Genomic DNA, 113,947 nt, shown 5'->3' with positions numbered 1-113,947 from the left:
GTCAGCAGCGAGCGACCGGTTTCCTCGAGCATCGGCTTCGCCTTGGCGTCGCGGGCCCAGGGCGGCATGTTCTTGTCGCCCATCAGCGCGGCGAAGAAGAGATAGCCGATCACCGCCAGCAGCAGCCCGCGCCCGGCACCGAAGACGAAGCCCAGCGTCCGGTCGAGCGCGCCGATGCGCGAATCGAGCACGAAATCCGAGATCCGCGCCGTCACCAGCGAGACCACGATCAGCGTCACCAGGAAGAGCGAGGCGATCGAGGCGATCAGCGCGATCATGTCGTTGGGGATGTACTGCTTCAGGATCGGCAGCAATTGCGGGTGGAACACCCAGGCGACGGCTGCTGCGGTCGCCCAGGAGGCGATCGCGAGCACCTCGCGCGTGAGCCCCCGCACCGCCGCCAGCAAAGCCGAGATCAGAATCACGCCGATGACGACGAGATCGAGAATGGTCACAGGCATGGATGAGCCGCTTCGTTATGGTCTCGGAATGGCCTGCAAAAGATCGGCTGGCCGCATCGGGTTTGCTATACGCGTTCGCGCCCGTTGCGTCACTATTGCGACAGGGTCATTTCGCACTGCGGCGGGGCGCTCGCGCGGCGATATCGGCAACGAGTTCCGTGACATGGCCGAAGCGCCGCAGCGACAGGCCGCCGCCGTCGCCCGCATCGGCGCCACCAGCCGGCATCAGAGCCGCTTCGAAGCCGAGCTTGGAGGCCTCGCGCAGCCGCGCCGCCGCGACCGAAACCGGCCGGATCGCGCCCGACAGCGCGATTTCGCCGAAATAGACCGATTCGGGCGGCAGGATCGCCCCGGTCAGCGACGAGACCAGCGCGGCCGCCACGGCGAGATCAGCGGCCGGTTCGTTGACCCGCAAACCTCCGGCGACGTTGAGATAGACGTCGTGCTGCCCCAGCCGCAGCCCGCCATGCGTCTCGAGCACGGCCAGCACCATCGACAGGCGGCTGTTCTCCCAACCGACGACCGCGCGTCGCGGCGTGCCGAGCGAGGTCGGCGCGACCAGCGCCTGGATCTCGACCAGCACCGGGCGCGTGCCCTCGATGCCGGCGAAGACCGCGGCGCCGGGCGCGGCCTGGTCGCGCCCGGCCAGGAACAGGGCCGAGGGGTTGGAGACCTCCGAGAGGCCCTTGCCGGTCATCTCGAAGACGCCGATCTCGTCGGTGGCGCCGAAGCGGTTCTTCTGGCCGCGCAGGATCCGGAAGGCATGCGCGCCTTCGCCCTCGAAGGAGAGCACGGCGTCGACCATGTGCTCGACCACGCGCGGGCCCGCGATCTGCCCGTCCTTGGTGACGTGCCCGACCAGGATCATGCAGGCGCCGCTGGTCTTGGCGTAGCGGATCAGCGCCTGCGCCGAGCCGCGCACCTGGGTCACCGTTCCCGGCGCGCTCTCGACCTCGCCCGACCACATCGTCTGGATCGAATCGATCACCACCAGCGCCGGCCGCGATCCCTGGCCCAGCGTCGCGACGATATCCTCGACATTGGTCTCGGCCGCCAGCTCGACGGGGGCTTCAGACAACCCCATCCGCTCGGCGCGCAGCCGGACCTGACCGGTCAATTCCTCACCCGAGACATAGACGACGCGCCGGCCCGCTGAGGCGAGGGCGGCGCAGGCCTGCATCAGCAGCGTCGACTTGCCGATGCCGGGATCGCCGCCGATCAGCAGCACCGAGCCCGGCACGAAGCCCCCGCCCGTGACGCGATCCAACTCGCCGATGCCCGAGACGATGCGCGGCGCGTCCTGGGTCTCGCCCTTCAGCCCTTCCAGCGCGAAGACGCGCCCGCGCGCCCGGCCGGACGAGGCCCCGCGCGCGCCGGGAACCGGCGCAGCCTGCGCCTCCTCCGTCAGCGACGACCAGGTGCCACAGGCGTCGCACTTGCCCTGCCAGCGGTGATAGACCGCCCCGCAGGCCTGGCAGGTATAGGTGGGACCGCGCTTGGCCATCAGCCTTCTCCGCCTGTCATTCCGGGGCCCGGCGAAGCCGGGAACCCGGAACTCACGACGGGGCGCGATGCCCGTAAATTCACGTCTGTCGTGTGCGCCCGGTCGTGGGTTCCGGGCTCTTCGCTGCCGCGAAGCCCCGGAATGACAAGGGTCGCCGTCATGACCGGCTAAACCCCGACATAGCGCCGCGCATGGCGCCGGCCGAGGCTGGTCAGGATTTCGTAGCCGATGGTCTTCGCACCGGCGCCGACCGTATCCAGATCGAGCGGGCCGCCGATCAGCGTCACCGGATCGCCCCGTTTCACCGACGCCGCGGGCAGATCCGTCACGTCGATGATGACCAGATCCATCGAGACCGTGCCGACGAAGGGACAGACCACGCCATCGACGATTGCGCGGCCGCCCGGGCTGGTATCGGTTCCGCTCGCATTGCGCGGATAGCCATCGGCATAGCCCAGGCAGATCGTGGCGAGCCTGCTGTCGCGCCTGGCCGTCCAGCGCCCGTTATAGCCGACCTGGCTGCCGGCCCGGACGTCGCGCAGTTGCAGGATGCGCGAGGTGAGGCCGACCACGGCGCGCATCGGGTTGGGCCGGCCCGGCGTCGGATTGCCGCCATAGAGGGCATAGCCGGGACGCGTCAGCTGATAGGAGGGGCAGTCCTTCAGGAAATGCCCCGAGGAGTTCTTCAGCGAGGCCGGGATGCCGGGGAGGGCGGCGGTGATGGCGGCAAAGGCCGCCATCTGGCGCGCATTAGCCGGGTCCGTCTCGTCTTCCGCGGAGGCGAAATGGCTCATCACCAGCCCGATTCCCGCCGCGTCGATCTCATTCTTGAGGGCTAAGACCGCATTCGGGCCATCGCCCGCGGGAAGGCCGAGCCGGTTCATCCCCGTGTCGAGATGCAGGGCCGCAGGCCTGCCCCTCGCGCCGCCGGCGCGGAAGGACGCCCATTCCCGCAGTTCATCGGGCGAGCCGAGAACGGGCGACAGATCATGCTCGACATAGCGGCCGCAGCTGCCGGGCAGCAATCCGTTGAGGATGTAGACCGTGGCGTCCGGTGCCACCGCGCGGGCCCTTACGCCCTCGGAGAGATGGGCGACGAAGAAGCTCTCGCAGCCGGCGGCGGCGAGCGCGGTCACGGCCGGCTCGATGCCGAGTCCATAGGCGTTCGCCTTGACGACGGCGGCGGCCTGCGTCCCGGCCCGGTCCTGGAGCGCGCGCCAGTTGGCGACGAGCGCCCCGAGGTCGATCGTCAGGATGGTGCCGCAGGTGTCGGCGTCGGGCGTGTCGAAGCGGCTCATTCGCGGTCCGGGAGGCGCATTTCGTCGGCGCGGTCGGAGAAGCGCGTCACCTCGGCGTCGAACTGCAGCGCGATCGCTCCCGTCGGGCCATGGCGCTGCTTGCCGATGATGAGCTCGGCGACGCCATGGGCGGCCTCCATCTCGATCTGCCATTTGTTGTGTTCTTCGGTGCCGGGGCGCGGCTCCTTGCCCTTGAGGTAGTATTCGTCGCGATAGACGAACATCACCACGTCGGCGTCCTGCTCGATCGAGCCGGATTCGCGCAGGTCCGAGAGCTGCGGCCGCTTGTCGTCGCGGCTTTCGACCTGACGCGAGAGCTGCGAGAGCGCCACGATCGGCACCGTCAGCTCCTTGGCGAGCGCCTTCAGGCTGGTCGTGATCTCGGTCAGCTCCTGCACGCGGTTCTGGCCGTTCTTGGCCGAGCCCGAGAGAAGCTGCAGATAGTCGATGAACAGGACGTCGAGCCCCTTTTGCCGCTTGAGACGGCGTGCCCGGGCGACGAGCTGCGCGATCGAGATGCCGCCGGTCTGGTCGATATAGAGCGGCAGCTTCTCGATCTGGGCGGCGACGTCGGTCAGCCGCGCGAACTCGGCCTCGGTGATGCGGCCCTGCCGGATCTTGTAGGAGGAGATGCCCGACTGCTCGGCGACGATACGCGTCGCGAGCTGGTCGGCCGACATTTCCAGCGAGAAGAAGGCGACGATGCCGCCATCGACCGTCTTGATCGTGCCGTCGGTCTGGCGTTCGCCACGCCAGGCCTTGGCGATGTTGAAGGCGATGTTGGTGGCGAGCGAGGTCTTGCCCATGGCCGGGCGGCCGGCGAGCACGATCAGGTCGGAGGGCTGCAGGCCGCCCATGCGCTGGTCGAGGTCGCGCAGGCCAGACGAGATGCCCGACAGCCCACCCGCCCGCTGATAGGCGTTCGCCGCCATGTCGATGGCGGTGTAGAGGGCGGTGTCGAACTTCTGGAAGCCGCCTTCGTAGCGGCCCTTTTCCGCCAGTTCGTAGAGCTTGCGCTCGGCCTCCTCGATCTGCTCGCGCGGCGGCATGTCGACCGGCGCGTCATAGGCGACGTTGACCAGCTCCTCGCCGACGCCGATCAGCTGCCGGCGGATCGCCAGCTCGTAGATCGTGCGGCCGTAATCGCCCGCATTGATCACGGTCGTCGCTTCGGCGGCGAGCCTTGCGAGATATTGTGACGCGGTCAACCCGCCGAGGTCGATCTCGCCGACGAAGGTCTTGAGCGTGATCGGCGTCGCGATCTTGCCGGCCCGGACGAGGCTGGCCGTCAACTCGAAGACGCGCTGGTGGATCGGCTCGAAGAAATGGTCCGGCAGCAGGAAATCGGAGACGCGGTAGAACGCGTCGTTGTTGACCAGGATCGCCCCCAGCAGCGCCTGCTCCGCCTCGATGTTGTGAGGCTGGACACGATATTCGGCCTCGCGGGTTTCGAGGCGGGTGACGAGGGCGGTTGCTGTGGCCATGAGGGCGCGAATGTCTCGGGTCTGCGGCTGTCCGACTCTGCGCTTACTCTACCACTCTGACGGATCGCGCCAGCAGCGATTGGACGATCCACGCCTTTGCACAGGCCGTCACGAAAAAGGGCGCCGCGTGACCGCGGCGCCCTTGACATGTCGTGCCGAGTCGAAGCGCTCAGCGGTCGTCCTCGCCGGCTTCCGCAAGCGCCGCGCCGACCTCCAGGCCGAGATCGTCGAGGTCGAATTCCTCGCGGGCCGTGACGTTTTCGCCGCGCACCTGGCGCTCGGCTTCCTCGGCGGAGCGGGCGACGTTGACCGTCACCGTCACCGAGACTTCCGGATGCAGCACGACCGGGACCGTGTGCAGGCCGAGCGTTTTGATCGGCGCGTTCAGCGTGATCTGGCTGCGGGCGACGTTGAAGCCCTCGCCGGTCAGCGCATCGGCGATGTCACGGGTCGAGACCGAACCGTAGAGCACGCCGGACTCGCCCGACTGGCGCAGCATCACGACGCTCAGGCCGTCGAGCGTCTCGGCGACCGCGTCGGCCTCCGACTTCAGCTCGAGATTGCGGGTCTCGAGCTCGATCTTCTGGCTCTCGAAGCGCTTGCGGTTCTCCTCGGTGGCGCGCAGCGCCTTGCCGCGGGCGAGCAGGTAGTTGCGGCCGAAGCCGTCGCGGACGCGCACGACGTCGCCCATCTGGCCGAGCTTGGCGACGCGTTCGAGCAGGATCACTTCCATGGTGTTGTCTCCTTTGAGGGTTGATGTCTTCGAAAGCTCTTGGAACCGGGGCGGCGCCCTCAGCTCCCGGGAGGGGGCGGGGGAGGCATCGCGGCCCGCTTGCGCAGTCCGAGAAGGGAATCGACCATGCCGGCGACCGCCAGCAGCGGCGTCAGCACGGCCTGCATCACGACGAGCGCGACATAGACGCTGACGAGCATGGGCGTGCGCCAGGCCTGGCCGCGCGAGAGGTCGTGCAGCATGCACAGGCCGGAGAACATGAAGGCGGCGAAGAGCGCGCCGATCAGCGCGACGCCCGCCAGCCCGACGAAGCCGTCCAGCCCCGCCGTCACCAGGCCCGCCACGAGCAGGACCAGCGCCGAGCGCGGCAGCGTCGTCGCGGGAATGAACGGCCAGGGCCGCGGCAGCCGCCCGGAGAGCTGCACGGTCTTGGCGGCCAGCCAGAGATTGGCGGTGATCGTGGTGACGACCGAGGCACCGATGCCGAGCGGCACGGCGCGCACCAGGAGCGGTGTCACATTGGCGGCCATTTCGGCCTGGGTCACGCCCGCCGGCAGGGTCAGCATCTTGCTGCGCACCATCTCGGCGAGGAGATTCTCGACCATCCGCGCGATCACTGAACGGTAGGTGTCGTAGTCCGTCGTCATCACCAGCGCGCTGGCGACGCTCGCCAGGGTCGCCGTGCCGGCGATCCAGATCATCAGATGCCCGAGCGGGTACCATTCGACCGGGCCGCTCTCGTCCGACCGTGCGAGCAGGGCGAGATAGGCGATCCACCAGGCAGGCAGCGCGATGATCGCGGCGAAGGCCAGTCCGGCCGGCAAGGTCAGCGCGACCGACACCGCGAGCGCGCCGGTGGCGACGGCATAGAGGCCGGCGCGGTGGTTCCAGCCCAGCGCGGCGATCAGGATCGGGAGGGGTGCGGCCGAATACAACAGCACCGCCAGCGGCGATCCGGTGATCACCACGGAGAAGAGCAGCGCCGCTACGAGGCCTGCGCCGATGCCGACGGCCTGGGTCATTCTTCGTCCTGCTGTCCCGCTGCTTCCGGCGTTACGAGCCGGGCAGGGTGAGAGGCGTCCCGCCTCAACGAACCCGGTGGAATCTCACCACGGGGCGACTGGTTCAGTGAAGGAAACCCGGCGGCGAGCGACCGCCGCCGGGGCATTCAGGTCCGCTCAGCGGATGACGTAGGGCAGCAGGCCGAGGAAGCGGGCGCGCTTGATCGCCTGGGCGAGCTCGCGCTGCTTCTTGGCCGAGACCGCCGTGATGCGCGACGGCACGATCTTGCCGCGCTCGGAGATGTAGCGCGAGAGCAGGCGCACATCCTTGTAGTCGATCTTCGGAGCGCCCTCGCCCGAGAAGGGGCAGGACTTGCGGCGGCGGAAGAAGGGGCGACGGGCGCCGGCAGATGCAGTCGACATGGCTCAGGCCTCCGCGCCGGTCGTTTCGGGAGCAGCTTCGTCGTCGCGACGCGGACGGTCACGACGCGGGCCGCGGTCGAAGCGGTCGCCGCCGCCGGGACGGTCGAAGCGATCGCCGCGATCACCACGGTCGTCGCGGTCGCGCTTCTGGAGCATGGCCGACTGGCCTTCCTCGAGCTCTTCGACGCGGACGGTCAGGAAGCGCAGCACGTCTTCGTTGATGCGCATCTGGCGCTCCATCTCGGCGACCGCCGCGGCGGGAGCGTCGATGTTCAGCAGCGAATAATGCGCCTTGCGGTTCTTCTTGATGCGATAGCCCAGGGACTTCACGCCCCAGTACTCAACCTTGGGGACCGAGCCGCCATTCGCCTCGATGATGCCCTTGAACGTCTCGACAAGGGCCTCAACCTGCTGCGCGCTGACGTCTTGCCGCGCGAGCAGAACATGCTCGTACAATGCCATGGTTGGCCTTTCCGTTTCACCCTGTTTCGCCCGGCGCGGAGCCCTTCGAGCCCTGGATCAGGCCCGACAGGATTTCATCGAAGGCGGAGACACGGGATGACGGTTCCCACCGGAACCTGCAGCGCGAGCGCTGCCATCCGTTCAGCCTCCGGCCGAACAAACAGGAGGCGGTCGTTACAGTGTGGCGCCGCGATATGCAACCGAAATCGCGGCATTGGCGCGGTCGGGACGGGCTTCGAAGCCCTTCGGCGCTTGACTTGACGTCCAAGGCAGTGTGACAGCGCCGTGAAATCGCTCAAAACGTTTGAAATCCGGGGCCGACCGTCATGACGACCGCGTTCATCTTTCCAGGCCAGGGCTCCCAGGCCGTGGGCATGGGCAAGAGCCTGGCCGATTCCTTCGCCGCCGCGCGTGCGGTCTTCGAGGAGGTCGATGCGGCGCTGTCGCAGAAGCTCTCGACGCTGATGTGGGAAGGGCCGGCCGAGGAACTGACCCTGACCGCCAACGCCCAACCCGCCTTGATGGCGGTCAGCCTGGCGGTGGTGCGCGTGCTGGAAGCCGAGGCGGGTCTGGATCTGAAGCGGGACGCCGCCTTCGTCGCCGGCCATTCGCTGGGCGAGTACTCGGCGCTGGCGGCCGCCGGCACCTTCAGCATTGCCGATGCCGCGCGCCTGCTGCGCATCCGCGGTGACGCCATGCAGAAGGCGGTGCCGCCGGGGCAGGGCGCCATGGCGGCGCTGCTCGGGGCCGACCTCGATCTCGCCCGCGCGATCGCGGCCGATGCCGCGCAGGGCGATGTCTGCGAGGCGGCCAATGACAATGGCGGCGGGCAGGTCGTGCTGTCGGGCGCGAAGGCTGCGATCGATCGCGCCATCGTCCTCGCCGGCGAGCGTGGCGTTCGCCGCGCCATGCTGCTGCCGGTTTCGGCGCCCTTTCATTGTGCCCTGATGCAGCCGGCGGCCGAGGCCATGCGCGCGGCCCTCGCGGATGTGGCCATGCACGCCCCCGCCGTCCCCGTGATGGCGAATGTCGGCGCCGCGCCGCTGAGCGATGTCGAGGCCATTCGTGCCTCGCTCGTGGCACAGGTCACCGGCACGGTGCGCTGGCGTGAAGGTGTCGAGGCGATGGCGGCCGCGGGTGTCGACCAATTCGTCGAACTCGGCAGCGGCAAGGTTCTGGCCGGGCTGGTGAAGCGCATCGCGCCTGGCGCCACTCCGCTTTCTGTCGGCACGGCGGACGACGTGTCGGCCTACAAGCCCTGAAAGGGCATGCGAGAACGGCAGAACGCCGAAAGGGAGAGACGATGCTTGATCTGACGGGCAAAAAGGCGCTGGTCACCGGCGCCACCGGGGGGCTGGGTGGCGCCATCGCGCGCAGGCTGCATGCGCAGGGCGCCACCATCGCGCTGTCGGGGACGCGGGCCGAGGCGCTCGAGGCGCTCGCCGCCGAACTCGGCGAGCGCGCCGTCGTCACGCCCTGCAATCTGGCCGACAAGGACTCGGTGGAGGCTCTGGTGCCCGCCGCCGAGGAGAAACTCGGTGGCCTCGACATCCTCGTGAACAATGCCGGTGTCACCAAGGACAACCTGTTCCTGCGTCTCAAGGACGAGGATTGGGACAGCGTCATCGCGATCAACCTGACCGCCGCCTTCCGCCTCTCGCGCGCGGCCGTGAAGTCGATGATGCGCCGCCGCTATGGCCGCATCATCTCGATCGGCTCGGTCGTCGGCACCACCGGCAATCCGGGGCAGGGCAACTACGCCGCCTCCAAGGCCGGGCTGATCGGCATGTCCAAGGCGCTCGCCGCCGAGGTCGCTAGCCGCAACATCACCGTCAACGTCGTGGCGCCGGGCTTCATCGAGTCACCGATGACGCAGGCGCTCAATGAAAAGCAGCGCGAGGGCATTCTTTCCGACGTGCCGATGGGGCGCCTGGGTTCGGGCGACGACGTGGCGGCGGCCGTGGCGTACCTCGCCAGCAGCGAAGCCGGTTACGTCACCGGGCAGACTCTTCATGTCAATGGCGGAATGACAATGATCTGAAGCGGTTGCGGCGGTTCCTAGACAGTTTCGATAGTCCCGCCGACATACTCGCCAGCCAAGATCGGCTGTGTTAACTAGCGCCGTCGGGCCGCGATGCGGGATCCGGGGGACTTGACGGGAACCCGGTTGTTGCGTTTGTGCAGGCTTCGAGTTCCGGCCCGTCGGCACCGTCTGGGTGCCGCGGGAGCCAGGAGTGACAGCCCCTCTACGCAACGCGTCGGCGCTGCGTGTTTTAAGCTTTAAGGAAGAGACCCATGAGCGATGTCGCCGAGCGCGTGAAGAAGATCGTGGTCGAGCATCTCGGCGTCGAGCCTGAGAAGGTCGTGGACGGCGCCAACTTCATCGAGGACCTGGGTGCGGACAGCCTCGACACCGTCGAGCTCGTGATGGCCTTCGAGGAAGAGTTCGGCGTCGAGATCCCGGACGATGCCGCCGAGACGATCGTGACCGTCGGCGACGCCGTCAAGTTCCTGTCGAAGTCCGCCTGATCGACCGTTCGGTCGATCGTCGCTGAAAGAGCCATGGTTTCACGCAGTCTTCCGATGCGACGCGTTGTCGTGACCGGCCTCGGCATGGTGAGCCCGCTCGCCTGCGGCGTCGAGCCGACGTGGTCTCGTATTCTTGCCGGCGCCAGTGGCGCCGGCCCCATCACCAGCTTTGACTGCAGTGATCTGCCGGCGCGCATCGCCTGCAACATCCTGCGCGGCGACGGCTCGAACGGCACCTTCAATCCCGATGACTGGATGGAGCCGAAGGAGCAGCGCAAGGTCGACGACTTCATCGTCTTCGCGATGGCGGCCGCCAAGCAGGCCCTGACCGATGCCAACTGGAAGCCCGAGAGCTACGAGGACCAGATTGCGACCGGTGTCGCCATCGGCTCGGGCATCGGCGGCCTCGGTGGAATCTATGAAGGGTCGATCCTGCTCAAGGAGCGCGGGCCGCGTCGGCTTTCGCCCTTTTTCATTCCCGGCCGCCTGAGCAATCTCGCCGCCGGCTATGTCTCGATCGAGCATGGTCTGAAGGGCCCCAACCATTCCGTCGTCACCGCCTGCTCAACCGGCGCACATGCGATCGGCGATGCGTCCCGTATGATCGCACTCGGGGATGCCGACGTGATGCTCGCCGGTGGCGCCGAATCGGCGATCAACCGCCTCGGAATCGCCGGCTTCTGTGCCTGCCGCGCGCTGTCGACAGATTTCAACGACACGCCCGAGAAGGCTTCCCGCCCCTATGACCGGGATCGTGACGGCTTCGTCATGGGCGAGGGTGCCGGGGTCCTCGTGCTCGAGGAACTCGACCACGCGCTGGCGCGCGGCGCGCGCATCTATGCCGAGGTCGTCGGCTACGGCATGTCGGGCGACGCCTACCACATTACCTCGCCGGCCGAGGACGGCGACGGCGCCTTTCGCTGCATGCAGGCAGCTTTGAACCGGGCCGGGATCGCGGCCTCCGATCTCGACTACATCAACGCCCATGGCACCTCGACGCCGCTGGGTGACGAGATCGAGCTGCGCGCCGCCGAGCGCCTGCTCGCCAATGCGCCGCGCAAGCCCGCGATGTCCTCGACCAAGTCGGCGACCGGCCATCTTCTGGGGGCGGCCGGAGCCGTCGAGGCGATCTTCGCCATCCTCGCCATTCGCGACCAGATCGCGCCGCCGACGATCAATCTCGACAACCCCTCTGTCGAGACCGATCTCGACCTCGTGCCCCATGTCGCGCGGAAGCGGAAGATCGACGTCGTCCTGTCGAACTCCTTCGGATTCGGCGGCACCAACGCGTCGCTGGTCATGCGGCGCTACGTTGACGGCGCCTGACGGGGCGCGGGCTGCGCGCTTTCGCCATATTCGTGCGTAGACTGCCTCGAAGCGGCGGGACTGTGAATTTGCTTTCGCAGCCGGCGTGAATCCGGTTTGATGGCGCGCGCAGTCCATCGGAGGGGTCCGGTCCACCGGGCGCCGCGACGGGCGGGGTGGCGTGCGGCGATGAAGTTCCAAGTGCGAGCACGACAGCTGTGAATCATTCGCCCCGCGTCGCCCCCAAGAGCCCCAGCGAGGCGTTGAAGCCGGTGGCCCCGCCGGCGCCGCCGCCCAAGGCTCGCCGCCGCCGCCGGAGCCCCTTCATCGCGATGATGAGCGGTCTCTTCACCGCTCTTCTGGTCGCCGGCGGGCTCGTCGGCGCCGGGATCGCGATGGTCAGCAGCCAGAGCCGTGCACCGGGCCCCCTCGCCAACGACCGCGTGCTGATTATCCCCAAGGACAGCGGCCTTGCCGACATTGCGGACCTGCTGCAGCGGGAAGGGCTGATCGAACATCCCTGGGCGTTCCGCGTCTCCGCGCTCGTCAGCGGCAACTGGACCAAGCTCAAGGCCGGCGAATATCTGTTCAAGTCGCGGGCGAGCCAGGCCGACATTCTCGACATCATCGCCGACGGCAAGGTCGTCGAGCACTCGGTGACGATCCCCGAGGGGCTGACGAGCGAACAGATCGTCGCGCGGCTGCGCGATAACGAACTGCTCACCGGCGACATCATCCAGGTTCCGCGCGAGGGCTCGATCCTGCCGGACACCTACCGCATCCCGCGCGGCTTCAGCCGCCAGGCCATCATCGACCGCATGACCCGCGACCAGCGCGCGGTCCTGGCCCGGATTTGGGAGCGCCGCCCCGCCGACCTGCCGATCAAGACGCCGCAGGAACTCGTCGTCCTCGCCTCGATCGTCGAGAAGGAGACGGGCCGGGCCGATGAGCGCCCCCGCGTCGCCGGCGTCTTCATCAACCGGCTGAACCGCCGGATGAAGCTGCAGTCGGACCCGACGATCGTCTACGGCATCGTCGGCGGCAAGGGAACGCTCGGGCGCTCGATCCTGCGCAGCGAAATCACCCAGGCGACGCCCTACAACACCTATGTCATCGACGGCCTGCCGCCGGGGCCGATCGCCAATCCCGGCCGCGCGGCCATGGAGGCGGTGGTCAGTCACTCCCGCACCAAGGACCTCTATTTCGTCGCCGACGGAAGCGGTGGGCATGCCTTTGCCGAGACGCTCGAGCAGCACAACCGCAATGTCGGGCGCTGGCGCCAGATCGAGGCCGCGCGGCGCGATCCGGGCAAGCCTCCGGCCGAAGCCTCCGTGGACAAGGTCGAGCCGGCGCCGTCGCCCGATACCCGCTCCGAGGCCCCTGCACAGCAGCCGGCGGACGGCCAGGCGATCGAGACCTGGCCCATCCCGGGCAACCGCCGCGCGGCGGCAGGCCAGCTTCCGCAGGGCGCCGCGCTGGCCGGCGGTCGCGTCCGCGCCTTCGATGCCTCGGAAGGGACGCCGCGCGATCCGCTGCTGAACAAGACCTTCGACCTCAACTCCCCCAAGCAGGTGCCGGCGCTCCGGCCCTGAGGCGCGCGGCCGGCGGAGCCGGGCCGTCCCCAGCTTCCTGACTCCGCCGTCGGCGGCTGCGCTTGCCCCCTGGCGCCCCCGCCACTACGGTCCGGCCGCGTCAAGGGGCGGAGGCACGTAGGGTGGCGATCGAGAGCATGACGGGCTTCGCCCGGGCGGCCGGGACGGTGGGCATCCATGCCTTCGCCTGGGAGATCCGCAGCGTCAACGGCCGCGGGCTCGACATTCGCGTCCGCGTGCCCCCCGGCCTCGAGGTGCTGGCCGAGGCCGCGCGCAAGCGCCTGACCGGCGCCTTCTCGCGCGGCACGCTGCACGTCAATCTGCAGGTCACCAGCGATGCCGGCCCGCCGCGCCCGCGCATCAACGAGGCTGCGCTGGCGGCACTGTTGCAGGCCGTCGAGCGCCTGCCGGCTTCGGCCATCGTGACCCCACCCTCCTATGACGGGCTGCTCTCCATCCGCGGCGTCATCGAACTCGCCGAGGAGGGCGAGGACACCCTCACCGCGGTCGAGAAGCCGGTCCTCGCCGGGCTCGAGGAGGTCGTGTCCGGTCTGAAGGAGGCCCGCGCCAGCGAGGGGCGGGCTCTGGAGGCGGTCCTGCGCGGCCATCTCGACGCCATCGCGCGGTTGACGACGGAGGCCGAGACCCACCCGGCGCGCGGTGTCGACGCGATCCGCGAGCTCATCGCGGGCCAGGTCGCGCTGCTGCTGGAGGCGAGCCAGGCGCTCGATCCGCAGCGCCTGCATCAGGAGGCCGCGCTGCTGGCCGTGAAGGCGGATATCCGCGAGGAGATCGACCGGCTGCAGGCCCATGTCGCAGCCCTGCGTCTGCTCCTCGACCAGGGCGGCCCGATCGGCCGCAAGCTCGATTTCCTGTCGCAGGAATTCGGCCGCGAGGCCTCGACGCTCTGCGCCAAGGCGGGCGATGCCGGCCTGTCGCGCATCGGCCTCGAACTGCGCACCGTCGTCGACCAGATGCGCGAGCAGGTCCAGAATGTGGAGTGAGTGCTGATGGCGGAAGTGGCGCGCCCGGCCCGTCGTGGGCTGATGCTGATCCTGTCCTCGCCGTCGGGCGCGGGCAAGTCGACCCTCACGCGCAATCTCAAGACGGAGAACAACCTGGATCTCTCGGTCTCGGTGACGACCCGCGCCAAGCGCCCCTCCGAGATCGACGGCGTGCATTACCGCTTCATCGACCGGGCGAGTTTCGACCAGATGAAGCAGCACAATGATCTGCTCGAATGGGCCGAGGTCCACGGCAACGGCTATGGAACGCCGCGCAAGGAGGTCGAGGCTTCGCTCGCGGCCGGCCGCGACGTGCTCTTCGACATCGATTGGCAGGGTACGCAGCAGATCGTGGCGAAGGCGCGGGCCGACGTCGTGACCATCTTCATCCTGCCGCCATCCATGGCCGAGCTGCGCTCGCGCCTGGTGCGGCGGGCGGAGGATGCGCCCGACGTCATCGCCAAGCGCCTCGGCAACGCCCGCGACGAGATCGCCCGCTGGAACAAATACGACTACGTGATCGTCAATGACGATCTCCAGGCGGCCTATGAATCGGTCAAGGCGATCCTCACCGCCGAGCGCCTGAAGCGCGAGCGCGCGACCGGCCTCTCGGAGTTCGTCAGCGGCCTGCTTTCGGAGAAGCTGCCCTGAACGGCGGTTTCAGAGGCGCGTCACCAGGGTCTGCGCCAGGCGCACGAAGCCGCTGACCGGCACCTCCTCGGCGCGGACCGTCGGCACGAGCCCGGCTTCCTCGATCCAGTCTCCGGGCTCCGGCAGCACGGCCTTCAGGCTCTGGCGCAGCATCTTGCGGCGCTGCCCGAAGGCGGCGAGCGTGATCCGCTCCAGCAGCCGGCGGTCGCAGGGCTCCGGGTTCATCCGCGGCACCAGCTGCACGATCGCCGACGTGATCTTGGGCTGCGGCACGAAGGCGCTGCGCGGCACGTCGAACAGGATCTTCGTCTCGCACCGCCAGTTGCAGAGCACCGCGAGGCGGCCATAATCGGCGCGCTGCTCGGGCGTCGCGACGATGCGCTCGGCCACCTCGCGCTGGAACATCAGTGTCAGCGAGGTCCACCAGGGCGGCCAGGCCTCGGGGCTGAGCCAGCCGACGAGCAGCGGCGTCCCGATATTGTAGGGCAGGTTGGCGACGATCCGCGCCGGCCCGCCGCCGATCCGGGTTGACAGGTCGACCGTCAGCGCGTCGCCATCGATCACCTCGAGCCGCCCGGGGTAATGCGCGGCGATCTCCTCCAGCGCCGGCAGGCAGCGCCGGTCGCGTTCGATCGCGATGACGCGTCCGGCACCCGCCGCCAGCAGTGCCCGCGTCAGCCCGCCGGGCCCGGGGCCGATCTCGACGACGGTCTCGCCCTCCAGCGGCCCGGCGGAGCGCGCGATTCGCGAGGTCAGGTTCAGATCGTAGAGAAAGTTCTGCCCGAGCGACTTCTGCGCCATCAGCCCGTGGCGCTCCACCACCTCGCGCAGCGGCGGCAGGGTGTCGATCTGGCTCATTCCGGTATCCGTCGATGCTGCGCCGCCATCCGGGCGGCGAGCCGGAGCGCCGCGATCAGGCTGTCGGGCCGCGCGATGCCCTGGCCGGCGATGTCGAAGGCGGTTCCGTGGTCGGGCGAGGTGCGGATGAAGGGCAGGCCGAGCGTGACGTTGACGCCCTCGTCGAAGGCGATCGTCTTGATCGGGATCAGCGCCTGGTCGTGATACATCGCCAGCGCACAGTCATAGCCGGCCCGCGCCCGGGCATGGAACATCGTGTCGGCCGGGTAGGGGCCGGAAGCGTCGATGCCTTCGGCCCGCAGCGCCGCGACCGCAGGTCGAACCACCGCGTCGTCCTCATGGCCGAGCGCGCCGCCTTCGCCCGCATGGGGGTTGAGACCGCTGAGCGCCAGGCGCGGCGCGTCGATGCCGAAGCTGCGGCGCAGGCCCTCGGCGACGATGCGCGCGGTCTGGACGATCAGCTCCGTCGTCAGAACGTCCGGGACGCGCCGCAGCGGGATGTGGATCGTCACCGGGACGACGGCGAGTTCCTCGCACCACAGCATCATCACCGGTAGCGGCACAGGCCCGCCATCCGCCGCCAGATGCGCCAGGAACTCGGTATGCCCGGGATGGGCGAATCCCGCCGCATAGAGAACCGACTTGGCGATCGGATTGGTGACCACGGCTGCGGCCTGTCCCGCCCGAACGGCCGCGACGGCGCGGGTGATCGACGCGATCGTTCCCGGAGCCGTGGCGGAGTCGGGACGGCCCGGCTCGACCGCCAGGGCTCCGTCGAGCGGGATCACCGGCAGCGCATCCGCGAAATGCCCCGCCGCCCGCTCCCAGTCGCTGGCGATGAGCGGAACGTCGAGCGAAAGCCGCTGCGCCAGCCGCCCGAGATGGTCGATGTCGGCAATGCAGGCGAAGGCCGGCAGTGCCGCGATGTCGCGCCTCAGCCACGCCGACAGTGCCAGTTCTGGGCCGATGCCCGCCGGATCGCCCTGGGTCAGCGCGAGAGGCGGCAGAGGGGTGGAGGCCTGCAGGCGCATCGGACGTCCTCTCGCCGCCGCGCCGCTGTCGATTGTGAGATCAGCGGCTGGAGGAGGTGACGCCGTCGCCGACGGTCGATCCGTCGAGGTTCTGCGAGTAGCTGATCTCGCCCAGCGTGCGCAGTTCGAGGCGGAACATCACCGTCCTGGTGTCCTTGGTCGCGCCCGACTGGCGGTCGGCATAGCTCTGGGAATAGCTGATGTCGAACACGGTGCACTCGTCGGTATAATTGATGCCGAACGAGGTCGAGGCCGTCTGCATCAGCCGCGAATCGATATAGCGCGGCTGGGCTATCGTCGCGGGCGACGCCATCCAGGAGGTGTACTGGGCGATGCGGACCTCGCGGTCGTATTTGTACTTGTCGAGGTCGAACAGCACACCCGCGCGCAGGCGCCAGTTCGGCGTCACCAGCAGAGAGCCGTTGAGCGAGAGCCCTTCGCGACGCCGGAACACGCCGAGTTCGGGCTGCGGCTCGTAGCGGCCATAGCCGATGGAGGCCGTGATCACGCTCGTCGCATAGGTCGCCGCCGCGTCGATGCGCTGCGCTTCGAACGTCGTCGAATTCAACCGAGCCGCGCCCGTGAAGAACAGGCCTTTCAGGGGCGAGAGCTGCGCGCGTGCGACGATGTCGGAGGTGTCGGTCTGCAGACCCGAATCGAGGCCCGTATTGACGAGATCGCCAGTGGCGAAGGAATTGCGCCCGCCCAGATGATAGGACTGGCCGAGCAACAGGTTGGCGAAAGCCTCCTTGCCGAAGCGCCCGGTGTAAAGCGCGCCGACATTGGCGCGCGTTCCGCCCTCGACGCGGTCGTAGCCCGAGAACTTTCCGCTCCACTCGAACAGGTTGTTGGCGTCGAAGACCAGACTCTGCGAATCCTCATTGGCGACGCGCAGGCTGTTGGTCTCGTTCGGGCGCGCCACGATCTGCGCCACCGGCTCGATGATGTGCGTGCCCCAGTTCGTCTTGGCGACGAAGGGGTAGCGATACATCAGACCGATCGCCGGCATGGCCCGGCCGAACACCTCGTCGGAGGTGTCGACGATCGTGCGGACATTGGAGTTCGGGTAGCCGGCCGTGTCGGGATTGACCGAGAAGATGTCGGCCCGCAGCGAGGCGTAGGGCGTCCAGACCTGGCCCAGCGGATCGATGATGTTGCGCCGCCAGGACACCTCCGCCGTCGCCCGGGCCATGTTGCCGGCCAGCCCGCGCACGAGGCAGGTGTTCTTCTGGTAGACGGCGCAGCCGTCATACAGCGAATAGCCGACGCCGGTGCTGGTCGTGCCGCTGATCAGGTAATTGGTCTGCCGCGGAAGCTGGGCGAACGCCGCGGCATCACGCGTCAGATGCGTGACGTTGGCGTTGAAGGTGATCTCGCCGCCGAGGAAGCTCGGCTTGTGCACCCGCTTGTTGTAGTCGATCACCGGGAGGACGACGGGCTGCTGCTTCTGCCAGTCCGTCGAGGTCAGCGGCTGGAAATAATAGCCGCGCATATCGAACCAGCCGCTCGCGGTCTGCCCGTTGAGATAGGCGGTCGAGATCGCTTCCTGGAGATAGGTGGTCGAGCTCACGCTCTCGTTCAGGATGCGGTAGTTCTTGTAGAACCACCGGTCCGTCGACATCGACGCGTTCCAGCCGAAGGTCCAGCGCGGGTTGATGAAGAACTTGCCGTTGGTCTGGACCGATCCGCGGAACTCGTCGTCACCGGCGCCGAGCGGTGCGGCCAGGAAGGCTTCCTTCTCCTGCTGGAAGATGCCCGAGGCCCGGATCATGTAGGAGCCGGTCATCAGGCGGTGGCGCCACTCAACCTGGCCGAGCAGCCCCTGCCGGGTCAGATAGGTCGGTGTGATCGTGAGATCGTAATTGGGCGCGAGATTGAGGAAATAGGGCAGGCCGACGCCGTAGCCCAGCGGCCCGGTATTGAGGAACTTCGGCGACAGGAAGCCGGACTTCCGCTTCACCGTCGAATCCGGGCCCGACATGTAGGGGACATAGGCGAGCGGGACGCCGGCGAATTCCAGCCGCGCATCCTCGTAATAGATCGTCTGCTCGGCCTTCTTGTGAATGATGCGCGCCGAGCGGACCTGCCAGAGCGGCGGCCGCTCGGGGTTGTCCTTGCAGGGCTCGCAGGCGGTGTAGATGCCCTTCTCGAAGATGAAGGTCTCGCCGTCGGTGCGCTCCGCGCGCGGGGCGGTGAAGCGCGTGCGATCCGGGTTCACGACCCGCAGCGAATCGATGAAGCCATCGCGGAAATCGTCGGTCAGGTTGAAGCGGTCGCCCGTGATGACCGTGCCGTTCGCCTCGGTGATGCGGGCGTTGCCGGTGGCGATGACGCGCTTGCCGGACTGATCATAGGTGACCTTGTCGGCCTCGATCGTGCGGCCCTGATAGAAAATCTGCACGTCACCGACGGCGGAAACGGTCTTCTTGTCGTTGTCGTAGACGAGTTCGCGCGCATCGACGACCATCCGGTCCTGCGGCTTGGCGGCGGGCGGAGTTTGCGCGAGAGCGCTCCCGGCCGAGGCCAGGACAAAGGCGAGGCTCGTGGCGAGGGCGGTCGCCGCGGCATATCGAGCCATGCGTTTCACGCCCGGAACCATACGCTCAATCCTAAATTAACCATAGGCACAGTACGATCTACCCGTCTTCCTGGTAAAGGAGCGCCAGCGCACCCAGCATCGCCCCGATCGTGGCGGGCAGCCAAGCCGCCACCACGGGATTGACGATTCCGGACGAGCCCAGTTCCTCCGACAGCTGCGTCGCAACATACAGCATGAAGCCGGCAGCGACACCAGCTATCACCAGTTTGGTCACCCCACCAAACCTGAAAAATCTTAAGGAAACGGATGCGGCCACCAACACCATGGCGACCAGCAACAGGGGCCGCGCCATCAGCGACTGATAGCGCAGCTCGTAGCGCGTGGTGTCGAGCCCGGCGCGCTGGGTCCGCTCGATCACGGCGGGCATGGACCAGAACCCGACGGCTTCGGGCGGGGTAAAGCTCTGCCGCACCTGCTCGGGCTCCAGCGTCGTCGCGAACAGATAGGTCTTGTAGCTCTGTGGCTCTTCCATGGCGGAGATGACGCGCGCATCCGACAGCTCCCAATAGCCGCCGCGCAGCACGGCCTCGCGGGCATCGATGCGTTCGCTAAATCCGCCGCCGGGCGAGAAGCTGAAGATCGCCACATGGGCGAGGCCGTTGCCGTCCGGCAGCGAACCGGCCGCCCGGATGATGGCCTGTCCGTCGACGCTGCGCTGGCGCAGCCAGATTTCGGGCGCGTTGCTCGTCTGCGCGCCACGGACGAAGAGCCGCGTCTCCAGCGCGGTCGCCTTGCGCTTCAGCTCGGCGGCGACGGGATTGTAGACCAGGATCGACACCAACCCGATCGTGCCCGCGACGACCGCCGCCGGCTGCAGGAACTGCCAGGCCGAGACGCCGACCGAGCGGGCGACGACGAGCTCGAGCTTCCGGCTCAGCGTCAGCAGGGCGAACATGCCGCCAAAGAGCACGGCGAAGGGAAAGATCTGCTCGGCCACGCTCGGCACCCGGAACAGCGCGAGCTGGACGATGAGCGGTGTCGTGGCGGCGGGTGAGTCGCCGGCGCGCCGCATCAGCTCGACGAAGTCGAGGGTGCCGATCAGGAAGAAGAACGTCCCGAACACGCCCAGGATGGAGCGCGTGAACTGCTTGGTGAGGTAGCGCCCGAAGGTCGTGACGAGCAGCATCAGGCGCGCCTGAAACGGGCCGAGAGCGCCGAGAACGGCAGCAGCAGCGGCGCAAGCGCGCGGGCGAGAAGCGGCCTGACCGTCTGGCCGTAGAGGATGACGGCTGTCGACAGGGCGATGGCCGCCACGGGCAGGATGTAGAGCATCGCCGCCGCCAGGGGCGAGCGGACGCTCGCCGTCCAGGCCATGTAGGCGCCGATGCGCGTGGCCGCGACGATCAGGATGGCGGACTGGATGGCGAAGGCACGGCCCTGTCGCGTCGTGCGCGCCTCGCCGATGCAGGCGAAGGCGATCAGCATGAAGGCCATCGGATAGAGCGGTGCCGAGAGGCGATTGTGCAATTCGGCACGGAACCGCCCGGCCTGGAACTTGTAGTAGTTCTCGTTGGGATCCTGGTTGAGGAGCTGCCAGGTCGAGCGCTCGCGCGGCTTGTAGACCGCCTTGTCGCCGTCGCCTTCGCCGGCGCCACCCGTCGGCTCGCCCGAAAGCGCGGACAGGTTCAGCGCATAGCGCTCGAAGGAAATGATCGAGCTCGTGTCGGTGTTCTTGGTCTCGCGCTGGATCGTGCCCTTCTCGAGCATCAGAAAGCTGTTGCCGTCGACATCGACCGTGCGGCCGCGCTCGGCGATGTAGATCGAGGGCTGGTTGGGGTCGCGCCGGTCCTGCATGAAGATGCCGACCAGCGCGTCGCCCGAGCGCTCGCGATAGTGGAAGGTGACGCCGGAATCGAGCGCCACGAACTGCCCTTCCTTGACGACGTTGGCGACGAAATCGGCCCGGATCAGCGTGATCAAGTCGCGCAGCATCCGGAAGCCGGTCGGCATCACCGAGAGCGTCATCCAGCCGACGAGCAGCGAGACCGCGATCGTCAGCACGATGAAGGGGCGGGTGATGCGGTGGGGCGCGACACCGGCCGCGTTCATGACGATGAGCTCGGAATCGCTGTTGAGCCGGTTCAGCGTGTAGAGCGTCGCCATGAACAGCGCGACCGGCGCGATGCCGGCGATCAGCGCGGGCAGCGACAGGAGCGTGACGGTGAAGAAGATCAGCACCGTCTGGCCCTTGCCGGTGATGAGATCGACCTCGCGCAGGGCCTGTGTCACCCAGATCACGCTGGTCAGCCCGATCAGCAGCACGATGGCCGCGATCGTCGCCATCTTCAGGATGTAGCGGTCGAGACGCTGAAGCAGCACGCTTGGTTTTTCCGATGGGGCGGCATGGGGCGCTGCCCCGTCGCTGGTGGTTCGCGGAGAACACCGTATGGTATAGGCGCAATCATGGCGCAAACGGGAATCGTTTGCGGCCGCATCGTTTCGCCCGTCTCGCAACATCGTGAGCCCCCCATGTCGCAACGCCTGAAGCTCGAGATCAAAGCCCTGCACGGGATCGGGGGGCAGGACCTCGTGATCCTGCTATCGGACACGCTGGCTCCGGCCGGGATCGCCCAGGAATGGCTGGGCAGCGGCGCCGGCGATCTCCTGGCGCGGGCGGCCGCCGCCGAACGCTTCAAGGGCAAGGCCTTCTCGGGTCTGACGCTGCTCGCTCCCGAGGCAGCCGGCTATGAGCGTCTGATCGCCGTCGGCGTCGGGCCGGACACCGAGCGCGGCGAACTCGATTTCGTCAAGTTGGGCGGCGCGATCGCCGGCAAGCTCGGTCATGGCCGCAGCGTCGACGTGATTCTGGCCCTGCCGGAGGGCGCCCTGGAGGCGGGCCAAATCGCCGACATCGCGCTCGGCCTGCGCCTGCGCTCCTATGTCTTCGACCAGTACAAGACCAAGAGCCGCAAGCCCGAGGAGGCCGAGCCGATCGCAGTGACGCTGCGCTTGCCCGATCCGGCGCTGGCGAAGAAGGCGCTGAAGGCGGCCGACGCGGTCGCCGCCGGCGTCGAGATCGCGCGCAACCTCGTCAACGAGCCGCCGAACGTCCTCCACCCAGAGGAGTTCGCCGACCGAGCGTCCAAGCTCGCCAAGCTCGGGGTCGAGATCGAGATCCTCGACGAGAAGCAGCTGAAGAAGATCGGCATGCGCGCGCTGCTCGGCGTCGGCCAGGGCTCGCGGCGCGAGAGCCGCGTCGCGATCATGCGCTGGAACGGCGCCAAGGCTGGCGGCCAGCCTGTCGCTTTCGTCGGCAAGGGCGTCACCTTCGACACCGGCGGCATCTCGCTGAAGCCCGGCGCGGGCATGGAGGACATGAAGGGCGACATGGCGGGCGCGGCCTGCGTGGTCGGGTTGATGCATGCGCTCGCCGCCCGCAAGGCCAAGGTCAACGCCATTGGCATCATCGGCCTCGTCGAGAACATGCCCGACGGCAACGCCCAGCGCCCCGGCGACATCGTCACCTCGCTCTCAGGACAGACCATCGAGATCATCAACACCGACGCGGAAGGCCGCCTCGTGCTGGCGGATGTGCTCTGGTACACGCAGGAGCGCTTCAAGCCGCGCTTCATGATCGATCTGGCGACGCTGACGGGCGCGATCCTGGTCGCGTTGGCGCAGGAGCATGCCGGGCTCTTCACCAACAGCGACGAGTTGGCGGACCGGCTCTCGGCAGCCGGCAAGGCGACGGGCGAGACGGTCTGGCGCATGCCGCTCGGCAAGGCCTACGACAAGATGATCGATTCCAAATTCGCCGACATGAAGAATGCCGCCGGTCGCCATGGCGGCTCGATCACCGCCGCCCAGTTCCTGCAGCGCCATGTCAACGACACGCCCTGGGCGCATCTCGACATTGCCGGCACCGGCATGGGTGCCAAGGACAGCGAGATCAACCGCTCCTGGGGGCCGGGCTGGGGCGTGCGCCTGCTCAACCGGCTGGTGGCGGAGCATTACGAGGCCTGAATCGATTTGGCAGCGTCGCCGCTCAACCTGCTGTCGCACAAAGGCTCTTGATGGCCGAGATCCTGTTCTTCCACCTCCAGTCGCGGCCGCTCGAACAGGTGCTGCCGACGATTCTCAACCGCGCCCTGTCGCGCGGCCAGAAGGTGGTGGTGGAAGTGTCGAGCCAGGAGCGGCTGGGCGCCGTCGACGACCACCTCTGGACCTATGTCGACGACAGCTTCTTGCCCCATGTCACGGCGATGGAAGCCGATGCCGCCGCCAATCCGGTGGTGCTGACGACGCTCGATCACAACCCGAACGCCGCGCAGGTGCGCATCTGCGCCGAGGGCGTCCGCATTCCCGACGCATTGGAGGGATACGAGCGGATCGTCCTGATATTCGATGGTGACGATCCCGATGCGCTGACCGCGGCGCGCGAGGATTGGAAGAAGGCCAGGTCCTCCGGCCACGCCGCCAGCTATTGGCAGCAGGACGAGACCGGCCGCTGGGAGAAGAAAGCGTGAGACTGTCCGTATTGCTGCTCTGTGCCGCCGCGCTGGGCGGCTGCTCCGTCGACATGGGCGGCTTCGCCTTCACCTCGGAGACCCGCGAGAGCCCCGCCGGCCCGGTGACCACGGCGACGACGAGCAGCGTCACGGCGAACGCCTCGACCCAGGAGGCGACGCTGACTTCGGACGGCGAGTGCAGCGTCGGCGCCTCGTCCCGCGCATTGCCGCCCGCCATCGCCGAGGGCATCACCGAATGCGAACTGGTCAAGCTCAAGGGCACGCGGCCGACCGACGTGCTCATCGGCGACAGCGGCAAGGGCCAGCGCGAGGTCCAGGTGCTCTATTCCGAGCCCGGCGGCCGCGAGATCTACATGTTCACCGACAACAGGCTCAGCCGGATCGTGAAGCCGGGGCAGGGATGAGCGAGCAAGCCCGATCGGGGCCGGAGCTCGGGGCCGACGAGACGCTCGTGCTGTTCGACCTGCCGCAACGCTGGCTCGAGGACGGGCAGGCTGCTCCGATCCACGCAGCTGTGGTCGACGATGCCGAACTTCGGGCTCTCAACGCCCTGAAATAACAGAGGCCTGATGCCATGCAATGGGCCTCAACATCGCGCTAGACGTGCGCGTCGACGCGCTCCCCGTCGAACCAGCTGATGTCGTCGGTCGAAACCTGGCCGAAGGTGCGCCGCTGCGCCATCGCCATGCGGATGATGCCGAACGCGGTGACGGGCATCGAGATCAGCGGCATCGGGTCCGTCCTGTCCCAGGTCACGTCGCGCGAGGTGAAGAGCTGGCGGACATTGTGGAGATAGCGCCTGGGCGTCAGGATCGAGCCCTGGGTTTCGGTCAGGGTCGGATAGAGCTGTTGCATCTTGCTGTGTCGGCGCAGGCCCAGCGGCTGTGCGAACGGCGCGAAGATGGCGGGCGCGAGGTCGGCGGTTTCGACGAAGTGGACGCCGCTGGTCACCCGTGGATTGCATTCGATGGCCTGCGGCCGGCCCTCGGCATCGTCGATGAAATCGAAGGAGATGAAGCCGCTGTGTCCCAGGCGCGCGACGAAGCCCTCGATCAGCGCCGCAATGTCGGGCCGTGCGATGCGTTCGAACGCCACCGCAACGGTGCCGGCCATCACCGTGCCGCGGTAGAGCACCGTTACCTGGACCCGGCCCTGATGCGCCAGCGTGAAGCTGCTGACATGGGCGCCCGGGAGGCGGCGCTGCACGACCATGGCGCTCCCGTCCGGGCCTGACACCGCGGCGCCCGCCTCGTGCAGGGAGACCCCGCGCCCCGAACAGGACAGCACCGGCTTCAGCACGAAGGGGCCGTCGGCGGCGATCCGTGCCGCCTCGGGCGTGCCGAGCAGGGCAGTTGCGGGCACGGGCAAGCCATGGGCCGACGCGAGCACGGGGAAGCGCGCCTTGTCGTGCAGCGGCAGCAGGATCTCGGGGGGCGGCGCGAACAGGCGCACGCCGGCCGGCAGCCGCCCGTGCAGATGGGCGACATGCATCGTTTCTTCCGAGAGAGGCAGCACGAGATCGATCCGCTCCTCCCGGATGATCGTCAGCAGCGCCTCGAGATAGGCGGCCTTGGAGGCCGAGGGCGGGGGCGTGGTCAGGCTCCGCACGACGCTGTTCGATGCGCCGGTGAGATGTCGGCCGAAAGGCTCGGCGACCACCACCCGCCAGCCCGCGGCATGGAACGAACGGGCGAAATCCAGCGCCTTGGGCAGCCGTCCGATGGTCAGGAGCACGCTGCGCATCGGGCGCCGGCTAGCCCGCGCGCAGGCGGGCTTGGGCCATGATCTCGTGCTTCGGGCGCGTCGTCAGCCGCGCGACCGGCTCGACCTTGCCGGGCTCCAGCGGGTGGACGTCGAACCGGCGGAACAGCCGCGCCAGGATCAGGGTCGCTTCAAGCGTCGCGAAGGCCGCGCCGACGCAGATGCGCGGCCCGAAGCCGAATGGCAGATAGGCACCCGGCACCATTTCATGTTCGCGCTCCGGCAGGAACCGATCGGGGTCGAACCGGTGGGGATCGCGCCAGAGCTTCTCATGGCGGTGGATGGTCCAGGGCGCGATCATGATCATCGCGCCGCGTTTGACCTTGTAGCGCCCGATCGTCGTGGCCTCGGCCGCGACACGCGGGATGAAGGTGATCGGCGGATAGAGCCGCATCGACTCCTTGAACACATTGCGGGTGTAGTTGAGCCGCTTCACCGCCTCGAAGCCGATCTCGCCCGTCCCCGCCACAGCCTCGACCTCGGCGCGGATGCGCTGCGCCACCTCCGGGCGTTCGGCGGCGATGAACATGGCCCAGGTCAGGGCACTCGCCGTCGTCTCATGGCCGGCGAGGAAAAACACGCCGAGCTGGTCGATCAGCTCCTCGCGGGTGAAGGCCGCGCCCGTCTCCGCATCCCGCGCCGCGATCACGGCCGAGCAGATGTCGTCGAAGCTGGCCCCCGCGGCGAGATGCGAGTCGAGCAGCGTGCCCATATGGGCGCGGATGAGCCGGCAGCTATCCAGCACGTCGGCCTTCTGCGGGATGTCCTTGAACGCCTTGTCGAAGATCAGCCGCCGGATCTCGACATGGGCGACCCGGCGCTCGAAATGCGCGAAGGAGGTGAAGACATCCCGCGCCACGTCCGTGTCGAGCGATGTCGAGAAGACGGTGCGACAGATGATGTCGGCCGTGAGCTGGCTCATCGCGAGATCGATCGAGAAGCTCTCGCCGCTGCGGGCTGCCTTTGCGAGCCGCGCCTCGCAATCGTCGAGCGCAGCCGTCATCGCGCCGAAGGCCCGGGTCAGGCGGATATGGGAGAAGGCCGGGTCGATCATCCGCCGCTGCCGCCGCCAGGGGGCGCCATCGGAGACGAAGATGCTGTCGCCGACCAGCGGCCTCAGGGCGCCCACCATCAGATCGTTCTTGGGGTAGATCTCGGTCGGATTGGTCAGCACCGTGCGCGTCAGCTCCGGCGCGTTGACGATCAGGATCGAGCGGCGCGAATAGCCGAGCGGGCTGACATCGACCTCATAGGCTTCCTTCGGGAGCAGGCTGAGCAGGTCGCCATCGCCGCGCCAGGCGGCCCGCAGCAGCGCGCTCAACGGGCCCAGCGGCCGCGGACGCGGCGGCTCGTATTCCGGCGCGCTGTTCGGCCGCGCCGGAGCAGTGCTCTCGCTGGCAGCCGGGCACAGTGAAGCGCCCTCGAGATGCGGGCAGGCCGTCGTCAGATGGGTGGCGCGGCTCTCGGTCACAGCCCTTGAAGAGTAGGGCGGCCTGCGGCAATCTGTCAATAATTCTGGACACTCGAAATGTCAGTTGGTCCGTGATGCTGTGGTGGCTGTTTCACGCCTTCATCATCGGTCACATCGTCTTCGGGGCGGTGGGGCTGGTCAGTTTCTGGCCGCCGGTCGTGGGGCGTAAGGGCGCGCCGGTGCACCGTAGATGGGGCAGGGTCTTCACCACCTGCCTGTTGTGGACAGGCTCATTCGCGATCGGAATCAGCCTGTGCACGCTGGCGGACCCGTTGGGCACCCATCCGCATCTGAAGGATGCCGTGTTCGTGCGCGGCATCTTCGGGGTCATGATGCTGTATCTCGCCATCCTGACCGTCAATCTCGCCTGGTACGGCCTTCAATGCGTCCGCAACAAGCGCGACCATGCCGCCAACCGGCGTGGGGCCAATCTCATCCTGCAGCCGGTGCTGTTCGTGGCGGCGCTCGCCTGTGCCGTCGAAGGGTGGCTGATCGGGCAGCCTCTGATGATCGGTATGTCGGTGGTCGGCTTTGCCACGGTGGCGACCAACCTCGCCTTCATGCTGACGGCCAACCCCGGCCCGAAGGACTGGCTGAAGGAGCATCTCAAGGGTCTCGTCGGGGCGGGAATCTCGGTTTACACGGCGTTCTTCGCCTTTGGCGCCGTGCGGCTCATGCCGGAGATCGCGCTCAACCCGGTCCTCTGGGCGGTGCCGCTGGTGGTGGGGCTGTCGATCATCATCTACCATCAGGTCAGGATTCGCCTGAGCCTGTTGCCGCGGGCGCGGCAGGGCGCAGCGCCGTGATGGCAGCGGCCCAGGCAGGTTGACGCCGCTCGCGCAGCCGACAGCTCTTGTCGGGCGAAGGCCGAAAACACTTCGCCGCCGCGGGATAGGATGCGACAAGGTCGGATGCCGCGCGCGCCCCCAAGGCCGCGCCTTTGATCCGTCACTGCATCGCGCAGGAGCAGCCATCATGGCCGAGCGCTTCGAACGTCACCGCCAGCCCTGGACCGGCGAGGAACTCGACAAGCTGAAGACGCTCGCGCGGAAGGGCATGGCGCTGAAGGCCATCGCCAAGGCGCTGACCCGCAGCGAGGAATCGATCAAGGACCGCGCCAAGCTCGACGGCATCGGGATCGCCAAGCTGAGGTAAGGCGCGCTTACGCGCTCTCCAGCTCCGCGCTCAGCTCCAGCCATTCCTCCTCCGCCGCTTCCAGCGCCGCGGCGAGGTCCGCGCGCTGGCGCGACAGCGTCAGTGCCTTCTCCGGGTCGCGGGCGAAGGCGGCACCATTGCCGAGCACGCCGTCGACCTTCTCGATCAGCCCGGTGAGCTTGGCGATCTTGGCCTCGGTCAGGTTGAGCTTCTGGCGCAGCGGCCCCTGCGCCATGCGCTTCGTCGCCGCCTCCTTGCGCTCCTCGGTCTTCGGTTTGGTGCCTGACGCCTCGGCCGCCTTCTCGCGCCGTGCCGCCTTGGCGCCGCCGAGCACGAGGCTGCGGTAATCCTCCATGTCGCCGTCGAAGTTCTTCACCGTGCCGTCGCCGACGATCCAGAGCCGGTCGGCGCAGGATTCGATCAGGAAGCGGTCGTGGCTGACCAGGATCACGGCGCCCGGATAGTCGTTGATCGCGTTGACCAGCGCGGTGCGGCTGTCGATGTCGAGATGGTTGGTCGGTTCGTCGAGGATCAGCAGATGCGGCCCCGCGAAGGCCGCGAGCCCCAGCATCAGCCGCGCCTTCTCGCCGCCCGAGAGGTTTTTCACCGGCGTGTCGGCCTTGGAGGCGGGAAAGCCGATCTGCGCCGCCTTGGAGCGCACCTTCGCCTCGGGCGCGTCCGGCATCAGGTCGCGCAGATGGCCGACAGGCGTGTCCTCCATGCGCAGCTCGTCGAGCTGGTGCTGGGCGAAATAGGCCGTCTCCAGCTTGGACGATTTGCGCATCGTGCCCGACAGCGGCGCGAGCCGCCCGCCGATCAGCTTGCAGAAGGTCGACTTGCCGTTGCCGTTCGAGCCGAGCAGGGCGATGCGGTCGTCCGGCAGCAGCGTCAGGTTGAGCTTCGAGAGCACCTTGCGCTCGCCATAGCCGGCGCTGGCATCGTCGAGCACGATCATCGGCGGCGCCAGCGGCCGCTCGGGACCGGGCAGGCTGAAGGGCTGGACGTCGCGGTCGACGATGGTCGCGATCGTCTCCATCTTCTCCAGCCGCTTGACGCGGGACTGCGCCTGGCGCGCCTTGGTCGCCTTCGCCTTGAAGCGGTCGACGAAGGATTGCAGGTGCTTGCGCTCGGCGTCCTGCTTCTCCTTCGCCTTGGCGAGCTGCATCTGCTTTTCGGCGCGCTGCTTGGCGAAGGAGGTATAGCCGCCGCGGTAGATCGTCAGCTTGCCCTGATCGAGATGCAGGATGTGGTCGACGCAGGTGTCGAGCAGCTCGCGGTCATGGCTGACGACCAGCACGGTGTGCGGATAGCGCTCGAGATAGTCGTAGAGCCAGAGCGTACCTTCGAGATCGAGATAGTTGGTCGGCTCGTCGAGCAGCAGCAGGTCGGGCTGCGAGAACAGCACGGCGGCGAGCGCCACCCGCATCCGCCAGCCGCCGGAGAAGTCGGAGCAGGGGCGCTGCTGCGCCGCCTCGTCGAAGCCCAGCCCGTAGAGCACGGTGGCAGCCCGCGCCGGCGCCGAGTGCGCGTCGATATCGGCCAGACGCGTGCCGATCTCGGCGATGCGGTGGGGATCGGTCGCGGTCTCGGATTCGGCCAGCAGGGCGGCCCGCTCCGTGTCGGCGGCGAGCACCACCTCGATCAGCGATTCCGGCCCGCCCGGCGCCTCCTGCGCGACGCCGCCGATCCGCCGTCCCTTGGGCAGGCTGATGCTGCCGCCCTCGGCCGAGAGATCGCCCGTGATCATCCGGAACAGGGTGGTCTTGCCGGTGCCGTTGCGGCCGACGAGGCCGACGCGCGAGCCGTCCGGCAGCGAGGCGCTGGCATGATCGAGCAGCAGTCGCTCGCCGAGACGATAGGTGATGTCGTTGATGGTGAGCATCGCGGGGTTCTGGCGCGAAGACCCGGTGAAGGCAATCACGAAATCGACAGAAAAGGCCTGTCATGCTTTCGCCACGATCCCGCCATCTGCGGGCCGGGTGCGGCCATCACCAAGGGTAAGTGACAATTCACCGATTCGTGGAGGAGGCGAGATGCATTTTGATCTGAATGGTTTCGGCCGGCGGCGGAGTTCGGTGTCTGCATCTCTGCTGGTGTTGCTTTCGGTCACCATCGGGAGCGCGATGACCCTGCTGGCGATCGTGCCATCGTCCTGAGCGCTGGGTCTTCAAACGACGTTAACCAGATTCTGTTCTTGTTAGGCGCGCGCGCTTCCGCTGCGGAATACGGGGCCCCGGACGTTGTCGAGCCTGCGAGTCAGACTTCCTGCGGCCATGCTTCTGCTGGCCTGCCTGGCCGTGCTCGCGGTCGGTCTATCCGGATATCGCGCCGTCTCGATCTGGGCCGACGAGGCTGTTCGTGAACGGCTGACCGTGCTGGCGGAGGGCCGCGCCAGGGCCCTCGAGCGCCGCTGGGACCGCTTCGTCGCCGAGCTTTCCGTGCAGGCACATAGCGCCCATCAGGTGTCGTCGCTCGACGAAATCCGCGGCTGGCTGGAGCTGCCCGAGCAGCGCGCCGCCATCATCGACTATTTCCAGCAGGGCGGCGCGCTCGACGCCGAGGAGCGCATGGCCCGCGCCGGTCTCGGCCAGCGCCACGGTTTCATGAAGCGCCATCTCGAATTTCACGGAACCTATCTCGCCGCGCTCCGGCAATTCGATTATGCCGACATCTACCTCGTTGCCCCCAATGGCCGTGTCGTCTACAGCGTCACCAAGGGAGCTGAGTTCGGGAGGCTCCTGAGCGAGGACGATCTGGCGGGAACCGGGCTGGCGAAGGCCGTGGCGGCCGCAGCCGTCACCGGGATCGACCAGCCGGCATCGGTGGACTTTGCGCCCTATGACGTGGTCGGCGGCGCGCCCCGGGCCTTCGTCGCCCAGCGCTTCTACAATCCGACCTCGCACCAGCCTGTCGGCACCGTCGTGCTCTCGGCCGGCCCAGCCTTCATCGATGCGGCGCTGATGTCGGTCGCGGGCGATTCGGACGACGTTCGGACCTATGTCGTCGGGTCCGATGGCTTCCTGCGCTCCGATCCGGCGGCGCGGCTGGCCGGTCGCAGTCCGCGCGAGACCATGGATCGCAGCCGCTTGCCCAGCGAAGGCGTCCTGCGGTTGATCAGCCGCGATGGCGAGCCGCTCGTCGCGGTGGGGCGCGAGGTCGAGATCGCTGGAGGGTCGTGGTTGCTGTGGCTGACCAAGACTGAACGCAAGGCCTTCGCGGTGATGGACAAGGTCGACCGGGCGCTGGTGCTCGGCGCGCTGACCGTGATCGGACCGCTTCTGCTTCTCGCGCTGCTGATGGGGCTGTCGGTGACGCGGCCGATCGCCGGCCTCGCCGAGGCGCTGGCGGGCATCGCCGCGGGCCGCACCGATCTGCGCATTCCCGGCGAAAGACGCCGTGACGAGATCGGCGCCATCGCTGCAGCTGTGGCCAAAATTCGTGAGAACCTGCTGCGTGACGAGAGCCGGCGGCTGGAGGAACGCGAGGAGCGCGACCGCGAGGCAGCCCAGCAGCGCTCGACATTGCTCGCCGATCTGGCGAGCGATCTCGAACGCTCGGTCCTCGGCGTCACCTCATCCGTATCGGCGGCCGCCGAACAGCTCAGCGTCACCGCCCAGGAGCTCTCGGGCGGGGCCCTCCGGACTCAGGAGAACGCCGTCACCGTCCATGGTGCCACCTCGCGGGCCGTCGCCAGCATCCGCTCGATCGAGGGCGCCGCGCAGGAACTGAGCCAGGCGATCGACCGGCTCGATGCCGACGTCCAGTCCTCGGACCGGTCGGCGCGCACGGCAAGGGACCATGCCGAGGCGATGGGCAGCGTCGTCGAACAGCTCGCCGCCGGTGCGGCACGCGTCTCCGACGTGATCGGGCTGATCTCCGACATCGCGGCGCAGACCAATCTGCTCGCACTCAACGCGACCATCGAAGCGGCCCGCGCCGGCGAGGCCGGTCGCGGCTTCGCCGTCGTCGCCTCCGAGGTGAAGGGCCTGTCGGGCCAGACTGCCCGCGCCATCGACGACATTTCCCGCCAGATCGCCACGATGAACCAGGCGACGGCAGCGACGGTCGAATCGATCGGCAGCATCCAGGACATGATCGGCGGGCTCAGCGACGTGGTCCGTCGCACCGCGGAGACGATGCGTCACCAGCACGGCGTCACCCATGCCATCGCCGAGGATGTCGGCCTCGCGACCAACGAATTCTCGCGCATCGGCGAGGCGACCAGCCTGGTCTCGGCCGCTTCGCAGCAGACCTCCGAAGCGGCCGCCGCCGTGTCGCGCGCCTCCGCCGAACTGACCGGCCTCGCCCATCAACTCAAGTCGCGGGTGGCGGGGTTCATCGTGCAGGTCCGAGCCGCCTGACGGACAGGCCCGGCCCCTCGGGCCGCTTGTCGGGCGAGGGCGCAGCGACTAACCCTTGAGCCATGACGCGCGCCATCCCCAGAACCGCCTTCTACACCGGCTCCTTCGACCCCGTGACCAACGGCCATGCCGATGTGATTGCCGGCGCGGCGCGGCTGTGCGAGCGCCTCGTCCTGGCGATCGGCGTCCATCCCGGCAAGGCGCCGCTGCTTGAGGCCGGCCGGCGCGCCGCGCTCCTGCACGAGGTCGCCGGGCCGCTCGCCGCGGCGGCCGGCGCGTCGCTGGAGGTCGTGACCTTCGATGATCTGGCCGTCGACGCAGCGCGCCGTGCGGGCGCCACGATCATCGTCCGGGGCCTGCGCGACGGCTCCGACTTCGACTACGAGATGCAGATGGCCGGGATGAACGCGACGATGGCGCCCGACATCCAGACGGTGTTTTTGCCGGCCTCGGGCAGCGTCCGCCACATCACGGCCACGCTCGTGCGCCAGATCGCGGCGATGGGTGGCGACGTCTCGCCCTTCGTTCCGGCACCTGTGCTCGCAGCGCTGACGGAGCGCTTCGCGCAGCGCTGACGCCCGTCCGTATCGGCTCGCCGCGTCAGCAGATTTTGGTTTGCATTTTGTGCAAAGCGATGGTGTCTGGGCGAAGTGAATCGGTGCGCCGTCCGCGCCCATCGCCCCCCGACCGAGTGTCTCCGATGCGTCTCTCCCGCTATTTCCTGCCGATCCTGCGCGACACGCCCAAGGAGGCCGAGATCGTCTCGCACCGGCTGATGCTGCGCGCCGGCATGATCCGCCAGCAATCCGCTGGCATCTATTCCTGGCTGCCGCTGGGCCTTCGCGTGCTCAACAAGATCAGCGCTGTGGTTCGCGAGGAGCAGAACCGTTCGGGGGCCGTCGAGATCCTGATGCCGACCGTTCAGTCGGCCGATCTCTGGCGCGAGAGCGGGCGCTACGACGCCTATGGCAAGGAGATGCTGCGCATCAAGGACCGGCATGACCGCGAGATGCTCTACGGCCCGACCAATGAGGAGATGGTCACCGACATCTTCCGATCCTACGTCAAGTCCTACAAGGACCTGCCGCTGAATCTCTACCACATCCAGTGGAAGTTCCGCGACGAGGTCCGCCCCCGCTTCGGCGTGATGCGCGGTCGCGAATTCCTGATGAAGGACGCCTATTCCTTCGACGTCGACCAGGACAACGCGCGCCACGCCTATAACCGCATGTTCACCGCCTATCTGCGCACCTTCGCGCGGCTCGGCCTGAAGGCGATTCCGATGCGTGCCGACACCGGGCCGATCGGCGGCGACCTCAGTCATGAATTCATCGTGCTGGCCTCCACCGGCGAGAGCGAGGTGTTCTGTCACAAGGATTATCTCGATTTCGAGACGCCGGCGGTCGACACCGATTTCGACAGTGTCGAGGGGCTGAAGGGCATCGTCGACAAATGGACGAGCCTCTATGCCGCCACCGAGGAAATGCACGACAAGACGGCCTATGACGCGATCCCCACTGAGAGCCAGCTTTCGGCGCGTGGCATCGAAGTCGGTCACATCTTCTATTTCGGCACGAAGTACTCCGAGCCGATGGGTGCGACCGTTCAGGGCCCCGACGGCCAGAACCTGCCTGTCCATATGGGCTCCTACGGCATCGGCCCCAGCCGGCTCGTCGCGGCACTGATTGAGGCGGGCCATGACGAGGCCGGCATCGTCTGGCCTGACGAAATCGCGCCGTTCGACGTGGCGGTCCTCAACCTCAAGGTGGGAGACGCCGCAACGGACAGCGCCAGCCAGCGCCTCTACCAGCACCTGCTCTCCAAGGGCTACGACGCCCTGTATGACGACACCGATGCGCGCCCCGGCGGCAAGTTCGCCACCGCCGACCTGATCGGCGTGCCCTGGCAGATCATCGTCGGCCCCAAGGGGCTGGCCGATGGCAAGGTCGAGGTCAAGCGCCGCACCAGTGGCGAGCGCGAACTGGTTTCGCTCGAAGAGGCGCTCGCCCGCTTCAAGGGCAAGGCGGCGTGAGCGTCGCCACCGAGAGCGATCGTCAGGGCGAGGCACCGAGCGGGACGCGGCCCTTCGCCGGCTTCGAATGGCTGCTGGCGGGGCGCTACCTGCGCACGCGGCGGCGCGAGGGCTTCGTCTCTGTCATCGCCGGCTTCTCCTTCCTCGGCATCCTGCTCGGCGTCGCCACGCTGATCATCGTGATGTCGGTGATGAACGGCTTCCGTAAGGAACTGCTGGAGAAGATCGTCGGCGTGAACGGCCACATCTTCGCGACGCCGATCGATCGCCCGCTCGACGATTACGACATCGTCTCGCAGCGCCTGCGCTCGATTCCCGGAATCCGGCTGGCCATTCCGCTGGTCGAGGGGCAGGCGCTCGCCTCCTCGCAGACCGGCAATGGCGGCGTTCTGGTCCGCGGCATCCGCGAGGCCGACATCAAGGCGATCCCCTTCGTCGGCGGCAATGTCCGGCGCGGCACGCTCGACGGGTTCGATCAGGCCGGCGGAGTCGCCGTCGGCAAGCGGCTGGCGGATTCGCTCGGCCTTCAGGTCGGCGATTCCATCAACATCATCTCGCCCAAGGGCGCCTCGACGCCATTCGGCACGGCGCCGCGCATCAAGGCCTATCCGATCCAGGCGGTCTTCGAGATCGGCATGACCGAGTTCGACGCCTCCTTCGTCTTCATGCCGCTGACCGAGGCGCAGGCCTATTTCAACCGCGAAGGCGACGTGAACGTCATCGAGATCTTCGTCGACAATCCCGACCGGACGCAGGCTGTCCGCGACGCGATCGAGGCCGACGCACCGCGCCCGCTCGTGCTCTCCGACTGGCGCCAGCGCAACCGCAGCTTCTTCAATGCGCTGGAGGTCGAGCGCAACGTCATGTTCATCATCCTGACGCTGATCGTGCTCGTCGCGGCGCTGAACATCGTCTCCGGCCTGATCATGCTGGTGAAGGACAAGACGGCCGACATCGCCATCATGCGCACCATGGGGGCGACGCGCGGCACGGTCATGCGCGTCTTCCTGATCACGGGGGCGGCGATCGGCGTCTTCGGCACGCTGGCGGGACTCGCGCTCGGCGTCGTCTTCGCCAAGAACATTAAGGCGATCATGGCCGCGCTGAACTGGATTACCGGCGCCAATCTCTGGGATCCGACGGTTCGTTTCCTCAGCGACATTCCCTCCGTGATTGACTGGGGCGAGGTGACGAGCGTGGTGCTGATGGCGCTCGTCCTGTCGCTGCTGGCGACCCTCTATCCGGCCTGGAAGGCGGCGCGGCTCGATCCCGTGCAGGCGCTGAGGATGGGCTGAGGCGCATGTCCGACACCACGCCCCGCGAAACCCCGGCGCTCTTCCTCTCCCAGGTCGAGCGCTACTACCCGCAGGCCGACGCGCCGCTCGAGATCCTGCGCAAGGCGGATTTCGCGCTCTGGCCTGGCGAGCTCGTCGCACTGGTCGCGCCCAGCGGCACCGGCAAGTCGACCCTGCTGCATGTCGCCGGCCTGCTCGAGCAGCCCGATGGCGGCGAGGTCTTCGTCGGTGGCCTGCCGACCACCAAGCTCGACGACAAGGGTCGCACCCGACTGCGCCGGACCGAGATCGGCTTCGTCTATCAGGCCCACCATTTGCTGCCTGAGTTCACGGCGCTGGAGAACGTCGTCCTGCCGCAGCGCATCCGCGGGCTCGACAAGGCGCTGGCCGAGGAGCGGGCGGCGGAACTGCTGACCTTCATGGGGCTCGGCGAACGGCTCGACCACCTGCCGGGCGAACTTTCCGGCGGCGAGCAGCAGCGGGTCGCCATCGGCCGCGCCGTCGCCAACACGCCGCGCCTGCTGCTGGCCGACGAGCCGACCGGCAATCTCGATCCGCACACCTCGCTCCACGTTTTCCAGACGCTGGTCGCCCTGGCCCGCGCCTCGGGCCTGGCGGCGCTGATCGCGACGCATAATCTCGATCTCGCCCGGCGCATGGACCGGCAGGTGACGATCCGCGACGGGCATGTCGTGCCGCTCTAACGGCGCGCCGCCCTTCGCCGAGGTCGATTCACATTCCGTTAACCGCTTTAAGCATGCGCGTTCTGCAGATGACGCATGGATATTGACGAGAACAAACAATGAACTAAAACGGACATATCGGAAACATGAGGGTTAGATCATGATCGTCGCGCGGAAAGTCGCAGCCGGAATTGCCGAGATTGCATCGCTCGGGCTGTTCCTCGGCATGGTCTGGGTCTGGGCCGCACTGTTCTGCGCACCGGGCATCTGACGATCCACAACGGCGACGATCGGCACCATGGCGCCGCGCCCGATGGAGCCGCATAACGGGGCGAGGGCGGCCTGCGAGTCGCCCGCGACAACCCCGCAGGCGGATGATGGCACGCGAACCCGACGACAGCCGCGTTCTCTCCGAAGTCGGCTTCGTTCATCTCCACGTCCATTCGAGCTATTCGCTGCTCGAGGGCGCCCTGATGGTCGGCACGCTCGCCAAGATGGCGGCCGCCGACGGCCAGCCGGCGCTGGCGCTGACCGACACCAACAACCTCTTCGGCGCGCTCGAATTCGCCGAGAAGATGACCGGCGTCGGCGTGCAGCCGATCGCGGGCGTCCAGCTCTCGCTCGATTGCGGTGACGAGAGCGAATCCGGCCGGGGCAGGGCGCTGCCGCAGATTCCGCCGCACATCGTCCTGCTGGCGATGAACGAGGCCGGCTACGGCAACCTGATGACGCTCGTCACGCAGGCCGCGTTGGCCAGTGGTGGCAGCGGCCAGCCCGTCTCCAATCTCGACGCGCTCGCCGCCCATCACGAGGGGCTGATCGCGCTGACCGGCGGGCGGGGCGGGCCGCTCGACGTCGCGCTGCGCAACAACCAGCTGCCCCAGGCCCGGGCCCGGCTGGCGACGCTGTCGGCTATCTTCGGCGACCGGCTCTATGTCGAGATCCAGCGTCACGGTGGCGATGGCGACGCCGCGGTGGAGGCGCATCTCCTCCAGCTCGCCTATGACGCCGACCTGCCCATCGTCGCCACCAACGAGCCCTTCTTCGCCAAGCCCGCCGACTACGACGCCCATGATGCGCTGCTCGCGGTGGCCGCCGGTCGCCTCGTCTCGGATGGAGAACGCCGCCGCGTCACACCCGAGCATTATTTCACCAGCCGCGCCGAGATGAAGCGCCGCTTCGCCGATTTGCCCGAAGCGCTGTCCGCCACGGTCGAGATCGCCATGCGCTGCACCTGGCGCGTCGGCCTGCGCAAGCCGATCCTGCCGCGCTTCGGCGAGGAGGGGCGCGACGAGGCCGAGGAACTGCAGCTGCAGGCCAAGGCCGGCCTCGCCGCCCGCCTCGCCAAGCACGGGCCGGCCGAGGGCTACAGCGTCGAGGATTACGAGAAGCGGCTCGATTTCGAGCTGTCGATCATCACCCGGATGAAGTTCCCGGGCTACTTCTTGATCGTGGCGGACTTCATTAAATGGGCCAAGGACCACGACATTCCCGTCGGCCCGGGCCGTGGTTCGGGCGCGGGTTCGCTCGTCGCCTATGCGCTGACGATCACCGACGTCGATCCGCTGCGCTTCGGTCTGCTCTTCGAGCGCTTCCTCAACCCCGACCGCGTCTCGATGCCGGACTTCGACATCGACTTCTGCCAGAACCGCCGCGAAGAGGTCATCGACTACGTCAAGCATCGCTATGGCGAGGAGCGCGTCGCCCAGATCATCACCTTCGGCACGCTGCTCGCCCGCGGCGTGCTGCGCGACGTCGGCCGCGTGCTGGAGATGCCCTATGGCCAAGTCGACCGGCTGACCAAGCTGGTCCCGCAGAACCCGGCCAAGCCGATCTCGCTGAAGGACGCCATCGAGGGCGAGCCCAAGCTGCAGCAGGCGGCGCAGGAGGAGCCGATCGTCGCCCGCCTGCTCGAGATCGGCCAGAAGCTCGAGGGGCTGCACCGCCACGCCTCGACCCACGCCGCCGGCGTCGTCATCGGCGACCGCCCGCTCGAACAGCTGGTGGCACTCTCGGTCGACCCGCGCACCGGCATGCGCGTCACCCAGTTCAACATGAAATGGGTCGAGCAGGCCGGGCTGGTGAAGTTCGACTTCCTCGGCCTCAAGACGCTGACGACGCTGACCACGACGGTGAAGCTGATCGCCCAGCGCAACATCGCCATCGACCTCGCGAGCCTGCCTTTCAACGATCCGCCGACCTACGCGATGCTGGCCCGCGGCGAGACGGTCGGCGTGTTCCAGGTGGAATCGGCGGGCATGCGCAAGGCGCTCGTCGAGATGAAGGCCGACCGGATCGAGGACCTCATCGCGCTCGTCGCGCTCTATCGGCCGGGCCCGATGGACAACATCCCGACCTATTGCCGCCGCAAGCTCGGCCTCGAGGAACCGAGCTATCTCCATCCCGGCATGGCGCCCTATCTCTCCGAGACGCATGGCATCATCGTCTATCAGGAGCAGGTGATGCAGGTCGCCCAGGCGCTTTCGGGCTATTCGCTCGGTGAAGCCGATTTGCTGCGTCGCGCCATGGGCAAGAAGATCAAGGCCGAGATGGACGCCCAGCGCGACCGCTTCGTGAAGGGCGCGATCGCCAACGGCATCAAGACCGAGACGGCCTCCGAGATCTTCGACCTGCTGGCCAAGTTCGCCGATTACGGCTTCAACAAGAGCCATGCGGCGGCCTACGCCGTGGTCGCCTTCCAGACCGCCTATCTCAAGGCCAACTACCCGGTCGAGTTCCTGGCGGCGTCGATGACGCTCGACATGGGCAACACCGACAAGCTCTCGGAATTCCGGCGCGACGCCGAGCGGCTCGGCATCAAGGTGCTGCCGCCGGCGATCAACCGCTCCGGCGTCGAGTTCGACGTGCATGAGGGGGCGATCCACTACGCTCTCGGAGCGATCAAGGGCGTCGGTCGCGTCGCGGTGGAATCGGTCGTCGTCGCGCGGGCGGCCGGCGGTCCCTTCCGCGACCTCGCCGACTTCGCCCGCCGCATCGACACCAAGCTCGTCAACCGCCGCACCATCGAGGCCCTCATCGCGGCCGGCGCGCTCGACGCGCTCGAGCCGGAGCGGGCCCGCGCCATGGCGGCGATCGACGGCATGCTGGCGCTCTCCAACCGCACCCGCGAGGCCGCGCTCGGGGGCCAGTCCGAACTCTTCGGCGGCGGCATGGTCCAGGAGGCCTTCCGTATCCCGCCGGTCGAGCCCTGGGCCCCGGCCGAGCGCCTGAAGCGCGAGCACGACGCAGTCGGCTTCTTCCTGTCGGGCCATCCGCTCGACGATTACGAGCATGTGCTGAAGCGGCTGCGGGTGCAGCGCTTCGCCGATTTTGCCCAGACCGTGCGCGCCAACGGCACCGGCGTCGCCAAGGTCGCGGTCTCCGTGATCGACCGTTCCGAGCGGCGCACCAAGTCCGGCTCCAAGATGGGCATCGTCAACCTGTCGGACCCGAGCGGCCAGTTCGAGGCGATCCTGTTCTCGGAGGCGCTGCAGCGCTATCGCGACCTGCTGGAGCCGGGCAGGGCGTTGGTCTTGCGCCTCTCGGCCGTGCTCGACGGCGAGGATGTCCGCCCGCGCATCGAGGATGTCGAGGTGCTCGACGAACTCGCGGCCCGGCAGAAGCAGGATCTGCTGGTCTATCTGCGCGACGACAAGGCGCTGGCCTCGATCGCCGAGCGCGTCCGGCCCCGCGGCGACGGCCTCAAGGCCGACGGCAAGATCGCCCTGGTGATGATCCTGAACGACGGTGCCCAGGAGGTCGAGATCGAGCTGCCCGGCCGCTATCCGGTCAACCAGCAGATCGCCAACGCGGTCAGGGCGGCGCCGGGCGTGGTCAGTGTCGAACTGCGGTGAGGGATCGGTCCTCGCGGCCCGCTCAGCCGACCGACGCCTCCTGCCGCGACTGGACGCGGTCGCGTCCGAGACGCTTCGAGCGGTAGAGCGCGCTATCGGCGTCCAGCAGCAATTGGTCGAGCGGCTGCGAGGCGGTGTCGCCCTCGGTGACGCCGATGCTCAGGGTCGGCCCACCCGGCAGCTCCGGCCGCGCCGTGATCGCTCTGGCGAAGGCCTGCTGCAGGCGCTCGGCGATGCGGATTCCGGCCTCGATTCCCAGTCCCGGCAGCATCACCACGAATTCGTCGCCGCCATGCCGCGCGACGATGTCGCCCGCCCGTAGTTGGCTTCGGGCCACGTCGGCGAAGAGCCGCAGGACCTGGTCGCCGGCGGCGTGACCATGGGTGTCGTTCAGTGCCTTGAAGTGGTCGATGTCGATCAGCAGCAGGGCTGCGCGCTGCGGCTGACCGGCTTGGCCGGCCAGTGCGGCGACCGCGCGTTCGAGGCCGCTGCGGTTCATGGCCCCCGTCAGGGGATCGCTCTCGGCGAGAGCGGCGAGCTGGCTGCCGCTGCGCTCTGCCGCCAGCAGCAGCAGGGCATTGCCGCGGGCGAGGACGAGCGCCGCGGCACCAACCGCCGTCCAGTGCAACGGCACCGGCTGCTGCGGGAAGAGTTCCTCGCCGAAATGGCCGTTCAGCACCAGTCCCGCCCGGACGAGGAAGAAGATACTGGTCGGCAGGAAGAGCCCGACGAGGATCCAGGCCGAACGCAGCCCGTTTTTCCGTGCGAGGCGGAATCCCTCGCGGGCCACGGCGGTATCGCAGCAGGCCATGAGCAGCGCGACCACGGCCGCGCGCCGGGGGAAGCCGCCCGGCTCGATCCACAGCAGCAGAAGCAGCATCGGAGCCACGACCGCGAGGCCGTAATGCCAGGGCGTCGTGCGCAACCCGGCGAAACTGCGCACGCTGACCAGCACGAGCAGGTAGCCGGCCCAGGTCAGGGTGTTGGCGAGGACGATCGAGACGGGGTCGGGGATGGTGCCCCGCAGGACGACGAGGACGATGCCGGCGCCGATCAGCAGGCTGCTCAGGCCCCACCAGAGCGGCCAGCGCCCGAAGCGCCCCGTCGCGAAGGCGCTGAGCTGCAGCAGGCCGAGGATGATCGAGGTCGCGGCGGCCACCGCGTAGATCGTTCGCAGGTCGAGAGGCACGGGCGGGCGTCCAGGAGGGCTTCGCCTTCTCTAACGCAAGGATCGCGAAAGTCTCACATCATTCGCAGACGCCGCGGCCTCGGGGTTCCCGTTCGGACCGGTCACGCTGCTGCCTTGCATTCGCGGCGCTTCCCCTGTATGGCGCAGCCCATCCCACATGGGGAGCACCGCCTCGGCTTCGAGGCGATCCGGTGACTTGGCAGCTCATGCCTCGTTCATTCGCACCCCAGAGGCTCAACCGGAAGGACGTTACAGACCATGGCTCTGCCTGATTTCTCCATGCGCCAGCTTCTCGAAGCCGGGGCCCATTTCGGCCACCAGGCTCACCGCTGGAACCCGAAGATGTCGCCCTATATCTTCGGCACGCGCAACAACATCCACATCCTCAACCTGTCGCAGTCGGTGCCGATGCTGTCGCGCGCCCTGCAGGCGGTGTCGGACACCGTCGCCCGTGGCGGGCGCGTTCTCTTCGTCGGCACCAAGCGCCAGGCGCAGGACGCCATCGCCGACGCCGCAAAGCGTTCGGCCCAGTACTATGTCAACTCCCGCTGGCTCGGCGGCATGCTGACCAACTGGAAGACCATCTCGGCCTCGATCCAGCGCCTGCGCAAGGTCGACGAGTTGCTCAGCGGCGGCGGCAGCGGCCTGACCAAGAAGGAGCGCCTGATGCTCGCCCGCGAGCGTGACAAGCTCGAAAAGGCGCTGGGCGGCATCAAGGACATGGGCGGCACGCCCGACATGATCTTCGTCATCGATACCAACAAGGAAGCGCTTGCGATCAAGGAGGCCCAGCGCCTCGGCATTCCGGTCGCCGCGATCATCGATTCGAACTCGGATCCGGACGGCATCACCTTCCCGGTCCCGGCCAATGACGACGCCGGCCGCGCCATCCAGCTCTATTGCGATCTGATCGCCCGCTCGGCGATCGACGGCATCTCGCGCGCCTCGGGTGATCACGGTGTCGATCTCGGCGCCGCCGAGGCTCCGGTCGTCGAGGAGGTTGTCGCCGAGCCGGCCGCCGCCGATGCCGGCGTCGCCTTCGAGCTGCTGACCGCCCCGCGTGGCGCGCCGGACGATCTGATGAAGCTCTCCGGCATGGGTCCCGAGCTGGTTCAGAAGCTCAACGACGGTGGCCTGTTCCACTTCTGGCAGTTCGCCGCGATGTCGCCGGCCGATCTCACCAAGATCGACCAGGACCTGAAGCTCGGTGGCCGCATCGAGCGCGAGGGCTGGGTCGCTCAGGCGCGTGAACTCGCCGACGCCTGATCCTGCCAGGCGGATTGCGGCGCGTCATCGGCGCGTCGCAATCCGGCTGCTGATGAGACGAAGATGAACGCCGACCAGCGCCGACGCCGGAAACGGAGCGTCGGCGTTTCTCCATAGGAGCCGGTCCGGCTGGGATCCGCGGCAGCCCGCCATGCGGTGCCGCAAGACAGACGAGGATGACGAAGATGGCTGCGATCACCGCTGCATTGGTGAAGGAACTCCGCGACAAGACCGGCGCGGGCATGATGGACTGCAAGGCCGCGCTCTCGGCCGTCGATGGTGATATCGAAGCCGCGATCGACTGGCTGCGCACCAAGGGCCTCGCCAAGGCCGCCAAGAAGGCCGACCGTGTCGCTGCCGAAGGTCTGGTCGCCGTCGCGGTGTCGGGCCGCAGCGGCGTCGTCATCGAGCTGAACTCGGAAACGGACTTCGTGGCCCGCAACCTGGAATTCCAGGGCCTGGCGCATGGCATCGCCAATGTCGCGCTGGAGCGTGGCGGCGACGTCGAGGCTGTGCTGGCCCATCACTATCCGGGTGGCGGCACGGTGAAGGATGCCATCGCCAACGCGATCGCCACCATCGGCGAGAACATGAATCTGCGTCGCGTCGCGCAGCTCGAGGTCTCGGCTGGCGTGATCGGCACCTATGTTCACGGCGCGGTCGCCGATGGCCTCGGCAAGATCGGCGTCATCGTCGCGCTGGAGTCGACCGGCAAGGCGGATGAACTCGCGCTTCTCGGCCGCCAGCTCGCCATGCACGTCGCGGCGACGAACCCCGTCGCGCTCAACCTCGCTTCGGTCGCCCCCGAGGTGCTGGAGCGCGAAAAGGCGATCCTGGCCGAGAAGAATGCCGGCAAGCCGGCCCATGTGCTCGAGAAGATCACCGAGAGCGGGCTCAAGAGCTACGCCAAGGAATACTGCCTGATCGAGCAGACCTACATCCACGACGGCTCGAAGTCGGTCGGCCAGATCCTCAAGGAAATCGAGGGCAAGGTCGGCGCGCCGGTCAAGCTGACGGGTTTTGCCCGCTACGCGCTCGGCGAGGGCATCGAGAAGGAAGAGCAGGACTTCGCCGCCGAGGTGGCCGCCGCCGGCGGCACCACGGGCTGAGCGCTCCGCTCCGACGACGCATGAAAAGGCCGCGCATCGCGCGGCCTTTTCTGTAGGAAGGGGTGCGGCGCGCGAATCGCGAGCCATTCGCGCAGCGGCGCGGACCGGCACCTCGCGCCCGGCGTGATCAGCCCGCCGGCAATGACAAGAACGGAGACGATCCGATGCGGCCCCAGCGCGTTCTCGTGAAGCTCTCCGGCGAAGCCCTGGCCGGACAGGCCGGATCGGGCCTCGACGGCGCGACACTGACGGCGCTTGCCGCCGACATCGCCTATGCCTCTCGCGAGGGCGTCGAAATTGCCATCGTTGTCGGCGGCGGCAATTTCTTCCGCGGCGTCCAGGGGCTGACCAAGGGGCTCGACCGCACCAGTGCCGATTCGATCGGCATGCTCGGCACGGTGATGAACGCGCTCGCGCTCGAGCACGCGATCGAGAGCGCCGGCGCGCCGGCGCGTGCCATGTCGGCCGTCCCGATGCCCTCGCTCTGCGAGAGCTATGCCCGCAAGCGTGCGCTCAACCATCTTACCAATGGCAAGGTCGTGGTGCTCGGCGGGGGCACCGGCAATCCCTATTTCACCACCGACACCGGCGCCGCGCTGCGCGCGGCGGAGCTGGGCTGCAGCCATCTGCTCAAGGCGACGCAGGTCGACGGTGTCTATTCGGCGGATCCGAAGAAGGACCCGGCCGCGACCCGCTTCGACACGCTCACCCATGCCGAGGCGATTGCCCGCGACCTGAAGGTGATGGATACGGCTGCCTTCGCGCTGGCGCGCGATGCCGGGCTGACGATCGTCGTGTTCTCGATCGCCGAGGCCGGCATGCTGGCGGCCGTGCTGCGGGGAGAGGGCCGGGCGACCTATGTGACGCCGTAACCGCTGCGCGCCACGATGTCTTGACCCTGGCCGGCCCCCCCGCCATGGTCGCGCCGGGTCCGTGGAAACACCCGGCAACGCATAACCGATCTCGCATCGCGGCCGGCGACATGCCGGCCTCCGCCTCGGCGCGGTGCACCAGTTCAAGGTCTAGAAGACGATGCCCCAGACGACATTCGATCTCGCCGACGTGAAGCGCCGCATGCAGGGCGCGCTGCAGTCCTTCAAGGGCGATCTCGCCTCCCTGCGCTCGGGTCGCGCCTCCGCCAACATGCTCGATCCGATCCAGGTCGAGGCCTATGGCGCCCGCCAGCCTCTCTCCCAGCTCGCCACAGTCAGCGTGCCGGAGGCCCGCCTGCTCAGCGTCCAGGTCTGGGACCGCAGCATGGTCGGCCCGGTCGAGAAGGCGATTCGCGAATCCGACCTCGGCCTCAACCCGCAGACGGAAGGCCAGGTGCTGCGCATCCGCATCCCCGAGCTGAACGAGCAGCGCCGCAAGGAGATGGTCAAGGTCGCGCATAAATACGCCGAGGAATCGAAGATCGCGGTGCGCCATGTCCGTCGTGACGCCATCGACATCATCAAGAAGGTCGAGAAGGAGGGCGCCTTCACCAAGGACGATGTCACCCGCCAGTCCGACCTCGTCCAGAAGGCCACCGACCAACATATCGCCGAGATCGACCAGGCGCTGGCGGCGAAGGAAAAGGAAATCCTGAGCGTCTGACGCTCGCGGCGCCAGCGCGCCTGTTTCCCCGGCGCCAGGCCGAACGAGGCATACCCCGAATGTCAGCACGCCAGCGCCAGGGACAGGTCCCCCAGCCCGCCCATGTCGCGATCATCATGGACGGCAACGGGCGCTGGGCGCAGATGCGGGGCCTGCCGCGGCAGGAGGGGCATCGCCGTGGCCTCGAGGCGCTGCGCGCCGCGGTCCGCAATGCCGGCGATCTCGGCGTCAGGATCCTGACGCTCTACAGCTTCTCTACCGAGAACTGGCGCCGCCCGGCGACCGAGGTCTCCTTCCTGCTCGGTCTGCTCAAGCGTTTCGTCGAGAAGGATCTGGGCGAACTCCATGCATCCGGCGTGCGGGTCCGCATCATCGGCGGCCGCGACGACCTCAGCCCCGATCTGCGCCGGCTGGTCGAGCATGCCGAGACGCTGACGCGCGACAACACCGCGATGACGCTCGTCGTCGCCTTCAACTACGGCGCGCGCGACGAGATCGTCCGGGCGGCGCGCGCGCTGGCGGCCGATGCAGCCGCGGGTCGGGTCGACGCGGCCGCGATCGACGAGGCCATGCTCGCATCGCGTCTCGACACCGCCGATCTGCCGGATCCCGAACTGGTGATCCGCACCTCCGGCGAGATGCGGATCTCGAACTTCCTGCTCTGGCAGGCGGCCTATGCCGAGTTCGTCTTCCTGCCGGTGCTCTGGCCCGATTTCGACCGCGCCGCCTTCGAGGAGGCTCTCGCCGAATATGGCCGGCGCGAGCGCCGGTTCGGCGGCGTCTCCGAGGGCGTCGACCGGTCCGTGGGCGCGGCATGACCGGTCCCGCCGCCGGGCAGCCGCGATCCGGCCAGGGCGAATTGCGGCTGCGGATCATCTCGGCGCTGGTGCTGGCGGCCGTCGTGCTGGCTGTCACCGCCTGGGGCGGCTGGCCGTTCCGGATTGTCTGGACGCTCGTCGCCGGTCTCGTCGCCTATGAATGGTTGTCGATCGCCGCCACGCGCGACCATGCGGTTGCCGCCGCGATCGGTGTGGTGCTGGCCGGCCTGCTACTCGGCTTTGCACCCGTCAGCCAGCCGGCGCTCGCCGGCGTTGCTTCGCTGGCCGCGCTCGCCGGTGCCGTGCTGACGCCGCGCATGCGCGGAAGGTTGCCGCTGGAGCTGTGCGGCATCGCCTATGCGCTCGCCTTCGCGCTCGTCGCGCCGGCGCTTCGGGCGCAGCCCGAGATCGGCCTGTCGCTGGTGATCTGGAGCTTCGCCGTCGTCTGGTTCACCGACATTGCCGCCTATTTCACAGGCCGCAGACTCGGCGGGCCGAAGCTGATGCCGAGCGTCAGCCCGGGCAAGACCTGGTCGGGTGCGATCGGCGGTGCGCTGGTCGGTACGCTCTGCGGCTATGCCGTCTGGGCGTTCACGCCCGCCGCCCAGCAGATGGTGGGGGCGGGGCTCGTCATCGCGGGGTCTCTGGCGGGGTCGATCTTCAGCCAGATGGGCGACCTGTTCGAATCCGCGCTCAAGCGCCGCTTCGGCGCCAAGGATTCGAGCCGTCTCATCCCCGGCCATGGCGGCTTCCTCGACCGGCTGGATGGCTACTGGGCCGTGCTCGTCTTTGCCGGCTTCGTCCTCTTCCTGTCCCATCTCTGACGCGGGCTCTCGCATGCTTCGCACCGTCACGCTTCTCGGAGCGACCGGATCCATCGGCCGATCGACGCGCGACGTGGTGGCGGAGAATCCGGAACGCTTGAGGATCGCGGCGGTCGTGGCGGGGCGCGACGCGGCGGCGCTGGCACGCATCGCGATCGACACCGGCGCCGGCTTCGCCGCGCTCGCCGACGAGCGGGCCGGGCCCGCTCTGGCCGAGGCGCTGGCGGGCAGCGGCATCGCCTGCGGGGCCGGACGCAGCGCCGTGCTCGAGGCAGTCGCCCGCGAGAGCGACATCGTCGTCAGCGCGATCTCGGGTGCCGCCGGGTTGGAGGCGACGTTTGCGGCGCTGATGCCGGGCCGCGTCGTCGCGCTCGCCAACAAGGAAAGCCTCGTCTGTGCCGGGGCGGCCGTGATGGCGCGTGCCAAGGCTGTCGGTGCTCGCATCCTGCCGCTCGATTCCGAGCACAACGCCCTGCATCAGGTGCTGGGCGCCGAGCCCATCGAGGCGATCCGCAGCATGACGCTGACCGCTTCGGGCGGCCCGTTCCGGACCTGGAGCGTGGAGCAGATCGCAGCCGCGCGGCCCGAGCAGGCGCTGGCCCATCCCAATTATGCGATGGGCGCCAAGATCACGATCGATTCCGCCAGCATGATGAACAAGGGGCTCGAACTGATCGAGGCCTGCTTCCTGTTCGGGCTGAAGCCAGACCAGCTCGAGGTGCTGGTCCATCCCCAGCAGATCGTCCACGGCCTCGTCACCTTCCGCGACGGCTCGGTGAGCGCCGGCATGGCGCTGCCGGACATGCGCGTCGCCGCCGCCCACTGCCTGGGCATCGACGGACGCCTCGATGCGCCGCCCGCCCGTTTCCTCGATCTCGCGACGACCGCGCCGCTGAGCTTCGAGCGGCCGGATCTCGCCCGCTTCCCGGCGCTCGGGCTCGCCATCGCCGCCCTGGCGGCGGGCGGGGCCATGCCTGCCATCCTGAACGCTGCCAACGAGGTGGCGGTCGCTGCCTTCCTGGAGGGGCGGATCGGCTTTCCGGGGATCGCGGGCCTCGTCGAGGCTGTCTGCGCGGGTTTCGGCCCCGGGCTGCCGGCCGCCACCGACGTGACGGCCGCCCTCGCCATTGACCATGAGGCGAGAAACCGCGCGCGGGGACTCTTGTCGCGGGCGCCCTTCGCTGTCACCTAAGGCGAAGAACGGGAGAATGTGATGGAATTCTTGGCGACACTCTGGAACGCCGGTGCGTTCCTGCCGGCCTACATCCTGCCCTTCCTGTTCGTGCTCACCATCGTCGTCTTCGTTCACGAACTCGGCCATTTCCTCGTGGCACGCTGGTGCGGCGTCGACGTCAAGGTCTTCTCGATCGGATTCGGCCGCGAACTGTTCGGCTTCAACGACCGCCACGGAACGCGCTGGCGCTTCGCGCTCATCCCGCTCGGCGGCTACGTCAAGTTCTCGGGCGATGCCGATGCGGCCTCGGCTGGGACCGATTCCGCGGAAATGGGCACGATGACGCCGCAGCAGCGCGAGCGCTCCTTCCCGGCCCAGTCGATCGGTGAGCGCGCGGCCATCGTCGCCGCCGGCCCGATCGCCAATTTCCTGCTCGCCATCCTGATCTTTGGCGCCTCGGTCTATGTCTTCGGCAAGCCGGTGCTGGCGCCGCGCGTCGATCAGGTCGTCGCCGGCAGCGCCGCCGAGCGCGGCGGCCTGCGCGCGGGCGATCTGGTCGTCTCGATCGACGGCCGCGCGATCGCCAGCTTCTCCGACATGCAGCGCGCCATCTCGGTGCGCCCCGAAGAGACCCTGACCGTCGTGGTGGATCGCGCCGGGGCGCTGGTGACGCTCCCCGTCACGCCGGCACTCGTCGAGCAGAGCACGCCGGTCGGCAAGCAGCGCATCGGCGTGCTCGGCGTTCAGGCCTCGCGGCAGGCGAGCGACTGGCAGACGCAGCGTTTCGGCCTGCTCGAATCGGCCAAGGTCGGCGTCGGCGAGACCTGGTACGTCGTCGAGCGCACCTATGACTATCTGGCCAAGCTCGTGCGCGGGCGTGAATCGGTCGACCAGCTCTCCGGCCCGATTCGGATCGCGCAGGTCTCCGGCATTGTCGCCAGCAACTCCGGCCTGATGGGGCTGCTCAACCTCGCAGCGATCCTCTCGGTGTCGATCGGCCTGATGAACCTGTTTCCCGTGCCGATGCTCGATGGCGGTCATCTGATGTTCTACGCGATCGAGGCGTTGCGCGGGCGTCCGCTCAGCGATCGGGCCCAGGAACTCGGCTTCCGCTTCGGCCTTGGCCTCGTTCTGATGCTGATGCTCTTCGTCACCTGGAACGATCTCGTCCACGTGCGATCGCTGCTCTAGCCTCCTGGGACCGACGGCCGGAATCGCCGTCCGAGCGGGGCCGAACGACGGCCGATCCGTTAACGGCTTGCCGACAATTTGAGCGTTCGGGCCCGACCCGGCGGCGACGCACCGAGATTTTCAGGGTGTCGCAGCAGGCCTCGCGGCCGCCGGTTGCGGGCCGGTTTGCGGCCAAATCGCGGCAATCTGCGTGGCATGCGAGCAACGAGGCTCCCGAAAATATTTCGTTAACGACAATGCCCGTTTGCACCCTGCGGGAAACTTTGTAGAAGCGATTGGACTGCAATGTCCCCATGCGACCGCTGGTAGGCGGTCGCCCCCGCGACTGGGGTGGTGACCTGATAAATGGAATAGGCGACCCGATGACGTCGACCCAAAAGAGCCGGTCCATCAGAACGCGGCTCTCTCGATCAGTCGGACTTTCGGCCTTCATGTTGGCCGTCAGCGGTGGCGTGGTGTTCGCGCAGGCCGTGATTGTCCAGGGCAACAGGCGCGTCGATGCGGAGACGATCCGCTCCTACGCGTCAGGCCAGAGCGCGCCGCAGCAGATTCGCGAGAGCCTGCTTGCCACGGGGCTCTTCACCAACGTCCAGGTCAGCCGCCGGGGTGCGCAGACCGTCATCTCCGTTCAGGAGAGCGACACGATCAACCGCGTCGCCTTCGAGGGCAACCGCCGCCTGAAGAGCGAAATCCTGCTGCAGCAGGTCCAGTCGAAGGCCGGTGGCCCGATGAGCCAGCAGCTCATCGATGCCGACGTCGCCCGTCTGAAGGAAGTCTATCGTCGCGCGGGTTACGGCCAGTCCTCGGTCAGCGGCCGCATCGCCCCGCTGCCGAACGGCCGCTCGGACGTCGTCTTCACGATCAGCGAGAGCGGCAAGACCGGCGTCAAGTCGATCAATTTCGAAGGCAACCAGGTCTATTCGGACGGTCGCCTGCGCGGTTTGATGACCACGACGGAATCGAATTTCCTGAGCTGGATCAAGACCTCCGACGTCTACGATCCAGACCGCATCACCTCTGACCTGGAGTTGGTTCGTCGCTTCTACCTGAAGAACGGCTATGCCGACTTCCAGATCCTGAACAGCGCCGCCCGCTTCGACGACGCCGCCGGCGGCTGGGTCATCGACGTCACCGTGTCGGAAGGCCCGCAGTACAAGGTCGGCAGCGTCGCGGTCAATTCGTCGGTGCGCGAGATCGATTCCGCCACGCTCAACAGCTATGTCGTGACCTCGGCTGGCGACACCTACAATGCCGAAGCCGTTGAGAGGACGCTGGTCAGCCTGACCACCGAGGTCTCCCGCCGTGGCTATCCCTTCGCCCAGGTCCGCCCGCGCGGTGACCGCGATGCGGCCGGCCGCCTGATCGGCATCACCTATGTCGTCGACGATGGTCCGCGCGTCTATGTCGAGCGCATCAATGTGCGCGGGAACACCCGCACGCGCGACTATGTCGTCCGCCGCGAGCTCGATCTCGGTGAGGGTGACGCCTACAACAAGGTCATGGTCGACCGCGCCGAGCGTCGCCTGAACAATCTCGGCTTCTTCAACAAGGTCCGCATCACAAACGAGCCGGGTTCCGCGCCTGATCGTGTTGTCGTGAACATCGACGTCGAGGACAAGGCCACCGGCTCGTTCTCGATCTCGGGCGGCTATTCGACCTCGGACGGCGTGATCGGCGAAGTCGCTCTGTCGGAATCGAACTTCCTCGGTCGTGGCCAGTTCGTCCGCATCGCCGGCACGCTCGGCCAGCGCACGCAGGGCGTCGATTTCTCCTTTACCGAGCCCTATTTCCTCGGTCGCCGCATCGCGGCGGGCTTCGACCTGTTCTCGAAGTTCAGCGACAACTACGAGACCGGCCGTTTCGAGAGTCGCGTCACCGGCGGCACCGTCCGCTTGACCTTCCCGATCACGGAAGAGTTCTCGATCACGCCGCGCTACTCGATCTACAGCACCGAGATCGAGATCCCGAACACGGTTGATCGGCCATATAACGACTGTACCGTGCCGATACTCGGCATCACGCCCGGCTCGGCGGGCGCCATCGCTGCCAGCACCTCGATCAACTGCCTCACCAACGGCGAGGCGACGGTCGCGGTGAAGGAAGCCGCCGGCACGACGCTGACCTCGCTGATCGGTCTCGGCTTCAACTACAACTCGCTCGACAGCAACCAGAACCCGCGCAATGGCTTCATCGCCGAGATCAAGCCGGAATTCGCCGGTCTGGGCGGCGATTCGAAGTTCCTTCGCGTGGCGGCTGATGCGCGCTACTACAAGGAAATCTTCGACGACGTCGTCGGTTTCGTCCGGGTTCAGGGCGGCCATGTCCAGGCGACCAGCGGCGATCTGCGCATGATCGACCACTACTTCCTCGGACCGACCCTGGTGCGCGGCTTCGCGCCGTCGGGCATCGGCCCGCGCGACGTGCTGAACGATCCGACAGCCAACGCGCTCGGTGGAACCAGCTATTTCGGTGGCTCGATCGAGGTGCAGTTCCCGATTTGGGGCCTGCCGCGCGATCTCGGCCTGCGCGGCGCGATCTTCGCCGACGCCGGCACGCTGTTCAACTATGACGGCGGCAAGGCGGTCGCGAGCGCCTGCCCGGCCGGCTCGACGGGCCGCTTGTTCAACGTTGCGTTGTCTCCGGGCCAAACGGCGCAGACCAACGTGGCCTGCGTGCGCGACAAGAACGTGCTGCGCTCCTCGGTCGGCGTCAGCCTGCTCTGGCAGTCGCCGCTCGGCCCGATCCGTTTCGACTACGCTTATGCGCTGTCAAAGGATGACGGCCAGTTCGGAACGGCGATCATCAACGGCCAGGCGGTCACGGGCAAGTTCGGCGGCGACCGCCTGCAGGCCTTCCGCTTCTCCGGCGGCACCCGCTTCTGACGCGGCGGGGCGCTCGCGCCCCGCTCCGGACACAGCCCTGATGTCAGACCCCCAGTTCTTTCCGGCCGCGACCTCGCTCGACAGTGGCGAGGTCGCAGCCATATCGGGCACCTCGCTTCCCGAGGGCGCCGATCCGACGCGGCGTTTCACCGGTGCGGCTGCGCTCGAGCAGGCCGGTCCCGCCGACATCGCCTATATGGACAACCCGAAATACACCGAAGCGCTGGCGGCGACCGCCGCCGGGCTGTGCCTGGTCTCGCCGCGCTTCGCCGAGCGCGTGCCGGCCGGCACGCTCGCGCTGGTGACGCCGACGCCCTATCATGCCTTCGCCCGCATCCTGGCGCGCTTCTTTCCCGCCGCCCTGAAGCCGGGCTCCGTCTTCGCCTCGCAGGGCGTCGCACCCGGCGCCTTCGTGCATGCGACGGCGGTTCTCGAAGCCGGCGTGACCGTCGATCCGGGCGCCGTCATCGGTCCGGGTGCGGAGATCGGCTCCGGGACGGTCGTCGCCTCGCATGCCGTCATCGGCCCCCAGGTCCGCATCGGCCGCGACTGTGCGATCGGCGCAGGCTGCACCTTGCAGGCCACGCTGATCGGCAACCGCGTCATCATCCATCCCGGCGTCCGCATCGGGCAGGACGGGTTTGGCTTCGCGATGAGCCCGAGAGGGCACATGAAGGTGCCGCAGATCGGCCGCGTCATCATTCAGGACGATGTCGAGATCGGCGCCAACACCTGCATCGACCGCGGCGCCAGCCGCGACACGGTGATCGGCGAGGGCACGAAGATCGATAACCTCGTTCAGATCGGCCACAACGTCGTTGTGGGCCGCCATTGTGTCATCGTCTCGCAGGTCGGCATCGCCGGTTCGTCGACGCTCGAGGATTTCGTCGTGCTCGGCGGCCAGGTCGGCCTCGCCGGCCATCTGACTGTCGGCATGGGTGCGCAGATCGCGGCCCAGAGCGGCGTCGCGGGCGATGTCCCGCGCGGGGCGAAGTATGGCGGCTCTCCGGCGCAGCCGGCGCTGAACTGGGCGCGCGAAAGCGCGATGCTGAAGTCGATGCTGGCCAAGCGCGGCAAGGGGCGGCCAGAAGGCTAGCCACCCGCCAGCGCACCGACTGTCGCGGGGGCGTGCCTCCCGACGAGACCCGCCGGGTGTTGGCCTCCCGGCTTCCGGCGGCTAGAAGCAATCGATGAAGCGGCGGGACGCCCGCGCGGGAGAGACGAGACGATGACCGAGGCGACGACGACGCTGGGTGTGGCCGACATCCAGAAGATCATGGCCTGCATTCCCCACCGCTACCCCTTTCTGCTGGTTGATCGCGTCGTCGAGATCAACGGCGACGAGTCGGGCGTCGGCATCAAGAACGTGACGATCAACGAGCCGCAGTTCACCGGTCATTTCCCCGACAGGCCGGTGTTCCCCGGCGTGCTGATGATCGAGGCGATGGCGCAGACGGCGGGTGTCCTCGTCGTCAATGCCCGCGGCAGCGACGACACGGCCGTCCGCAGCGTGCTCTTCACGACGATCGACAAGGCGAAGTTCCGCAAGCCCGTCGGTCCTGGCGACACGCTTCGCTTCCACCTCACCAAGATCGCCCGCAAGCGCAATATCTATTTCTACCGGGGCGAGGCACGCGTCGAGGGCGTGCTCGTCGCCGAGGCCGACCTCTCCGCGATGGTCGTCTGATCCGATGTCCTCCGCCACGAACAGGACGGCGCCCGCCGAGAGTATCCGGTCATGAACGCGAAGATCCACCCGATGTCGGTCGTCGACCCGGCTGCGCGCCTGGGCGCCGGCGTCACCATCGGCCCCTTCTGCAGCGTCGGTCCCGACGTCGTGCTCGACGAGGGCGTGGAACTCGTCAGCCATGTCGCGGTCGCCGGCCGCACCACCATCGGCGCCCGCACCAGGGTCTATCCCTTCGCCTCGATCGGCCATCCGCCGCAGGACGTGAAGTACAAGGGCGAGCCCTCGACGCTGACCATCGGCGTCGATTGCCTGATCCGCGAGGGCGTCACGATGAATCCTGGCACCGAGGGCGGCGGCATGAAGACGACGGTCGGCGACCGCTGCTTCTTCCTCGCCAACTCCCACGTCGCCCATGACACCTCGATCGGCGACAACGTCATCTTCTCCAACAACGTCATGTGCGCCGGCCATGTGAAGGTCGGAAATTTCGTCATCGTCGGCGGCGGCACCGGGCTGCACCAGTTCATCCGCGTCGGCGACCACGCCTTCATCGGCGGCGGCGCGGGCGTGATGCATGACGTGATTCCCTTCGGCATGGTGCGCGACAACCCGGCCCATCTCGCCGGGCTCAACCTGGTGGGCCTGCGGCGGCGCGGCTTCACGCGCGAGCAGATCCACGAGTTGCGCCGCGCCTACCGGCTGCTCTTCGCCGATGAGGGCACGCTCTCGGAGCGCGTCGAGGACGTCGCCAGCGAGTTCGCGGCCCATCCGCTCATCCACGAGATCCTGGATTTCATCCGGATCGGCGGCGAGCGCGCCATCTGCGTCCCGCACGACGTCAACGCGCCCGATCGGTGAGCGCCGATCCGGCAACGCCGCCCGCGACGCGCAGCCCTCTCGCCATCATCGCCGGTGGGGGGGATTTCCCGCTGCGGCTGGCCGAGATCGTCACCGGCAGCGGGCGGCCCCTCTTCGTTGCGGCGCTCGAGGGCGCTGCGGACCCTGCCGGCTTCGGCACAGCCGATCTGCAGAGCTACCGCCTGGGCCAACTCGGCCGCCTGCTCGACGAGCTGCGGCGGCGGTCCATCACCGACCTGGTGCTGATCGGCAGCCTGCCGCGCCCGAGCTTCTCAGGCCTGCGGCCCGAGGCCTCGACACTGAAATACCTGCCGCATTTCGCCCGCGCCTTCCGCGGCGGCGACGACCATCTGCTGCGCGGCGTCGTCAGCTTCTTCGAGGGGCAGGGCTTCGCGGTGCATGGCCCGGCCGATATTGCCCCCGATATGACCGCGCCGCTCGGCGCCCTCGGCCGCCGGGCAGCCACGCCGGAGCAGAAGGCGCTGATCGCGCGCGGCTTCGAGCTGCTGGCGGCGCTGTCGCCTTTCGACGTCGGGCAGGCGGCCATCTTGGCCGACCATCGCGTCATCGCGATCGAGGCCGCCGAGGGCACTGATGCCATGATCCGCCGCGTCGCCGAGATGGTCGAGTCCGGGCGTCTCCGGATCGCCAAGGGCGACGGCGTCCTGGTCAAGGCCCCCAAGGATGGGCAGGATCTGCGCGTCGACATGCCGGCGATCGGCCCGCAGACACTGCGCAACGTCGCCGCTGCCGGCCTGGCGGGAATCGGGCTGCGTTCCGGTCGCGTGCTCGTCGGCGATGCCGGAGCGCTGGGCCGGCTCGCCGACGAGGCCGGGCTGGTCGTCGAGGGCGTACCATGACGGAGCCCTTCCGCCTGGCCATCGTGGCAGGCGAGGCCTCCGGCGATGCGCTCGCACTGCGCTTCCTCGAGACCCTGCGCCGCAGGCTGGCCCCGCGGGAGGTCATCGTCACCGGCGTCGGCGGCGAGGCGCTCGTCGCAGCCGGGCTGGTGCCGCTGTTCCCGCAGGCAGACATCGCCGTGATGGGGTTTGCTCCCGTCGTCGCGCGCCTGCGCTTGCTGTTGCGGCGGATGGAGGACGCCGCGCGCGGCATCGCCACCTTCGCGCCCGATCTCCTTCTGACGATCGACGCGCCGGATTTCAGCCTGCGTGTGGCGAAGAAGGTGCGGGCCCGCACGCCCGACATCCCCATCGCCCACTGGGTCTGCCCCAGCGTCTGGGCCTGGCGCTCGGGGCGCGCGCGCCGGATGAAGCCGCATATCGACCGGATTCTGGCCCTGTTGCCGTTCGAGCCGGCGGCGCTGGAGCGGCTCCAGGGGCCACCGACGGTGTATGTCGGCCACCCCCTGATCGAACGGCTGGCCGAGCTGCGGCCGGGCCCTGCCGAGGCCGCGGCGCGGGCGGACGCCGCGTCTCCCGTCGTCCTCGTGCTGCCCGGCAGCCGGCGTTCGGAGATCCGCCACCTGATGCCGGTCTTCGGCGAGGCGGTGGCCCGCGTCGCCGCGAAGCTGCCCGGCGCGCGTTTCGTCCTGCCGGCGGTCCCACATCTGAAGGACGAGATCGCGCAGGCGGTCGCCGGATGGGCTCAAAAGCCCAAGATCGTGCTGGGAGAGGCGGCGAAGCTCGCGGCTTTTCGCAGCGCGCGGGCGGCGCTGGCGGCGTCGGGCACGGTCACGCTCGAGCTCGCTCTGGCGCAGGTGCCGACGGTCGCGGCCTATCGCGGCGCCGGCTGGGAGGCTGCGATCGCGCGGCGTCTCATCAAGCTGCCCAGCGTGATCCTGCCCAACCTCATCCTCGGCCGAAGCGTCGTGCCTGAGTTCATTCAGCAGGATGCGACGGCGCAGCGGCTGGCCGATCAGCTCGAAGCGGCCCTGGCAGAGGGAGAGGGGCGGCATCGGCAGCTCGCCGGTTTCGCCGAGGTCGAGACGATCATGCGGTCGGCCGGGGAGAGTCCGGCCGCCAACGCCGTCGAGGCCGCGCTGGCGCTGGTCGAGGCGCGCAGGCCGCTGGCGGGCCGTCCGCACCGGCCCTCGCCCCCGTAGCGCGAGCGACCTGCGCCCGGGCTTGTTTCCGGGGTGATGCCGCGCACTCTCGACGCGAACGCGGTCTGTCCCGGACCATGTCCGGGCTCGGAGCGAGACCTGACGCAGACCAAAAAAGGGGCGCGACGGTCTGTCCGTCACGCCCCCTCAGGCTGGTCTGCCGGGCCGGATCAGCGGCGGCCGATCGGATTGTATTCGCGCTGCGGCGAGCCGGTGTAGAGCTGGCGCGGGCGGCCGATGCGCTGGGACGGATCCTCGATCATCTCCTTCCACTGCGCGATCCAGCCGACGGTGCGCGCCAGCGCGAACAGTGCGGTGAACATCGAGGTCGGGAATCCCATCGCCTTCAGGGTGATGCCCGAATAGAAGTCGATGTTCGGATAGAGCTTCTTCTCGATGAAGTAGCTGTCGGACAGCGCGATGCGCTCGAGCTCGATCGCCACGTCGAGCAGCGGGTCGTCCTTGATTCCGAGCTCGTTGAGGACCTCATGCGTGGTCTTCTGCATGATCTTGGCGCGCGGATCGTAGTTCTTGTAGACGCGGTGGCCGAAGCCCATCAGGCGGAACGGATCGTTCTTGTCCTTCGCCTTGGCGATGAATTTCGGGATGTTCTCGACCGAGCCGATCTCCTCGAGCATCTTCAGCGCCGCTTCGTTGGCGCCGCCATGGGCAGGGCCCCAGAGGCAGGCCGTGCCGGCCGCGATGCAGGCGAAGGGGTTGGCGCCCGACGAGCCGGCGAGGCGCACCGTCGAGGTCGAGGCGTTCTGCTCGTGGTCGGCATGCAGGATGAAGATCCGGTCGAGCGCGCGCGACAGCACCGGATTGACCTTGTACTCCTCGGCCGGGACCGCAAAGCACATGCGCAGGAAGTTCGAGGTGTAGTCGAGCGAGTTCAGCGGATACACGAAGGGCTGGCCGACCGTGTACTTGTAGGCCATCGCCGCCAGCGTCGGAATCTTCGCGATCATGCGCATCGAAGCGACCATGCGCTGATGCGGGTCCGAGATGTCGGTCGAGTCGTGGTAGAACGCCGACATCGCGCCGATCGAGCCGACCATGACCGCCATCGGATGCGCGTCGCGGCGGAAGCCCTGGAAGAAGCGGGCCATCTGCTCGTGCACCATGGTGTGGCGCGTCACGCGGTAGTCGAAATCGGCCTTCTGCGCCGCGGTCGGCAGTTCGCCTTCCAGCAGCAGATAGCAGGTCTCGAGGAAATCGCCATGCTCGGCGAGCTGCTCGATCGGGTAGCCGCGATAGAGCAGCACGCCCTCGTCGCCGTCGATATAGGTGATCTGTGACTCGCAGCTCGCCGTCGAGGTGAAGCCGGGATCATAGGTGAACATGCCCGTCTGGGCATAGAGCTTGCCGATGTCGATGACGGACGGGCCGATTGAACCCGTCTTGATCGCCATATCGACGGTCTTGCCGTCGACCTGAAGCTGGCTGGTGGTTCCGCTCATCGATACCGATCCTTTCAGGCTCGCTGCTGGTCAGTCGTCGTCGCGCTCGGTCTTGTCACGGTTGTCCATGAGACCTGTCCGTCGTCAGAGCGAACCGACATGACAGGGTCGTGTCGGTGCAGGGGCGGCCGAGGGTCGAAGAGCGGTTCATCCGACTGATTTTCAAGCAATATTCGTGCCCGCGCCGGCAGACGCCAGCGTGGCCACATCAGGCGTCACTAGACCATTTGCAGACCCGGTTCAACCGAGCCGAAAGACGGTCGGGACAGCGTTTTGCTCAGCTCTGGTCGGCGAGCCGAGCAAGGGTTTCCTCGCGCCCGAGAACCGCCATCACGTCGAACAGGCCCGGCGACATGGCGCGCCCCGTCAGAGCGGCCCTCAGCGGCTGCGCCGCCTGCCCGAGCTTCAGCCCATGCGTTTCCGCGAAGCCACGCACGGCAGCCTCGAGCGCCTCGACGGACCAGTCGTTGATCGCGGCCAGCGTCTGCGCAAGCCCCGGCAGTCGCTGTTTGCCTGCATCGTCGAGCAGGGCGGCCGCCTTGGCGTCGAGCTGCAGCGGGCGCGGCGCATAGAGATAATAGGCGCTGTCGAGCAGTTCGATGAGCGTCTTGGCGCGCTCCTTCAGGCCCGGCATCGCGGCGAGGAAACGCGCTTCCAGCTCGGGCGAGAGCGTCGGGCCCAGCCCGCGCGGCGGCCCGATTTCCGGCAGGATCACCTTGAGCGCGTCGAGCAGGTCGCGGTCGGAGGACTGGCGCATATAAAGCCCGTTCAGGCTCTCGAGCTTGGCGAAGTCGAAGCGCGCGGCCGATCGCCCGATCGAGCCGAGGTCGAACAGATCGATCATCTCCTGCGTCGAGAAGATTTCCTGGTCGCCATGACTCCAGCCGAGGCGCAGGAGGTAATTGCGTAGCGCCACCGGCAGATAGCCCAGGGCCCGATAGGCATCGACACCGAGCGCGCCGTGGCGCTTGGAGAGCTTGGCGCCATCGGGCCCATGGATCAGCGGGATGTGCGACATGCTGGGGACCGTCCAGCCCATCGCCTGGTAGATCTGCGTCTGGCGCGCGGCGTTGGTCAGGTGGTCGTCGCCGCGGATGACATGGGTCACGCCCATGTCATGGTCGTCGACCACCACGGCGAGCATATAGGTCGGGTTGCCGTCCGAGCGCAGCAGCACGAGATCATCGAGATTCTCGTTCTGCCAGACGACGCGGCCCTGAACCTCGTCCTCGACCACCGTCTCACCGGTCTGCGGCGCGCGCAGGCGGATCACCGGCTGGACGCCCTCGGGGGCTGTGGCGGGGTCGCGGTCGCGCCAGCGCCCGTCATAGCGCATCGGCTTGCCGGCAGCCTTGGCCTGCTCGCGCATCGCGTCGAGCTCGGCCGGCGTCGCGTAGCAGCGATAGGCGTTGCCGCTGGCGAGCATCTGATGCGCCACCTCGCGGTGCCGCTCGGCCCGCGAGAACTGGTACACCGTCTCGCCATCCCAATCGAGACCGAGCCATTTCAGCCCGTCGAGGATCGCCGCGATCGCCGGCTCGGTCGAACGCTCGCGGTCCGTGTCCTCGATACGCAGCAGCATCTTGCCGCCATGGCGCCGCGCATAGAGCCAGTTGAACAACGCGGTCCGCGCCCCGCCGATATGCAGGAAGCCCGTGGGCGAGGGCGCAAAACGTGTGACGACGGCATCGCTCATGAAAGCTTGGCTCCGGCTGGCTGTCGAAAGGGGCTGAGGGGAAAGTGGCGAGTCGGCACGCCGCGGCACGGCGCGCGCCGAAGCGGGCATGACATCCGGCGCGGCCCCTGTAACATGCCCTGGCGGCTGGCGTTAAGCGCAAGATGCGCGCGCCGCCGATGCGGGCAGGGATGGGGAGCCGATGCAGCCGGCACCGCCGCCAGGGCAGGGGGAGGCGACGCGCCGCCGTGGCGCGCGGACCCTGGCGCTGCCCTGGGGCCGGCCGGGTTGCGCCCGGGGCGGACCGCACCTTGCTCTCGCGCTGGCTTCCACTCGCGAGCGCCTCAGGCGCAGCCTGGCGCTCGAGGCCGAGCGCCGCCGCCTGTTCATCTGGCTGCCGGTGCCGATGGGAATCGGCATCCTCCTCTACTTCGCTGCCGATCGCGAGCCGGCGCTCTGGGCGCCGCTGGTCGGCTTCGGGCTCGCTGCAGCGGGGGCGTTCGGCCTGCGCCGCCATCCGGGCGGGGCGCGGGCGCTGATCGCGCTGGCGGCCGCGTTCGCAGGATTCGCGACCGCGGCCTGGCGGACGGCCTCGGTCGCCGCGCCACTGCTGGACCGGCCACGGGTCGGGCAGTTGACGGGCTTCGTCGAGTCGGTCGAGAGCCGTGACGCCGGCGCCCGCCTCGTCATTCTGGTGACGGGTCTGGCCGGCGTCGAGGAGGCCGACCGCCCGAGACGCGTCCGGGTCAACATTCGCGCCGGCCAGGTCGCGCCGGGCGATCACATCGCGGCGGTGGCGCGGCTGCTGCCGCCGCCGGGTCCGGCCCGGCCGGGCGGCTATGATTTCGGCCGCGACGCCTTCTTTCGCGGGCTCGGCGCCGTCGGCAGCGTCTCCGGCAAGATCGCGGTGACGCGGCCGCCGCAGGCGCCTCCGGCCGCGCTGCAGATCGCCGCCGCGCTCGACCGCGCCCGCAACGCCCTGACGCAGCGCATCGCCTCCATCGGCGGCGGGCAGGCGGGTGCGATGGCGGCGGCGCTCGTCACCGGCAAGCGCGGGCTGATCACCGAGACGACCAACGCCGATCTACGCGCGGCGGGCATCTACCACATCGTGTCGATCTCCGGCTTGCACATGGTGCTCGCGGCCGGGACGATCTTCTGGCTGGCGCGGGCGCTGCTCGCGCTCTCGCAGACGCTGGCGCTGCGCCTGCCGGTCAAGAAGATCGCTGCCCTCGCCGCGATGGCGGGCTCGGTCGCCTATTGCGTCTTCTCGGGCGCCGAGGTCGCGACCGTGCGCTCGCTGATCATGACGCTGGTGATGCTCGGCGCGATCCTCGTCGACCGCCCGGCGCTGAGCATGCGCAATCTCGCGCTGGCGGCGATGATCGTTCTCCTGCGCGAACCCGAGGCGCTGCTGGGGCCGAGTTTCCAGATGTCCTTCGGCGCGGTGGCGGCCCTGATCGCTTTCGCCGAGCGCTGGGAGAACCGCGGCCGGCCGCAGCCACCGCCGGCGCTGCCCTGGCCGCTGCGCCCGCTGTGGATCGCCGCCTGCGGCATCGTCGCGACCACGCTGCTGGCGACCGCCGCGACCGCCCCTTTCGGCGCCTTCCATTTCCAGACCTTCAACCCTTTCGGGCTGCTCGGCAACGCGCTGGCGCTGCCCTTCGTCTCGCTGTTCGTGATGCCCGCCGCCGTCTTCGGCGTGCTGGCCTACCCCTTCGGCCTGGATGCGCCGGCCTGGTGGCTGATGGGGCAGGCCTCCGAGGTGGTGCTGAAACTGGCGCATTGGGTCGCAACCATCGATCATTCCACCCTGGTGATCCCGGCCTTCGGGACGCCCGCGCTGCTGTGCTTCGTGCTGTCGCTCCTCTGGGCGACGCTGTGGAGCACGAAGCTGCGCCTGCTGGCCTTACTGCCGCTGGCCGCGGGCGTCGCGGTGGCGGCCAAGCCCGAGCGCCCAGCGATCCTGGTCGAGCGCGAAGGGGCCGGCCTGGCTGTGCGCGGGCGAGACGACCGCCTCGTCATAGCCGGTCGGCCGAGCCGCTTCGTACTGGAGCAATGGCTGAGCGCCGATGGGGATGGCCGCAAGGCGGACGACCCGTCGCTGCGCCAGGGTGCCTCCTGCGACCCCGCCGGCTGCGTCCTGACCACAACGAATGGGCGTTCCATCGCCTATGCGCAGGAGCGGCTGGCCATCATCGAGGATTGCCGGCGCGCGGATGTGGTGGTGACGCCGATTCCCTGGACGGCCTCCTGCGCGGCACTGCTGATCGACCGGACCGCACTGCAACGCGACGGGGCGACAGCACTCGTGCCTGGCCTCACGGGCTGGCGCCGCCATGCCGCCGAACAGGAAGGACGCTCACGGCCCTGGAGCCGTCAGCCGCCGATCCAGCCCGCGGCCCGAACAGCCCCTGCGACAGCCCCCGCGCCATCCGTCGCCGAGAGCGTTCCCGAAGCCGAGCGCCTTCAGTAACGCCGCATCAGATTGACCAGCCGGCCCTGGATCTTGACCCGGTCGGGACCGAGCACCCGCGTCTCATAGGCGGGATTGGCCGCCTCTAGCGCGATTGAGGAGCCGCGCTTGCGCAGCCGCTTCAGCGTCGCCTCCTCGTCGTCGATCAGGGCGACGATGATGTCGCCGGTGTTGGCCGTGTCCTGGCGGCGGATCACCACCGTGTCGCCGTCGAGAATGCCGGCCTCGACCATCGAGTCGCCGCGGACCTCCAGCGCGAAATGCTCGCCCGAGCCGAGCATATCGGCGGGCAGGGCGACGCTGTGGCTGCGGCTCTGGATCGCGGAGATCGGCGTGCCCGCGGCGATGCGGCCCATGACGGGGATCGTGATCGTGTTGCGGGCATCCTCGGACGCGGCTTCCACCGACCGGACCCGGCCGGGCAGCCCGTCCTTGGCCGGCGGCGCATCCTTGCCGAGCCCACCCTGGACGACCGACGGGTTGAACCGGCGCGCGCCGGGCTGCAGGCCGCCGCCAGCGCCGTCGGGCAGCTTGATCACCTCGAGCGCCCGCGCCCGGTTGGGCAGGCGACGAATGAAGCCGCGCTCCTCGAGCGCCATGATCAGGCGGTGGATGCCGGATTTGGACTTGAGGTCGAGCGCGTCCTTCATCTCGTCGAAGGAGGGGGGGACGCCGCTTTCGCGCAGGCGCTCCTGGATGAAACGAAGCAGCTCGAACTGTTTGCGTGTCAGCATGATCCCCGCCGGCGCTCTGGAATCTGCCGGTTGTCGCAGATTCGAAACAAATCACGAACACCATACCCGTTCGCGTTGTGTTCCGCAAGCGGATCGGCCGGCCGCAGCCTAGCGCAAACGGATGAAGCGGCAGGGATCGCCCTTGCGGGCGGCCGGCGCGAAGACCGGTCGGATAGCGAGCGCCTGCGCCTGGGCGAGCAGACCGAGCATCGAGGAATCCTGCCGCTCGAACGGCGTCGCCTCCCAGCCGGCCTCGGTCAGGACGAGGCTGGAGCGCAGATAATCCTCACGTTCATCGTTCGCGGGCATGTCGAGGCCCAACAGCCCCGGCTCGCTGCGGTCGCGCTCCGGCGAGGGAATGCCGAGCAGGGCCTCGACCACCGGGACAACGAAGAGATGGCCGCAGACGATCGAGGACACCGGATTGCCCGGAAGCCCGATGGCCACCATCGGGCCGAGCCGGCCCGTCATCATCGGTTTGCCCGGCCGCATCGCGATCTTCCAGAAGCCGAGATCCATCCCGGCCCGCTTGAGCGCCTCCTGGACCAGGTCATGCGCGCCGACGGAGACGCCACCCAAAGTCACCAGCACGTCGCAGCCGGCCTCCCGCGCCTGCCCGATCCGCGCGGCGAGGTCCGCATGGTCGTCGCGCGCGATGCCGAGGTCGAGCACGCTCCCGCCCGCCTGCTCGACCAGCGCGGCAAGCGCAAACGAGTTGGACGCGACGATCTGGTCGGGCCCGACCGGTTCGCCCGGCAGCACGAGTTCGTCGCCGGTGGCGAGGATCGCGACCAGGGGTTTGCGGCGCACCGGCAGCGCCGGATGGCCGGCGGCGGCGGAAAGCCCGAGTGCGGCGCTGTCGAGGCGGGTTCCGGCCGCGAGCAGCCGATCGCCGTCACTGAAATCGAGCCCGGCCTTGCGGATGAACCTGCCCTTCGGCGCGCCCTCGCGGACGGTGATCGCGGCCGAGCCGACGCCGTCCGCGTTCTCCTGGATCAGGATGGTGTCTGCACCTTCGGGGATCGGCGCGCCGGTGAAGATGCGCACTGCCTCGCCGGTGGAGACACTGCCTGCGAAGGAACGCCCGGCGGCGGATTCGCCGAGAACGCGCAACTCGGCGCCGGGAGCGAGATCCTCCACCCGCACCGCATAGCCGTCCATGGCCGAGTTGGCGAAGGGGGGCTGCGTCCGCAGCGCCGCGAGATCGGCTCCGAGCACGCGCCAGGCGCAGTGCGCCAGCGGCAGCGTCTCGATGGGCGTGGGGCCGGGCACGCTGTCGAGCAGCGCGCGCAGCGCGACCGGGACCGGCGTCAGAGCCATCAGCGCGCCCCCGACGCGGCGGTGTCGGCCTCGAAGACGCCCGACTTGCCGCCGGACTTATGCGTCAGACGGATGCCTTCGATCCGCATGCCACGGTCGGCCGCCTTGACCATGTCGTACACCGTCAGGCAGGCGACGCTGACGGCGGTGAGCGCCTCCATCTCGACCCCGGTCTGGCCCTTCACCTTCACCTCTGCGCGGACCCGTATGCCGGGCAGGGCCTCGTCGATGGCGAGATCGACCGCGATCTTGGTGATCAGCAGCGGGTGGCAGAGCGGGATCAGTTCATGGCTGCGCTTGGCGGCCATGATGCCGGCGAGCCGTGCCGTCCCGAGCACGTCGCCCTTCTTGGCGTCGCCGGCGCGTACGATCGCCAGCGTCTCACGCTGCATCACGACGCAGCCTTCCGCGATGGCGACGCGAGAGGTCTCGGCCTTGTCGCCGACATCGACCATATGCGCCTGGCCCTGCGCGTCGAGATGGCTGAGCCCGCTCACGCGGCGGTCTCCCGGGGCGTTCCTTCAGATGCCTGCCCCGTCAGCAGTTCGCGCGTCGCGGCCGTCACATCGGCCTGCCGCATCAGGCTCTCGCCGACGAGGAAGGTGCCGACGCTGGCGCGCTTCAGCCGGCTGATGTCGTCATGGCTGAAGATGCCGCTCTCGCTGATGACGATGCGGTCGGCCGGCACGCGCGGCGCCAGTCGTTCGGTCACCGCGAGGTCGACGGTGAAGTCGCGCAGGTCGCGGTTGTTGATGCCGAGCAGGCGGCTCTTCAGTGCCAGCGCGCGGTCGAGTTCGGTTTCGTCATGGACCTCGATCAGCACATCCATGCCGAGATCGAAGGCCGTGGTCTCCAGCGCGCGGGCCGTGGCGTCGTCGACGCCGGCCATGATGATCAGGATGCAGTCCGCGCCCCAGGCCCGCGCCTCGTAGACCTGATAGGGATCGTAGAGGAAATCCTTGCGCAGCACGGGCAGGCCCGAGGCCGCGCGCGCCTGCAGCAGGAACTCCGGCCGGCCCTGGAAGGAGGGGCCGTCGGTCAGGACGGAGAGGCAGGCCGCCCCGCCGGCGGCATAGGCGCGCGCCAGCGCGGGCGGGTCGAAATCGGCGCGGATCAGCCCCTTGGAGGGCGAGGCCTTCTTGATCTCGGCGATCAGCGCCGGGCGGCCGGCGGCGTGCTTCGCGGTCAGCGCATCGGCGAAGCCGCGCGTCGGCCCGGCGTCGCGCGCCAGCACTTCGATCCGGTCCTGCGGGATCGCCAATTTGGCGTCCGCGATCTCCTGGCGCTTATAGGCCTCGATCTTCGCGAGAATGTCGCTCATCGCCGCCTCACGCGTTCGAACTGGCGACGAGGGCAGCCAGCGTCGCCTTGGCCTTGCCGCTGTCGAGCGCCGCATTCGCCTGCGCGAAGCCGTTGCGCAGATCGCCCGCCCGGCCGGCGACCAGAAGCGCCGCGGCGGCGTTGAAGGCGGCGATGTCGCGGAAGGCGGTCTTCTGCCCGTCGAGCACGGCGCGCAGGGCCTCGGCGTTCTGCGCCGGCTCGCCGCCGCGCAGATCCTCCGCTTTGGCGCGTGCCAGCCCGACATCCTCGGGCGAGATCTGGAAGCTCTCGATCGTGCCGTTGTCGAGCGAGACCACGCGCGTCGGGCCCGTCGTGGTGATCTCGTCGAGCCCGTCGGACCCATGAACCGCCCAGACCCGCGTCGAGCCGAGGCTCGCCAGCACCTTCACCATCGGCTCCAGCCAGGTTTCCGAGAAGGCACCGATGAGCTGCTTCCTGACGCCGGCCGGATTCGAGAGTGGGCCGAGCAGGTTGAAGATCGTGCGCGTGCCGAGCTCGACGCGCACCGGCGCGACATGGCGCATCGAGGCGTGATGCGTCGGCGCAAACATGAAGCCGACGCCGGCCTGCGCGATGCAGCGCGCCGTCGCCGCCGGCTCGAGCCCGACCTGGACGCCGAGCGCCATCAGCACATCGGCCGTGCCGGTCTTGGAGGAGGCGGCACGGTTCCCATGCTTGGCGACCGGTACGCCGCAGGCCGCCGTGATGATCGAGGCCAGCGTCGAGACATTGTAGGAGCCCGAGGAATCCCCGCCCGTGCCGACGATGTCGATGGCATCGGCGGGGGCGTCGACCGTCAGCATCTTGCCGCGCATTGCGCCCACCGCGCCGGTGATCTCCTCGGTCGTCTCGCCGCGGACCCGCAGAGCCATCAGGAAGGCGGCCGCCTGCGCATTGGTGACGCCGCCCGACAGGATCGTGTCGAAGGCGTCGCGCGCCTCGTCGCGCGAGAGCGAGGCGCCGGTCGCGACCTTGGCGATGAAGGGCTTGAAATCGTCCATGGGAACTCTGCGAAAAAACGGGCGATCGGGAAAGGCGGCTTGTGCGGGCCGGCGCTCAGTCGACCTCGGCTGGCGCGGCGGTGGCATGCTCGCGCTGCCATCGCTCCGCGAGGTCGAGGAAATTGCGCAGGATCGTGGCGCCATGCTCGGAGGCGATGCTTTCGGGGTGGAACTGCACGCCATGGACCGGCAGGCTGCGATGCGACAGCGCCATGATCAAACCGTCCTGCGTCTCGGCCTCGATCGTCAGATCGGCCGGGCAGGTCTCGCGGGCGACGACCAGCGAATGATAGCGTGTCGCCTGCAGCGGGCCGTTGATGCCGCGGAACAGTCCCCGCGCCCGGTGCTCGATCGGGGAGACCTTGCCGTGCATCGGCAGAGGGGCCCTGACGACATCGCCGCCGAAGACCTGGCCGATCGTCTGCAGCCCGAGGCAGACGCCGAAAATCGGCTTCTTATCCGCGCCCTCGCGGACGAGATCGAGGCAGATGCCCGCCTCGTTGGGCGTGCAGGGGCCCGGCGAGAGCACGATCGCGTCGTGATCGCCGGCCAGCGCCTCATCGACGGAGAGCGCATCGTTGCGACGCACCTCGACCTCGGCTCCCAGTCCGCCGATCAGGTGGACCAGATTCCAGGTGAAGCTGTCGTAATTGTCGATCAGCAGGATGCGCATCGGCTCAAGCCACGGATTTTGGGTTCCGGTCATGCACGGTCGGGGGCGGGCTGGTCAAGTTTACGGCTCGTGGCGAATGCACAAGCAGCCGTCATTCTCGGGCGAAGCGAAGCGTAGACCCGAGAATCTCTTGCCGGAGATGCTCGGGGCGAGCCCGAGCATGACGCGCGATACCTCAGCCCCGCGCCCCGCGCGGCACGCCAGCGGTGCGGACCGAGCCCTGGCCGGGCGCCGTCTCGATGCCGAGCGTCGGCAGGGCGAGCGTCCGCTGGCCGCGGAAATCGACATGACAGACGATCAGGCCGCGTTCCTCGATATAGGCGATCAGCCGGCGCGCGCGGCTCGGCGAATGGGTGCCATAGACCTGCGCCAGCTCGGCATCGCTGGGGCAGGGCGCGCCCTCCATCGCGGCGCGCGCGATGAACAGGAAGAGCCCGTGCAGATCGTCCGGTAGTGAAAGAGACGCCTCGACCGCCGCCTGCCAGGTCGCCGAGCCGGTGATCTCCTCGCCGGCTCCCGCCTTGGCGACGGCCAGCCGCCGGCGGAACTCGTCGAGGCTGAGCTGTGTGCGGCCGAGCCGGCGCATCCGGCAGCGGACGGTGAAATCCTGATAGAGCACGGCGACCTGGCGCGAGCGGGCCTCGGGATCGGCCATCAGCTCGCGCAGGATCTCGACCATGATCGCCTCGCGCTCCGCCGGCTCGATTTCGACCTCAGGCTCCGGATCGAGGGCGGGCGTGGGGCGGTAGCTCTCGATCTGGCGCAGCGTGTCGTGGACGGCCGGGCGCGGTCGCGGGGCCGGGCGCGGCAGGCGGCTCACGGGTGCAGGCTCGTCGGCACCGGCGGTGAAGATCAGCTTGCCGGCCTCCTCGGGCGCCTGCTCGGGCAGCGGCATCAGCCCCGGCGCGCCGCCGCGGTCGACCGAGGTGACGGAGCCGATCCGCAGCGGCAGCGGCCGCTTCGACAGGGCAGGGCCGAGCGCGACGAACTGCCCGCGCTCGAGGTCGCGGAACATCTCGGCCTGGCGGCGGTCCATGCCGAGCAGATCGGCGGCGCGCGCCATGTCGATGTCGAGGAAGGTGCGCCCCATCAGGAAGTTGGAAGCCTCCGCTGCGACGTTCTTGGCGAGCTTGGCGAGCCGCTGTGTCGCGATGACGCCGGCGAGCCCGCGCTTGCGCCCGCGGCACATCAGGTTGGTCATCGCGCCGAGCGAGAGCCTGCGCGCCTCGTCGGAGGCCTCGCCCGCCATGACGGGGGCAAAGAGCTGCGCCTCGTCGACCACGATCAGCATCGGGAACCAGAGCGAACGGTCGACGTCGAACAGGCCGCCGAGGAAGGCGGCGGTGGCGCGCAGCTGCTCGTCGGCTTCCAGATTCTCCAGATTGAGCACCACCGAGACGCGGTGCTGGCGCACCCGCAGCGCGACGCGCTGCAACTCGGCCTCGCCGCATTCGGCATCGACGACGACATGGCCGAACTGCTCGGCGAGGCTGACGAAATCGCCCTCCGGGTCGATCACCGCCTGCTGCACCAAGGGCGCGCTCTGTTCGAGCAGCCGCCGCAGCAGATGCGATTTGCCCGAGCCGGAATTGCCCTGGACGAGGAGCCGCGTCGCCAGCAGCTCGGCAAGGTCCAGCAGGGCGGGTTGGCCGCCCTGTGTCAGCCCCATGTCGATCGCCGTGGTCACGCCGTCAAACGCTCCGGTTGCCGCAGGCCGCCCGTTCCGGTCGGGCGGGAAGCCTCGCAGCCGGCGCTTCTATCACAGGCGGCCGCCGACGCGCCCGGTCTGCGCCCGGCGTCCACAACAAAGCGGAACGGCCTTTCAGCGCGGGCAGCGCCGCGCCCGCTCCTCGCGCTGGATGTCGGCGATGGTGCGGCGCTGCGCGGCCGAGAGCGGCACGTCCTCGGCATTATCGTACTGGCAGCCGGCATTGCCGAAGGCGTCGATGCCGCGGCGCGTGCGGAAGCAGTAGCCCTGCGCCTTGTAGATCTCGTTGCGCGCATACCAGAGGTCGTCGCAACTCTCGGCCCGGGCGGGGAGGGGATTGGCCGTCATCGCGAACAGCGGCCCGAGCACCGCCAGTCCCATCGTCAGTGCGCGCATGCTCGATCCTCCCCGACCCCATGGACCCGGCTGGCAGTCTGGGCGAGGCGGCGGCGCGCGGCAAGCTGTCGACCCGGTTCGCCCAGCGCCCAGACGCGTCGCGTCGCGCAAGGGTCGTCGGACGGCGATAGCCTGCTCCGTGGAGGGCCAATCCATGCGTACCTATGGCTATTGCGAGCGGATCGGCGATCATCTCTGGGACGAGCCCTGGAACGCCGTGACCAACGGCGCCTTCCTGCTGGCCGCCTTGGCCGCCTTCCTGCTGTGGCGGAGGGCGGGCGGGCAGGATCGTCCGGTGCTCCTCCTCATCGGTCTCGTCGCCGCGATTGGCATCGGCTCCTTCCTGTTCCACACCGCGCCGCAGCCCTGGACGCTGGCCGCCGACGTCGTGCCGATCCAGCTCTTCGCCTTCTCCTATTTCGCCCTGGCGCTGGCGCGCTTCGTCGGCCTCGGACCGGCCGCCACCGGTCTGGGGACCGCAGCCTTCTTCGGCTTCGCCCTGTTCCTGAGCTGGACGGCGGCCATCTTTCTCCCGCCGGGGCTGCGCGGCTCCACCGGTTATGCGGCCTTCCTGCTCGGGCTGTGGGGGATGGCCGGCGTGCTGTGGCGTCGCGATGGCAGCCGGCAGACGGCCCGGATCATCGCGCTGGCGGGGCTCGTCTTCGCCGTCTCCCTGACCTTCCGGACGCTCGATCGCCCGCTCTGCGACGCCATTCCGCTCGGAACCCATTGGCTCTGGCACATCCTGAACGCGACGGTGCTGTATCTCCTGCTGAGGGCCGCGATTTTGCAGGGGCCGGTCCAGCCTGACGCTGGTAGTCGGCGCTCACGGCCGGCGATACGGTGAGCTCTGCGCACGTCGCCGCCCACCCCGAAACGGACCAGTCCCCATGACCCGCCGCGCCCGCATCCTCGTGATCAACCCCAACTCGAACGAGGCCGTCACCGAAGGGCTGCGCCAGGCCGTTCTGCCGCTGACCTACTCGGACGGCCCCGAGATCCTCTGCGAGACGCTGACCGAAGGCCCCTTCGGCGTCGAGACGCAGGAGCACGCCGAGAGCGTGACGATCCCGCTGCGCCGCAAGGTTGAGGCCGCCAACGGCGTCGATGCCTTCGTCATCGCCTGCTATTCCGACCCCGGCCTGCATGTCGCCCGCGAGGGCACGACGAGCCCAGTCTTCGGCATCGCCGAGAGCGGCGTCCTGACAGCACTCGCCCGCGCCGACCGCTTCGGCGTGATCGCGATCAAGTCGCGCTCGATCCCGCGCCATATCCGCTATCTCCGCCAGATGGGGCTGATGGACCGCCTCGCCGGCGAGCGTCCGCTGGAGATGTCGGTCGCCGAGACCGCCTCGGGCGACCGCACGCTGGAGCGCATGATCGCGATCGGCCGCGAGCTGAAGGAGATCGATGGCGCCGGCGCCATCGTCATGGGCTGCGCCGGCATGGCCCGGCACCGCCGCCCGCTCGAAGAGGAACTCGGCATCCCCGTGATCGACCCGACCCAGGCCGCCGTGACGATGGCGCTCGGGACGCTGGCGGTTCGTTGACCGGCGGGCGCTCGCCCGCGGCATGGCGGCCTCGCGTCGGGTAACGGAGGCGCCCGGCACGCGATCTGCTATGAGCGCGCCATGCTGAAAGAGTTTTTCGCCTATTACCGGCCGCACCGGGCGCTGTTCCTGGTCGATTTCGGCTGCGCCGTGCTGTCGGGCCTGCTCGAACTGGGCTTTCCGATGGCGGTGAAGGCTTTCGTGGATCTGCTGCTCCCGCGGGGCGACTGGCCGCTGATCATGCTGGCGGGCCTCGCCCTGCTCGTCGTCTACGCGGTCAACTCCGGCCTCATGGCGATCGTCACCTATTGGGGCCACAGGCTCGGCATCAACATCGAGACGGAGATGCGCCGGCGCGCCTTCGACCATCTCCAGAAGCTCTCCTTCCGCTTCTATGACGAGCAGAAGACCGGCCACCTCGTCGCCCGCGTCACCAAGGATCTCGAGGAGATCGGCGAGGTCGCCCATCACGGGCCGGAAGATCTCTTCATCGCGATCATGACCTTCATCGGCGCCTTCCTGCTGATGCTCTATGTGCATCCGCAACTCGCCCTGATCACCGCGCTGATCGTCCCTCTCGCCGGCTTTATCGTGGCGCGCTACGGCGCGCTGATGGCGCAGAATTGGCGCCGGCAATTCGGCCGCGTCGGCGCCTTCAATGCCCGGCTGGAGGAAAACATCGGCGGGATGCGCGTCGTCCAGGCCTTCGCCAACGAGGCCCATGAGCGCGCCCTCTTCGCCGGCGACAACCAGCGCTACCGCACCACCAAGCTGGAGGCCTACCGCATCATGGCCGCCAGCCAGGCCATCAACTATCTCGGCATGCGCATGGTCCAGCTCGCGGTGATGCTGGCCGGCACCTATTACGTCGTGCAGGGCAGCCTCAGCGTCGGCGGTTTCGTCGGATTTTTGCTGCTTGTCGGCGTGTTCTATCGCCCGCTCGACAAGATCGCGAACGTCATCGAGACCTATCCGAAGGGCATCGCCGGCTTCCAGCGCTATCAGGAATTGCTCGCGACCGAGCCCGACATCGCCGATGCGCCCGACGCGATCGAGGCTCCGCCGCTGAAGGGCGACATCCGTTTCGAGGGCGTCGGCTTCGGCTATGCCAGCGAGCGCCCGGTCCTCTTGGGCATCGAGTTGTCGGTCGCGGCCGGCGAGACGGTCGCCTTCGTCGGGCCCTCCGGCGCCGGCAAGACCACGCTGCTCTCGCTGCTGCCGCGCTTCTACGAGGTCGATGCAGGCGCCATCACCGTCGACGGCCACGACATCCGCACGCTGACGCTCGCCTCGCTGCGCCGCCAGATCGGCATCGTGCAGCAGGACGTCTTCCTCTTCGCCGGCACGATCCGTGAGAACATCGCCTATGGCCGCCTCGATGCCAGCGAGGCGGAGATCACGCAGGCCGCCCGCCGCGCCAGGCTCGAGACGATGATCGCGGACCTGCCCGCCGGGCTCGACACGGTGATCGGCGAGCGCGGCGTCAAGCTCTCCGGCGGACAGAAGCAGCGCCTCGCCATCGCCCGCATCTTCCTGAAGAACCCGCCGATCCTGATCCTCGACGAGGCGACCTCGGCGCTCGACACCGAAACGGAAGCCGCGATCCAGCAATCCCTGACCGAACTCTCCGAGGGGCGCACCACGCTGGTCATCGCCCATCGCCTCGCTACCATCCGCCATGCCGACCGCATCGTCGTGGTGACGCAGGCCGGCATCGCCGAGCAGGGCCGCCATGATGAGTTGCTGGGCGCGAACGGCCCCTACCGCGCGCTGCACGAGGCGCAGGTCGCGCCGCTGCGGCAGGCGATGGGAACGGCGGCCGAGTAGGCAGCGGCCATCGTCGCGATGGCCGTCATCGGCGCTCGGGCACGGAACCTGTCTGACAAGGTGAGGTTGAGCCAGGACGGCTCGGCCGGAAGCCGCCCTCCAGGCTCGGGAGACCATCGAGATGATGCGTATAGGAACCGTCGTCCTTGTGTTTCTCACCCTTCTGCTGGGCCCGGCCCTCGTCCTGGCGCAGGGCGTCGGAACGCCGGGCACCGGGCCGCTCGTGCCGGGTGGTCCGCGTCAGGGGCTGGGCCCACCCTCGCTCTCGGATTCGGTGCCGGATCTCCGCCTCCGGTCGAGTGGCGGCGGGATCCCCGGTGCCGGCCCGCCGATCGATTATGGAAGGCCTCCATCCTCAGGCACGAGCGGTGATGGTCTCGGGAGCCGCCCGCGCGTCCAGGCCGTCGGGCGGTTCTGCGAGACCCCGCGCACAACCTGCCGGCTCGGACGCACGGCCCTGCTCGGCCAGCCCTGTTCCTGCCGCGGCCGTGGACGGGGCGTGGTCGTCCGCTAGCCTAACGCGCCTCAGCCCGCGACGGCCCGCAACGCCGCGCGCGGCTGGCTCGGGGCGTGCAGCTGCGCCGCCGGCCGCGAAAAGCTCTGCCGGCCGTTCTTGAACCCCATGATCGGCTCGGCCAGGCCCGCCAGCGCCTCGGCCTGCGTCGGTGCGTCGAGCACGACGAGATCGGCCGGGTTGCCGATGGCGATGCCGTAATCCCTGAGGTTCATCAGCCGCGCCGGCAGCGCCGTCACGAGGTCAATACAGGCATCGAACCCTTCCGGGCCGACCTGCGCGACATTGGCGTAGAAATTCGCCATCCGCAGCAGCGAGGCATCGCCGAAGGGCGTGAACGGGTTCAGGACATTGTTGGTCGCGACCGAGCAGGTCACGCCGTGATCTAGCAGCCGGTGCGCCGGCGTCAGCCCGCGCGGCACGTCATGCGTCGCCTCCCGGCCGAGCAGATAGACGTCGGTCGCAGGCAGAACCGTCACTGCGACACCCGCTTCCGCCAGCCGCTCGGCGGCGCGCGTGAAGGCCTCGGGCGGCAGCGAGGACAGCTTGGTGACATGCCCGATCGCGACGCGTCCGCCATAGCCGTGGACGGTCGTTTGGCGGCAGACCTCGTCGAGATGCATCCAGCTCGCATCGAGATCGAAATCCAGATGGAAGTCGAGATCGACGTCGAAGCGCGTCGCCAGCGCAAACAGCCGGGCGATCTGCGCGTGCGGGTCAGTGTCGGTATAGGGGCAGCCACCCAGCGCATCCGCCCCGTCCTGCAGGGCCCGGACCAGCAGGTCCTCGGTGCCGGGATCGTTGGTCAGCCCCTCCTGCGGAAAGACGCACAGCGACAGGTCGATTGCCCAGGCATAGTCGCGCTTCAGCGCCTTCAGCGCCTCGAAGCTGCGCAGGCCCACGCGCGGATCGACCTCGACATGGCTGCGCATCCGCGTCGTGCCCTTGGCGATCGCCCGCTCCAGAACCTGCGCGCCGCGCTCATAGACATCAGGCGTCGTGAAATCGCGCTTCATCGCCGCAACGGCGGCGATCGCCGCCTTGAGCCCGCCCTGCAGATGCCCGCAGCGCCCGAGCAGGCAGGCCTTGTCGAGATGGACATGGCTGTCGACGAAGCCCGGAAGCACGGCGCGGCCGCCGAGCACCACTTCGGGGGCATCCGCCACGATGACCGGCGCGATGGCGGCAAAGCGCCCCCGCCGGACACCGATGTCGACGGGCCTAGCCGCTCCGGGAAGGGCCGCCTGCCGGAAGATGAGGTCGAAGGCGCTGTCGTCGGGCATCGGCACGGAGCTGTCGGGGCGGGGATTCGGTGGGAGGCTAAACTGTATGCACTTTACATGCCGGTTGCCGCCTGTGAAGGCTGCGATCGGGGCCGGGAGGCCGTCAGCCGGCGGCTTTGGCGCGCGCCGCTCGCGGCGGCTCGGCATAGGGCGCCAGGATGTCCATGATGTCGCGCCCGCGCGGCCGCGTCTGGGCGACCAGAGCGCGGCTCGCCACCGAATCGAGATGGTGGTGCATCAGCGACATCACGGCGTCGGCATCGCCCTTGGCGAGCGCGTCGATCAGCAGCCGGTGCTCGTTGATGGCGCATTCGGAGGAATGCGGGCGGCTGAACAGCGACAGCGTCAGGCAGCAGCGATAGGCGATCTCGCTGACATAGCGGATCAGGATCGGGCTCTCCGTCATGCTGGCGAGCAGGATGTGGAATTCGGTCGCAAGCCGGATCGAGATCGCGTCGGGGCCGTTGCGCGCCTCGTCCTCGGCATCGACATGGGCGTGGAGCTCGGCGATCTGCGCCTTGGTCAGCCGTCCCGCCAGTTGCCGCACGACCAGCCGCTCGAGTTCGATGCGGATGTCGAAGGCGTCCCGCGCCTCCTGCCAGCTCGGCGTCGCCACCACGGCGATGCGGTTGCGGCGCAGCTCGACCAGCCCCTCGGCGGCGAGCTGACCCAGCGCATGGCGCGCGATCGTGCGGCTGACGCCGAAGCGCTCGCCGAGCGCATCCTCCGGCAGCTTGGCTCCCGGCTCCAGCGCCTGCTCGATGATGGCGCGGCGCAGCGCGCGGCAGATCGTTCCGACCCGGTCGGTCGCAGGGCGGCTGCGGTTGTCCTCGCGCGTCATCACCGAAATCCGAATGCGTGAGCCTCCGTCTTAGCCCCGAGGCTGGGGTGGCCGCAATCCGCGGCTGCAATCGCCGGTTGGCGCCGCGCGAAAGGAGGCAAGGGATGGGCGGCGACGGTGAGATAGGCATGGCATCGCTATTGCATGCACTTTTCAGAAGACAGGCATGCAGTCGTAGGGGCGCTCCCTCGGCTGCGACGCCTTTGGCCGCCCGGGCTGCGCCGGTGCCCGCGATCGCGCCGTCGCGGGTCGCCGTCATCGTCGGCGAGGGAGCCAGTGGGTGGCCGGCGCCGAAATGCTTGAATCATCGTCTCAGAAAAGGGGAACAAGATGCTGAAAAGACTCTGCCTCGGTGCCGCAGCAGGCCTCGCCATGGCCGGGCTGGCCTTCACCGGCGTCGCGCTGGCGCAGGAAACCACGATCAAGTTCACCCTGGGCTGGAAGACGCAAGGCTCGGACGCCGCCTTCTTCGTCGCCCGCGACAAGGGCTACTACAAGGCCGAGGGGCTGAACGTGATCATCGACCAGGGCGAGGGCTCGGGCGCGACCGTGACCCGCATCATGGGCGGCGCCTATGATGCCGGCTTCGGCGACGTCAACGCCATCATCCAGAACGCCGCGACCAAGCCGGGCGAGAACCCGGTCATGGTCTACATGATCTGGAACCGCCCGCCCTTCGCGATTTCCAGCAAGAAGGCGACCGGCATCACCAAGCCGAAGGATCTCGAGGGCAGGACGCTGGGCGGGGCGCCGGGCACGCCGACGACCCGCCTGCTCGAGGTCTTCGCCCGCAAGAACGGGCTCGACATGGGCAAGATCAAGCTCACCAGCATGGCGCCCAACCTGCAGGAGCCGCTGCTGATCAAGGGCGACATCGACGGCGCGCTGGTGTTCAACATCACCAGCTATTTCAACCTGCTGCTCAACCGCCAGGACCCGGAGAAGGACTTCAACTGGCTCACCTTCGGCGATTTCGGGCTCGATCTTTATTCCAATGGGCTGATGGTCTCGCAGAAGCTGATCAAGGAGAATCCCAAGGCCGTCGCCGGCCTCGTGCGCGCCACCAACAAGGCGATGCTCGAGATTGCGAAGGACCAGGCCGTCGGCATGAAGGCGGTGATGGCCTATGACGCCCTCGTCAACGAGGCGATCGAGAAGAAGCGCCTGCAATACTCCTTCAGCGAACTCATCGTCTCGCCGGAGATGAAGGAGATCGGCGTCGGCGACACCAAGGACGCCCGCATGGCCAGCGCCATCGGCATCATCGCCGAGGGCTACCAGCTCGCCCGCACGCCCAAGCCCGAGGAGATCTTCTCCCGCGCCTTCCTGCCGCCCAAGGCCGAGCGCGAGCTGGTCTACACGGCGAATTGAGACAGCGAGGCGATTACGCCCGGTCGGCGAGGCTCATGACCAGTGTCATGGGGTTCGCCGGCCCGGGCGTGAAGCCGTAGCGCTCATAGAAGCGTTTCGCATCCTCCGAGATGGCGTGGACGAGAAGGCCCCTGATGCCGAGGATCGTGGCCGCCTGGCGTGTCCGCAGGACGGCATCCCTGAGGATCGCGACCCCCAGGCCTTGTCCCTGGAAGGACCGGTCGACGGCCAGTCGCCCCAGGACGGCCATCGGGATCGGGTCCGGCATGTTGCGTTTCAGCCGGCCGGGCGCTTCGTTTGCGACGAGAGCCCCCGAAGCGAGCGCGTAATAGGCGGCGACCCGGCCGGTTTCGTCGGCGACGACATAGGTTCGCGAAGCGCCGCTGGCCTGGTTGGAACGTGATCGGCGCCTAAGCCAGTCGTCGAGGACGGAAACGCCTGAATCGAAGTCGTCGAGCCTGTGACGGTCGTCGAGCGGGGCAGGGGCGCCCAGCATCAGTCTTTCCAGGGGCGAGGCGCCGACATCAGGCGCTCATAGGCCTCGCCACTGGGGGGCCGGTCGAGGACCTCGACAAATCGATCATAGGTCGCGAGATCGACCCGGATGAGGGTCTGGTCCAGAAGCGTGTCTTCGGCCGCGCGCCTCGCGGCGTCGATCATGAACTCCGAGCGCGTCTTGCTCTGTGTGCTGGCGGCGTGATCGATCAGGTCGCGAACGTCTTCGCGGATACGCAGATTGACGGCGCGCGTCGCGATCTTCGGTGATGCGGGCATGGGGCCTCCTGAGCGGAGCATCTTAGCAGCAGAGATACACATTGTGTATCCGATGTCGGAAGCGGAGCGGGATAGGCGCGTTCCCTGACTCGCCTTCCGTGGAGTCACGTTCTATAAAAGAACAAAGACGGAACATGAGCCCTCATGCTGCCCTGCCCGGACCCCGCTTCCCTGACCGATCTGCGCCGTCATCTCGCCGAGATGGCGCTGCGCGGCGCGCCTGCGGCGGTGGGGCAGGTGAGTTTCGGCGCGCCCGCCCTCGATGCGGCGCTGGGCGGCGGCATCGCCCGCGCGGCCCTGCACGAGGTCTATGCGCCCGCCACGGCCGATCTCGCGGCGGCGACGGGCTTCGCCGTCGGTCTCGCGATCCGGGCCGCGCAGGAGCGCCCGATCCTCTGGGTGCGGCAGGATGTCGTCGATGCCGAGACCGGCCGGCTGCATCCGCCGGGGCTGACCGAACTCGGGCTCGATCCCGCCCGCGTCCTGCTGGTGCGGGCGCGCGATGCCGAGGGCGTGCTGCGCGCCGGCGCCGAGGCCGCCCGCTGCCCGGCGCTGGGGGCGGTGCTGATCGAGCCCTGGGGCGCGCCGCGCCGCCTCGATTTGACCGCGAGCCGGCGCCTGGCCCTGGCGGCGGAAGGCTCGGGCGCTACCACGCTTTTGCTGCGCGCCGCCGTGGCGCCGCAGCCGAGCGCGGCCTCGACCCGCTGGCAGGTCGCGTCCCTGCCGTCGCGGGCGCTCGAGGCGAATGCACCAGGAGCCCCCGCCTTCAGCCTCCGATTGCTGCGGCATCGCGGGGGGCTGGGTGAGTGTGAGTGGCGTGTGGAGTGGAGCCGTGACCGACAATCTTTCCAGGAGAGCCCTGTCCAGAGCGACGTCCGAAACCGTCAGGCCGCTGCCGGCCGCGACGAGCCCCCCCGTCACCCCAGAGCCAGCCCCGATGCCACGCCGCTATCTCGCCCTGTGGTTCCCTTTCCTGCCGACCGACCGGCTGCGGCGGGAGGGCCGGGTCCCGACATCCGGCGTACCGGCTGACGCCCCGCTGGTCGTCTATGCCCATCGCGGCAATGCGCTTCGCCTCGTCGCGGGGGACGATCGGGCTCTCGCCCTCGGCCTGGCGCGGGATCTCACCCTGGCCGACGCGCGGGCCCGCATTCCCGGGCTGATCGCGATCGAGGCCGAGCCTGAGGCCGACGAGGCCCTGCTGATGCGGCTCGCCGCCTTCTGCGACCGCTTCACCCCGCTGGTCGCGCTCGATCGCCCCCAGGGCCTGCTGCTCGACATCACCGGCTGCGCCCATCTCTTCGGCGGGGAGGGCGCGCTGCTGGCGACGATCGGCCGCTGGATGCAGCGCGGCGGTCTCGCGCTCCGTTCGGCCGTCGCGGGCACGCCCGAGGCGGCCCATGCGCTGACCCGCTTCGGCCGGGGCGGGATCGTGCCGCCCGGGCAGGACGAGGCCTGGCTGCGTCCGCTGCCGGTCGCGGCACTCGAGCTTCCCCCGAAACCGCGCTTGCCTTGACCCGGGCGGGCCTGAGGACGCTGGCCGACCTCGCGGAGCGCCCCTCCAAGGCGCTGTCGGCCCGCTTCGGCGAGGATCTGGTAACGCGGCTGCGGCGCATGCTCGGCCATGAGGATGCCCGCCTCACGCCGCTGCGCCCGCCGCCGGCCTGCCTGGTCGAGCGCCATTTCGCCGAGCCGATGCTCGATCTCGACGGGCTGCAGGAGGTCGTCGCCCGGCTGATCGCGGAGGCCGCACGCGTGCTGGAACAGCGCGGCGAGGGCGGGCGCGTCTTCGAGATCGGCTTCCATCGCAGCGACGGGGCGGTGCGCCGGCTGGTGATCGAGACCGGGCGCCCGACGCGCGATGGCAAGGCCATCTTGCGGCTCTGGCGCGAGCGCATCGAGAGCCTCTCCGACCCGCTCGATCCCGGCTTCGGCTTTGATGCGGTGCGCCTCGCCGTGCCGGTCTGCGAGCCGCTGAGCGAAAGCCAACCGAGCCTCGACCGCCGCGCCGTCGAGGACGAGGCCGTGGCTGATCTCGTCGACCGGCTGGTCGTGCGCTTTGGGCGGGACCGGGTGCTGCGCTTCGTGGCGCAGGACAGCCACCATCCCGTCCGGGCGGCGAAAGCCCGCTCGGCCGCGCTGCCGCCGGCCGGCAGCGCATGGCAGGCGCCGGTGCCGCATGAGCCGCCGACGCGCCCGCTCCAGCTCTTCGAGCCGCCCCAGCCGGTGGAGGCGATCGCCGAGGTGCCGGACGGCCCGCCGATCCGCTTCCGCTGGCGCCGGCTCATCCATGACGTCGCCCGCGCCGAGGGCCCGGAGCGGATCGCGCCGGAGTGGTGGCGCGACGGCTCCAGCGAGCCGATGCGCGACTATTACCGCGTCGAGGACTCGGCAGGCCGCCGCTTCTGGCTCTTCCGCATCGGCTTCCACGAGCCGGAGCAGGCGCTGCCGCGCTGGTTCCTGCATGGGCTGTTTGCATGAATCAGGCTCTCAACCCCTTCGCCGAACTCGTTGCCGCGACGAATTTTTCCTTCCTGCGCGGCGCCTCGCCCGGTCCCAATCTCGTGCTCACGGCGCTGCTGCTGGGCCATGCGGGCCTGGGCCTCGCAGACCGCAACACGGTGGCGGGCGTGGTGCGGGCCTGGAGCGCGCTGCGGCAGCTGCGCGAGGACGGTTTGCCCCCGGCCGAGAAGCTGAAGGAGGGCGACAGTCCCGGCGAGCATGTCTGGATCGAGAACCCGGCCTTCGCCGATCTGCCCTTCACCGCGGAGCAGCTGCGGGCGATGGCGCGGGATTTCCGGCTCGCTCTCGGCAGCCGGCTCGTCTTCGCCGACGGCACGCCCGACATCGTCGTCTACCCCGCCAACCGCAGCGGCTGGGGCAGGCTCTGCCGCCTGCTCAGCGAGGGCAACCGGCGCGCCGGCAAGGGCGAATGCATCCTGAACCTCGACGATCTCCTCACCGACACCCGCGATCTCCTGCTCATCCTGATCCCGCCGCGCGATCTCGCTGGCCTGCCTGCGCTGCTCGCCCGGCTGGACGAGGCCGCGCCCGGCTCGCTCTGGCTCGGCGCCAGCATGCACCGGCGCGGTGACGACCGCCGACGCCTGGCGCGGCTGAAGGCGATCGCCGCCGCGACCCGGACCCCGCTGCTGGCGACCAACGACGTGCTCTATGACTCAGTCGAGCAGCGCGACCTGCAGGACGTGCTGACCTGCATCCGCGAGGGCGTCTCGATCGAGCGGGCGGGGCGCCTGCTCGAGGCCAATGCCGAGCGCCATCTCAAGACGCCCCAGGAGATGATCCGGCTCTTCCGCGATGCCCCCGAGGCGATCGCCGAGACGCGCCATCTCCTCGCCCGCATCGACTTCGATCTCGGCCAGCTCGAATACGAATATCCCGACGAGCCCGTCCCGCCCGGCTGGAGCGACCAGGCCTGGCTCACGGAACTGGTGCGGCGCTGCAGCGACATCCGCTATCCCGACGGGGTACCGGCGAAGGTCGAGGCCCTGCTGCGCAAGGAGCTCGATCTGATCGCGGGGCTGAACTACGCCCGCTACTTCCTCACCATCCACCAGATCGTCGAATTCGCCGTCAGCCGCGGCATCCTCTGCCAGGGCCGCGGTTCGGCCGCCAATTCCGCCGTCTGCTATGTGCTGGGCATCACTGCCGTCGACCCCGCCGAGAGCGACGTGCTGTTCGAGCGTTTCATCTCGACGCAGCGCCGCGAGCCGCCCGATATCGACGTCGATTTCGAGCATGAGCGGCGCGAGGAGGTGATCCAGTGGATCTATGAGCGCTATGGCCGGCACCGCGCCGGCATCGTCGCGACCGTCATTCGCTACCGCCCGCGCAGCGCCATCCGCGATGTCGGCAAGGCGCTGGGACTGACGGAAGACGTCACCGCGCGCATCGCCGGCACGCAATGGGGCAGCTGGGGCACGGAGATCGGCGACGACCGCGTCCGCCAGGCCGGGCTCGACCCCGCCAACCCCACGATCCGCCGCGCGGTCGACTTCGCCATCCGCCTGCTCGGCTTCCCGCGCCATCTCTCGCAGCATGTCGGCGGCTTCGTGCTGGCGCGCGGGCGCCTCGACGAGATGGTTCCCGTCGGCAATGCCGCGATGGCGGACCGCACCTTCATCGAATGGGACAAGGACGACATCGACGAACTGCGCCTGATGAAGGTCGACGTGCTCGCCTTGGGCATGCTGACCTGCATCCGCAAGGCCTTCGACCTGCTGCGGCAGCATGAGGGCCTCGAGATGGGGCTGGCCGACGTGCCCAAGGATGACGGGCCGACCTACGACATGCTTTGCCGGGGCCAATCGCTCGGCGTCTTCCAGGTCGAGAGCCGGGCGCAGATGAACATGCTGCCGCGGCTGAAGCCGCGCATCCTCTACGACCTCGTCATCCAGGTCGCGATCGTCCGGCCCGGCCCGATCCAGGGCGATATGGTCCATCCCTATCTGCGCCGCCGCGCCGGGATCGAGCCGGTGCATTACCCGGCGCCGGCCCCGGAGCATGGCCCGGCCGACGAGCTTTTTCAGGTGCTGAATAAGACCAAGGGCGTGCCGCTCTTCCAGGAGCAGGCGATGAAGCTCGCCATGGTCGCCGCGAAATTCTCCGACAGCGAGGCCAATGGCCTGCGCAAGGCGATGGCGACCTTCCGCAGCGACGGCAGCATCGGCAATTATCAGGACATGATGGTCGAGCGCATGGTGGCGCGCGGCTATGAGCGTGATTTCGCCCAGCGCTGCTTCGACCAGATCAAGGGCTTCGGCAGCTACGGCTTTCCCGAAAGCCACGCCGCCTCCTTCGCCAAGCTGGTCTACATCTCCTCCTGGCTGAAATGCCACCATCCGGCGGCCTTCGCCTGCGCGCTGCTGAACGCGCAGCCCATGGGCTTCTATGCCCCGGCCCAGATTGTGCGCGAGGCGCAGGAGATCGGCGGCGTCGAGCCGCGCGCGATCGATGTGAATTTCAGCTTCTGGGACAATGGGTTGGAGCCGACTGTCCATTCCCGCTTCGCCCTGCGTCTCGGCTTCCGCCAGATCGACGGCTTCCGCGAGGAATGGGGCCTGCGCATCGCGGCGCGGCGGGGCGGGGGCTACGCCGATGTCGAGGAGCTGATGCGCCGGGCCGATCTGCCGGGCCGCGCGATGCGGCTGCTCGCCGATGCCGACGCCTTCCGTTCGCTCGGTCTCGACCGCCGCGAGGCGCTCTGGGCCGTGCGCCGCCTGCCGGATGACGAGGCCCTGCCGCTCTTCGCCGCCGCCCAGGCGCGCGAGCTCGGCGAGGAGCCGGCCCTGCCGCTGCCGGTCATGCCGCTGCCGCAGCAGATCGTCGCCGACTACCAGACGGCCCGGCTCTCGCTGAAAGGGCACCCGATGGGCATGCTGCGGCCGCTCTTCCGGCGCGACCGCGTGCTGAGTTGCGCCGAGCTCGAAGGCCGCCCCGACGGCAGCTGGGCCGCGACCGCCGGCGTCGTGCTGGTGCGCCAGCGCCCCGGCAACGGCAAGGCGATCTTCATCACGCTGGAGGACGAGACCGGCATCGCCAACATCCTGCTCTGGGCGCGCCTGTTCGAGCGCTTCCGGCGCGAGGTGATGAGCGGGCGGCTGCTCCAGATCGAGGGCCGGGTGCAGAAGAGCCCCGAGGGCGTGGTCCATCTGATGGCCCAGCGCGTCGTCGACCGCACCGCCGATCTCGCGAGCCTGTCGGAAAGCCACAGCGCCACGATCACGCTGACGCGCGCCGACGAGTTCAAGCATCCCCAGCCGCCGCGCGGGCGCCATCCGCGCGATGTCCGCATCCTGCCGAAATCGCGCGATTTCCACTGACTGCCGCACAAGGGGTCATATTGCCTATAAAATGAGCAAAATATCCAGATCGCATACGTGATGGACCCCGCGGCCCCACTTCGGGGCAAGATGGCGGGCCTCTTTGGTCGTGAGGCGCTCTCCCAAAGTTCAAGTCGTACGACCTTCGTATGGCATGCCCGTTGCTAACCTCGTGCCGCCGCTCGCAGGAGCGCGCGGCCAACACAGGGGAGAAACACGTGTCCGTATCCAGCTTCACCCGCTCGGCCCTTCTCGGCCTCGGCCTTTCGACGGCGCTCGTCACCGCCGCGCTCGCTCAGGAGAAGGTCCTGCGCATCGGCATGACGGCGGCGGACATTCCGCGGACCCACGGCCAGCCCGACCAGGGCTTCGAGGGCAACCGCTTCACCGGCATCCCGATGTATGACGCACTGACCCATTGGGATCTCTCCTCGGCGGAGAAGGCGAGCGTCGTCATCCCCGGCCTCGCCACCGAATGGGCGGTCGATGCCACCGACAAGACGAAATGGACCTTCAAGCTGCGGCCCGGCGTCAAGTTCCAGGACGGCTCGGACTTCAACGCCGCCGCCGTCGTCTGGAACGTCGACAAGGTCCTGAACAAGGCGGCGGCGCATTTCGCCCCGGACCAGATCGGCGTCACCGTCTCGCGCATGCCGACGCTGCGGAGCGCCCGTGCGATCGACCCGCTCACCGTCGAGTTGACGACGAGCGAGCCCGACGCCTTCCTGCCGATCAACCTGACCAACCTGTTCATGGCGTCCCCGGCGCATTGGGCCGCCAAGCTTGCCGCCGTTCCGGCCTCGGTCACCGATCCCGCCGAGCGCGCCAAGCAGGCCTGGGCGGCCTTCTCGGCCGATCCGTCCGGCACCGGGCCGTTCAAGGGCGTGAAGCTGTCGCCGCGCGAGCGCTTCGAGATGGTCGCCAACAAGGCCTATTGGGACCCCAAGCGCGTTCCCAAGATCGACCGCGTCGTGCTGGTCCCCCTGCCGGAGGCCAATGCCCGCACCGCGGCCCTGCTCTCGGGCCAGGTCGACTGGATCGAGTTGCCCTCGCCGGACGCCGTGCCGCAGATCAAGCAGCGCGGCTTCACCGTCTACACCAACGCCCAGCCGCATGTCTGGCCCTGGCAGCTATCCTTCGTCGAGGGATCGCCCTGGCTCGACAAGAAGGTGCGCCACGCCGCCAATCTCTGCGTCAACCGCGAGGAGCTGAAGACGCTGCTCGGCGGGCTGATGGAGATTCCCAAGGGCACCGTCCCCCCGGGCCATCCCTGGTGGGGCAATCCCAAATTCGACATCAAATACGATCTCGCGGCCGCCAAGAAGCTGATGACGGAAGCTGGCTATTCGGCGTCGAAGCCGGCGAAGGTGAAGGTGCTGACTTCGGCCTCGGGCTCGGGCCAGATGCAGCCACTGCCGATGAACGAGTTCATGCAGCAGGCGCTGAAGGAGTGCTTCTTCGACGTCGCGCTCGAGGTCGGCGAATGGAACGCCGTCTTCACCAACTGGCGCGAGGGCGCCAAGCACCCCAACGCCCGCGGCGCCAACGCCACCAACGTGACGTTCGCGGCGATGGACCCGTTCTTCGCCATGGTGCGCTTCACCTCGACCAAGGCCTTCCCGCCGGTCTCCAACAACTGGGGCTATTTCGGCAATGACGAGTTCGACAAGCTCATCGCCGATGCCCGCACCAGTTTCGACGGGACGGCGCGCGATGCGGCGCTCGCCAAGCTCCATGCCCGCATCGTCGAGGAAGCGCCCTTCGTCTGGGTGGCCCATGACGTCGGACCTCGGGCCATGAGTGCGAAGGTCAAGGGCGTGGTCCAGCCCAAGAGCTGGTTCATCGACCTCGCTCCGATGTCGATGGAGTAACATCCGATCGCGTCATTCTCGGGCGGCGCCAAGCGCCGACCCGAGAATCTCGTTCCGGAGATGCTCGGGTCTTCGCCCGAGCATGACGGCCCGAGGATCGGCCACTGGCACAGCCCTTGCGAAGCCAGTTTGGAACCCATCCAGACCGGAGCCACCCCATGATCCGCAGCGCCCTTGCCCTGACCCTCGCCGCCGGCGTCTCCCTCTTCGCCGCCTCGGCCCAAGCCCAGGGCACGCTGCGGATCGGCATGACCGCCTCCGACATCCCGCTGACCACCGGCCAGACCGACCAGGGCGGCGAGGGCATGCGCTTCATGGGCTACACGCTCTATGACGGCCTCATCAACTGGGACCTCAGCAAGGCCGACAAGGCCTCCGACCTGACGCCGGGCCTCGCCACGAGCTGGAGCGTCGACGCCGCCGACAAGACGAAATGGACCTTCGCCCTGCGCCAGGGCGTCAAGTTCCATGACGGCTCGGAGTTCACCGCCGACGCCGTGGTCTGGAACCTCGACAAGCTTCTTAAGAACGATTCGCCGCAATTCGACCAGCGCCAGGCGGCCCAGGGGCGCTCGCGCATCCCCGCCGTCGCTTCCTACAAGGTGATCGACAAGTACAAGGTCGAGATCACCACCAAGGCGCCCGACGCCACGCTGCCCTACCAGATCGCCTGGGTGATGATGTCCTCGCCGGCGCAGTGGGAGAAGCTCGGCAAGAGCTGGGAGGCCTTCGCCAAGACCCCGTCGGGCACGGGGCCCTGGCAGCTCACCGCCTTCCAGCCGCGCGAGCGCGCCGAACTTTCGCCTTATCCCGGCTACTGGGACAAGGCCCGCGTGCCCAAGCTCGACAAAATGGTGCTGCTGCCGCTGCCGGAGGCCAATGCCCGCGCCGCGGCGCTGCGGGCCGGGCAGGTGGACTGGATCGAGGCGCCGTCGCCGGACCTGATCCCCTCGCTCAAGACGGCCGGCTTCCAGATCATCACCAACGCCTATCCGCACAATTGGACCTGGCATCTCTCGCGCGCCGAGGGCTCGCCCTGGAACGACATCCGCGTGCGCAAGGCCGCCAACCTCGCCGTCGACCGGCAGGGGCTGAAGGAACTGCTCGGCGGGCTGATGATCCCGGCCGAGGGCTTCTACCCGCCCGGCCACCAGTGGTTCGGCAACCCCAAGTTCAAGCTCAAGCTCGACCAGGCCGAGGCGAAGAGGCTGCTGGCCGAGGCCGGCTTTTCGCCCGCCAAGCCGCTGACCACCAAGATTCTGATCTCGCCCTCGGGGTCGGGCCAGATGCAGCCGCTGCCGATGAACGAGTTCGTCCAGCAGAACCTGGCCGATGTCGGCATCAAGATCGATTTCGAGGTTGTCGAATGGAACACCTTGATCAACATCTGGCGTGCTGGCGCCAAGCACGAATCATCGCGGGGCGGTACCGGCCTCAACTTCACCTACTTCATTCAGGATCCCTTCACCGGTCTGATCCGTCACCTCCAGTGCAATCTGGCGCCGCCAGCGGGGACCAACTGGGGTCATTATTGCGATCCTGAAATGGACAAGCTCTTCGAACAGGTGCGCACCACCTTCGACGCGACGGCTCAGACGGCGCTGCTGCAGAAGATCCACGAGAAATATGTCGATGAGGCCCTGTTCCTGATGGTGACCCACGACGTCAATCCGCGCGCCATGAGCCCGAAGGTGAAGGGCTTCGTCCAGGCGCAGAACTGGTTCCAGGATTTCTCGCCGATCACCATGGCGAAGTGAGGAAGAGGGTGCGCAGGCGACTCGACGCTGTCATTCCGGGGCATCGCGCAGCGATGAACCCGGAACCCACGACCGGGCGAGACCTGATGGGTTCGCTTGACTCAAACGGAGTGCCCCGCCGTGGATTCCGGGTTCGCGGCTGTGCCGCGCCCCGGAATGACAGGTGAGGACCCCATGCTGAAATACCTCGCCAAGCGCATCCTCTACGTCCTGCCGGTCGCCTTCGGCGTCAGCCTGTTCTGCTTCATGCTGGTCCATATCGCGCCGGGCGACCCGCTGACCTCGGTGCTGCCACCCGACGCCTCGCAGGCGATGCAGGACGAGCTGCGCAAGATCTATGGCTTCGACCGGCCGCTGCCGGTGCAGTTCGGCCTCTGGCTGCTGAAGGCGCTGCAGGGCGATCTCGGCACCTCGATCGCGACGGGCCGTCCCGTTGCGGCCGAGGTCTGGCGCGCGGTGGGCAACACGCTGCTGATCGCGGGACTCGCGACCGTCATCGGCTTCGTCTTCGGCTGCTTCTTCGGCTTCGTCGCCGGCTATTTCCGCGGCTCCTTCCTCGACAAGTTCGCATCCATGCTGGCGGTGCTCGGCGTCTCTGTGCCGCATTACTGGCTGGGCATGGTGATGGTGATCGTGTTCTCGGTGCAGCTCGGCTGGCTGCCGCCGGGCGGGGCGGGGCCGGGCGGCTCGGCGGCATGGAAATGGGATTGGGAGCATGTCAGCTACATGATCCTGCCGGCCATCACGATGTCGGTGATCCCGATGGGCATCATCGCCCGCACCGTGCGCGCGCTGGTCGCCGACATCCTCAACCAGGAATTCGTCCCGGCGCTGCGGGCCAAAGGGCTGATGGATTTCGGCGTCTTCCGCCATGTCGTGAAGAACGCGGCCCCGACCGCGCTCGCCGTGATGGGCCTGCAACTCGGCTATCTGCTGGGGGGATCGATCCTGATCGAGACAGTGTTCTCCTGGCCGGGCACCGGCTTCCTGCTCGGCAACGCCATCTTCCAGCGCGACCTGCCGCTGTTGCAGGGGACGATCCTCGTGCTCGCCATGTTCTTCGTCGGCTTGAACGTCCTCGTCGATATCCTGCAGGGTCTGCTCGACCCGCGCGTCCGGAGGCGCTGAGATGTCCGCCATCGCGCAAGGCAACGCCGCCATCATCGTGCCGCCGCTGGCGAAGTCGCCCGGCTACTGGGCCGGCGTCTGGCGTCGGTTCAAGAAGGACAAGGTTGCGGTCGGCGCCGGCCTCGTCGTGCTGGCGATCATCCTGATGGCGATCTTCGCCGACTACATCGCCCCGGCCGACCCGACCCGCTCGTCGATGCTGCGGCGCCTGCGGCCGATCGGGACACCGGGTTATCCTCTCGGCGCCGACGAACTCGGCCGCGACATGCTCTCACGGCTGATCCACGGCGCGCGGCTCTCGCTCTTCATGGGCGTGGTGCCGGTCTTCATCGCCTTCGTCGTCGGTTCAGTGATCGGCGTCGCCGCCGGCTTCTTCGGCGGCAAGTTCAACACCATCACCATGCGTACGGTCGATGTGTTCTACGCCTTCCCCTCCGTGCTGCTGGCGATCGCGCTGTCGGGGGCGCTGGGCGCCGGCATCACCAACTCGCTGTTGTCGTTGACGATCGTCTTCATCCCGCCGATCGCGCGCATCGCCGAGAGCGTGACCACGCAGGTCCGCGCGATGGACTATGTCGAGGCGGCCCGTGCCAGCGGCGCCAACGCGATCACGATCATCCGCGTCCATGTGCTCGGCAACGTGCTCGGCCCCATCTTCGTCTATGCGACGAGCCTGATCTCGGTCTCGATGATCCTGGCCTCGGGCCTCTCCTTCCTCGGTCTCGGCACCAAGCCGCCGACGCCGGAATGGGGGCTGATGCTGAACACGCTGCGCACCGCGATCTATGTGCAGCCCTGGGTGGCGGCGCTGCCGGGCGCGGCGATCTTCATCACCTCGATCTCGTTCAACCTGCTCTCCGACGGTCTGCGCTCGGCGATGGACGTGAAGGGCTGACCATGATCGAGGAAACCCCTCTCCAGACCCATCCCGACCGCGGCGGCGCGGGCACCCCGCTGCTGCAGGCCAAGACCCTGACCAAGCATTTCCCGCTCGGCGGCGGCGCCGTCGTGCGCGCCGTCGACGGCGTGGACTTCGCCGTGATGAAAGGCGAGACGCTCGGCGTCGTCGGCGAATCCGGCTGCGGCAAGTCGACGACGGCGCGTGTCGTCATGCAGCTCATCCCCCAGGACAAGGGCGAGATGCTGTTCGACGGCGAGATCGTCGGCGGCCAGGCCCTGACGCTGAAGGAGTACCGCCGCCAGGCGCAGATGGTTTTCCAGGACTCTTACGCCTCGCTCAACCCGCGCCTGACCATCGAGGATTCGATCGCCTTCGGGCCGACGGTCCATGGCGTCTCCAAGGCCAACGCCATCCTCAAGGCGCGCGATCTGCTGGAGCGCGTCGGGCTCGATCCCGCCCGCTTCGCCGCGCGCTATCCGCACGAGCTCTCCGGCGGCCAGCGCCAGCGCGTCAACATCGCCCGTGCGCTCGCGCTCGGCCCGCGGCTGGTCATCCTCGACGAGGCGGTGTCGGCGCTCGACAAATCGGTCGAGGCGCAGGTGCTCAACCTGCTCGCCGATCTGCGCGAGGAGTTCGGCCTGACCTATATCTTCATCAGCCATGACCTCAACGTCGTCCGCTTCATCAGCGACCGCGTCATGGTGATGTATCTCGGCGAAGTCGTGGAGATCGGCCCGGTCGAGGAGCTCTATGGCGATCCGCGCCACCCCTATACGCGCGCGCTGCTCTCGGCGATGCCGTCCATGGATCCCGACAACCGGACCATGGAAGCCCCGCTCGCCGGCGATCCACCGAACCCGATCAACCCGCCCGAAGGCTGCCGCTTCCACCCGCGCTGCCCGCATGCGCAGACCGTCTGCGCCAAGGTGAAGCCGGTCCTGGCCACGGTGGGCGAGGGGGCCCGCCAGGTCGCCTGCCACATGCAGGTGCCCGGCTCCGGCCACAGCCACGCCCCAGCCCTGGAGGTCGCGGCATGAGCACGGGTATGAACACGGCCATCGGCACGCCTCTCGTCGAGATCGAGAACCTGACGGTGCGCTTCCGCGGCGCCCAGACCGTCCATGCCGTGAACGGCGTCTCGCTGACCTTGGAGCCGGGTAAGGTGCTCGGCATCCTCGGCGAATCCGGTTCCGGCAAGAGCGTCACGTTGAAGACGCTGCTGCGCCTGCTGCCCGAGAGCCGCACCGATATCGGCGGCAGCGTCCGGGTCGACGGCCGCGACGTGCTGGCGCTGAACCCGCAGGATCTGGCGGATTACCGCGGCGCCGTGACCTCGATGATCTTCCAGGATCCCGCGCTCGCGCTCGATCCCGTCTACACCGTCGGCCAGCAGATCGCCGAGGCGATCATCCGGCACGAGAGCATCTCGGCGAAGGCGGCGATGGCGCGCGCGCTCGAACTGCTCGAACTGGTCCGCATCCCGTCGCCGGAACGCCGGCTCAAGGCCTATCCGCACGAGATGTCGGGCGGCATGCGCCAGCGCGCCATGATCGCGCTCGCGCTCGCGGCCCGCCCCAAGCTGCTGCTCGCCGACGAGCCGACGACCGCGCTCGACGCCACCGTGCAGATCCAGATCCTGCTGCTGCTGCGCCAGCTCCAGCGCGATCTCGGCATGGGCATGCTCTTCGTCACCCACGACATCGGCGTCGCCGTCGAGGTCTCGGACCGGCTGGCGGTGATGTATGCCGGGCAGATCGTCGAGACCGGCACGGTCCGCGAGCTGCTGCGCGATCCCCAGCACCCTTATACGAGGGGGCTCCTCGCCGCGAATTTGCACGGCGCAAAGAAGGGCGAGCGGCTGGAGGCCATTCCCGGCGCGCCGCCGGCGCTGACCGAGCCGCCCTCGGCCTGCTCCTTCGCGCCGCGCTGCAAGCACGCGCAGGATCGCTGCCGCGCCGCGCTGCCGCCGGTCGTCCAGCTCGGCGAGGGCCGGGTGGTGCGCTGCATCCTGGCGGAACAGGCACTCACCGCGGCGGCGTGAGCACGCCGCCCATTCCGCGCCGGCCATTTCCTCGCAAGCCTCGACCCGCTATCAGCAGGCGACGACGCGCCGCGACCCTGCTGCGCCAACCTGACGGAGCAGACCATGGATCTCGGCCTTCACGACAAGCGCGCGCTGGTGCTGGGCGCGAGCCGGGGGCTCGGTGCCGCCATCGCCCGCACGCTCGCCAGCGAGGGCGCCTCGGTCATCGCCGCCGCCCGCAACGTCGCAGCGACCGATGCCTGGGTCAGCGAATGCCCCGAGGAGGTGCGCAGCCGCATCTTCGCCGCCAGCCTCGACCTGTCGGATCTCGCCTCGGTCGAATCGCTGATGACCGTGCTGCGCGATGCCGGCGGCATCGACATCCTGATCGGCAATTCCGGCGGCCCGCCCCCGGCAGAGGCCCGCGAGGCCGGCCGCGACGACTGGCTCAAGCATTTCGAGGCGATGGCCGCCAATCTCTTCCATCTGGCGCAGGGCATGCTGCCGGGCATGGTCGAGCGCGGCTACGGCCGCATCATCACCATCGCCTCCTCGGGCGTCGAGCAGCCGATCCCGCGGCTGGCGCTGTCGAACGGCATCCGCTCGGCGGTCGTCGGCTGGTCGAAGACGCTGGCTGCGGAGGTCGCGGCGCAGGGCGTGACGGTGAATGTCGTGCTGCCCGGCCGCATCCACACCGAGCGCGTCGACCAGCTCGACCAGGCTGCCGCCGATCGCACCGGCACCACGCCCGAGCAGGCCGCCAAGGCCTCCCGCGCGACGATTCCCGCCGGCCGCTACGGCACGCCGCAGGAATTCGCCGATGTCGTGACCTTCCTCGCCAGCGAGCGTGCGAGCTATGTCACCGGCGCCAAGATCCGCATCGACGGCGGCGCCACGCGAAGCATCTGAGGGACGAGCGAACAGGAGGCGCCGGCCTGCCTTCTGGCGACCGGCGTCATCGTCGCGGGCTGGCTCAGGCCGCCTGCGAATAGGTGGTGCCGGACGCGTTCGCCGCGCCGAGCTGGTAGGTGCTGCCATAGGCCTGCGACGCGCTGCCCGGCGGCGGGCCGGGCGGCGGACCCGACGGGCGGCTGCGCTGTTCGAGCGCTGCCTGGAAGGCGCTCTGCTCGTCTTCCGAGATCGAGCCGTCCGAACTCGAATCGATCGCGTCGAACAGCTTGCTCAGCAGGTCGCTGGACGAACTCGTGCCCGACGAGAAGGCCGAGAGGAACTCGTCCTTCGCGACGCTGCCGTCCGAATTCGCGTCGAGCTGGGCGAAGATGTCGGTCTCCTCCTCGCTCTCGCCGGTGCCGCTCTCGCTGCTGCTGCCGGCCTGAAGACCGAACAGGAAGGACTGGAGCTGCTGCCGGGCCTGCTCGGCCTTGGCCTTGAAGGCGTCCTGCTCCTCCTTGGTGATCGACCCATCGCTGTCGCTGTCGATCGCCTTGAAGAGCTCCTCGCTCTTGCTGCTGTCGGCGCCTTTCGGGGCCCCGGCCTTGAATTCCTCGATGCTCAAGCCGCCGCTGCTGTCGGTATCGACCGACTCGAAACTCGGAGGCTTGGGCGGAGGCGGGCGAAACCCGCCGCTGACGCCACTGATGCTGGACATGGCTGGACTCCATTCGTCACCGCCGAATGGCGGCGCCAGGGATTGTCCGGCCGAACGCGGTTGCAGAAGCCTAAGGCGCAGGGGCCTCCCGCGAGGCGATTGGTAAGCGAGTGTTTCGCCAGAGCCCTTCGGCAACAGAGCGAAACACAAATCCCGGTCGCCTCAGGCGATGACCGCCGTCGCCTCGATCTCGACCAGCGCCTCGGGCTCGACCAGCGAGACCACCTGCACCACTGCCATGGCCGGAAAATGCCGGCCCAGCACGCCGCGATAGACCGGCCCGAGCTCCTTGAGGCTGGCGCGATAGGCCTCCATGTCGGTGACGTACCACGTCATCCGCACGATGTCCTCGATCCGCCCGCCGCCGGCCTCGACCACGGCCTTGATGTTGAGGAAGGTGCGCTCGAGCTGCGGCAGGAATCCCTCGGCGAAGACGCCGTTCTCGTCCCAGCCGACGAGCCCGCCGGTCATAAGCACGCGGCCTTCCGCCACCATGCCGTTGGCATAGCCGCGCGGCAGCGGCCAGCCCTCCGGCAGGATGGCGCGGGACAGGGTTTCACTCGACATGGGCGTCGCCTCGGTTCGGGGCCGTTCCGGCTCGTCTGTGGGGGTGGTTCAGGCTTCGCTCTGCGCCATCTGGCGCAGGGCGAAGCGCTGCAGCTTGCCGCTGGCGGTCTTGGGCAGGGCCGTGACGAAGTCGATGGCGCGGGGATATTTATAGGGCGCGATACTGGCCTTCACATGGTCCTGCAAGGTCTTGAGCATCGCCGCATCGCCGGCAACGCCCTCGCGCAGCACGACATAGGCCTTCACGATGTGGCCGCGCTCGGGGCAGGGCGCGCCGACCACGCCGCACTCCATTACATCGGGATGGGCGAGCAGGCAGGCCTCCACCTCGGGCCCGGCGATGTTGTAGCCCGACGAGACGATCATGTCGTCGGAGCGCGCCTGGTACCAGAAATAGCCGTCCGCATCGCGGACATAGGTGTCGCCGGTGACATTCCAGCCGTCCTGGACGTAAGCCATCTGGCGCGCATCGGCGAGATAGCGGCAGCCGATCGGCCCGCGCACGGCGAGCCGGCCCGGCGTGCCGTCGGGAACGTCGCGACCCTCGGGATCGATGATCTTCGCCTCATAGCCGGGCACCGGCAGGCCGGTCGCGCCGGGGCGGATGGCTTCCTGTGGCGCGGCGATGAAGATGTGCAGCATCTCAGTGGCGCCGATGCCGTCCATCAGCCTGAGGCCCGTCTTGGCCAGCCAGGCGTCGAAGACGGGCTTGGGCAGGGTTTCGCCGGCCGAGACGCAGATCCGCAGCGAGGAGATGTCGCGCCCGGCGAGCTTGTCGAGCACGGCCCGATAGGCCGTCGGCGCGGTGAAGATCACGCTCGCCCTGTGGCGCTCGATCGCGTCGAGCAGGTCGGCCGGCGCCGTCCTGTCGGGCAGCACGGCCGCCGCACCGATCCGGAACGGGAACAACACGATGCCGCCGAGCCCGAAGGTGAAGGCGAGCGGCGCCGAGCCGATGAAGCGGTCGTCGGGCGAGGCTTTCAGCACCTTGGCGCCATAGGTGTCGCAGATCACCAGCAGATCGCGCTGGAAATGCATCGTGCCCTTGGGTTCGCCGGTGGTGCCGGAGGTGAAGCCGATCAGGCAGACATCGTCGCTGGCGGTGTCGACCGCCTCGAAGCGGTCGTATCCCGGCTGCGCCATCAGCGCCTCGAGCTCGCAGCCCTCCGCGCCGAAGGCGACGATGCGCGCGAGCTCCGGCACCTGGCGCTGGGCCCCCTCGAGATCGGCCATCAGGCGGTGGTCGCACAGCGCCAGCGCGATCCTCGCCTTGCGCAGCGGATAGACCAGCTCGCCCGCCCGCAGCATCGGCATGGTCGCGACCACGACGCCACCGGCCTTGATCACGGCGAGATAGGCCGCGACCATCATCGGCGTGTTGGCCGCGCGCAGCAGCACGCGATGGCCCGGCATGAGGCCCAGATCGCGCGTCAGCACATTGGCGATCCGGTCGATCCGCTCGGCCAGGTCGCGATAGCTCCAGGTCAGATGATCGCCGATGATCGCCGGCCGGTCGCCGCGGCCTTGCGCGACATGGCCGTCGACCAGCACGCTGACGGCGTTGAGCCGCTCCGGATAGCTCAGCCCGGCCTTGGCGAGATCGATCGCCGGCCATTGCTCCGGCGGAGGCAGGTTGTCGCGGGCGAAACTGTCGCTATGGCCGGAGCGCAGGAATATCATGGCCGTCACCCTCGTCTTATTGGCTCTTGGCCTTGAGGAGGTCGCGCGCGATCACGACCTTATGGACTTCCGAGGCGCCTTCGTAGATCCGCAGCGCCCGGATTTCCCGGTACAGTTCCTCCACCTTGACGCCCTTGGTGACGCCTAAGCCCCCATGGATCTGGACGGCCCGGTCGATCACCCTTTGGGCGTTCTCCGTCGCGACGAGCTTGGCGAGCGCGGCCTCGCGGGTGACGCGCGCCGCGCCGCGATCCTTGGTCCAGGCGGCGCGGTAGACGAGCAAGGCAGCGGCATCGACCTCGGCCGCGCTGTCGGCGATGGCGGCCTGGGAGAGCTGCAGATCGCCCAGCGTGCCGCCGAAGAGCTTGCGCGCGTTCGCATGCACCACCGTCTCGTGCAGCGCCCGCCGCGCGAAGCCCAGCGCCGCGGCGCCGACCGTCGAGCGGAAGATGTCGAGCGTCGCCATCGCGACCTTGAAGCCCTCGCCTGGCCCACCGATGCGGTTCTCGACCGGCACGCGGCAGGCCTCGAAACGCAGCGTCGCCAGCGGGTGGGGCGCGATCACCTCGATCCGCTCGGTGACGCTCAGGCCCGGCGTGTCCGCCTCGACCAGGAAGGCCGACAGCCCGCGCGCGCCGGGCGCCTCGCCGGTGCGGGCGAAGACGACGTAATGGTCGGCGATGCCGCCATTCGAGATCCAGCTCTTCTCGCCGTCGATCCGGACATGGCCGTTGCCGTCGGGCGTGGCGATGGTCGCGATCGCCGCGACATCGGAGCCCGCTTCCTTCTCCGACAGCGCAAAGGCGGCGATCCGCGCGCCCTCGCAGACGCCGGGCAGGATGCGCTGCTTCAGGGCCTGCGAGCCCGCGACCGTGATCGCGCCGGTGCCGAGCCCCTGCATCGCGAAGGAAAAATCCGCCAGCCCGTCACGCGCCGCCAGGATCTCACGGGCGAGGCAGAGCGTGCGCACGTCGAGCGTCGGGTTCAGCCCGCCATAGGCCTCTGGCACCACCGCCCGCAGAAACCCGCCTTCGCCCAGAGCCGTGACACGCGCCCGGCAGGCGGCGTCGACATCGTCATGCGCAAGGCCGGGCAGCGTGGCGTCGGCCCAGGCCGCAAGCTCGGCGGCAAAGCGGCGGTGCCGGTCCTCGAAGAAGGGCCAGTCGAGCGTGTCGCCGAGCATGTTTGCGGTCTCCCTCACCACCGGCCGTCATTCCGGCCGCAGCGAAGCGGAGCGCCGGAATCCATCGTAGAGCGCTGCCGCCCTACGATGGATTCCGGAGCGGCGCTGCTGCGCAGCTTGTCCGGAATGACGGCGTGGGTGGCGCTGAACATCATCTCAGTTGCCCTCGAAGACCGGCTTCTGCTTGTTGGCGAAGGCGTGGTAGGCGCGGGCGAAATCCTCGGTCTGCATGCACAGCGCCTGCGCCACCGCTTCCGCCTCGATAGCGCTTTCGACCGACATCGCCCATTCCATCTCGAGCATGCGCTTGGTCATGGCATTGGCGAAGGTCGGCCCGTCCGCGAGTTCACTAGCCAGCGCCTGCGCCTCGGCGAGAGCCGCCTCCTTCGCGACGAGCCGGTTGAGGAAGCCCCAGCGCTCGGCCTCTTCGCCGCGCAGGGTGCGGCCGGTGTAGAGCAGCTCCGCCGCGCGGCCCTGGCCGATGATCCGCGGCAGCATCGCACAGGCGCCCATGTCGCAGCCGGCGAGCCCGACGCGGTTGAACAGGAAGGCGATCTTGCTCTCCGCTGTCCCGAGCCTCAGATCCGACGCCATGGCGATGATCGCACCCGCGCCGGCGCAGACGCCGTCTATGGCGGCGATCACCGGCTGCGGGCAGGCGCGGATCGCCTTGACCAGATCGCCGGTCATCCGGGTGAATTTCAGCAGCTCCTTGGTCTCCATCGCGACCAGCGGGCCGATGATCTCGAAGACGTCGCCGCCGGAGGAGAAATTGCCGCCCGCGCCGGTCACCACGATCGCCTTGACGTTCTCCTCCTTCTGCGCGGCGAGGAAGAAATCGGTGAGTTCGCGGTAGCTTGCGAAGGTCAGCGGATTCTTTTTCTCAGGCCGGTTCAGCGTCACCGTCGCGACCTTGCCAGCGACGGACAGCGCGAAATGCTGAGGCTGGAAGCCCGAGAGCGGCAGGGTCGTGGCGTTGGCCGGCCTGGTCACGAGGCATCTCCGTTACCGGCGTCATCTTGCTTGCTGGCGTCCTGCGCGCGAGCCGCGATCGCGCGGTGCAGCGAGGCCTTGGTCTGCCCGAGCAGGCGGAAGAGCTGCGCCCGCTCGGGCTGGTCGAGCCCCGCGAAGAGCTCCGCGATCCAGCCTTCATGGCGTTCGGCCATCGCCTTGAAGGCCTTGCGGCCCTGCGCCGTCAGCGTTAGCACCTGCACGCGCCGGTCCTGCGTGGCGGCGCGCTTGTCGACGAGCCCGTCGGCCAGAAGCCCGGCGACGACGGCGGTGACGTTGCCGTTCGAGACCATCAGCCGCTGCGAGACCTCGCCGACGGTCATGCCGGTGCTCGACTTGTCGAGCTGCGCCATCAGGTCGAAGCGTGGCAGCGTCGTCTTGAACTCCTCGCGCAGCCGGTTGCGGATCTCGGTCTCGATCAGCGTCGAGCAGGTCAGCATCCGCAGCCAGAGTCGCAACTCGTCCTTGTGGTCGCCGGGGCGCTCGCTCGCCTTGGTCTCGCGGTCGAGCATCAGGCCCGGCAGGATGCTCTCCATCGCCTAGAACTCCCCGCCATTGATCGTCAGGGACTGGCCGGTGACCGAGCCGCTGGCCGGCCCGCAGAGATAGAGCACCGCCTGCGCGATCTCGTCCGGCGCGATCAGCCGCCCCTGCGGATTGTCCTTGACCATCCCGGCCAGCGCCTGCTCGCGGCTGACGCCCGTCTTGGCGACGATCGCGTCGAGCCCGCTCGCCACCATATCCGTATCGGCATAGCCGGGACTGACCGCGTTGACGGTGACACCGCTGCGCGCCGTCTCCAGCGCCAGCGACTTCACCAGCCCGATCACCGCATGCTTGGCCGCGACATAGGCCGAAACGTAAGCATAGCCGCGATGGCCGGCGGTCGAGCCGATTGCGATCAGCCTCCCGTGCCCGCGCTCGACCATGCCGGGCAGGGTGCCGTGGAACAGGTTCACCGTGCCGATCAGGTTGATCTCGGTCATCCGGCGAAAGCGCTCGGCCGGGCTGCGCAGGAAGGGCCCGGTCTCGACGGCGCCGGCATTGGCGACGGCGATGTCGATCGGCTGATCCGCGGTAAGCCGCGCCAGCGCTTCCGCCATCGCTGCCGCGCCCGTGACGTCGCAGGCGGCATGGGCGTCGGCATCGCCCGCCGCGCAGACCGCGGCCAGGGCTGCCGCATCGCGGCCGAGGATGGAGACGCGCGCACCCTCGCGGCGCAAGCGCGCGGCGATGGCGCGGCCGATCCCGCGCCCTCCACCCGTCACCACCGCGTGCCGCCCTGAAAGGAGCATCCGAACCGCCTCCCGATGCACCAATGTATTTTAGGTCTAAAGCATTTTGCAAGCGGCTGTGACAGGCGGATCCGGGGCTCTGTCCGGATGCCATAAGCGACCCGAAGAGCACGTATCGACGAGTCTTGGCCTGCGTCGTTTGATCTCGGTCAAGGCGATGAGGGCGTCGCTTGAGTGAAAATTATTTTAGGCCTAAAATAATTTCTCAGTCGGTTCGGGAAGAGGGGCTTAGGATGCGTATCGCAGTGGTCGGCGGCGGGCCTGCGGGGCTCTATCTCGCGCTCCTGATGAAGCGGGACTGGCCGGAACTCGACATCACGGTCTTCGAGCGCAACCAGCCCGACGACACCTTCGGCTTCGGTGTCGTCTTCTCCGACCAGACGCTCGACATCTTCAAGGCCGCCGACGAGGCGAGCTACGCCGCCATTCGCGACAATTTCGCATATTGGGACGACATCGAGGTCCACTTCAAGGACAGCGTCCACCGCGTCTCCGGCAACGGCTTCTGCGGCTGCTCGCGCCGCTCGCTCCTGCTGCTCGTCCAGGCCCGGGCCCGCGAACTCGGGGTCGAGCTACGCTTCGGCGAGGAGGCGGCCGATATCGAGACGCTCAAGGCGCAGTACGACCTCGTCGTCGGCTGCGACGGCATCAACAGCCGCATCCGCGAGGGCTGGCGCGACCGCTTCCAGCCGGAGGTCGATCTGCGGCCGAACCACTTCACCTGGATGGGCTCGACGCGGCCCTTCGACGCCTTCACCTTCTTCTTCAAGGAGACGCAGCACGGCGTCTTCATCGCGCATTGCTACCAGTACGAGGCAGGCCGCTCAACCTGGGTGCTGGAGACCGACCCCGAGACCTTCGAGAAGGCCGGCCTCGGCGCGATGGACGAGGCGGCGTCGGCCGCCTTCCTCGAAGGCGTCTTCGCGGAGGAGTTGCAGGGCCACAAGCTGATCACCAACCGCTCGCTCTGGCGCAACTTCCCGATGATCCGCTGCCGCAACTGGGTGGTCGAGAACGTCGTCCTGCTCGGCGACGCCAAGGCCACCGCGCATTTCTCGATCGGCTCGGGCACCAAGCTCGCGATGGAGGATGCGATCGGCCTGCACAAGGCCTTCCACAAGGCGGGGCTGAAGGTTTCCGACGCGCTGTCCCTGTTCGAGCGCACCCGCCGCGAGGAGGTCGAGAAGACCCAGCACGCGGCGGATGTCTCGCTGGTCTGGTTCGAGCAGCTCGGCCGCTTCTGGGATTTCGATCCGCTGCGCTTCGCCTTCGGCCTGATGACCCGCTCCAAGGCGATCACCTATGACAATCTCGCTTTGCGCGCGCCCGACATGGTCGCCGCCGTCGACGAGATGGTCGCGGGCGAACTCGGCCCGCTCGCCCGCCGCCGCAAGGACGGCAGCGCCGTGCCGCCGGCCTTCCAGCCGCTGAAGCTGCGCGATCTCACGCTCGAGAACCGCCTCGTGCTTGCCCCGATGTGCCAGTATTCGGCTGAAGACGGCGTACCGGGCGACTGGCACCTGATGCATTACGGCTCGCGCGCCATCGGCGGGCCCGGGCTGATCTTCACCGAGATGACCTGCGTCTCGGCGGACGCCCGCATCACGCCCGGCTGCGCCGGTCTCTACACCGATGCGCAGGAGGCCGCCTGGACCCGCATCGTTGATTTCGTCCACGCCAACTCCGCCGCCAAGCTCTGCCTCCAGCTCGGCCATGCCGGGCGAAAAGGGGCGACCAAGCTGATGTGGGAGGGCATGGACCGTCCGCTGGCGGAGGGCGCCTGGCCGATCCTCTCGGCCTCGGCCTTGCCCTATTACCCGGAAAGCCAGGTGCCCCGCGAGATGACACGGGCCGACATGGACCGGGTGAAAGCCGAGTTCGTCGCGGCCGCCGGGCGGGGTGTACGCGCCGGCTTCGACATGCTCGAACTCCACTGCGCCCATGGCTATCTGCTGGCGAGCTTCCTCTCGCCGCTGACCAACCGCCGCGGCGACGAATATGGCGGGTCGGTCGAAAACCGCCTGCGCTATCCGCTGGAGGTGTTCCGGGCACTGCGCGAGATCTGGCCGCGCGAGAAGCCGATGTCGGTACGCATCTCCGCGACAGACTGGGCGCAAGGCGGCCTCTCGGCCGAGGATTCGGTGGCCATCGCCGAGGCCTTCGCCAGCGAGGGCTGCGATCTCGTCGACGTCTCGACCGGCCAGACCGTGCGCGAATCGCGGCCGGTCTATGGCCGCATGTTCCAGACCCCGTTCTCGGACCAGATCCGCAACGAGGCCCGCGTCGCGACCATGTGTGTCGGCAACATCACGACGGCCGACCAGGCCAACACGATCGTGGCCTCGGGTCGGGCCGATCTCGTCGCGCTCGGGCGCCCGCATCTGTCGGACCCGTCCTTCGTGCTGCGCTCGGCCGCCTGGTACGGTGTCGATCTGATGCAGCCGGTGCAGTACGGGCCGGGCAAGGACCAGCTCCTGCGCAACACCCCGCGCGAGCGGCAGGATCTGGAAGCCCTGAAGCTGAAGGCCAAGCCGGGCCGGCATGCGCTGAGCCCGTGAGGCCGCGTGGCGGCGTCGGCCCGCACTGGAACATCCTGCCTGCCGCAGGGTTGCCTGATCCGACGCCCGCAAGCTGCGCGGGCCAGGAAAGGGTTATCCGATGTTCCGCTCGCTTCCGGGCCTCGCGCTCGCCGCCGCTCTCTCGGCCCTGACCACCGCCGCACTGGCGCAGCCGCAGGGCGACACCACGACAAAGCCGCAGGCGCCGGCCGAGGCCAAGGCCAGCGGCGGTCTCGGCCCGAGAACCACGAACCCGACGGAGATCGACAAGGGTCAGAACATGATCCTGCCGAATGCCGGGATCTCCAGTGAGTTGGCTGCGCCCACCATGGTCTATGACTGCAAGAACAAGCCGCAGGACTGCATCACCCCGACCAATCGCGGCGACAAGGTCGATCTTCCCGACACCTCGGCCGCCCCGCCGACCTCGAAGCCCTGAATGGCAGGTGGATCGTCTCGGAGATCATTGCGCTGAAGCAATGGGGCGATTGCCCTCGCCATGGTTCCATGGCGAGCCCGGCACGCTATCTCTGGTGAAACGGCCGGGCGTCCTGCCTGGCGGACCTGAGAGGGCGCCATGAAGCTCACCGGAATCCACCACGTCACTGCGATCTCGGCCGATGCGCCGGGCAATCGCCGCTTCTATGTCGAGACGCTGGGCATGCGCTTGGTCAAGAAGACGGTGAACCAGGACGACACCTCGGCCTATCACCTCTTCTATGCCGACGGGGCCGGCTCGCCCGGCACCGACCTGACCTTCTTCGACTGGCCGGCCCCGCCCGCCCGTCGCGGCACCCATTCGATCGTCCGCTCCTCGCTGCGCGTCGCCGACGAGGCCTCGCTTGAGTGGTGGCGCGAGCGCCTGACGGCGGCCGGCATCGCGGTCACGCCGATCCGCAGCGTCAATGGTCGCGCAGCGGTGGATTTCGAGGATCCGGAGGGCCAGCGCCTGACGCTGCTCGCCGATGGCGGCGACATCCCCTTCGTCGTCTGGGACAAGAGCCCGGTCCCGGCGCAGCATCAGATCCGCGGCCTCGGCCCAGTCACCATTTCGGTTCCGAAGCTGGAGCGGACCGAGGTCGTGCTCACGCAGCTGCTGGGCCTGGAGCGCATCGGCAGCTATCGCGACGCGGCCCACGCCACCGGCGAGATCCACGTCTTCCGGATCGGGGAGGGCGGCCCGGCGGCCGAACTCCATGTCGCGGTCGAGCCGGATCTGCCGCAGGCGCGCGAAGGCGCGGGCGGTGTCCACCATCTCGCCCTGCGGACTCCGACCTTCGCCGACTACGACGCCTGGGCCGAGCGGCTGCGCGCCGCCGGCTATCCCAACAGCGGCCCCGTCGACCGTTTCTATTTCCGCTCGCTTTATCTGCGCGAGCCCAACGGCATCCTGATCGAGATCGCCACCGACGAGCCCGGTTTCGCCACCGATGAGCCGGCCGAGACGATGGGCGAGACGCTGGCGCTGCCGCCCTTCCTCGAAGGCCGCCGCGCCGCGATCGAGGCCGGCCTCAAGCCGCTCTGACAAACGGCCTCGGCTGCGGGTTCGACATCGCCGCGGGGCGGACCGGGCGGCCGGTCCGCCCCGCCGGTTTTTGTCGCAATCGCCGGATGGCCTTCACCCCGCCTTAACCAAGGCCGCCTCTACTCGATCCATGCCGCTTGCCGGCTCGTGCCGTCCCGTCGCGACGGCGCCTGTGTGTTGGGTCGGGTCGAGAGCGTTACGGGATGTCGGGTCAGGGCTACAGGCTGCGCATGGCGTCGCGAACCCGCTACCGGGTCGGTCACAACATCTTCGTCCAGATCGCCGCCATCGTCGTCGCCTGCGGCGTCGGCTACGTCGCGCTCGATCCGGGCCATGAGGCGGAGCGCTCCGCTGCAGCGGCTCCCCAGCGCGACGTCATGGTGACCGGCTCGCTCGCCTCGTCCTCCACCGCCTATCGCGACCTGCTCAGGCCGGGCTTCGCGCTCGGAACGACGCCCTCGGCCTTCGGTGCGCAGGCGCCGCTCCAGGCCGGGCTCCAGCGCCATGAGGCACCCGTCCAGGCCGCCCGCCTCCCGCTCGCAGCCGAGCCCTCCGTCGTCGCCGCCCTGCCGCCCGCCTCTGTGGCTCCCGCGCCCGCAGCTCAGGCGGCTCTTGCGGTGGTCGCGTCCGTCGCCACTCCCGCCGTCGAGCCGCAGGCGGTCACCCGCATCCTGAAGGATGCGCCGCTGCCGGCGCCGCGCCCGGCCGAACTCAAGGCTCCTCAGGTGGCCGCGCCGCCCGCCATCGCGCTGCGCCAGCCGACCCGGCGCGCCGCCCGTGTCGCCGCCGCGACGCCGGCCCCGGCTGTCGAGGACAACCGTTCCTTCCTCGAGAAGCTCTTCGGAGCGGCACCGCAGCCCAGGGGGCCGGCCATGGCCTATGCCGCGCCGGAGGACGACGCGGTCGATCGCTCGCGCGGCCGCCGCCTCAGCCCGTCCTTCGGGCCCGCGCCCGGAGCCGCACAGGCCACGGCGATCTACGACATCAGCGCCAAGACCGTGCATATGCCCAATGGCGAGAAGCTGGAGGCCCATTCCGGCTTCGGCGACAAGATGGACGATCCCCGCTACGTCCATGTCCGGATGCATGGCGCGACGCCGCCCCACACCTACAACCTCGTCGAGCGGGAAGCGCTGTTCCATGGCCACCGCGCCCTGCGGATGCATCCGGTCGGGGGCAGCAGCGCGATCTATGGCCGCGCCGGTCTTCTGACCCACCCCTATCTGCTCGGACCCAACGGTCAGTCCAATGGCTGCATCTCCTTCAAGGACTATGACCGCTTCCTGCAGGCCTATCTGCGCGGCGAGGTGAAGCGCATCATCGTGGTCGCCAGCATGCGCGACGCGCCGACCTCGCTGATCGCCTCGCGTTGACGCGCAGGTGAGCGGCGCGTGATCATCGGTTGGGGAACGGTGGGCGGAGCCGAGGTGTTCAGACCCATCGAGCCCACAGGGAGACCGCCGATGACCCGTTCCGCGACCTTCGCCACCGCTTCGCGCCGCCGCCTGCTGGCGGGCGCAACCTTCCTTGCCGCGACAATGGCCCTGCCGGTTGCGGCCCATCATGGCTGGGCCTGGGCCGAGGGCGAGCAGATGGAACTCAAGGGCACGATCCGGACGATCTCGATGGCGCCGCCGCATCCGATGCTGATGGTCACCGCCGCCGACGGCCAGGAGTGGCAGGTCGATCTCGGCAACCCCAACCAGACCGCGCGCTCCGGCTTCACCGGCGACACGGCCAAGCCCGGCGACGCGATCACCGCGCTTGGCAACCGGCATCTCGACAAGAGCAAGGCGCATCTGAAGGCCGTGCGCATCGTCATCGCCGGCAAGAATTACGACATGTATCCGGAGCGCATCCGCACCAACTGAGGCCGCATGGAGCTTCTCGCCGGTCTCGGGACATGGCCCGGAGCCGTGCTGCTCAAGCAGAGCGGGACGGCCTATCTCCTCGTCAACGCCAGCCACATTCTCGGCATCGCCCTGCTGATCGGCGCGATCCTGCCGCTCGACCTGCGGCTGCTCGGGTTCTTTCGCAGCGTACCGGTCGCCGCCCTCGCGCCCGTGCTGTCGCGCATGGCGGGAATCGGGCTTGCCCTCGCGCTCGTCAGCGGCGCCTGGCTCTTTACCGTGCGTCCGGTCGAATATGCCCGCAACGCCGCCCTCCTCTGGAAGCTCGGCCTGCTCGCTTTGGCGCTCGCCAACATCGCCCTGCAGCATAGAAGCGCGGCCTATCTCCGCGCGCTGGCGGGCGACATCACCGCGGCGGTGCGCTGGCGCGCACTCGCCTCGCTGACGCTCTGGCCCAGCGCGCTGCTGGCGGGGCGCTGGATCGGTTTTCTCTGAAGCGGCCGCCGCCCCGCTCGCCTCAACCCTTGGCGGCAGCTTTCGCCTTGCCCGCCGCGGCTTTCGGCTTGGCGGCGGCGATTTTCGCCCCCGCTTTCGCCGTAGCCGGCTTGGTGGCGGACTTGGCCGCGGGCTTCTTGGCCGGCGCCTTGGCGGCCTTCGTCTTGGCGGGTCCCTTGACGCCGCTCGACTCGGCCTTGGCGTTGACCAGTTCGACCGCCTGCTCGAGCGTGATTGCCTCCTGCGTCAGCGCCTTTGGCAGCGTCGCGTTGACCTTGCCCCAGTTGACGTAGGGCCCGTATTTGCCCGCCCGCACCACGAGCTTGCCGCCGCCGGGATGTTCGCCGAGCTCACGCCCGGGAACCGCTGCGCCGCGTCCGAAGCGGGCGCCCGGCCCCCCCGTCTCCTTGGCGACGATCAGGTCGATGGCGCGGTTGCCGCCGATCTGCAGGATGTCGTCGTCCTTGTCGATATTGGCGTAGGTCTTGCCGTGCTGGACGTAAGGCCCATAGCGGCCGATGCCGGCGAGGATCGGCTCGCCGCTCTCGGGATGGCGCGCGACCTCCTTGGGCAACGCGAGCAAGGCGAGCGCCGTCGCAAGATCGACGCTGCCCGGGCTCATGCCCTTGGGCAGGCTGGAGCGCTTGGGCTTCTCGCCCTCGCCGAGCTGGATATAGGGGCCGAAGCGCCCGTCCCGGACCGTGACCTCGGCCTCCGTTACCGGGTCCTTGCCGAGGATGCGCACGCCCGGCGCGCCGGTCCCGCCCTCGGCGGTCGCCTCGCCGTCGGCTGCGGACACGGTGAGCGGCCGCGTGTAACGGCATTCGGGGTAGTTCGAGCAGCCGACGAAGGCGCCGAACTTGCCGAGCTTCAGCGACAGCGTGCCGGTGCCGCAGACCTGGCAGGAGCGCGGATCGCCGCCATCCTCCCGCTGCGGGAAGACATGGGCGCCGAGCACGCCGTTCAGCGCCTCCAGCACCTCGGCGACGCGCAGATCCTTGGTATCGCCGATCGACCTGGTGAATTCCTCCCAGAATTCACGCAGCAGCACCTTCCAGTCGATCTCGGCATTCGAGACGCGGTCGAGCTTTTCTTCGAGATTGGCGGTGAAGTCGAACTCGACATAGCGCTTGAAGAAGCTCTCCAGGAACGCCGTCACCAGCATGCCCTTGTCCTCGGGCACGAGGCGCTTCTTCTCGATGCGGACATATTCGCGGTCGCGCAGCGTCGAGAGCGTCGCGGCATAGGTCGAAGGCCGGCCGATGCCGAGTTCCTCCATCCGCTTGACCAGACTTGCTTCCGAATAGCGCGGCGGCGGCTCGGTGAAGTGCTGGTCGGCCGCGATGGCGCGCTTTTCGAGGGGCTCGCCGGTCTTCATCACCGGGAGCTTCTTGGAATCCTCGTCCTCCTCGTCGTCACGACTCTCCTGATAGAGCGTCAGGAAGCCGTCGAAGAGCGTGACCTGGCCGGTGGCGCGCAGCTCGAGGTTGCGGCCGGCGACGGTCGCCGCGATGTCGACCGTGGTGCGCTCCAGCGAGGCCGATTCCATCTGGCTTGCGATGGTGCGCTTCCAGATCAGCTCGTAGAGCTTCGCCTGCTCGGGTTCGAGATGGCGCATGACCATGGCCGGCAGCCGGCCGAGATCGGTCGGGCGGATCGCCTCGTGGGCCTCCTGCGCGTTCTTCGCCTTGACGGTGTATTTGCGCGGCACGCCCGGCACATAGGCGTCGCCGAACTCCTTGCCGATGACCCGGCGCGCGGCTTCGATGGCCGAGCCGTCCATGTCGACGCCGTCGGTTCGCATATAGGTGATGAGACCCACCGTCTCGCCGCCGATGTCGACGCCCTCATAGAGCCGCTGCGCCAGCTGCATCGTGCGCGCCGGGGCCAGCCCCAGCTTGCGGGAGGCCTCCTGCTGCAGCGTCGAGGTCTGGAAGGGCGGGTAGGGGTGGCGCTTGACCGGCTTGGCCTCGACAGTGGCGACATTGAAGGCGGCCGTCTCCAGCGCTTCCTTGAAGGCGCGGGCCTCGTCGCCGGTGCCGATGTCGAGCCGGGTGATCTTCCGGCCGTCGGCGCCGACGAGGCGGGAGTCGAAAATGCCACCGGCCGCGGTCGCCAGCGTCGCCACCAGCGACCAGTATTCGCGCGCCCGGAAGGCCTCGATCTCGCGCTCGCGGTCGCAGACGATGCGCAGCGCCACCGACTGCACGCGGCCGGCCGAGCGGGCGCCCGGCAGCTTGCGCCAGAGCACCGGCGAGAGGGTGAAACCGACGAGATAGTCCAGCGCCCGGCGTGCGAGATAGGCGTCCACCAGCGCCTGGTCGACCTGGCGCGGATTGGCGAGTGCGGTCTGCACCGCATCCTTGGTGACGGCGTTGAAGGTGACGCGCTCGACGGGGATGCCCTTCAGCGCCTTCTTGGCGTTGAGCGCTTCCAGCACATGCCAGGAGATCGCCTCGCCCTCGCGGTCGGGGTCGGTCGCCAGGATCAGCTTGTCGGCGCCCTTCAGCGCCTTGACGATCTCGGCGACCTGCTTGGCGCCGCGCCCCTCGATCTCCCACTTCATCGCGAAGTCTTGCTCGGGATCGACCGAGCCGTCCTTGGCCGGTAGGTCGCGGATATGCCCGAAGGAGGCGATCACCTCATAGTCGGAGCCGAGATATTTGTTGATCGTCTTGGCCTTGGCCGGCGACTCGACAACGAGGAGCTTCATGGTGCGGTGTCTCGGTCATAGCCTCCTCGGAGCGCGGCACCGCCCTTGTTGGGAGCGGTCCCGCGACCGGTGAAAGACCCGGCGGTTCGGAATTGCGCGCGAAGTTGGTTCAGGGAATCGGTCGTGTCAAACGCCGATTGCGCTTTTGCGCCGGTCGGCGGCGTTTTGGCCACATCCCCCGGCAGGCCTGCAAATGGCGGGCTCGGCCCCGCTCCGCAAGGGTCGGGGCAGCTGCGCCGTCCCGCTCCGTCTCAGCGCAGCGCGCCGTAGAGCTGGCTCAGGAAGCCGTCGAAGGACGCCCCGTCGATCCAGCGCAGCACGGCGACGAGGTCGTTTTCCGGATCGACGAGGATGACGTTGGTGCCCGCGCCCAGCGCCCAGTAGGCACTCGCCGGAATCGCCGGGCGGGCCGTGGGGCCGCGGTTCAGCCACCACAGGAAGCCGTAATTCGCCAGCGTCGGGGAGGGCGCGACCATCTGCGCGATCCACTCGGCCGGCAGCAGGCTGCGCCCGCCCCATTCGCCGCCGCGCGCCATCAGCAGGCCGAAGCGGGCATGGTCGCGCGCGCCGATGAACAGGCCGCCGCCCCAGTGGCCGCCGCCCGGCACGGACTGCATGCGCTGCCCGTCGATCTCGACGAAGGAGTTCTCGTAGCCCTGCCATTCCCATTCGGAGGAGGCACCGATCGGGTCCATGATGCGCTCGCGCAGGACCTCGGGCAAAGGCCTGCGGAAGCGCTGCAGCAGCGCATAACCCAGCACGTTCACCCGCACGTCGTTGTATTCGTAGAAGCTACCGGGGGCGTGGAGCTCCCGCTTCTGGCCCTTGCGGCTGTTGTCGGCGCCCGGACCGATCTGGCGGTTATGGTCGACCTGGTCGGACTTGCCGAAGATCTCGCCCTGCCATTCGCTGGACTGCTGCAGCAGATGCCGCCAGGTGACCTTCGCGTTGTGGGCGCTCTCGAAGACGGGTCCGGACACGCTGCGGCCGACCGGCTCGTCGAGATCGCCGATCAGCCCGTCCGCGACGGCGAGCCCCGCCAGCACGGACAGATAGCTCTTGGCGATCGAAAACGTCATGTCGGCGCGGGCGGTGTCGCCCCATTCGGCGACGATCCGCCCGCCCTTCAGCACCAGACCGGCCGGGCCGCCGCGCCCGCGCACGTGCCCGACGATCTCGGTCCACGGTCCGCTCTCGTTCCATTCCCGATTCCCGACATAACTCCCGTCGGGGTAGATCAGGCTCTTCGGCCAGGGGCTGTCATGGGCCTGCGCGAAGGCGATCGCCTCCGCCAACCGGGCCTCGTCGAACCCGGCCTCGGCCGGCGCGATCGTGCTCCAGGTCGCGCCATGGGCGGCGGGAACGGCGGCGGGGGACATGGGCGGGCTCCTCACGGCGGGCAGGGGGCGGCATGGTCGCCGAACCCAAGGCGTAGCGGCCTTTCGCCGGCGCCGCCATCGGGTCAACCGCATGGTGACAACAGCGGCAGGCGGCTTGCGCCAAAGCCGACTCGCGCCTAAACACCCCTCTTCAAATGACATCGCCAGCCCCGCTCTATCCGCACCGGCATCTCCTCGGGATCGAGGGGTTGAACCATTTGGACATCGAGGCGCTGCTGGACCGGGCCGACGCCTATGTCGCGCTCTCCCGCCAGGTCGAGAAGAAGACGGCCACCCTGCGCGGCCGCACCCAGATCAACCTGTTTTTCGAGCCCTCGACCCGGACGCAAGCCTCCTTCGAGCTGGCCGGCAAGCGCCTGGGCGCCGACGTCATGAACATGTCGGTCGCGTCCTCCTCGGTGAAGAAGGGCGAGACGCTGATCGACACCGCCGCGACGCTGAACGCGATGCGCCCCGACATCATCGTCGTGCGCCATCATGCGGCCGGCGCGGTCCATCTCCTCGCCCGCAAGGTCGGCTGCTCTGTCGTCAACGCCGGCGACGGCGCCCATGAGCACCCGACGCAGGCCCTGCTCGACGCCCTCACCATCCGCCGCAACAAGGGGCGGATCATGGGGCTGACGGTCGCGATCTGCGGCGACATCCTGCATTCGCGCGTCGCCCGCTCGAACATCATCCTGCTCAATGCGCTCGGCGCCAAGGTCCGCCTGATCGCGCCCTCGACGCTGCTGCCGGCCGGCATCGAGCGCATGGGCGTCGAGGTCTTCACCGACATGAACAAGGGCCTGGAAGGCGCTGACATCGTGATGATGCTGCGCCTCCAGCTCGAGCGCATGCATGGCGCCTTCGTGCCCTCCTCGAAGGAGTATTTCCGCTATTTCGGCCTGGACCGCGAGAAGCTGCAGCGGGCACAGCCCGATGCGCTGGTCATGCATCCCGGCCCGATGAACCGCGGTGTCGAGATCTCCTCCGAGGTCGCCGACGGCGCCCAGTCGCTGATCCGCGAGCAGGTCGAGATGGGGGTCGCGGTCCGAATGGCGGTGCTCGACGCGCTGGCGCAGCACCTGCCCAATCTGTGACGCGATGCTGAGGCTCGCGACCGCATTTCTGGCGGCCAGGGCCAAGGGGGCCCTCTGGCTCCTGCTGCTCGCCTATGTCGCTCTAGCGGCGATGCTGCTTTACGACGATGCGGGCTCGGTCTGGACCTGGGCGCTGCTTCTCGGCGGCGGCTTCTTCATCGCTCTCTTCGTCGGCATTCTCTGGTTCTGGCTGGCGATCTTCAAGGGTCTGGGAGACCGCAATGGCTGACTCGCCGACCACCGTCATCGTGAATGCCGAACTGGTCGATCCGGCGGCACGCCGGCAGGGCAGGGGTTCGCTCCTGCTCCGCGACGGCCTGATCGCCGACATCGCCTGGGGCGCCGAGCCAGCCGCGCCTGAGGGAGCGCGCCGCATCGACGCGCGCGGGCTCGTCGTCGCCCCTGGGCTGGTGGATCTGCGCGCCTTCCTCGGCGAGCCCGGCGCCGAATTCCGCGAGACGCTGGGCACCGGCTCGCAGGCCGCCGCGGCCGGTGGCGTCACCACTGTCGTCTGCCGGCCCGACACCGACCCGCCGATCGATGACCCCGCGATCATCGACTTCATCAAGCGCCGCGCCCGCGACAAGGCGATCGTCAACGTCCTGCCCTGCGCCGCCCTGACCAAGGGGCTCCACGGCAAGGAGATCACCGAGATCGGTCTGCTGCTGGAGGCCGGCGCCGTCGCCTTCGGCGACGGCGCGAAGGCCCTGCCCAATCCGCAGATCATGCGCCGCGCCCTGGTCTATGCCCGCGATTTCGACGCGCTGATCATGAACCATGTCGAGGATCCCGATCTGCGCGGCTCAGGCGTGATGGCCGAGGGCGAGTTCGCCAGCCGCAAGGGCCTGCCGGGCATTCCGCGCGAGGCCGAGACGGTGATGCTGGAGCGCGACCTGCGCCTCGCCCGCGCCACTGGCGGGCGCTACCACGCCGCGATGATCTCCTGCGCCGATTCGGTCGAGCTCATCCGCCGGGCCAAGGCCGATGGTTTGCGCGTCACCTGCGGCGCCTCGATCAACAATCTGACGCTGAACGAGAACGACGTCGGCGACTACCGCACCTTCTGCAAGGTCTCACCGCCTTTGCGCGACGAGTCCGAGCGGCTGGCGCTGGTCGCCGCCCTGGCCGAGGGCGTCATCGACGTCGTCGTCTCCGATCACGATCCGCAGGATGTCGAGACCAAGCGCCAGCCCTTCGCCGAGGCCGCCGACGGCGCGCTTGGCATCGAGACGCTGCTCTCGGCTTCGCTGCGCCTGGTCCAGGCCGGTCAGATCGCCTTGCCGGACCTGCTGGCGGCGCTGTCGACACGACCGGCCGATCTTCTCGGCCTGCGCTGCGGGCGCCTCGCGCCCGGCGCCCCCGCCGATCTGATGTGGCTCGACCTTGAGGCGCCCTATGTCGTCGACAAGCGCAAGCTGAAGTCGCGCGCCAAGAATTCGCCCTTCGACGAGGCGCGGCTCGAGGGCATCGTCCAGGCGACCCTCGTCGGCGGCCGCGTGGTCTATGAGGCCCCGGTCGGTTAGGCTAAAGTCGCGATCGGTGGCGAAAGAGGCGATATGAGCGACGTGATGAACTGGAGCCTGTCCGGCTCGACCGGCGCTGCGGCGCTTCTGCTCGGCTATCTGCTCGGCTCGATTCCCTTCGGCATCATCCTCACCCGCCTGAGCGGCGGGCCCGACCTGCGCAGCATCGGCTCCGGCAATATCGGCGCGACCAACGTCCTACGCACCGGCAACAAGAAGCTGGCGGCGCTGACCCTGCTTGGCGACATGCTCAAGGGCACGGCGGCGGTCCTGCTGGCTGCGGCCCTCCTGGGCGGGCGAGAAGCCGGGCTCGTCGCGGGGCTGGGCGCCTTCCTCGGCCATCTCTTCCCGGTCTGGCTGCGGTTCAAGGGCGGCAAGGGCGTCGCGACCTTCCTCGGCATCCTGATCGCGCTCAAGGGATCGATCGCGCTCGTCTTCGCGGCGCTCTGGCTCAGCATCGCCTATCTCACGCGCTATTCGTCCCTCTCGGCGCTGATTGCGAGCCTGCTGACGCCGCTGCTGCTGCTGTTCTGGGTCCGCGACGCCAAGGCGGCGGCGCTGATGGCGGTGCTCACCCTGCTGCTGTGGTTCATGCACCGTGCCAACATCGTCCGCCTCCTCGCCGGCAGCGAGGGCAAGATCGGGCAGAAGGGCTGAGGCGCCCATGGCTGGCATCGTCCTCAGCGATCGCCAGCGTCTCGACTGGCTGCGGTTGATCCGCAGCGAAAGCGTCGGCCCGCGCACCTTCCGCTCACTGATGAACCGCTATGGCGGCGCGGCGGCGGCGCTGGAGGCCTTGCCGGACCTCGCGCGCCAGGCCGGGAGGACCATCCGGATCTGTCCGCAGGCCGAGGCCGAGCGCGAGATCGCGGCGCTGGACCGGCTCGGCGGACGGCTCCTCGCCCTCGGCGAGGGCGCCTATCCGCCCGCGCTTCAGGCGATCGACACCGCGCCGCCGCTGATCGCCGTTCTCGGCCGGGTCGACGTGCTGCTGCGGCCCTGCGTCGCCATCGTCGGCTCGCGCAACGCCTCCGCCGCCGGGCTCAAATTTACTGCCAGGCTCGCCCGCGACCTCGGCGAGGCCGGGTTCGTCGTGGTCTCCGGGCTGGCGCGCGGCATCGACACTGCCGCCCATGAAGCGAGCCTCGGTACGGGCACCGTGGCCGTGCTGGCGGGCGGGCTCGACGAGGTCTACCCGCCGCAGAACCTGCCGCTGCTGGAGCGCCTCGTGGCCGAGGGTGCCGCGATCAGCGAGATGCCGCTCGGCTACGCCCCCCGGGGGCGTGACTTTCCGCGCCGCAACCGCCTGGTCTCAGGGCTCTCGCTCGGCACCGTCGTGGTCGAGGCGGCCCGCAAATCCGGCTCGCTGATCACCGCCCGCTTCGCCAATGAACAAGGCAGGCTGGTCTTCGCGGTGCCGGGCTCGCCGCTCGATCCCCGCGCCGAGGGCGGCAACCACCTGATCCGCGAGGGCGCGACGCTCTGTGCCGAGGCGGCCCATGTCATCGAGGCGCTGGCGCCGCTGGTCGGCGATGTTGCGGCGCTGATGCCCCCGGCGACGACGATGCGGGAGGGGGCGGGAGAAACGCCGACCCAGCCCCTCTGGGACGAACTCGACCTCCCCGGCATCGAGCCCGCTCCGTTGGCGCGCTGGCCGGAGCCGGCGCCCATGACCGAGGGCTCGGTCGCTGCCGCGGACGACACCGGCGGGATCCGGCGGCGCGTCCTGGCGCTCCTCGGCGGGACGGCGGTCTCGCTCGACGATCTCGTGCGTGCCAGTGGCTGCAGCGCCCGCGACATCAGCCGCACCGTGCTCGATCTGGAACTGGAGGGCGCGATCCGGCGCCATCCCGGCGGGGCCTTGTCCCGCGTCGAGGGGTGACGCCGCATCGCGATGCGACACAGGGTCTGGTCGTGACGGGCGCCCGCATCGCGATTCGGTCAGCGGCTGCGGTCGGGGACGCACCGGGTCGGACGCTGCGCCTGGATCGCCGCCTCCAGCCGCGCCATCTCGAGAAAATAGGCCAGGCTGTCGAGGGCGGCCGAATGCGCCATCCATCGCATCTCGGCGACCAGAACCTCGATATAGCCGGCCACTTCGGACGGGGCGGCATGCGGCGGCGGACTTCGCGGCACCTTTTCCGCCGAGGTGGGCTGTCGCCGCGCCGGTGTCCCGGTCTGTCCTTTCGCGTCGGTGTCCTCCGCCGCGACCGGCGGGTTTCGTCCAGCAGCCGTCATCTCTGACGTATCCCCGAGCAGTCTGGGCCGAGCCCCAGCGATGGCGTCTCCCCGAGATCGGAGCGACGACTGCAATTTT

General features: G+C 68.6%; 102 protein-coding genes (1 of these 102 cut by a window edge). 61 read left to right on the top strand and 41 right to left on the bottom strand.

What is annotated here, in order from left to right:
* The 8 genes from SJY11_RS16110 to rpsF form a co-directional block, all read right to left on the bottom strand.
* Positions 1-461: the 5' portion of a CvpA family protein gene (locus SJY11_RS16110; RefSeq protein WP_376987734.1), read on the bottom strand. 235 nt of this gene lie to the left of the window's left edge; only the first 461 of its 696 coding nucleotides appear in the window; the start codon lies at positions 459-461; its stop codon lies off the left edge, out of view.
* Between the two features lie 106 nt (positions 462-567).
* The gene (radA, locus tag SJY11_RS16105) at positions 568-1,965 is read right to left on the bottom strand and encodes a DNA repair protein RadA (RefSeq protein ID WP_376987732.1); all 1,398 of its coding nucleotides are present in this window, start codon (positions 1,963-1,965) and stop codon (positions 568-570) included.
* A gap of 167 nt (positions 1,966-2,132) precedes the next feature.
* Positions 2,133-3,263, bottom strand: a complete 1,131-nt coding sequence (alr, locus tag SJY11_RS16100; RefSeq protein ID WP_376987730.1) for an alanine racemase — start codon at positions 3,261-3,263, stop codon at positions 2,133-2,135.
* Complete coding sequence (locus tag SJY11_RS16095; RefSeq protein ID WP_376987728.1) at positions 3,260-4,747, bottom strand: replicative DNA helicase; 1,488 nt, start codon at positions 4,745-4,747, stop codon at positions 3,260-3,262. The genes alr and SJY11_RS16095 overlap by 4 nt, the downstream gene beginning before the upstream one ends.
* 169 nt (positions 4,748-4,916) lie before the next feature.
* Entirely contained in the window at positions 4,917-5,480 is a 564-nt protein-coding gene (gene rplI / locus SJY11_RS16090) for a 50S ribosomal protein L9 (protein ID WP_326912017.1), read from the bottom strand.
* Between the two features lie 59 nt (positions 5,481-5,539).
* Positions 5,540-6,502: a hypothetical protein gene (locus tag SJY11_RS16085; RefSeq protein ID WP_376987726.1), complete on the bottom strand. Its 963-nt coding sequence runs from the start codon at positions 6,500-6,502 to the stop codon at positions 5,540-5,542.
* A 156-nt stretch (positions 6,503-6,658) separates the two neighbouring features.
* The gene (gene rpsR, locus SJY11_RS16080; RefSeq protein WP_038367644.1) at positions 6,659-6,904 is read right to left on the bottom strand and encodes a 30S ribosomal protein S18; all 246 of its coding nucleotides are present in this window, start codon (positions 6,902-6,904) and stop codon (positions 6,659-6,661) included.
* Between the two features lie 3 nt (positions 6,905-6,907).
* A complete protein-coding gene (rpsF, locus tag SJY11_RS16075; RefSeq protein WP_067990871.1) occupies positions 6,908-7,366 on the bottom strand; it encodes a 30S ribosomal protein S6 in 459 nt (152 codons plus the stop codon).
* Positions 7,367-7,692: 326 nt separating this feature from the next.
* Here rpsF and fabD point away from each other — a divergent pair, with 326 nt between their 5' ends.
* From fabD to gmk, 7 genes are all read left to right on the top strand, one after another.
* Positions 7,693-8,628: an ACP S-malonyltransferase gene (gene fabD / locus SJY11_RS16070; RefSeq protein WP_376987723.1), complete on the top strand. Its 936-nt coding sequence runs from the start codon at positions 7,693-7,695 to the stop codon at positions 8,626-8,628.
* Positions 8,629-8,669: 41 nt separating this feature from the next.
* Positions 8,670-9,407, top strand: a complete 738-nt coding sequence (gene fabG / locus SJY11_RS16065) for a 3-oxoacyl-[acyl-carrier-protein] reductase (RefSeq protein WP_326912020.1) — start codon at positions 8,670-8,672, stop codon at positions 9,405-9,407.
* 254 nt (positions 9,408-9,661) lie between these two features.
* The gene (locus SJY11_RS16060) at positions 9,662-9,895 is read left to right on the top strand and encodes an acyl carrier protein (RefSeq protein WP_056713189.1); all 234 of its coding nucleotides are present in this window, start codon (positions 9,662-9,664) and stop codon (positions 9,893-9,895) included.
* 54 nt (positions 9,896-9,949) lie between these two features.
* The gene (gene fabF / locus SJY11_RS16055; protein ID WP_376987721.1) at positions 9,950-11,221 is read left to right on the top strand and encodes a beta-ketoacyl-ACP synthase II; all 1,272 of its coding nucleotides are present in this window, start codon (positions 9,950-9,952) and stop codon (positions 11,219-11,221) included.
* Between the two features lie 197 nt (positions 11,222-11,418).
* Positions 11,419-12,792 (top strand): endolytic transglycosylase MltG, encoded by a 1,374-nt coding sequence (gene mltG / locus SJY11_RS16050; RefSeq protein ID WP_376987719.1) that lies wholly within the window; start codon positions 11,419-11,421, stop codon positions 12,790-12,792.
* Between the two features lie 122 nt (positions 12,793-12,914).
* Positions 12,915-13,796 carry a YicC/YloC family endoribonuclease gene (locus SJY11_RS16045; RefSeq protein ID WP_376987717.1) on the top strand — a complete coding sequence of 294 codons (882 nt, stop codon included), beginning with the start codon at positions 12,915-12,917 and terminating at the stop codon, positions 13,794-13,796.
* Positions 13,797-13,802: 6 nt separating this feature from the next.
* Positions 13,803-14,447: a guanylate kinase gene (gene gmk / locus SJY11_RS16040; RefSeq protein ID WP_326912024.1), complete on the top strand. Its 645-nt coding sequence runs from the start codon at positions 13,803-13,805 to the stop codon at positions 14,445-14,447.
* Between the two features lie 9 nt (positions 14,448-14,456).
* Here the strand turns inward: gmk and rsmA are convergent, their stop codons facing one another.
* From rsmA to lptF, 5 genes are read right to left on the bottom strand one after another with little or no spacing between them, the layout of a single operon-like run.
* Positions 14,457-15,305, bottom strand: a complete 849-nt coding sequence (rsmA, locus tag SJY11_RS16035; protein ID WP_376987715.1) for a 16S rRNA (adenine(1518)-N(6)/adenine(1519)-N(6))-dimethyltransferase RsmA — start codon at positions 15,303-15,305, stop codon at positions 14,457-14,459.
* A complete protein-coding gene (pdxA, locus tag SJY11_RS16030; protein ID WP_376987713.1) occupies positions 15,302-16,336 on the bottom strand; it encodes a 4-hydroxythreonine-4-phosphate dehydrogenase PdxA in 1,035 nt (344 codons plus the stop codon). Before pdxA ends, rsmA begins: the two co-directional genes overlap by 4 nt.
* A 40-nt stretch (positions 16,337-16,376) precedes the next feature.
* Complete coding sequence (locus SJY11_RS16025; protein ID WP_376987712.1) at positions 16,377-18,914, bottom strand: LPS-assembly protein LptD; 2,538 nt, start codon at positions 18,912-18,914, stop codon at positions 16,377-16,379.
* Between the two features lie 58 nt (positions 18,915-18,972).
* Positions 18,973-20,061, bottom strand: a complete 1,089-nt coding sequence (gene lptG, locus SJY11_RS16020) for an LPS export ABC transporter permease LptG (protein ID WP_376987710.1) — start codon at positions 20,059-20,061, stop codon at positions 18,973-18,975.
* Complete coding sequence (gene lptF / locus SJY11_RS16015) at positions 20,061-21,254, bottom strand: LPS export ABC transporter permease LptF (protein WP_376987708.1); 1,194 nt, start codon at positions 21,252-21,254, stop codon at positions 20,061-20,063. The genes lptG and lptF overlap by 1 nt, the downstream gene beginning before the upstream one ends.
* A gap of 150 nt (positions 21,255-21,404) precedes the next feature.
* Here lptF and SJY11_RS16010 point away from each other — a divergent pair, with 150 nt between their 5' ends.
* Genes SJY11_RS16010 through SJY11_RS15995 form a run of 4 tightly spaced genes read left to right on the top strand, consistent with a single transcriptional unit; the run spans position 21,405 to position 23,963 of the window.
* On the top strand, positions 21,405-22,898 hold the full coding sequence (locus SJY11_RS16010; protein WP_376987706.1) for a leucyl aminopeptidase: 1,494 nt from the start codon (positions 21,405-21,407) through the stop codon (positions 22,896-22,898).
* A gap of 50 nt (positions 22,899-22,948) precedes the next feature.
* The gene (locus tag SJY11_RS16005) at positions 22,949-23,401 is read left to right on the top strand and encodes a DNA polymerase III subunit chi (RefSeq protein WP_376987704.1); all 453 of its coding nucleotides are present in this window, start codon (positions 22,949-22,951) and stop codon (positions 23,399-23,401) included.
* A complete protein-coding gene (locus SJY11_RS16000; RefSeq protein ID WP_376987703.1) occupies positions 23,398-23,808 on the top strand; it encodes a hypothetical protein in 411 nt (136 codons plus the stop codon). Before SJY11_RS16005 ends, SJY11_RS16000 begins: the two co-directional genes overlap by 4 nt.
* The gene (locus tag SJY11_RS15995) at positions 23,805-23,963 is read left to right on the top strand and encodes a hypothetical protein (protein WP_376987701.1); all 159 of its coding nucleotides are present in this window, start codon (positions 23,805-23,807) and stop codon (positions 23,961-23,963) included. The genes SJY11_RS16000 and SJY11_RS15995 overlap by 4 nt, the downstream gene beginning before the upstream one ends.
* A 38-nt stretch (positions 23,964-24,001) precedes the next feature.
* Here SJY11_RS15995 and SJY11_RS15990 read toward each other — a convergent pair whose 3' ends face one another.
* On the bottom strand, positions 24,002-25,138 hold the full coding sequence (locus SJY11_RS15990) for an ATP-grasp domain-containing protein (RefSeq protein WP_376987700.1): 1,137 nt from the start codon (positions 25,136-25,138) through the stop codon (positions 24,002-24,004).
* A gap of 19 nt (positions 25,139-25,157) precedes the next feature.
* Positions 25,158-26,636: a cytochrome P450 gene (locus SJY11_RS15985; protein WP_376987698.1), complete on the bottom strand. Its 1,479-nt coding sequence runs from the start codon at positions 26,634-26,636 to the stop codon at positions 25,158-25,160.
* 74 nt (positions 26,637-26,710) lie between these two features.
* Between SJY11_RS15985 and SJY11_RS15980 the strand changes: the two genes are divergently transcribed.
* Both SJY11_RS15980 and SJY11_RS15975 read left to right on the top strand, forming a co-directional pair.
* Positions 26,711-27,442 carry a hypothetical protein gene (locus SJY11_RS15980; protein WP_376987696.1) on the top strand — a complete coding sequence of 244 codons (732 nt, stop codon included), beginning with the start codon at positions 26,711-26,713 and terminating at the stop codon, positions 27,440-27,442.
* 169 nt (positions 27,443-27,611) lie between these two features.
* On the top strand, positions 27,612-27,791 hold the full coding sequence (locus SJY11_RS15975) for a hypothetical protein (protein WP_069055022.1): 180 nt from the start codon (positions 27,612-27,614) through the stop codon (positions 27,789-27,791).
* Between the two features lie 7 nt (positions 27,792-27,798).
* Here SJY11_RS15975 and SJY11_RS15970 read toward each other — a convergent pair whose 3' ends face one another.
* On the bottom strand, positions 27,799-29,673 hold the full coding sequence (locus SJY11_RS15970) for an ABC-F family ATP-binding cassette domain-containing protein (RefSeq protein ID WP_376987694.1): 1,875 nt from the start codon (positions 29,671-29,673) through the stop codon (positions 27,799-27,801).
* Between SJY11_RS15970 and SJY11_RS15965 the strand changes: the two genes are divergently transcribed.
* The 7 genes from SJY11_RS15965 (at position 29,654) to dnaE (ending at position 40,016) form a co-directional block, all read left to right on the top strand.
* Positions 29,654-29,947: a hypothetical protein gene (locus SJY11_RS15965; protein WP_376987692.1), complete on the top strand. Its 294-nt coding sequence runs from the start codon at positions 29,654-29,656 to the stop codon at positions 29,945-29,947. The two genes, SJY11_RS15970 and SJY11_RS15965, sit on opposite strands and share 20 nt — an antisense overlap.
* 117 nt (positions 29,948-30,064) lie before the next feature.
* A complete protein-coding gene (locus SJY11_RS15960) occupies positions 30,065-32,152 on the top strand; it encodes a methyl-accepting chemotaxis protein (protein ID WP_376987691.1) in 2,088 nt (695 codons plus the stop codon).
* 74 nt (positions 32,153-32,226) lie between these two features.
* A complete protein-coding gene (coaD, locus tag SJY11_RS15955; RefSeq protein ID WP_376989345.1) occupies positions 32,227-32,727 on the top strand; it encodes a pantetheine-phosphate adenylyltransferase in 501 nt (166 codons plus the stop codon).
* Positions 32,728-32,852: 125 nt separating this feature from the next.
* On the top strand, positions 32,853-34,184 hold the full coding sequence (gene proS / locus SJY11_RS15950; RefSeq protein WP_376987689.1) for a proline--tRNA ligase: 1,332 nt from the start codon (positions 32,853-32,855) through the stop codon (positions 34,182-34,184).
* The gene (locus tag SJY11_RS15945) at positions 34,181-35,479 is read left to right on the top strand and encodes a lipoprotein-releasing ABC transporter permease subunit (protein WP_376987687.1); all 1,299 of its coding nucleotides are present in this window, start codon (positions 34,181-34,183) and stop codon (positions 35,477-35,479) included. Before proS ends, SJY11_RS15945 begins: the two co-directional genes overlap by 4 nt.
* A gap of 5 nt (positions 35,480-35,484) precedes the next feature.
* On the top strand, positions 35,485-36,183 hold the full coding sequence (locus SJY11_RS15940) for an ABC transporter ATP-binding protein (protein WP_376987685.1): 699 nt from the start codon (positions 35,485-35,487) through the stop codon (positions 36,181-36,183).
* A 356-nt stretch (positions 36,184-36,539) separates the two neighbouring features.
* Entirely contained in the window at positions 36,540-40,016 is a 3,477-nt protein-coding gene (dnaE, locus tag SJY11_RS15935) for a DNA polymerase III subunit alpha (RefSeq protein ID WP_376987683.1), read from the top strand.
* A 22-nt stretch (positions 40,017-40,038) separates the two neighbouring features.
* Here the strand turns inward: dnaE and SJY11_RS15930 are convergent, their stop codons facing one another.
* A complete protein-coding gene (locus SJY11_RS15930) occupies positions 40,039-41,205 on the bottom strand; it encodes a GGDEF domain-containing protein (protein WP_376987681.1) in 1,167 nt (388 codons plus the stop codon).
* A 258-nt stretch (positions 41,206-41,463) separates the two neighbouring features.
* Here SJY11_RS15930 and SJY11_RS15925 point away from each other — a divergent pair, with 258 nt between their 5' ends.
* The 14 genes from SJY11_RS15925 (at position 41,464) to lpxB (ending at position 56,675) form a co-directional block, all read left to right on the top strand.
* On the top strand, positions 41,464-42,471 hold the full coding sequence (locus SJY11_RS15925; RefSeq protein WP_376987679.1) for a 30S ribosomal protein S2: 1,008 nt from the start codon (positions 41,464-41,466) through the stop codon (positions 42,469-42,471).
* 185 nt (positions 42,472-42,656) lie between these two features.
* Positions 42,657-43,580: a translation elongation factor Ts gene (gene tsf / locus SJY11_RS15920; protein ID WP_376987678.1), complete on the top strand. Its 924-nt coding sequence runs from the start codon at positions 42,657-42,659 to the stop codon at positions 43,578-43,580.
* A gap of 164 nt (positions 43,581-43,744) precedes the next feature.
* Complete coding sequence (gene pyrH / locus SJY11_RS15915) at positions 43,745-44,452, top strand: UMP kinase (RefSeq protein WP_376987676.1); 708 nt, start codon at positions 43,745-43,747, stop codon at positions 44,450-44,452.
* Between the two features lie 160 nt (positions 44,453-44,612).
* A complete protein-coding gene (gene frr / locus SJY11_RS15910; protein ID WP_305692373.1) occupies positions 44,613-45,176 on the top strand; it encodes a ribosome recycling factor in 564 nt (187 codons plus the stop codon).
* A gap of 59 nt (positions 45,177-45,235) precedes the next feature.
* Positions 45,236-45,994 (top strand): isoprenyl transferase, encoded by a 759-nt coding sequence (locus SJY11_RS15905; protein WP_376987674.1) that lies wholly within the window; start codon positions 45,236-45,238, stop codon positions 45,992-45,994.
* Positions 45,991-46,818, top strand: a complete 828-nt coding sequence (locus SJY11_RS15900; protein ID WP_376987672.1) for a phosphatidate cytidylyltransferase — start codon at positions 45,991-45,993, stop codon at positions 46,816-46,818. Before SJY11_RS15905 ends, SJY11_RS15900 begins: the two co-directional genes overlap by 4 nt.
* 13 nt (positions 46,819-46,831) lie before the next feature.
* Complete coding sequence (dxr, locus tag SJY11_RS15895) at positions 46,832-48,010, top strand: 1-deoxy-D-xylulose-5-phosphate reductoisomerase (protein ID WP_376987670.1); 1,179 nt, start codon at positions 46,832-46,834, stop codon at positions 48,008-48,010.
* A gap of 21 nt (positions 48,011-48,031) precedes the next feature.
* The gene (rseP, locus tag SJY11_RS15890) at positions 48,032-49,183 is read left to right on the top strand and encodes an RIP metalloprotease RseP (RefSeq protein ID WP_376987668.1); all 1,152 of its coding nucleotides are present in this window, start codon (positions 48,032-48,034) and stop codon (positions 49,181-49,183) included.
* Positions 49,184-49,545: 362 nt separating this feature from the next.
* Complete coding sequence (bamA, locus tag SJY11_RS15885; protein ID WP_376987666.1) at positions 49,546-52,065, top strand: outer membrane protein assembly factor BamA; 2,520 nt, start codon at positions 49,546-49,548, stop codon at positions 52,063-52,065.
* Between the two features lie 40 nt (positions 52,066-52,105).
* On the top strand, positions 52,106-53,161 hold the full coding sequence (gene lpxD, locus SJY11_RS15880; protein WP_376987664.1) for a UDP-3-O-(3-hydroxymyristoyl)glucosamine N-acyltransferase: 1,056 nt from the start codon (positions 52,106-52,108) through the stop codon (positions 53,159-53,161).
* 132 nt (positions 53,162-53,293) lie between these two features.
* Positions 53,294-53,752, top strand: a complete 459-nt coding sequence (gene fabZ / locus SJY11_RS15875) for a 3-hydroxyacyl-ACP dehydratase FabZ (RefSeq protein ID WP_376987662.1) — start codon at positions 53,294-53,296, stop codon at positions 53,750-53,752.
* Positions 53,753-53,803: 51 nt separating this feature from the next.
* Complete coding sequence (lpxA, locus tag SJY11_RS15870) at positions 53,804-54,613, top strand: acyl-ACP--UDP-N-acetylglucosamine O-acyltransferase (RefSeq protein WP_326912051.1); 810 nt, start codon at positions 53,804-53,806, stop codon at positions 54,611-54,613.
* Entirely contained in the window at positions 54,610-55,473 is an 864-nt protein-coding gene (locus SJY11_RS15865; protein ID WP_376987660.1) for an LpxI family protein, read from the top strand. The genes lpxA and SJY11_RS15865 overlap by 4 nt, the downstream gene beginning before the upstream one ends.
* Complete coding sequence (gene lpxB, locus SJY11_RS15860; protein WP_376987658.1) at positions 55,470-56,675, top strand: lipid-A-disaccharide synthase; 1,206 nt, start codon at positions 55,470-55,472, stop codon at positions 56,673-56,675. Before SJY11_RS15865 ends, lpxB begins: the two co-directional genes overlap by 4 nt.
* Positions 56,676-56,845: 170 nt before the next feature.
* Here lpxB and gltA read toward each other — a convergent pair whose 3' ends face one another.
* Both gltA and gltX read right to left on the bottom strand, forming a co-directional pair.
* Positions 56,846-58,135 (bottom strand): citrate synthase, encoded by a 1,290-nt coding sequence (gene gltA, locus SJY11_RS15855; protein WP_376987656.1) that lies wholly within the window; start codon positions 58,133-58,135, stop codon positions 56,846-56,848.
* A gap of 277 nt (positions 58,136-58,412) precedes the next feature.
* Positions 58,413-59,831, bottom strand: coding sequence for a glutamate--tRNA ligase (gene gltX, locus SJY11_RS15850; protein WP_376987655.1), 1,419 nt, complete (start codon positions 59,829-59,831; stop codon positions 58,413-58,415).
* A 181-nt stretch (positions 59,832-60,012) separates the two neighbouring features.
* On the opposite strand from gltX, the gene SJY11_RS15845 reads away from it, so the two are divergent.
* The gene (locus SJY11_RS15845; protein WP_376987653.1) at positions 60,013-62,286 is read left to right on the top strand and encodes a ComEC/Rec2 family competence protein; all 2,274 of its coding nucleotides are present in this window, start codon (positions 60,013-60,015) and stop codon (positions 62,284-62,286) included.
* Here SJY11_RS15845 and lexA read toward each other — a convergent pair.
* The 8 genes from lexA to SJY11_RS15805 all read right to left on the bottom strand — a co-directional run bounded on the left by lexA (position 62,280) and on the right by SJY11_RS15805 (position 69,459).
* Positions 62,280-63,020, bottom strand: coding sequence for a transcriptional repressor LexA (gene lexA / locus SJY11_RS15840; RefSeq protein WP_376987651.1), 741 nt, complete (start codon positions 63,018-63,020; stop codon positions 62,280-62,282). The two genes, SJY11_RS15845 and lexA, sit on opposite strands and share 7 nt — an antisense overlap.
* Positions 63,021-63,128: 108 nt before the next feature.
* Positions 63,129-64,340 (bottom strand): molybdopterin molybdotransferase MoeA, encoded by a 1,212-nt coding sequence (locus tag SJY11_RS15835; RefSeq protein WP_376987649.1) that lies wholly within the window; start codon positions 64,338-64,340, stop codon positions 63,129-63,131.
* Positions 64,340-64,837 carry a cyclic pyranopterin monophosphate synthase MoaC gene (gene moaC, locus SJY11_RS15830; protein WP_376987647.1) on the bottom strand — a complete coding sequence of 166 codons (498 nt, stop codon included), beginning with the start codon at positions 64,835-64,837 and terminating at the stop codon, positions 64,340-64,342. Before moaC ends, SJY11_RS15835 begins: the two co-directional genes overlap by 1 nt.
* Entirely contained in the window at positions 64,834-65,661 is an 828-nt protein-coding gene (trpC, locus tag SJY11_RS15825) for an indole-3-glycerol phosphate synthase TrpC (RefSeq protein WP_376987646.1), read from the bottom strand. The genes moaC and trpC overlap by 4 nt, the downstream gene beginning before the upstream one ends.
* A gap of 7 nt (positions 65,662-65,668) precedes the next feature.
* Complete coding sequence (gene trpD / locus SJY11_RS15820; protein WP_376987644.1) at positions 65,669-66,682, bottom strand: anthranilate phosphoribosyltransferase; 1,014 nt, start codon at positions 66,680-66,682, stop codon at positions 65,669-65,671.
* Between the two features lie 55 nt (positions 66,683-66,737).
* Positions 66,738-67,388: an anthranilate synthase component II gene (locus tag SJY11_RS15815; RefSeq protein WP_376987642.1), complete on the bottom strand. Its 651-nt coding sequence runs from the start codon at positions 67,386-67,388 to the stop codon at positions 66,738-66,740.
* Positions 67,389-67,530: 142 nt separating this feature from the next.
* On the bottom strand, positions 67,531-69,042 hold the full coding sequence (locus SJY11_RS15810; RefSeq protein ID WP_376987641.1) for a helicase HerA domain-containing protein: 1,512 nt from the start codon (positions 69,040-69,042) through the stop codon (positions 67,531-67,533).
* Between the two features lie 135 nt (positions 69,043-69,177).
* Positions 69,178-69,459 carry a YARHG domain-containing protein gene (locus SJY11_RS15805; protein ID WP_376987639.1) on the bottom strand — a complete coding sequence of 94 codons (282 nt, stop codon included), beginning with the start codon at positions 69,457-69,459 and terminating at the stop codon, positions 69,178-69,180.
* A 154-nt stretch (positions 69,460-69,613) separates the two neighbouring features.
* On the opposite strand from SJY11_RS15805, the gene SJY11_RS15800 reads away from it, so the two are divergent.
* From SJY11_RS15800 to SJY11_RS15790, 3 genes are all read left to right on the top strand, one after another.
* Positions 69,614-70,306: a ceramidase domain-containing protein gene (locus SJY11_RS15800; RefSeq protein WP_376987637.1), complete on the top strand. Its 693-nt coding sequence runs from the start codon at positions 69,614-69,616 to the stop codon at positions 70,304-70,306.
* A gap of 43 nt (positions 70,307-70,349) precedes the next feature.
* Positions 70,350-71,009: an aspartate/glutamate racemase family protein gene (locus tag SJY11_RS15795; protein WP_376987635.1), complete on the top strand. Its 660-nt coding sequence runs from the start codon at positions 70,350-70,352 to the stop codon at positions 71,007-71,009.
* An 81-nt stretch (positions 71,010-71,090) separates the two neighbouring features.
* Positions 71,091-72,836 (top strand): ABC transporter ATP-binding protein, encoded by a 1,746-nt coding sequence (locus tag SJY11_RS15790; protein WP_376987633.1) that lies wholly within the window; start codon positions 71,091-71,093, stop codon positions 72,834-72,836.
* Positions 72,837-73,361: 525 nt separating this feature from the next.
* On the opposite strand, the gene SJY11_RS15785 is transcribed toward SJY11_RS15790, so the two are convergent.
* Complete coding sequence (locus SJY11_RS15785) at positions 73,362-74,633, bottom strand: amidohydrolase family protein (protein ID WP_376989344.1); 1,272 nt, start codon at positions 74,631-74,633, stop codon at positions 73,362-73,364.
* A gap of 103 nt (positions 74,634-74,736) precedes the next feature.
* On the bottom strand, positions 74,737-75,474 hold the full coding sequence (locus tag SJY11_RS15780) for a GntR family transcriptional regulator (protein WP_376987631.1): 738 nt from the start codon (positions 75,472-75,474) through the stop codon (positions 74,737-74,739).
* Between the two features lie 330 nt (positions 75,475-75,804).
* Here SJY11_RS15780 and SJY11_RS15775 point away from each other — a divergent pair, with 330 nt between their 5' ends.
* Entirely contained in the window at positions 75,805-76,845 is a 1,041-nt protein-coding gene (locus SJY11_RS15775; protein WP_376987629.1) for an ABC transporter substrate-binding protein, read from the top strand.
* A 13-nt stretch (positions 76,846-76,858) separates the two neighbouring features.
* On the opposite strand, the gene SJY11_RS15770 is transcribed toward SJY11_RS15775, so the two are convergent.
* Positions 76,859-77,341, bottom strand: a complete 483-nt coding sequence (locus SJY11_RS15770) for a GNAT family N-acetyltransferase (RefSeq protein WP_376987627.1) — start codon at positions 77,339-77,341, stop codon at positions 76,859-76,861.
* Positions 77,341-77,619 carry a type II toxin-antitoxin system TacA family antitoxin gene (locus SJY11_RS15765; protein ID WP_376987625.1) on the bottom strand — a complete coding sequence of 93 codons (279 nt, stop codon included), beginning with the start codon at positions 77,617-77,619 and terminating at the stop codon, positions 77,341-77,343. Before SJY11_RS15765 ends, SJY11_RS15770 begins: the two co-directional genes overlap by 1 nt.
* 144 nt (positions 77,620-77,763) lie before the next feature.
* On the opposite strand from SJY11_RS15765, the gene SJY11_RS15760 reads away from it, so the two are divergent.
* The 11 genes from SJY11_RS15760 (at position 77,764) to SJY11_RS15710 (ending at position 92,051) form a co-directional block, all read left to right on the top strand.
* The gene (locus SJY11_RS15760; RefSeq protein ID WP_376987623.1) at positions 77,764-78,651 is read left to right on the top strand and encodes an ImuA family protein; all 888 of its coding nucleotides are present in this window, start codon (positions 77,764-77,766) and stop codon (positions 78,649-78,651) included.
* Entirely contained in the window at positions 78,557-79,135 is a 579-nt protein-coding gene (locus SJY11_RS15755) for a Y-family DNA polymerase (protein ID WP_376987622.1), read from the top strand. The genes SJY11_RS15760 and SJY11_RS15755 overlap by 95 nt, the downstream gene beginning before the upstream one ends.
* Positions 79,132-80,100 (top strand): DinB/UmuC family translesion DNA polymerase, encoded by a 969-nt coding sequence (locus tag SJY11_RS15750; RefSeq protein ID WP_376987620.1) that lies wholly within the window; start codon positions 79,132-79,134, stop codon positions 80,098-80,100. The genes SJY11_RS15755 and SJY11_RS15750 overlap by 4 nt, the downstream gene beginning before the upstream one ends.
* Positions 80,097-83,462 carry an error-prone DNA polymerase gene (locus SJY11_RS15745; protein ID WP_376987618.1) on the top strand — a complete coding sequence of 1,122 codons (3,366 nt, stop codon included), beginning with the start codon at positions 80,097-80,099 and terminating at the stop codon, positions 83,460-83,462. Before SJY11_RS15750 ends, SJY11_RS15745 begins: the two co-directional genes overlap by 4 nt.
* A 218-nt stretch (positions 83,463-83,680) precedes the next feature.
* Entirely contained in the window at positions 83,681-85,333 is a 1,653-nt protein-coding gene (locus SJY11_RS15740) for an ABC transporter substrate-binding protein (RefSeq protein ID WP_376987616.1), read from the top strand.
* Between the two features lie 158 nt (positions 85,334-85,491).
* A complete protein-coding gene (locus tag SJY11_RS15735) occupies positions 85,492-87,090 on the top strand; it encodes an ABC transporter substrate-binding protein (RefSeq protein WP_376987614.1) in 1,599 nt (532 codons plus the stop codon).
* A 174-nt stretch (positions 87,091-87,264) separates the two neighbouring features.
* Positions 87,265-88,218, top strand: coding sequence for an ABC transporter permease (locus SJY11_RS15730; RefSeq protein WP_376987612.1), 954 nt, complete (start codon positions 87,265-87,267; stop codon positions 88,216-88,218).
* Position 88,219: 1 nt separating this feature from the next.
* Positions 88,220-89,113, top strand: coding sequence for an ABC transporter permease (locus SJY11_RS15725; protein ID WP_326912075.1), 894 nt, complete (start codon positions 88,220-88,222; stop codon positions 89,111-89,113).
* Positions 89,114-89,115: 2 nt separating this feature from the next.
* Positions 89,116-90,156, top strand: coding sequence for an ABC transporter ATP-binding protein (locus SJY11_RS15720; RefSeq protein WP_376987609.1), 1,041 nt, complete (start codon positions 89,116-89,118; stop codon positions 90,154-90,156).
* Positions 90,153-91,160, top strand: a complete 1,008-nt coding sequence (locus SJY11_RS15715) for an ABC transporter ATP-binding protein (RefSeq protein ID WP_376987607.1) — start codon at positions 90,153-90,155, stop codon at positions 91,158-91,160. Before SJY11_RS15720 ends, SJY11_RS15715 begins: the two co-directional genes overlap by 4 nt.
* 105 nt (positions 91,161-91,265) lie before the next feature.
* On the top strand, positions 91,266-92,051 hold the full coding sequence (locus tag SJY11_RS15710) for an SDR family oxidoreductase (RefSeq protein WP_376987605.1): 786 nt from the start codon (positions 91,266-91,268) through the stop codon (positions 92,049-92,051).
* 64 nt (positions 92,052-92,115) lie between these two features.
* Here the strand turns inward: SJY11_RS15710 and SJY11_RS15705 are convergent, their stop codons facing one another.
* From SJY11_RS15705 to SJY11_RS15675, 7 genes are all read right to left on the bottom strand, one after another.
* Positions 92,116-92,751 (bottom strand): EF-hand domain-containing protein, encoded by a 636-nt coding sequence (locus SJY11_RS15705; RefSeq protein WP_376987603.1) that lies wholly within the window; start codon positions 92,749-92,751, stop codon positions 92,116-92,118.
* Between the two features lie 162 nt (positions 92,752-92,913).
* On the bottom strand, positions 92,914-93,318 hold the full coding sequence (locus tag SJY11_RS15700) for a RidA family protein (RefSeq protein ID WP_376987601.1): 405 nt from the start codon (positions 93,316-93,318) through the stop codon (positions 92,914-92,916).
* Between the two features lie 48 nt (positions 93,319-93,366).
* A complete protein-coding gene (locus SJY11_RS15695; protein WP_376987599.1) occupies positions 93,367-94,998 on the bottom strand; it encodes a benzoate-CoA ligase family protein in 1,632 nt (543 codons plus the stop codon).
* Between the two features lie 16 nt (positions 94,999-95,014).
* A complete protein-coding gene (locus SJY11_RS15690) occupies positions 95,015-96,181 on the bottom strand; it encodes an acyl-CoA dehydrogenase family protein (RefSeq protein WP_376987597.1) in 1,167 nt (388 codons plus the stop codon).
* A gap of 156 nt (positions 96,182-96,337) precedes the next feature.
* Complete coding sequence (locus SJY11_RS15685) at positions 96,338-97,174, bottom strand: enoyl-CoA hydratase family protein (RefSeq protein ID WP_376987596.1); 837 nt, start codon at positions 97,172-97,174, stop codon at positions 96,338-96,340.
* Positions 97,171-97,728, bottom strand: coding sequence for a MarR family winged helix-turn-helix transcriptional regulator (locus SJY11_RS15680; RefSeq protein ID WP_376987595.1), 558 nt, complete (start codon positions 97,726-97,728; stop codon positions 97,171-97,173). Before SJY11_RS15680 ends, SJY11_RS15685 begins: the two co-directional genes overlap by 4 nt.
* 3 nt (positions 97,729-97,731) lie before the next feature.
* Positions 97,732-98,487 carry an SDR family NAD(P)-dependent oxidoreductase gene (locus tag SJY11_RS15675; protein ID WP_376987593.1) on the bottom strand — a complete coding sequence of 252 codons (756 nt, stop codon included), beginning with the start codon at positions 98,485-98,487 and terminating at the stop codon, positions 97,732-97,734.
* Between the two features lie 233 nt (positions 98,488-98,720).
* Here SJY11_RS15675 and SJY11_RS15670 point away from each other — a divergent pair, with 233 nt between their 5' ends.
* From SJY11_RS15670 to SJY11_RS15645, 6 genes are all read left to right on the top strand, one after another.
* Entirely contained in the window at positions 98,721-101,045 is a 2,325-nt protein-coding gene (locus SJY11_RS15670) for a bifunctional salicylyl-CoA 5-hydroxylase/oxidoreductase (RefSeq protein ID WP_376987591.1), read from the top strand.
* Positions 101,046-101,145: 100 nt separating this feature from the next.
* Entirely contained in the window at positions 101,146-101,484 is a 339-nt protein-coding gene (locus tag SJY11_RS15665; RefSeq protein WP_376987589.1) for a hypothetical protein, read from the top strand.
* A 138-nt stretch (positions 101,485-101,622) separates the two neighbouring features.
* On the top strand, positions 101,623-102,570 hold the full coding sequence (locus SJY11_RS15660) for a ring-cleaving dioxygenase (RefSeq protein ID WP_376987587.1): 948 nt from the start codon (positions 101,623-101,625) through the stop codon (positions 102,568-102,570).
* Positions 102,571-102,800: 230 nt separating this feature from the next.
* On the top strand, positions 102,801-103,943 hold the full coding sequence (locus SJY11_RS15655) for a DUF2778 domain-containing protein (RefSeq protein WP_376987584.1): 1,143 nt from the start codon (positions 102,801-102,803) through the stop codon (positions 103,941-103,943).
* Positions 103,944-104,033: 90 nt separating this feature from the next.
* Entirely contained in the window at positions 104,034-104,441 is a 408-nt protein-coding gene (locus SJY11_RS15650; RefSeq protein ID WP_376987582.1) for a DUF6152 family protein, read from the top strand.
* A 6-nt stretch (positions 104,442-104,447) separates the two neighbouring features.
* Positions 104,448-104,915, top strand: a complete 468-nt coding sequence (locus SJY11_RS15645; RefSeq protein ID WP_376987580.1) for a DUF6644 family protein — start codon at positions 104,448-104,450, stop codon at positions 104,913-104,915.
* A 22-nt stretch (positions 104,916-104,937) separates the two neighbouring features.
* On the opposite strand, the gene topA is transcribed toward SJY11_RS15645, so the two are convergent.
* Positions 104,938-107,628 carry a type I DNA topoisomerase gene (gene topA, locus SJY11_RS15640; protein WP_376987578.1) on the bottom strand — a complete coding sequence of 897 codons (2,691 nt, stop codon included), beginning with the start codon at positions 107,626-107,628 and terminating at the stop codon, positions 104,938-104,940.
* Between the two features lie 251 nt (positions 107,629-107,879).
* A complete protein-coding gene (locus SJY11_RS15635) occupies positions 107,880-109,007 on the bottom strand; it encodes a serine hydrolase domain-containing protein (RefSeq protein WP_376987576.1) in 1,128 nt (375 codons plus the stop codon).
* Between the two features lie 155 nt (positions 109,008-109,162).
* Between SJY11_RS15635 and SJY11_RS15630 the strand changes: the two genes are divergently transcribed.
* Genes SJY11_RS15630 through dprA form a run of 5 tightly spaced genes read left to right on the top strand, consistent with a single transcriptional unit; the run spans position 109,163 to position 113,512 of the window.
* Positions 109,163-110,107 carry an aspartate carbamoyltransferase catalytic subunit gene (locus SJY11_RS15630; protein ID WP_069055083.1) on the top strand — a complete coding sequence of 315 codons (945 nt, stop codon included), beginning with the start codon at positions 109,163-109,165 and terminating at the stop codon, positions 110,105-110,107.
* Positions 110,108-110,111: 4 nt separating this feature from the next.
* Positions 110,112-110,336 (top strand): hypothetical protein, encoded by a 225-nt coding sequence (locus SJY11_RS15625; RefSeq protein WP_376987574.1) that lies wholly within the window; start codon positions 110,112-110,114, stop codon positions 110,334-110,336.
* On the top strand, positions 110,329-111,630 hold the full coding sequence (gene pyrC, locus SJY11_RS15620; protein WP_376987572.1) for a dihydroorotase: 1,302 nt from the start codon (positions 110,329-110,331) through the stop codon (positions 111,628-111,630). Before SJY11_RS15625 ends, pyrC begins: the two co-directional genes overlap by 8 nt.
* Positions 111,631-111,663: 33 nt before the next feature.
* Positions 111,664-112,287, top strand: coding sequence for a glycerol-3-phosphate 1-O-acyltransferase PlsY (gene plsY, locus SJY11_RS15615; protein WP_376987570.1), 624 nt, complete (start codon positions 111,664-111,666; stop codon positions 112,285-112,287).
* Positions 112,288-112,303: 16 nt separating this feature from the next.
* Positions 112,304-113,512: a DNA-processing protein DprA gene (gene dprA, locus SJY11_RS15610; protein WP_376989343.1), complete on the top strand. Its 1,209-nt coding sequence runs from the start codon at positions 112,304-112,306 to the stop codon at positions 113,510-113,512.
* A gap of 59 nt (positions 113,513-113,571) precedes the next feature.
* Here the strand turns inward: dprA and SJY11_RS15605 are convergent, their stop codons facing one another.
* Entirely contained in the window at positions 113,572-113,868 is a 297-nt protein-coding gene (locus SJY11_RS15605) for a hypothetical protein (protein ID WP_376987568.1), read from the bottom strand.
* Positions 113,869-113,947 lie beyond the last annotated feature (79 nt).

The sequence above is a fragment of the Allobosea sp. R86505 genome, from assembly GCF_042466375.1.
Lineage (GTDB): Bacteria > Pseudomonadota > Alphaproteobacteria > Rhizobiales > Beijerinckiaceae > Allobosea.
This window is presented reverse-complemented; position numbering and strand designations above follow the sequence as displayed.

Bases quoted from the DNA above. Each gene is read 5' to 3' on its own strand.
- radA (WP_376987732.1), bottom strand. From the start codon at position 1,965: ATGGCCAAGCGCGGTCCCACCTATACCTGCCAGGCCTGCGGGGCGGTC.
- alr (WP_376987730.1), bottom strand. From the start codon at position 3,263: ATGAGCCGCTTCGACACGCCCGACGCCGACACCTGCGGCACCATCCTG.
- SJY11_RS16095 (WP_376987728.1), bottom strand. From the start codon at position 4,747: ATGGCCACAGCAACCGCCCTCGTCACCCGCCTCGAAACCCGCGAGGCC.
- rplI (WP_326912017.1), bottom strand. From the start codon at position 5,480: ATGGAAGTGATCCTGCTCGAACGCGTCGCCAAGCTCGGCCAGATGGGC.
- SJY11_RS16085 (WP_376987726.1), bottom strand. From the start codon at position 6,502: ATGACCCAGGCCGTCGGCATCGGCGCAGGCCTCGTAGCGGCGCTGCTC.
- rpsR (WP_038367644.1), bottom strand. From the start codon at position 6,904: ATGTCGACTGCATCTGCCGGCGCCCGTCGCCCCTTCTTCCGCCGCCGC.
- rpsF (WP_067990871.1), bottom strand. From the start codon at position 7,366: ATGGCATTGTACGAGCATGTTCTGCTCGCGCGGCAAGACGTCAGCGCG.
- fabD (WP_376987723.1), top strand. From the start codon at position 7,693: ATGACGACCGCGTTCATCTTTCCAGGCCAGGGCTCCCAGGCCGTGGGC.
- fabG (WP_326912020.1), top strand. From the start codon at position 8,670: ATGCTTGATCTGACGGGCAAAAAGGCGCTGGTCACCGGCGCCACCGGG.
- SJY11_RS16060 (WP_056713189.1), top strand. From the start codon at position 9,662: ATGAGCGATGTCGCCGAGCGCGTGAAGAAGATCGTGGTCGAGCATCTC.
- fabF (WP_376987721.1), top strand. From the start codon at position 9,950: ATGCGACGCGTTGTCGTGACCGGCCTCGGCATGGTGAGCCCGCTCGCC.
- gmk (WP_326912024.1), top strand. From the start codon at position 13,803: ATGGCGGAAGTGGCGCGCCCGGCCCGTCGTGGGCTGATGCTGATCCTG.
- rsmA (WP_376987715.1), bottom strand. From the start codon at position 15,305: ATGAGCCAGATCGACACCCTGCCGCCGCTGCGCGAGGTGGTGGAGCGC.
- pdxA (WP_376987713.1), bottom strand. From the start codon at position 16,336: ATGCGCCTGCAGGCCTCCACCCCTCTGCCGCCTCTCGCGCTGACCCAG.
- SJY11_RS16025 (WP_376987712.1), bottom strand. From the start codon at position 18,914: ATGGCTCGATATGCCGCGGCGACCGCCCTCGCCACGAGCCTCGCCTTT.
- lptG (WP_376987710.1), bottom strand. From the start codon at position 20,061: ATGCTGCTCGTCACGACCTTCGGGCGCTACCTCACCAAGCAGTTCACG.
- SJY11_RS16010 (WP_376987706.1), top strand. From the start codon at position 21,405: ATGTCGCAACGCCTGAAGCTCGAGATCAAAGCCCTGCACGGGATCGGG.
- SJY11_RS16005 (WP_376987704.1), top strand. From the start codon at position 22,949: ATGGCCGAGATCCTGTTCTTCCACCTCCAGTCGCGGCCGCTCGAACAG.
- SJY11_RS15995 (WP_376987701.1), top strand. From the start codon at position 23,805: ATGAGCGAGCAAGCCCGATCGGGGCCGGAGCTCGGGGCCGACGAGACG.
- SJY11_RS15980 (WP_376987696.1), top strand. From the start codon at position 26,711: ATGCTGTGGTGGCTGTTTCACGCCTTCATCATCGGTCACATCGTCTTC.
- SJY11_RS15975 (WP_069055022.1), top strand. From the start codon at position 27,612: ATGGCCGAGCGCTTCGAACGTCACCGCCAGCCCTGGACCGGCGAGGAA.
- SJY11_RS15965 (WP_376987692.1), top strand. From the start codon at position 29,654: ATGTCGTTGATGGTGAGCATCGCGGGGTTCTGGCGCGAAGACCCGGTG.
- SJY11_RS15970 (WP_376987694.1), bottom strand. From the start codon at position 29,673: ATGCTCACCATCAACGACATCACCTATCGTCTCGGCGAGCGACTGCTG.
- SJY11_RS15960 (WP_376987691.1), top strand. From the start codon at position 30,065: ATGCTTCTGCTGGCCTGCCTGGCCGTGCTCGCGGTCGGTCTATCCGGA.
- proS (WP_376987689.1), top strand. From the start codon at position 32,853: ATGCGTCTCTCCCGCTATTTCCTGCCGATCCTGCGCGACACGCCCAAG.
- SJY11_RS15940 (WP_376987685.1), top strand. From the start codon at position 35,485: ATGTCCGACACCACGCCCCGCGAAACCCCGGCGCTCTTCCTCTCCCAG.
- dnaE (WP_376987683.1), top strand. From the start codon at position 36,540: ATGGCACGCGAACCCGACGACAGCCGCGTTCTCTCCGAAGTCGGCTTC.
- SJY11_RS15925 (WP_376987679.1), top strand. From the start codon at position 41,464: ATGGCTCTGCCTGATTTCTCCATGCGCCAGCTTCTCGAAGCCGGGGCC.
- tsf (WP_376987678.1), top strand. From the start codon at position 42,657: ATGGCTGCGATCACCGCTGCATTGGTGAAGGAACTCCGCGACAAGACC.
- pyrH (WP_376987676.1), top strand. From the start codon at position 43,745: ATGCGGCCCCAGCGCGTTCTCGTGAAGCTCTCCGGCGAAGCCCTGGCC.
- frr (WP_305692373.1), top strand. From the start codon at position 44,613: ATGCCCCAGACGACATTCGATCTCGCCGACGTGAAGCGCCGCATGCAG.
- SJY11_RS15905 (WP_376987674.1), top strand. From the start codon at position 45,236: ATGTCAGCACGCCAGCGCCAGGGACAGGTCCCCCAGCCCGCCCATGTC.
- SJY11_RS15900 (WP_376987672.1), top strand. From the start codon at position 45,991: ATGACCGGTCCCGCCGCCGGGCAGCCGCGATCCGGCCAGGGCGAATTG.
- dxr (WP_376987670.1), top strand. From the start codon at position 46,832: ATGCTTCGCACCGTCACGCTTCTCGGAGCGACCGGATCCATCGGCCGA.
- rseP (WP_376987668.1), top strand. From the start codon at position 48,032: ATGGAATTCTTGGCGACACTCTGGAACGCCGGTGCGTTCCTGCCGGCC.
- bamA (WP_376987666.1), top strand. From the start codon at position 49,546: ATGACGTCGACCCAAAAGAGCCGGTCCATCAGAACGCGGCTCTCTCGA.
- lpxD (WP_376987664.1), top strand. From the start codon at position 52,106: ATGTCAGACCCCCAGTTCTTTCCGGCCGCGACCTCGCTCGACAGTGGC.
- fabZ (WP_376987662.1), top strand. From the start codon at position 53,294: ATGACCGAGGCGACGACGACGCTGGGTGTGGCCGACATCCAGAAGATC.
- lpxA (WP_326912051.1), top strand. From the start codon at position 53,804: ATGAACGCGAAGATCCACCCGATGTCGGTCGTCGACCCGGCTGCGCGC.
- lpxB (WP_376987658.1), top strand. From the start codon at position 55,470: ATGACGGAGCCCTTCCGCCTGGCCATCGTGGCAGGCGAGGCCTCCGGC.
- gltA (WP_376987656.1), bottom strand. From the start codon at position 58,135: ATGAGCGGAACCACCAGCCAGCTTCAGGTCGACGGCAAGACCGTCGAT.
- gltX (WP_376987655.1), bottom strand. From the start codon at position 59,831: ATGAGCGATGCCGTCGTCACACGTTTTGCGCCCTCGCCCACGGGCTTC.
- SJY11_RS15845 (WP_376987653.1), top strand. From the start codon at position 60,013: ATGCAGCCGGCACCGCCGCCAGGGCAGGGGGAGGCGACGCGCCGCCGT.
- lexA (WP_376987651.1), bottom strand. From the start codon at position 63,020: ATGCTGACACGCAAACAGTTCGAGCTGCTTCGTTTCATCCAGGAGCGC.
- SJY11_RS15835 (WP_376987649.1), bottom strand. From the start codon at position 64,340: ATGGCTCTGACGCCGGTCCCGGTCGCGCTGCGCGCGCTGCTCGACAGC.
- trpC (WP_376987646.1), bottom strand. From the start codon at position 65,661: ATGAGCGACATTCTCGCGAAGATCGAGGCCTATAAGCGCCAGGAGATC.
- trpD (WP_376987644.1), bottom strand. From the start codon at position 66,682: ATGGACGATTTCAAGCCCTTCATCGCCAAGGTCGCGACCGGCGCCTCG.
- SJY11_RS15815 (WP_376987642.1), bottom strand. From the start codon at position 67,388: ATGACCGGAACCCAAAATCCGTGGCTTGAGCCGATGCGCATCCTGCTG.
- SJY11_RS15805 (WP_376987639.1), bottom strand. From the start codon at position 69,459: ATGCGCGCACTGACGATGGGACTGGCGGTGCTCGGGCCGCTGTTCGCG.
- SJY11_RS15800 (WP_376987637.1), top strand. From the start codon at position 69,614: ATGCGTACCTATGGCTATTGCGAGCGGATCGGCGATCATCTCTGGGAC.
- SJY11_RS15795 (WP_376987635.1), top strand. From the start codon at position 70,350: ATGACCCGCCGCGCCCGCATCCTCGTGATCAACCCCAACTCGAACGAG.
- SJY11_RS15790 (WP_376987633.1), top strand. From the start codon at position 71,091: ATGCTGAAAGAGTTTTTCGCCTATTACCGGCCGCACCGGGCGCTGTTC.
- SJY11_RS15785 (WP_376989344.1), bottom strand. From the start codon at position 74,633: ATGCCCGACGACAGCGCCTTCGACCTCATCTTCCGGCAGGCGGCCCTT.
- SJY11_RS15780 (WP_376987631.1), bottom strand. From the start codon at position 75,474: ATGACGCGCGAGGACAACCGCAGCCGCCCTGCGACCGACCGGGTCGGA.
- SJY11_RS15775 (WP_376987629.1), top strand. From the start codon at position 75,805: ATGCTGAAAAGACTCTGCCTCGGTGCCGCAGCAGGCCTCGCCATGGCC.
- SJY11_RS15770 (WP_376987627.1), bottom strand. From the start codon at position 77,341: ATGCTGGGCGCCCCTGCCCCGCTCGACGACCGTCACAGGCTCGACGAC.
- SJY11_RS15765 (WP_376987625.1), bottom strand. From the start codon at position 77,619: ATGCCCGCATCACCGAAGATCGCGACGCGCGCCGTCAATCTGCGTATC.
- SJY11_RS15760 (WP_376987623.1), top strand. From the start codon at position 77,764: ATGCTGCCCTGCCCGGACCCCGCTTCCCTGACCGATCTGCGCCGTCAT.
- SJY11_RS15755 (WP_376987622.1), top strand. From the start codon at position 78,557: ATGCCACGCCGCTATCTCGCCCTGTGGTTCCCTTTCCTGCCGACCGAC.
- SJY11_RS15745 (WP_376987618.1), top strand. From the start codon at position 80,097: ATGAATCAGGCTCTCAACCCCTTCGCCGAACTCGTTGCCGCGACGAAT.
- SJY11_RS15735 (WP_376987614.1), top strand. From the start codon at position 85,492: ATGATCCGCAGCGCCCTTGCCCTGACCCTCGCCGCCGGCGTCTCCCTC.
- SJY11_RS15730 (WP_376987612.1), top strand. From the start codon at position 87,265: ATGCTGAAATACCTCGCCAAGCGCATCCTCTACGTCCTGCCGGTCGCC.
- SJY11_RS15725 (WP_326912075.1), top strand. From the start codon at position 88,220: ATGTCCGCCATCGCGCAAGGCAACGCCGCCATCATCGTGCCGCCGCTG.
- SJY11_RS15720 (WP_376987609.1), top strand. From the start codon at position 89,116: ATGATCGAGGAAACCCCTCTCCAGACCCATCCCGACCGCGGCGGCGCG.
- SJY11_RS15715 (WP_376987607.1), top strand. From the start codon at position 90,153: ATGAGCACGGGTATGAACACGGCCATCGGCACGCCTCTCGTCGAGATC.
- SJY11_RS15710 (WP_376987605.1), top strand. From the start codon at position 91,266: ATGGATCTCGGCCTTCACGACAAGCGCGCGCTGGTGCTGGGCGCGAGC.
- SJY11_RS15705 (WP_376987603.1), bottom strand. From the start codon at position 92,751: ATGTCCAGCATCAGTGGCGTCAGCGGCGGGTTTCGCCCGCCTCCGCCC.
- SJY11_RS15700 (WP_376987601.1), bottom strand. From the start codon at position 93,318: ATGTCGAGTGAAACCCTGTCCCGCGCCATCCTGCCGGAGGGCTGGCCG.
- SJY11_RS15695 (WP_376987599.1), bottom strand. From the start codon at position 94,998: ATGATATTCCTGCGCTCCGGCCATAGCGACAGTTTCGCCCGCGACAAC.
- SJY11_RS15690 (WP_376987597.1), bottom strand. From the start codon at position 96,181: ATGCTCGGCGACACGCTCGACTGGCCCTTCTTCGAGGACCGGCACCGC.
- SJY11_RS15680 (WP_376987595.1), bottom strand. From the start codon at position 97,728: ATGGAGAGCATCCTGCCGGGCCTGATGCTCGACCGCGAGACCAAGGCG.
- SJY11_RS15675 (WP_376987593.1), bottom strand. From the start codon at position 98,487: ATGCTCCTTTCAGGGCGGCACGCGGTGGTGACGGGTGGAGGGCGCGGG.
- SJY11_RS15670 (WP_376987591.1), top strand. From the start codon at position 98,721: ATGCGTATCGCAGTGGTCGGCGGCGGGCCTGCGGGGCTCTATCTCGCG.
- SJY11_RS15665 (WP_376987589.1), top strand. From the start codon at position 101,146: ATGTTCCGCTCGCTTCCGGGCCTCGCGCTCGCCGCCGCTCTCTCGGCC.
- SJY11_RS15660 (WP_376987587.1), top strand. From the start codon at position 101,623: ATGAAGCTCACCGGAATCCACCACGTCACTGCGATCTCGGCCGATGCG.
- SJY11_RS15655 (WP_376987584.1), top strand. From the start codon at position 102,801: ATGGCGTCGCGAACCCGCTACCGGGTCGGTCACAACATCTTCGTCCAG.
- SJY11_RS15650 (WP_376987582.1), top strand. From the start codon at position 104,034: ATGACCCGTTCCGCGACCTTCGCCACCGCTTCGCGCCGCCGCCTGCTG.
- SJY11_RS15645 (WP_376987580.1), top strand. From the start codon at position 104,448: ATGGAGCTTCTCGCCGGTCTCGGGACATGGCCCGGAGCCGTGCTGCTC.
- topA (WP_376987578.1), bottom strand. From the start codon at position 107,628: ATGAAGCTCCTCGTTGTCGAGTCGCCGGCCAAGGCCAAGACGATCAAC.
- SJY11_RS15635 (WP_376987576.1), bottom strand. From the start codon at position 109,007: ATGTCCCCCGCCGCCGTTCCCGCCGCCCATGGCGCGACCTGGAGCACG.
- SJY11_RS15630 (WP_069055083.1), top strand. From the start codon at position 109,163: ATGACATCGCCAGCCCCGCTCTATCCGCACCGGCATCTCCTCGGGATC.
- SJY11_RS15625 (WP_376987574.1), top strand. From the start codon at position 110,112: ATGCTGAGGCTCGCGACCGCATTTCTGGCGGCCAGGGCCAAGGGGGCC.
- pyrC (WP_376987572.1), top strand. From the start codon at position 110,329: ATGGCTGACTCGCCGACCACCGTCATCGTGAATGCCGAACTGGTCGAT.
- plsY (WP_376987570.1), top strand. From the start codon at position 111,664: ATGAGCGACGTGATGAACTGGAGCCTGTCCGGCTCGACCGGCGCTGCG.
- SJY11_RS15605 (WP_376987568.1), bottom strand. From the start codon at position 113,868: ATGACGGCTGCTGGACGAAACCCGCCGGTCGCGGCGGAGGACACCGAC.